100 protein-coding genes and 12 pseudogenes are annotated in these 112,631 nt (G+C 71.1%); 51 read left to right on the forward strand and 61 right to left on the reverse strand.

Features of this window, described 5'->3' with window-relative positions; translation table 11 throughout:
- The 4 genes and pseudogenes from ACFWN1_RS00005 to ACFWN1_RS00020 all read left to right on the forward strand — a co-directional run.
- Window positions 1-376 (forward strand): annotated as a pseudogene (locus ACFWN1_RS00005) (cobyric acid synthase); the annotation flags it as partial.
- 5 nt (window positions 377-381) lie between these two features.
- Entirely contained in the window at window positions 382-2,406 is a 2,025-nt protein-coding gene (locus ACFWN1_RS00010; protein ID WP_384356587.1) for a putative cobaltochelatase, read from the forward strand.
- On the forward strand, window positions 2,406-3,005 hold the full coding sequence (cobO, locus tag ACFWN1_RS00015) for a cob(I)yrinic acid a,c-diamide adenosyltransferase (protein ID WP_384356285.1): 600 nt from the start codon (window positions 2,406-2,408) through the stop codon (window positions 3,003-3,005). Before ACFWN1_RS00010 ends, cobO begins: the two co-directional genes overlap by 1 nt.
- Window positions 3,005-4,357 carry a cobyrinate a,c-diamide synthase gene (locus tag ACFWN1_RS00020; protein WP_384356288.1) on the forward strand — a complete coding sequence of 451 codons (1,353 nt, stop codon included), beginning with the start codon at window positions 3,005-3,007 and terminating at the stop codon, window positions 4,355-4,357. The genes cobO and ACFWN1_RS00020 overlap by 1 nt, the downstream gene beginning before the upstream one ends.
- A 29-nt stretch (window positions 4,358-4,386) precedes the next feature.
- Here the strand turns inward: ACFWN1_RS00020 and ACFWN1_RS00025 are convergent, their stop codons facing one another.
- A complete protein-coding gene (locus ACFWN1_RS00025) occupies window positions 4,387-5,118 on the reverse strand; it encodes a ZIP family metal transporter (protein ID WP_384356291.1) in 732 nt (243 codons plus the stop codon).
- Window positions 5,119-5,208: 90 nt separating this feature from the next.
- Here ACFWN1_RS00025 and ACFWN1_RS00030 point away from each other — a divergent pair.
- Window positions 5,209-5,583: pseudogene (locus ACFWN1_RS00030) on the forward strand (cobalamin biosynthesis protein); the annotation flags it as partial.
- Between the two features lie 113 nt (window positions 5,584-5,696).
- Window positions 5,697-6,758, forward strand: coding sequence for an Rv2231c family pyridoxal phosphate-dependent protein CobC (gene cobC, locus ACFWN1_RS00035; RefSeq protein ID WP_384356293.1), 1,062 nt, complete (start codon window positions 5,697-5,699; stop codon window positions 6,756-6,758).
- Here the strand turns inward: cobC and sigJ are convergent.
- Entirely contained in the window at window positions 6,746-7,633 is an 888-nt protein-coding gene (gene sigJ / locus ACFWN1_RS00040; RefSeq protein WP_384356296.1) for an RNA polymerase sigma factor SigJ, read from the reverse strand. The two genes, cobC and sigJ, sit on opposite strands and share 13 nt — an antisense overlap.
- 103 nt (window positions 7,634-7,736) lie before the next feature.
- Between sigJ and ACFWN1_RS00045 the strand changes: the two genes are divergently transcribed.
- Entirely contained in the window at window positions 7,737-8,114 is a 378-nt protein-coding gene (locus ACFWN1_RS00045) for a hypothetical protein (RefSeq protein ID WP_384356299.1), read from the forward strand.
- 518 nt (window positions 8,115-8,632) lie between these two features.
- Here the strand turns inward: ACFWN1_RS00045 and ACFWN1_RS00050 are convergent.
- Both ACFWN1_RS00050 and ACFWN1_RS00055 read right to left on the reverse strand, forming a co-directional pair.
- The gene (locus tag ACFWN1_RS00050; RefSeq protein ID WP_384356302.1) at window positions 8,633-9,724 is read right to left on the reverse strand and encodes an amidohydrolase family protein; all 1,092 of its coding nucleotides are present in this window, start codon (window positions 9,722-9,724) and stop codon (window positions 8,633-8,635) included.
- Window positions 9,725-9,734: 10 nt separating this feature from the next.
- Window positions 9,735-10,163: pseudogene (locus ACFWN1_RS00055) on the reverse strand (amino acid ABC transporter ATP-binding protein); the annotation flags it as partial.
- 221 nt (window positions 10,164-10,384) lie between these two features.
- On the opposite strand from ACFWN1_RS00055, the gene ACFWN1_RS00060 reads away from it, so the two are divergent.
- On the forward strand, window positions 10,385-11,485 hold the full coding sequence (locus tag ACFWN1_RS00060) for a pyridoxal-phosphate-dependent aminotransferase family protein (RefSeq protein ID WP_384356305.1): 1,101 nt from the start codon (window positions 10,385-10,387) through the stop codon (window positions 11,483-11,485).
- 51 nt (window positions 11,486-11,536) lie between these two features.
- Window positions 11,537-11,641, forward strand: a pseudogene (locus tag ACFWN1_RS00065) (ectoine hydroxylase); the annotation flags it as partial.
- Between the two features lie 79 nt (window positions 11,642-11,720).
- On the opposite strand, the gene ACFWN1_RS00070 reads toward ACFWN1_RS00065, so the two are convergent.
- The 4 genes from ACFWN1_RS00070 to ACFWN1_RS00085 form a co-directional block, all read right to left on the reverse strand.
- Window positions 11,721-12,782: an aminotransferase class V-fold PLP-dependent enzyme gene (locus ACFWN1_RS00070; protein WP_384356308.1), complete on the reverse strand. Its 1,062-nt coding sequence runs from the start codon at window positions 12,780-12,782 to the stop codon at window positions 11,721-11,723.
- Between the two features lie 76 nt (window positions 12,783-12,858).
- A complete protein-coding gene (locus ACFWN1_RS00075; RefSeq protein ID WP_384356311.1) occupies window positions 12,859-13,578 on the reverse strand; it encodes a DsbA family oxidoreductase in 720 nt (239 codons plus the stop codon).
- Between the two features lie 75 nt (window positions 13,579-13,653).
- On the reverse strand, window positions 13,654-14,157 hold the full coding sequence (locus tag ACFWN1_RS00080; RefSeq protein ID WP_384356314.1) for a GNAT family N-acetyltransferase: 504 nt from the start codon (window positions 14,155-14,157) through the stop codon (window positions 13,654-13,656).
- Window positions 14,158-14,200: 43 nt separating this feature from the next.
- Window positions 14,201-14,809, reverse strand: coding sequence for a DUF1349 domain-containing protein (locus ACFWN1_RS00085; protein ID WP_384356317.1), 609 nt, complete (start codon window positions 14,807-14,809; stop codon window positions 14,201-14,203).
- 297 nt (window positions 14,810-15,106) lie between these two features.
- On the opposite strand from ACFWN1_RS00085, the gene ACFWN1_RS00090 reads away from it, so the two are divergent.
- On the forward strand, window positions 15,107-15,880 hold the full coding sequence (locus ACFWN1_RS00090; RefSeq protein WP_384356320.1) for an IclR family transcriptional regulator: 774 nt from the start codon (window positions 15,107-15,109) through the stop codon (window positions 15,878-15,880).
- A gap of 130 nt (window positions 15,881-16,010) precedes the next feature.
- Window positions 16,011-17,468, forward strand: a complete 1,458-nt coding sequence (locus ACFWN1_RS00095) for a peptidoglycan D,D-transpeptidase FtsI family protein (protein WP_384356323.1) — start codon at window positions 16,011-16,013, stop codon at window positions 17,466-17,468.
- 34 nt (window positions 17,469-17,502) lie between these two features.
- Here ACFWN1_RS00095 and ACFWN1_RS00100 read toward each other — a convergent pair whose 3' ends face one another.
- Window positions 17,503-18,300, reverse strand: a complete 798-nt coding sequence (locus ACFWN1_RS00100; protein ID WP_384356326.1) for an HAD family acid phosphatase — start codon at window positions 18,298-18,300, stop codon at window positions 17,503-17,505.
- A 281-nt stretch (window positions 18,301-18,581) separates the two neighbouring features.
- Here ACFWN1_RS00100 and ACFWN1_RS00105 point away from each other — a divergent pair, with 281 nt between their 5' ends.
- From ACFWN1_RS00105 to ACFWN1_RS00135, 7 genes are all read left to right on the forward strand, one after another.
- The gene (locus tag ACFWN1_RS00105; protein WP_384356329.1) at window positions 18,582-19,391 is read left to right on the forward strand and encodes an NAD-dependent epimerase/dehydratase family protein; all 810 of its coding nucleotides are present in this window, start codon (window positions 18,582-18,584) and stop codon (window positions 19,389-19,391) included.
- Between the two features lie 298 nt (window positions 19,392-19,689).
- On the forward strand, window positions 19,690-20,460 hold the full coding sequence (locus tag ACFWN1_RS00110) for a DeoR/GlpR family DNA-binding transcription regulator (RefSeq protein WP_384356332.1): 771 nt from the start codon (window positions 19,690-19,692) through the stop codon (window positions 20,458-20,460).
- Window positions 20,461-20,686: 226 nt separating this feature from the next.
- A complete protein-coding gene (locus tag ACFWN1_RS00115) occupies window positions 20,687-22,060 on the forward strand; it encodes an ABC transporter substrate-binding protein (RefSeq protein ID WP_384356335.1) in 1,374 nt (457 codons plus the stop codon).
- Window positions 22,061-22,074: 14 nt separating this feature from the next.
- Entirely contained in the window at window positions 22,075-23,022 is a 948-nt protein-coding gene (locus ACFWN1_RS00120; protein WP_384356338.1) for a carbohydrate ABC transporter permease, read from the forward strand.
- On the forward strand, window positions 23,019-23,885 hold the full coding sequence (locus ACFWN1_RS00125) for a carbohydrate ABC transporter permease (protein ID WP_384356341.1): 867 nt from the start codon (window positions 23,019-23,021) through the stop codon (window positions 23,883-23,885). The genes ACFWN1_RS00120 and ACFWN1_RS00125 overlap by 4 nt, the downstream gene beginning before the upstream one ends.
- Complete coding sequence (locus ACFWN1_RS00130) at window positions 23,882-24,871, forward strand: zinc-dependent alcohol dehydrogenase family protein (protein ID WP_384356344.1); 990 nt, start codon at window positions 23,882-23,884, stop codon at window positions 24,869-24,871. The genes ACFWN1_RS00125 and ACFWN1_RS00130 overlap by 4 nt, the downstream gene beginning before the upstream one ends.
- Before the next feature lie 334 nt (window positions 24,872-25,205).
- The gene (locus ACFWN1_RS00135; protein WP_384356590.1) at window positions 25,206-26,354 is read left to right on the forward strand and encodes a TerD family protein; all 1,149 of its coding nucleotides are present in this window, start codon (window positions 25,206-25,208) and stop codon (window positions 26,352-26,354) included.
- A gap of 56 nt (window positions 26,355-26,410) precedes the next feature.
- On the opposite strand, the gene ACFWN1_RS00140 is transcribed toward ACFWN1_RS00135, so the two are convergent.
- Together ACFWN1_RS00140 and ACFWN1_RS00145 are read right to left on the reverse strand one after the other, a co-directional pair.
- On the reverse strand, window positions 26,411-26,899 hold the full coding sequence (locus ACFWN1_RS00140; RefSeq protein WP_384356347.1) for a dihydrodipicolinate synthase family protein: 489 nt from the start codon (window positions 26,897-26,899) through the stop codon (window positions 26,411-26,413).
- 76 nt (window positions 26,900-26,975) lie between these two features.
- Entirely contained in the window at window positions 26,976-28,796 is a 1,821-nt protein-coding gene (locus tag ACFWN1_RS00145; RefSeq protein ID WP_384356350.1) for an endonuclease/exonuclease/phosphatase family protein, read from the reverse strand.
- Window positions 28,797-29,060: 264 nt separating this feature from the next.
- On the opposite strand from ACFWN1_RS00145, the gene ACFWN1_RS00150 reads away from it, so the two are divergent.
- From ACFWN1_RS00150 to ACFWN1_RS00160, 3 genes are all read left to right on the forward strand, one after another.
- On the forward strand, window positions 29,061-30,485 hold the full coding sequence (locus ACFWN1_RS00150; protein ID WP_384356353.1) for a hypothetical protein: 1,425 nt from the start codon (window positions 29,061-29,063) through the stop codon (window positions 30,483-30,485).
- Between the two features lie 144 nt (window positions 30,486-30,629).
- Window positions 30,630-32,051, forward strand: a complete 1,422-nt coding sequence (locus tag ACFWN1_RS00155) for an alkaline phosphatase PhoX (RefSeq protein WP_384356356.1) — start codon at window positions 30,630-30,632, stop codon at window positions 32,049-32,051.
- Window positions 32,052-32,094: 43 nt separating this feature from the next.
- A complete protein-coding gene (locus ACFWN1_RS00160; RefSeq protein ID WP_384356359.1) occupies window positions 32,095-32,643 on the forward strand; it encodes a TetR/AcrR family transcriptional regulator in 549 nt (182 codons plus the stop codon).
- Here ACFWN1_RS00160 and ACFWN1_RS00165 read toward each other — a convergent pair.
- Together ACFWN1_RS00165 and ACFWN1_RS00170 are read right to left on the reverse strand one after the other, a co-directional pair.
- Window positions 32,630-33,481, reverse strand: coding sequence for a helix-turn-helix domain-containing protein (locus ACFWN1_RS00165; RefSeq protein WP_384356362.1), 852 nt, complete (start codon window positions 33,479-33,481; stop codon window positions 32,630-32,632). The genes ACFWN1_RS00160 and ACFWN1_RS00165 overlap by 14 nt on opposite strands.
- A 12-nt stretch (window positions 33,482-33,493) precedes the next feature.
- The gene (locus tag ACFWN1_RS00170; RefSeq protein ID WP_384356365.1) at window positions 33,494-34,240 is read right to left on the reverse strand and encodes a DUF6879 family protein; all 747 of its coding nucleotides are present in this window, start codon (window positions 34,238-34,240) and stop codon (window positions 33,494-33,496) included.
- 172 nt (window positions 34,241-34,412) lie between these two features.
- Here ACFWN1_RS00170 and ACFWN1_RS00175 point away from each other — a divergent pair, with 172 nt between their 5' ends.
- The 3 genes from ACFWN1_RS00175 to ACFWN1_RS00185 all read left to right on the forward strand — a co-directional run bounded on the left by ACFWN1_RS00175 (window position 34,413) and on the right by ACFWN1_RS00185 (window position 37,634).
- Window positions 34,413-34,610 (forward strand): hypothetical protein, encoded by a 198-nt coding sequence (locus ACFWN1_RS00175; protein WP_384356368.1) that lies wholly within the window; start codon window positions 34,413-34,415, stop codon window positions 34,608-34,610.
- Entirely contained in the window at window positions 34,607-34,834 is a 228-nt protein-coding gene (locus ACFWN1_RS00180; RefSeq protein WP_384356371.1) for a hypothetical protein, read from the forward strand. The genes ACFWN1_RS00175 and ACFWN1_RS00180 overlap by 4 nt, the downstream gene beginning before the upstream one ends.
- A 571-nt stretch (window positions 34,835-35,405) precedes the next feature.
- Window positions 35,406-37,634: a caspase family protein gene (locus ACFWN1_RS00185; protein ID WP_384356374.1), complete on the forward strand. Its 2,229-nt coding sequence runs from the start codon at window positions 35,406-35,408 to the stop codon at window positions 37,632-37,634.
- Window positions 37,635-38,009: 375 nt separating this feature from the next.
- On the opposite strand, the gene dapD is transcribed toward ACFWN1_RS00185, so the two are convergent.
- From dapD to ACFWN1_RS00230, 9 genes are all read right to left on the reverse strand, one after another.
- Window positions 38,010-38,996, reverse strand: coding sequence for a 2,3,4,5-tetrahydropyridine-2,6-dicarboxylate N-succinyltransferase (gene dapD, locus ACFWN1_RS00190; RefSeq protein WP_384356377.1), 987 nt, complete (start codon window positions 38,994-38,996; stop codon window positions 38,010-38,012).
- Between the two features lie 132 nt (window positions 38,997-39,128).
- Entirely contained in the window at window positions 39,129-39,461 is a 333-nt protein-coding gene (locus ACFWN1_RS00195; RefSeq protein WP_384356380.1) for a metal-sulfur cluster assembly factor, read from the reverse strand.
- On the reverse strand, window positions 39,458-39,931 hold the full coding sequence (sufU, locus tag ACFWN1_RS00200) for a Fe-S cluster assembly sulfur transfer protein SufU (protein ID WP_384356383.1): 474 nt from the start codon (window positions 39,929-39,931) through the stop codon (window positions 39,458-39,460). Before sufU ends, ACFWN1_RS00195 begins: the two co-directional genes overlap by 4 nt.
- 18 nt (window positions 39,932-39,949) lie before the next feature.
- Window positions 39,950-41,206: a cysteine desulfurase gene (locus ACFWN1_RS00205; RefSeq protein ID WP_384356386.1), complete on the reverse strand. Its 1,257-nt coding sequence runs from the start codon at window positions 41,204-41,206 to the stop codon at window positions 39,950-39,952.
- The gene (gene sufC / locus ACFWN1_RS00210) at window positions 41,203-41,967 is read right to left on the reverse strand and encodes a Fe-S cluster assembly ATPase SufC (protein ID WP_384356389.1); all 765 of its coding nucleotides are present in this window, start codon (window positions 41,965-41,967) and stop codon (window positions 41,203-41,205) included. Before sufC ends, ACFWN1_RS00205 begins: the two co-directional genes overlap by 4 nt.
- Before the next feature lie 7 nt (window positions 41,968-41,974).
- A complete protein-coding gene (locus ACFWN1_RS00215) occupies window positions 41,975-42,298 on the reverse strand; it encodes a non-heme iron oxygenase ferredoxin subunit (RefSeq protein WP_384356392.1) in 324 nt (107 codons plus the stop codon).
- Window positions 42,295-43,515, reverse strand: a complete 1,221-nt coding sequence (gene sufD, locus ACFWN1_RS00220; protein WP_384356395.1) for a Fe-S cluster assembly protein SufD — start codon at window positions 43,513-43,515, stop codon at window positions 42,295-42,297. The genes ACFWN1_RS00215 and sufD overlap by 4 nt, the downstream gene beginning before the upstream one ends.
- 57 nt (window positions 43,516-43,572) lie before the next feature.
- Window positions 43,573-44,994: a Fe-S cluster assembly protein SufB gene (gene sufB / locus ACFWN1_RS00225; protein WP_384356398.1), complete on the reverse strand. Its 1,422-nt coding sequence runs from the start codon at window positions 44,992-44,994 to the stop codon at window positions 43,573-43,575.
- Window positions 44,991-45,767: a helix-turn-helix transcriptional regulator gene (locus tag ACFWN1_RS00230; protein WP_384356401.1), complete on the reverse strand. Its 777-nt coding sequence runs from the start codon at window positions 45,765-45,767 to the stop codon at window positions 44,991-44,993. Before ACFWN1_RS00230 ends, sufB begins: the two co-directional genes overlap by 4 nt.
- Window positions 45,768-45,939: 172 nt before the next feature.
- Between ACFWN1_RS00230 and ACFWN1_RS00235 the strand changes: the two genes are divergently transcribed.
- The 4 genes from ACFWN1_RS00235 to ACFWN1_RS00250 are packed head-to-tail and all read left to right on the forward strand — an operon-like array spanning window position 45,940 to window position 49,545.
- The gene (locus ACFWN1_RS00235) at window positions 45,940-46,752 is read left to right on the forward strand and encodes an aminoglycoside N(3)-acetyltransferase (RefSeq protein ID WP_384356404.1); all 813 of its coding nucleotides are present in this window, start codon (window positions 45,940-45,942) and stop codon (window positions 46,750-46,752) included.
- Window positions 46,753-46,783: 31 nt separating this feature from the next.
- Window positions 46,784-47,707, forward strand: coding sequence for an ABC transporter ATP-binding protein (locus ACFWN1_RS00240; RefSeq protein WP_384356408.1), 924 nt, complete (start codon window positions 46,784-46,786; stop codon window positions 47,705-47,707).
- Window positions 47,704-48,477 carry an ABC transporter permease gene (locus ACFWN1_RS00245; protein ID WP_384356411.1) on the forward strand — a complete coding sequence of 258 codons (774 nt, stop codon included), beginning with the start codon at window positions 47,704-47,706 and terminating at the stop codon, window positions 48,475-48,477. Before ACFWN1_RS00240 ends, ACFWN1_RS00245 begins: the two co-directional genes overlap by 4 nt.
- Window positions 48,478-48,534: 57 nt before the next feature.
- Window positions 48,535-49,545 (forward strand): heme A synthase, encoded by a 1,011-nt coding sequence (locus ACFWN1_RS00250; protein WP_384356414.1) that lies wholly within the window; start codon window positions 48,535-48,537, stop codon window positions 49,543-49,545.
- Between the two features lie 3 nt (window positions 49,546-49,548).
- Here the strand turns inward: ACFWN1_RS00250 and ACFWN1_RS00255 are convergent, their stop codons facing one another.
- From ACFWN1_RS00255 to ACFWN1_RS00265, 3 genes are all read right to left on the reverse strand, one after another.
- Complete coding sequence (locus ACFWN1_RS00255; protein WP_384356417.1) at window positions 49,549-50,280, reverse strand: nucleotidyltransferase; 732 nt, start codon at window positions 50,278-50,280, stop codon at window positions 49,549-49,551.
- A 300-nt stretch (window positions 50,281-50,580) separates the two neighbouring features.
- A complete protein-coding gene (locus ACFWN1_RS00260; protein ID WP_384356420.1) occupies window positions 50,581-50,907 on the reverse strand; it encodes a hypothetical protein in 327 nt (108 codons plus the stop codon).
- 48 nt (window positions 50,908-50,955) lie between these two features.
- A complete protein-coding gene (locus ACFWN1_RS00265) occupies window positions 50,956-51,942 on the reverse strand; it encodes a heme o synthase (protein WP_384356593.1) in 987 nt (328 codons plus the stop codon).
- Between the two features lie 388 nt (window positions 51,943-52,330).
- On the opposite strand from ACFWN1_RS00265, the gene tkt reads away from it, so the two are divergent.
- Genes tkt through pgl form a run of 5 tightly spaced genes read left to right on the forward strand, consistent with a single transcriptional unit; the run spans window position 52,331 to window position 59,002 of the window.
- Window positions 52,331-54,418, forward strand: coding sequence for a transketolase (gene tkt, locus ACFWN1_RS00270; protein ID WP_384356423.1), 2,088 nt, complete (start codon window positions 52,331-52,333; stop codon window positions 54,416-54,418).
- Window positions 54,419-54,452: 34 nt separating this feature from the next.
- Complete coding sequence (gene tal / locus ACFWN1_RS00275; protein ID WP_384356426.1) at window positions 54,453-55,595, forward strand: transaldolase; 1,143 nt, start codon at window positions 54,453-54,455, stop codon at window positions 55,593-55,595.
- Window position 55,596: 1 nt separating this feature from the next.
- Complete coding sequence (gene zwf, locus ACFWN1_RS00280) at window positions 55,597-57,135, forward strand: glucose-6-phosphate dehydrogenase (RefSeq protein WP_384356429.1); 1,539 nt, start codon at window positions 55,597-55,599, stop codon at window positions 57,133-57,135.
- Window positions 57,132-58,223: a glucose-6-phosphate dehydrogenase assembly protein OpcA gene (gene opcA / locus ACFWN1_RS00285; protein WP_384356432.1), complete on the forward strand. Its 1,092-nt coding sequence runs from the start codon at window positions 57,132-57,134 to the stop codon at window positions 58,221-58,223. The genes zwf and opcA overlap by 4 nt, the downstream gene beginning before the upstream one ends.
- Window positions 58,220-59,002, forward strand: coding sequence for a 6-phosphogluconolactonase (gene pgl, locus ACFWN1_RS00290; RefSeq protein WP_384356435.1), 783 nt, complete (start codon window positions 58,220-58,222; stop codon window positions 59,000-59,002). Before opcA ends, pgl begins: the two co-directional genes overlap by 4 nt.
- 55 nt (window positions 59,003-59,057) lie before the next feature.
- Here pgl and pgi read toward each other — a convergent pair whose 3' ends face one another.
- The 12 genes and pseudogenes from pgi to uvrC all read right to left on the reverse strand — a co-directional run bounded on the left by pgi (window position 59,058) and on the right by uvrC (window position 73,907).
- The gene (pgi, locus tag ACFWN1_RS00295; RefSeq protein ID WP_384356438.1) at window positions 59,058-60,704 is read right to left on the reverse strand and encodes a glucose-6-phosphate isomerase; all 1,647 of its coding nucleotides are present in this window, start codon (window positions 60,702-60,704) and stop codon (window positions 59,058-59,060) included.
- A 218-nt stretch (window positions 60,705-60,922) separates the two neighbouring features.
- A pseudogene (locus ACFWN1_RS00300) lies at window positions 60,923-61,061 on the reverse strand (MFS transporter); the annotation flags it as partial.
- Between the two features lie 123 nt (window positions 61,062-61,184).
- Window positions 61,185-61,520 carry an RNA polymerase-binding protein RbpA gene (locus ACFWN1_RS00305; protein WP_010352468.1) on the reverse strand — a complete coding sequence of 112 codons (336 nt, stop codon included), beginning with the start codon at window positions 61,518-61,520 and terminating at the stop codon, window positions 61,185-61,187.
- A 248-nt stretch (window positions 61,521-61,768) separates the two neighbouring features.
- Window positions 61,769-62,005 (reverse strand): preprotein translocase subunit SecG, encoded by a 237-nt coding sequence (secG, locus tag ACFWN1_RS00310; RefSeq protein ID WP_384356441.1) that lies wholly within the window; start codon window positions 62,003-62,005, stop codon window positions 61,769-61,771.
- Between the two features lie 122 nt (window positions 62,006-62,127).
- The gene (tpiA, locus tag ACFWN1_RS00315; RefSeq protein WP_384356444.1) at window positions 62,128-62,904 is read right to left on the reverse strand and encodes a triose-phosphate isomerase; all 777 of its coding nucleotides are present in this window, start codon (window positions 62,902-62,904) and stop codon (window positions 62,128-62,130) included.
- Between the two features lie 6 nt (window positions 62,905-62,910).
- Window positions 62,911-64,122, reverse strand: a complete 1,212-nt coding sequence (locus ACFWN1_RS00320; protein ID WP_384356447.1) for a phosphoglycerate kinase — start codon at window positions 64,120-64,122, stop codon at window positions 62,911-62,913.
- Window positions 64,123-64,257: 135 nt separating this feature from the next.
- Window positions 64,258-65,268: a type I glyceraldehyde-3-phosphate dehydrogenase gene (gene gap / locus ACFWN1_RS00325; RefSeq protein ID WP_384356450.1), complete on the reverse strand. Its 1,011-nt coding sequence runs from the start codon at window positions 65,266-65,268 to the stop codon at window positions 64,258-64,260.
- A gap of 297 nt (window positions 65,269-65,565) precedes the next feature.
- Window positions 65,566-68,529, reverse strand: coding sequence for a M14 family zinc carboxypeptidase (locus tag ACFWN1_RS00330; RefSeq protein ID WP_384356453.1), 2,964 nt, complete (start codon window positions 68,527-68,529; stop codon window positions 65,566-65,568).
- Window positions 68,530-68,696: 167 nt separating this feature from the next.
- Window positions 68,697-69,686, reverse strand: coding sequence for a DNA-binding protein WhiA (whiA, locus tag ACFWN1_RS00335; protein ID WP_384356456.1), 990 nt, complete (start codon window positions 69,684-69,686; stop codon window positions 68,697-68,699).
- Complete coding sequence (gene yvcK / locus ACFWN1_RS00340) at window positions 69,677-70,771, reverse strand: uridine diphosphate-N-acetylglucosamine-binding protein YvcK (protein ID WP_384356459.1); 1,095 nt, start codon at window positions 70,769-70,771, stop codon at window positions 69,677-69,679. The genes whiA and yvcK overlap by 10 nt, the downstream gene beginning before the upstream one ends.
- Entirely contained in the window at window positions 70,768-71,769 is a 1,002-nt protein-coding gene (gene rapZ, locus ACFWN1_RS00345) for an RNase adapter RapZ (RefSeq protein ID WP_384356462.1), read from the reverse strand. The genes yvcK and rapZ overlap by 4 nt, the downstream gene beginning before the upstream one ends.
- Complete coding sequence (uvrC, locus tag ACFWN1_RS00350) at window positions 71,766-73,907, reverse strand: excinuclease ABC subunit UvrC (RefSeq protein WP_384356465.1); 2,142 nt, start codon at window positions 73,905-73,907, stop codon at window positions 71,766-71,768. The genes rapZ and uvrC overlap by 4 nt, the downstream gene beginning before the upstream one ends.
- A gap of 315 nt (window positions 73,908-74,222) precedes the next feature.
- Here uvrC and ACFWN1_RS00355 point away from each other — a divergent pair, with 315 nt between their 5' ends.
- Complete coding sequence (locus ACFWN1_RS00355; RefSeq protein WP_384356468.1) at window positions 74,223-75,170, forward strand: hypothetical protein; 948 nt, start codon at window positions 74,223-74,225, stop codon at window positions 75,168-75,170.
- Between the two features lie 158 nt (window positions 75,171-75,328).
- Here ACFWN1_RS00355 and ACFWN1_RS00360 read toward each other — a convergent pair.
- Window positions 75,329-75,631: pseudogene (locus ACFWN1_RS00360) on the reverse strand (FeS-binding protein); the annotation flags it as partial.
- A 285-nt stretch (window positions 75,632-75,916) separates the two neighbouring features.
- On the opposite strand from ACFWN1_RS00360, the gene ACFWN1_RS00365 reads away from it, so the two are divergent.
- Entirely contained in the window at window positions 75,917-77,011 is a 1,095-nt protein-coding gene (locus ACFWN1_RS00365; RefSeq protein ID WP_384356471.1) for a LacI family DNA-binding transcriptional regulator, read from the forward strand.
- Window positions 77,008-77,919, forward strand: coding sequence for a carbohydrate kinase (locus ACFWN1_RS00370; RefSeq protein WP_384356474.1), 912 nt, complete (start codon window positions 77,008-77,010; stop codon window positions 77,917-77,919). The genes ACFWN1_RS00365 and ACFWN1_RS00370 overlap by 4 nt, the downstream gene beginning before the upstream one ends.
- A 131-nt stretch (window positions 77,920-78,050) precedes the next feature.
- On the opposite strand, the gene uvrA is transcribed toward ACFWN1_RS00370, so the two are convergent.
- Window positions 78,051-81,092, reverse strand: a complete 3,042-nt coding sequence (uvrA, locus tag ACFWN1_RS00375) for an excinuclease ABC subunit UvrA (protein WP_384356477.1) — start codon at window positions 81,090-81,092, stop codon at window positions 78,051-78,053.
- A 224-nt stretch (window positions 81,093-81,316) separates the two neighbouring features.
- Here uvrA and ACFWN1_RS00380 point away from each other — a divergent pair, with 224 nt between their 5' ends.
- Together ACFWN1_RS00380 and ACFWN1_RS00385 are read left to right on the forward strand one after the other, a co-directional pair.
- On the forward strand, window positions 81,317-82,003 hold the full coding sequence (locus ACFWN1_RS00380) for a maleylpyruvate isomerase family mycothiol-dependent enzyme (RefSeq protein ID WP_384356480.1): 687 nt from the start codon (window positions 81,317-81,319) through the stop codon (window positions 82,001-82,003).
- Window positions 82,004-82,049: 46 nt separating this feature from the next.
- Complete coding sequence (locus tag ACFWN1_RS00385) at window positions 82,050-82,706, forward strand: MBL fold metallo-hydrolase (protein ID WP_384356483.1); 657 nt, start codon at window positions 82,050-82,052, stop codon at window positions 82,704-82,706.
- Between the two features lie 22 nt (window positions 82,707-82,728).
- On the opposite strand, the gene aroQ is transcribed toward ACFWN1_RS00385, so the two are convergent.
- From aroQ to ACFWN1_RS00420, 7 genes are all read right to left on the reverse strand, one after another.
- Window positions 82,729-83,202 carry a type II 3-dehydroquinate dehydratase gene (gene aroQ, locus ACFWN1_RS00390; RefSeq protein WP_384356486.1) on the reverse strand — a complete coding sequence of 158 codons (474 nt, stop codon included), beginning with the start codon at window positions 83,200-83,202 and terminating at the stop codon, window positions 82,729-82,731.
- A 92-nt stretch (window positions 83,203-83,294) separates the two neighbouring features.
- Window positions 83,295-84,395 carry a calcium:proton antiporter gene (locus ACFWN1_RS00395; RefSeq protein ID WP_384356489.1) on the reverse strand — a complete coding sequence of 367 codons (1,101 nt, stop codon included), beginning with the start codon at window positions 84,393-84,395 and terminating at the stop codon, window positions 83,295-83,297.
- Window positions 84,396-84,445: 50 nt separating this feature from the next.
- Window positions 84,446-85,441, reverse strand: coding sequence for a TerC family protein (locus ACFWN1_RS00400; RefSeq protein ID WP_384356492.1), 996 nt, complete (start codon window positions 85,439-85,441; stop codon window positions 84,446-84,448).
- 221 nt (window positions 85,442-85,662) lie between these two features.
- On the reverse strand, window positions 85,663-87,450 hold the full coding sequence (locus tag ACFWN1_RS00405) for a TerD family protein (RefSeq protein WP_384356596.1): 1,788 nt from the start codon (window positions 87,448-87,450) through the stop codon (window positions 85,663-85,665).
- Between the two features lie 122 nt (window positions 87,451-87,572).
- Complete coding sequence (locus tag ACFWN1_RS00410) at window positions 87,573-88,151, reverse strand: TerD family protein (protein ID WP_384356495.1); 579 nt, start codon at window positions 88,149-88,151, stop codon at window positions 87,573-87,575.
- Between the two features lie 155 nt (window positions 88,152-88,306).
- Entirely contained in the window at window positions 88,307-90,454 is a 2,148-nt protein-coding gene (gene uvrB / locus ACFWN1_RS00415) for an excinuclease ABC subunit UvrB (protein ID WP_384356498.1), read from the reverse strand.
- A 41-nt stretch (window positions 90,455-90,495) separates the two neighbouring features.
- Entirely contained in the window at window positions 90,496-91,371 is an 876-nt protein-coding gene (locus ACFWN1_RS00420; RefSeq protein WP_384356501.1) for an MHYT domain-containing protein, read from the reverse strand.
- A 278-nt stretch (window positions 91,372-91,649) separates the two neighbouring features.
- On the opposite strand from ACFWN1_RS00420, the gene ACFWN1_RS00425 reads away from it, so the two are divergent.
- The 4 genes and pseudogenes from ACFWN1_RS00425 to ACFWN1_RS00440 form a co-directional block, all read left to right on the forward strand.
- Window positions 91,650-92,519, forward strand: a complete 870-nt coding sequence (locus tag ACFWN1_RS00425; RefSeq protein WP_384356504.1) for a glycerophosphodiester phosphodiesterase — start codon at window positions 91,650-91,652, stop codon at window positions 92,517-92,519.
- Window positions 92,520-92,568: 49 nt separating this feature from the next.
- The gene (locus ACFWN1_RS00430) at window positions 92,569-93,123 is read left to right on the forward strand and encodes a methylated-DNA--[protein]-cysteine S-methyltransferase (RefSeq protein ID WP_384356507.1); all 555 of its coding nucleotides are present in this window, start codon (window positions 92,569-92,571) and stop codon (window positions 93,121-93,123) included.
- A 90-nt stretch (window positions 93,124-93,213) separates the two neighbouring features.
- Window positions 93,214-93,381 (forward strand): annotated as a pseudogene (locus ACFWN1_RS00435) (pseudouridine-5'-phosphate glycosidase); the annotation flags it as partial.
- Window positions 93,381-93,813 (forward strand): annotated as a pseudogene (locus ACFWN1_RS00440) (carbohydrate kinase family protein); the annotation flags it as partial. The pseudogenes ACFWN1_RS00435 and ACFWN1_RS00440, both read left to right, overlap by 1 nt.
- Window positions 93,814-93,909: 96 nt before the next feature.
- Here ACFWN1_RS00440 and ACFWN1_RS00445 read toward each other — a convergent pair.
- A pseudogene (locus ACFWN1_RS00445) lies at window positions 93,910-94,457 on the reverse strand (methyltransferase domain-containing protein); the annotation flags it as partial.
- Between the two features lie 133 nt (window positions 94,458-94,590).
- Between ACFWN1_RS00445 and ACFWN1_RS00450 the strand changes: the two are divergent.
- Window positions 94,591-95,718: a magnesium and cobalt transport protein CorA gene (locus ACFWN1_RS00450; RefSeq protein WP_384356510.1), complete on the forward strand. Its 1,128-nt coding sequence runs from the start codon at window positions 94,591-94,593 to the stop codon at window positions 95,716-95,718.
- A gap of 60 nt (window positions 95,719-95,778) precedes the next feature.
- Here ACFWN1_RS00450 and ACFWN1_RS00455 read toward each other — a convergent pair whose 3' ends face one another.
- Window positions 95,779-96,411 (reverse strand): uridine kinase, encoded by a 633-nt coding sequence (locus ACFWN1_RS00455; RefSeq protein ID WP_384356514.1) that lies wholly within the window; start codon window positions 96,409-96,411, stop codon window positions 95,779-95,781.
- Between the two features lie 138 nt (window positions 96,412-96,549).
- On the opposite strand from ACFWN1_RS00455, the gene ACFWN1_RS00460 reads away from it, so the two are divergent.
- On the forward strand, window positions 96,550-97,311 hold the full coding sequence (locus ACFWN1_RS00460; protein WP_384356517.1) for a DUF2293 domain-containing protein: 762 nt from the start codon (window positions 96,550-96,552) through the stop codon (window positions 97,309-97,311).
- 246 nt (window positions 97,312-97,557) lie between these two features.
- Window positions 97,558-99,045, forward strand: a complete 1,488-nt coding sequence (locus ACFWN1_RS00465; RefSeq protein ID WP_384356520.1) for a glutamate synthase subunit beta — start codon at window positions 97,558-97,560, stop codon at window positions 99,043-99,045.
- Window positions 99,046-99,148: 103 nt separating this feature from the next.
- On the opposite strand, the gene ACFWN1_RS00470 is transcribed toward ACFWN1_RS00465, so the two are convergent.
- Together ACFWN1_RS00470 and ACFWN1_RS00475 are read right to left on the reverse strand one after the other, a co-directional pair.
- On the reverse strand, window positions 99,149-99,403 hold the full coding sequence (locus tag ACFWN1_RS00470; protein ID WP_384356523.1) for a DUF397 domain-containing protein: 255 nt from the start codon (window positions 99,401-99,403) through the stop codon (window positions 99,149-99,151).
- The gene (locus ACFWN1_RS00475; RefSeq protein WP_384356526.1) at window positions 99,403-100,263 is read right to left on the reverse strand and encodes a helix-turn-helix domain-containing protein; all 861 of its coding nucleotides are present in this window, start codon (window positions 100,261-100,263) and stop codon (window positions 99,403-99,405) included. The genes ACFWN1_RS00470 and ACFWN1_RS00475 overlap by 1 nt, the downstream gene beginning before the upstream one ends.
- Window positions 100,264-100,502: 239 nt before the next feature.
- Between ACFWN1_RS00475 and ACFWN1_RS00480 the strand changes: the two genes are divergently transcribed.
- From ACFWN1_RS00480 to ACFWN1_RS00490, 3 genes are all read left to right on the forward strand, one after another.
- Window positions 100,503-101,168 (forward strand): ATP-binding protein, encoded by a 666-nt coding sequence (locus ACFWN1_RS00480; RefSeq protein WP_384356529.1) that lies wholly within the window; start codon window positions 100,503-100,505, stop codon window positions 101,166-101,168.
- Complete coding sequence (locus ACFWN1_RS00485) at window positions 101,165-101,587, forward strand: hypothetical protein (protein WP_384356532.1); 423 nt, start codon at window positions 101,165-101,167, stop codon at window positions 101,585-101,587. Before ACFWN1_RS00480 ends, ACFWN1_RS00485 begins: the two co-directional genes overlap by 4 nt.
- Window positions 101,588-101,820: 233 nt before the next feature.
- The gene (locus ACFWN1_RS00490; protein ID WP_384356599.1) at window positions 101,821-103,683 is read left to right on the forward strand and encodes an ABC transporter ATP-binding protein; all 1,863 of its coding nucleotides are present in this window, start codon (window positions 101,821-101,823) and stop codon (window positions 103,681-103,683) included.
- Here ACFWN1_RS00490 and ACFWN1_RS00495 read toward each other — a convergent pair.
- The 5 genes and pseudogenes from ACFWN1_RS00495 to ACFWN1_RS00515 form a co-directional block, all read right to left on the reverse strand.
- The gene (locus ACFWN1_RS00495; protein WP_384356535.1) at window positions 103,649-103,876 is read right to left on the reverse strand and encodes a hypothetical protein; all 228 of its coding nucleotides are present in this window, start codon (window positions 103,874-103,876) and stop codon (window positions 103,649-103,651) included. The genes ACFWN1_RS00490 and ACFWN1_RS00495 overlap by 35 nt on opposite strands.
- Before the next feature lie 126 nt (window positions 103,877-104,002).
- Window positions 104,003-104,647, reverse strand: coding sequence for a DUF899 domain-containing protein (locus ACFWN1_RS00500; RefSeq protein ID WP_384356538.1), 645 nt, complete (start codon window positions 104,645-104,647; stop codon window positions 104,003-104,005).
- A gap of 238 nt (window positions 104,648-104,885) precedes the next feature.
- A pseudogene (locus tag ACFWN1_RS00505) lies at window positions 104,886-105,068 on the reverse strand (hypothetical protein); the annotation flags it as partial.
- A gap of 129 nt (window positions 105,069-105,197) precedes the next feature.
- Entirely contained in the window at window positions 105,198-105,347 is a 150-nt protein-coding gene (locus ACFWN1_RS00510) for a hypothetical protein (RefSeq protein WP_384356541.1), read from the reverse strand.
- Between the two features lie 24 nt (window positions 105,348-105,371).
- A pseudogene (locus tag ACFWN1_RS00515) lies at window positions 105,372-105,575 on the reverse strand (nucleotidyltransferase domain-containing protein); the annotation flags it as partial.
- A 121-nt stretch (window positions 105,576-105,696) separates the two neighbouring features.
- On the opposite strand from ACFWN1_RS00515, the gene ACFWN1_RS00520 reads away from it, so the two are divergent.
- Window positions 105,697-106,194, forward strand: a complete 498-nt coding sequence (locus ACFWN1_RS00520; RefSeq protein ID WP_384356544.1) for a GNAT family N-acetyltransferase — start codon at window positions 105,697-105,699, stop codon at window positions 106,192-106,194.
- 21 nt (window positions 106,195-106,215) lie between these two features.
- Here ACFWN1_RS00520 and ACFWN1_RS00525 read toward each other — a convergent pair whose 3' ends face one another.
- Together ACFWN1_RS00525 and ACFWN1_RS00530 are read right to left on the reverse strand one after the other, a co-directional pair.
- Window positions 106,216-106,914 (reverse strand): uracil-DNA glycosylase, encoded by a 699-nt coding sequence (locus ACFWN1_RS00525; RefSeq protein ID WP_384356547.1) that lies wholly within the window; start codon window positions 106,912-106,914, stop codon window positions 106,216-106,218.
- A 46-nt stretch (window positions 106,915-106,960) separates the two neighbouring features.
- A pseudogene (locus tag ACFWN1_RS00530) lies at window positions 106,961-107,167 on the reverse strand (YfcC family protein); the annotation flags it as partial.
- Between the two features lie 141 nt (window positions 107,168-107,308).
- On the opposite strand from ACFWN1_RS00530, the gene ACFWN1_RS00535 reads away from it, so the two are divergent.
- Together ACFWN1_RS00535 and ACFWN1_RS00540 are read left to right on the forward strand one after the other, a co-directional pair.
- Entirely contained in the window at window positions 107,309-107,944 is a 636-nt protein-coding gene (locus ACFWN1_RS00535; protein WP_384356550.1) for an RNA-binding S4 domain-containing protein, read from the forward strand.
- A gap of 352 nt (window positions 107,945-108,296) precedes the next feature.
- Complete coding sequence (locus ACFWN1_RS00540) at window positions 108,297-108,620, forward strand: DUF6343 family protein (protein ID WP_384356553.1); 324 nt, start codon at window positions 108,297-108,299, stop codon at window positions 108,618-108,620.
- Window positions 108,621-108,630: 10 nt separating this feature from the next.
- Here ACFWN1_RS00540 and ACFWN1_RS00545 read toward each other — a convergent pair whose 3' ends face one another.
- The 4 genes from ACFWN1_RS00545 to rpsA all read right to left on the reverse strand — a co-directional run bounded on the left by ACFWN1_RS00545 (window position 108,631) and on the right by rpsA (window position 112,378).
- A complete protein-coding gene (locus ACFWN1_RS00545) occupies window positions 108,631-109,011 on the reverse strand; it encodes a tetratricopeptide repeat protein (protein WP_384356556.1) in 381 nt (126 codons plus the stop codon).
- A gap of 50 nt (window positions 109,012-109,061) precedes the next feature.
- Window positions 109,062-109,679 (reverse strand): dephospho-CoA kinase, encoded by a 618-nt coding sequence (coaE, locus tag ACFWN1_RS00550; RefSeq protein WP_384356559.1) that lies wholly within the window; start codon window positions 109,677-109,679, stop codon window positions 109,062-109,064.
- A gap of 31 nt (window positions 109,680-109,710) precedes the next feature.
- Window positions 109,711-110,649, reverse strand: coding sequence for a PAC2 family protein (locus ACFWN1_RS00555; RefSeq protein ID WP_384356562.1), 939 nt, complete (start codon window positions 110,647-110,649; stop codon window positions 109,711-109,713).
- A gap of 229 nt (window positions 110,650-110,878) precedes the next feature.
- Window positions 110,879-112,378: a 30S ribosomal protein S1 gene (gene rpsA / locus ACFWN1_RS00560; RefSeq protein ID WP_161148541.1), complete on the reverse strand. Its 1,500-nt coding sequence runs from the start codon at window positions 112,376-112,378 to the stop codon at window positions 110,879-110,881.
- Between the last annotated feature and the right edge of the window lie 253 nt (window positions 112,379-112,631).

A 112,631-nucleotide genomic window follows, 5' to 3' on the forward strand; every position in this document is an offset into this window, starting at 1 on the left:
GACCCTCGCCCGGCCCGCCGGGGAGGCCCTCGGCGAGCCGGTCGAGGGGTACGAGATCCATCACGGGGTCGCCGAGGTGCTGGGCGGGACACCCTTCCTGGACGGCTGCCGCACCGGCCAGGTCTGGGGCACCCACTGGCACGGTTCGCTGGAGTCGGACGGCTTCCGGCGGGCCTTCCTGCGCGAGGTGGCCGCCGCCTCCGGACGCCGCTTCGTCCCGGCTCCCGGCACGTCCTTCGCCGCGCTGCGCGAGGAGCAGCTCGATCTGCTCGGCGACCTGATCGAACACCACGCGGACACGGACGCGCTCTGGCGGCTCATCGAGTCGGGCGCGCCCGCAGGACTGCCCTTCATCCCACCGGGAGCGCCCGCATGACCACAGTGAGTACGCAATTCCCGTTCACGGCCGTGGTGGGGCAGGAGGACCTGCAACTGGCCCTGCTGCTCAACGCGGTGTCGCCGAGGATCGGCGGCGTTCTCGTGCGGGGTGAGAAGGGCACCGCGAAGAGCACGGCAGTACGGGCCCTGTCGGCGCTGCTGCCCGAGGTGGAGGTGGTCACCGGCTGCCGTTTCTCCTGTGACCCGGCCGCCCCCGACCCGTCCTGCCCGGACGGCCCGCACCCGGCGGAGCCGGCCGGGGCGCGGGCGGCCCGCATGGTGGAGCTGCCGGTCGGGGCGTCCGAGGACCGGCTGGTGGGCGCGCTCGACATCGAGCGGGCGCTCGCGGAGGGCGTCAAGGCGTTCGAGCCCGGACTGCTGGCCGCCGCCAACCGGGGCATCCTCTACGTCGACGAGGTCAACCTGCTGCACGACCACCTGGTGGACGTGCTGCTGGACGCGGCCGCGATGGGCGCCTCGTACGTCGAGCGCGAGGGTGTCTCCGTACGGCATGCCGCGCGGTTCCTGCTCGTCGGGACGATGAACCCCGAAGAGGGCGAACTGCGCCCGCAGTTGCTCGACCGGTTCGGGCTGACCGTCGAAGTGGCCGCCTCGCGGGAGCCGGATCAGCGGGTGGAGGTCGTGCGGCGCCGGCTGGCGTACGACGACGATCCGGCCGGCTTCGCGGCACGGTGGTCCGACGAGGAGGCCGCCGTACGGCAACGGGTGGTCGACGCGCGGGAGTTGCTGCCCAAGGTGCTGCTCGGTGACGGTGCGCTGCGGCAGATAGCGGCGACGTGCTCGGCGTTCGAGGTGGACGGCATGCGGGCCGACATCGTGATGGCGCGCACCGCGACCGCGCTGGCCGCGTGGGCCGGACGTACCGAGGTGGAGGCCGACGACGTGCGGCGGGCGGCGCTGCTGGCGCTGCCGCACCGGCGGCGCCGGAACCCCTTCGACGCGCCCGGTCTGGACGAGGACAAGCTCGACCAGACCCTGGAGGAGTCCTCCGGGGACGACGACCCCGATCCCGGCCCGGACGGGCCCGGCGGAGGCGGGCAGCCGTCGCCGGACGAGGGGCCGCGCGGCGACGACGCCGGGGCGGAGCCGCAGGACGGCAAGGACGACCAGGACGGTGCGGGCGGCGAGGGCGGGGAACCGCGGCCCGCCGGTGCCGGTGCGGGCGAGCAGGCGCCGGCGCGGGCCGCCGAGCCGTTCCGCACCAGGGCGCTGACCGTGCCCGGTATCGGCGCCGGTGCGGCCGGCCGGCGTTCACGGGCCCGTACCGAGCACGGGCGGACCATGGGCGCCCGGCGTCCGCGCGGCGCGCTGACCAAGCTCCATCTGGCGGCGACCGTACGGGCGGCCGCTCCCCATCAGCGGGCGCGCGGCCGGTCGGGGCCGGGGCTGGTGCTGCGCCGGGACGATCTCCGGCAGGCGGCGCGGGAGGGGCGTGAGTCCAACCTGGTGCTGTTCGTGGTGGACGCCTCCGGTTCGATGGCCGCGCGGCAGCGGATGAGCGCGGTGAAGGGCGCCGTGCTGTCGCTGCTGCTGGACGCCTACCAGCGGCGGGACAAGGTCGGCCTGGTGACGTTCCGGGGTGCGGCCGCCGAGGTGGCGCTGCCGCCGACCTCGTCGGTGGACGCGGCGGCGGCCCGGCTGGAGTCGCTGCCGACGGGTGGCCGTACGCCGCTGGCGGCGGGGCTGCTGAAGGCGCACGACGTGCTGCGGGTGGAGCGGCTGCGGGACCCGTCCCGGCGGGCGCTGCTGGTGGTGGTGACGGACGGCCGGGCGACCGGGGGTCCGGAACCGGTGGCTCTGGCGGGGCGTGCGGCGCGGCTGCTCGGGGCGGAGCCGGTGGCCTCGGTGGTGGTGGACTGCGAGTCGGGGCCGGTGCGGCTGGGGCTGGCCGGGCGGCTCGCGGAGGAGCTGGGCGGTACGCCGGTGACACTGGACGAGTTGCGCGCGGACTCGATCGCCGGGCTGGTCAGGGATGTGCGGGGGACGACGACGAGGAGGGCCGCGTAGTGCCGCAGGGACAGCCGAGTGTCATACCGGACGACGGACTGACGACCCGTCAGCGGCGTAACCGTCCGCTGGTGATGGTGCACACCGGGATCGGGAAGGGCAAGTCGACGGCCGCGTTCGGGCTGGCGCTGCGGGCCTGGAACCAGGGGTGGCCCGTCGGGGTGTTCCAGTTCGTCAAGTCCGCGAAGTGGAAGGTCGGCGAGGAGAACGCGCTGCGGGTGCTCGGCGACTCCGGGCAGGGCGGCACCGTGGCCTGGCACAAGATGGGCGAGGGCTGGTCCTGGGTGCAGCGGGACGCCCAGCTCGACAACGAGGAGAAGGCGCGCGAGGGCTGGGAACAGGTCAAGCGGGACCTCGCGGCCGAGACGTACCGGCTCTACGTGCTGGACGAGTTCGCGTACCCGATGCACTGGGGGTGGGTGGACCCGGAGGAGGTCGTCGAGGTGCTGCGGAACCGGCCGGGTACCCAGCACGTGGTGATCACCGGGCGCAACGCCCCGGAGAAGCTGGTGGAGTTCGCGGACCTGGTGACCGACATGTCCAAGGTGAGGCATCCGATGGACGCCGGGCAGAAGGGGCAGAGGGGCATCGAGTGGTGATGTCCGTACCCCGGCTGGTCGTCGCCGCGCCGTCCTCGGGCAGCGGGAAGACCACCGTCGCGACGGGGCTGATGGCCGCGTTCGCCGCGCGGGGGCTCGCCGTGTCCCCGCACAAGGTGGGCCCGGACTACATCGACCCCGGCTACCACGCGCTCGCCACCGGGCGGCCGGGGCGGAACCTGGACGCGTACCTGTGCGGCCCGGAGCTGATCGCCCCGCTGTTCGCGCACGGGGCGCGGGGGTGCGACCTGGCCGTGGTGGAGGGCGTGATGGGCCTGTACGACGGGGCCGCCGGGGAGGGGGAGCTGGCCTCCACGGCCCAGGTCGCGAAGCTGCTGCGGGCGCCGGTGGTGCTGGTCGTGGACGCCTCCGCGCAGTCGCGTTCGGTGGCGGCGCTGGTGCACGGCTTCGCCTCCTTCGACCCGGAGGTGCGGCTCGGGGGCGTGATCCTCAACAAGGTGGGCTCCGACCGGCACGAGGCGATGCTGCGGGACGCGCTGGAGGAGTCGGGGGTACCGGTGCTGGGTGTGCTGCGGCGGGCGCCGCAGGTGGAGACCCCGGCCCGGCACCTGGGCCTGGTGCCGGTGGCGGAGCGCGGGCCGGCCGCCGTGGAGGCGGTGGCGGCGATGGGGGCGCAGGTCGCCCAGGGCTGCGACCTGGAGGCGCTGATGGCGCTGGCGCGGGGCGCGGGTCCGCTGGCGGACTCCCCCTGGACGCCCGCCCCGGCCCGGCCGGACGGCGGTGCCGCCCGGCCCGTCGTGGCCGTCGCCGGCGGTCCCGCCTTCACCTTCTCCTACGCGGAGAACACCGAGCTGCTGGTCGCGGCCGGGGCCGAGGTGGTCACGTTCGACCCGCTGAGGGACGAGCACCTGCCCGAGCGGTGCGCCGGGCTGGTCGTCGGGGGCGGCTTCCCCGAGGTGTACGTGGCCGAGCTGGCCGCCAACGAGGTGCTGCGCAAGGCCGTCGCGGAATTGGCGGCGAGCGGGGCGCCGGTGGCCGCCGAGTGCGCGGGGCTGCTGTATCTGTGCCGCGAGCTGGACGGGGCACCCATGTGCGGGGTGCTGGACGCCTCCGCGCGGATGAGCGGGCGGCTGACGCTCGGGTACCGGGACGCCGTGGCCGTGAGCGACAGCGTGCTGGCCGGGGCGGGGACCAGGATGCGGGGGCACGAGTTCCACCGCACGGTCGTCGAGCCGGGGGCCGGTGCCGGGGCGGCGTGGGGGTTCCGGACGCCTGAGCGGCGGCTGGAGGGGTTCGTGCGGGGCAATGTGCACGCGAGCTATCTGCACACCCACTGGGCGTCCGAGCCGGGGGTGGGCCGCCGGTTCGTGGAGAGGTGCCGGACGCCGTGAGCGGGCGGCCGGCCGGAGCCGGGCGGCGCTCAGCCTCCGGAGAGCCACACGACGAGCCAGATGAACGCGGCTCCCGCCACCGTGGACAGCACGGTCGAGCGCGCCGGGTGGTCGTGGTGGGCCTCGGGGAGGATCTCGGCGGCGGCGAGGTAGAACAGGGCGCCGCCGAAGAGACCGAGGTAGCCGCCGAGCAGGGGTTCGGGGATGTGCACGAACGCGGTCGACAGGGCGCCCAGCACCGGCGCGCAGGCGTCGGCCACCAGCATGGCCACGGCCCGGCGGCGGGCGTTGCCGTACAGGCTGGTGATGGTGAAGGTGTTGAAGCCGTCGGCGAAGTCGTGCGCGATCACGGCGAGGGCGACGGACAGGCCCATGCCGCCGCCGATCTGGAAGGCGGCGCCGATGGCGACGCCGTCCATGAAGCTGTGCCCGACCATCGCGGCCGCCGCCGTGAGGCCCACCTCGGGCGCCCGGTGGCCGTGCTCGCCCGCGCCGTGCGCCGCCTGGCGTCCGGCGAGGAGACGTTCCACCAGATGGGCGAGGAGGAACCCGGCGACGAACAGCACCAGCGCCGCGGGGACACCGAACCACTTGTGCCCGGCCGCCTCCAGCGCCTCGGGGAGCAGATCGAGGCCGGCGACTCCCAGCATCAGGCCGCCCGCCAGGCCCAGGACCAGGTGGCGACGGTCGGTCACCCGCTGTGCCGTCCAGCCGCCGACCAGCGTCATCAGGAACGCGCCGAGCGCGACAAGGACCGCCATGGGTTCTTGCTATCCGATACAGGGCCCCTCACGCACATCCTGGACGGCACGAAACCCGCCGAACCCGGAGATTGTTCCCGCGTGGCACAGCTTCCGGCCCTGGTGGTCGGGGTCGGCGCGGCCAGGGGCGTACCGGCCGACGAGGTGCTGGGGCTGATCTCGGCCGCGCTGGACGAGGCCGGGCTCCCGGCGGACCGGGTGACCCAGCTCGCCACGGTGGACACCAGGGCGGGGGAACCGGGGCTCGTGGCCGCCGCCGGGCGGCTGGGCGTACCGCTGGTGACCTACCCGGCGCGGGAGCTGGCCGCCGTGCCGGTGCCGAACCCCTCCGACGCCCCGCTCGGCGCCGTCGGCACCCCGTCGGTCGCGGAGGCGGCGGCGCTGCGGCACGGGGGCGACCTCCTCGTGCCCAAGCGGAAGTCGGCGGCCGTCCCCGCGAGGGCCACCTGTGCGGTGGTACGCCGGGAGCCGTCCCCGTGAACGCACGCCCCGCGCCCCGAATGATCCTCGGCAAGGAGAAACCGTGACCCACAGCCTCCCGGCCCCGTCTCTCGGGGACGACGACGGACACCGCGGCCGTGCGCACTGAGTCCGGGCCCGATCTCCGCCACCACGGGGACGCCGAGGTCCGCGACGCCGGGGCGGACCTCGTGGACCTCGCCGTCAACGTCCGCGCGGACACGCCCCCGCGCTGGCTGCGCGAGGAGATCGCCGCCTCGCTGTCCCGTCTCGCGGCCTACCCGGACGGGCGGGACGCGCGGGCGGCGGTGGCGGAGCGCCACGGGCTGCCGGTGGAGCGGGTGCTGCTGACGGCGGGCGCGGCGGAGGCGTTCGTCCTGCTGGCCCGCGCGCTTCGGGTACGGCGGCCGGTGGTGGTGCATCCGCAGTTCACCGAGCCGGAGGCGGCGCTGCGGGACGCGGGGCACGCGGTGGAGCGGGTGCTGCTGAGCGCGCGGGACGGGTTCCGGCTGGACCCGGCGGCGGTGCCCGGGGACGCCGACCTGGTCATCGTCGGCAACCCGACCAACCCCACCTCCGTGCTCCACCCGGCCGAGACGCTCACCCGACTGGCCCGCCCCGGGCGGACGTTGGTCGTGGACGAGGCGTTCATGGACGCGGTGCCGGGTGAGCGGGAGGCGCTGGCCGGGCGGACGGACGTGCCGGGCCTGGTCGTGCTGCGCAGCCTCACCAAGACCTGGGGCCTGGCCGGTCTCCGGGTCGGCTACGTCCTCGCGCCCCCGGACACGGTCACCGCCCTGGAGCGCGCCCAGCCCCTGTGGCCGGTGTCCACCCCGGCCCTGGCCGCGACCCGGGCCTGCGTGGCACCCCGCGCCCTCGCGGAGGCGGCGCACGCGGCCCGTCGCACGGCCGCCGACCGTGCCCATCTCCTCACCGGCCTGGCCAGGTTGGCGGCCCACGGCGTCCGGGTGACCGGGCCGGCCGAAGCCCCCTTCGTCCTCCTGGAGATACCGGACGCCCAGCGTGTACGCCACCGGCTGCGCGAGCTGGGCTACGCGGTCCGCCGCGGCGACACCTTCCCCGGCCTGGGCCCGGACTGGCTCCGGGTGGCGGTCCGGGACCGGGTGACGATGGCGGGGTTCGTCGGCGCGCTGGGCACGGCGCTGACTCAGGAGGGCTGAGGTCCCGCCGGCCACGGCCGCAGCTTCTCCGGATTGCGGACCACCCAGATCCGCGCGACGCGGCCGGCGTCGACGTCGAAGGCCGCGACGGTGACCACGGTGCCGTCGCGGCGGGCCACCAGGCCGGGCAGGCCGTTGACCGAGCGTTCCAGGAGTTCGAGGCCGGGAGCCCGGTCGGCGATGGCGGCCATGTACCGGGCGATGCGCGGGCCGCCCTCGACCGGGCGCAGGACGGTGCCGGCCATGCCGCCGCCGTCAGCCGTCATCACGGCGGCCGGGTCGAGGAGGCCGACGAGGGCGGCGATATCCCGGCTCTCCCACGCCTTCCTCACCTGCCCCACCACGTCGGCCCGCACCGGCGCCGGGGCCGGCGCGGCGCTCACCCGCCGCCGCGCGGACGCCGCCAGTTGCTTGCAGGCCGCCGGGGTCCGGCCGAGCACCTCCGCAATCTCCGCGAACGGGTACCGGAAGACGTCGTGCAGCACGAACGCCACCCGCTCGGCGGGCGTCATCGATTCCAGGACGACCAGGAACGCCATCGCCACCGACTCGTCCCGCACGATCTGGTCGGCGGGGTCGGCATGGGCAGCGTCACCCCACTCGGCGCGGTCGGGCAGCGGCTCGGGCAGCCAGGCGCCGACGTAACGCTCCCGGCGGGTCCGCGCCGAGCCGAGCCGGTCCAGGCAGATCCGGCCGGTCACCGTCGTCAGCCAGGCACCGGGCGACAGGATCTCCGCCCGCCGGGCGTCCGACAGCCCGTACCAGCGGGCGTACGCGTCCTGCACGGCGTCCTCGGCCTCGGTCAGAGAACCGAGCAACCGGTAGGCCACGTTCAGCAGTTGGCGCCACTCGACCCCGCCCTCGACAGTCCCCATGCTTTCGGCCGCCCCCTCCGCCTTACCTTTCGCGGGCCCGCGTCGTCGGACTGGTGAGACCTTATCGAGCTGCTGCCCGGCGGGCGGAAAAGGGGACCGTGACATGGCTAGTCAGGAGACGACCACGACAAAGACGCGGCGCGACGGCTCCACGTTCCTCCGCATCGCCATAGCCCTGCAGACGCTGACCATCTTCCTCCAGGCCGTCTCCGCCGGCCTGCTGCTCACCACGTCCTACGGCGAGACGCTGCACGGCATCGGCGCCCGCGTGATGTACGGGGCGTCGATGCTGTACGTGCTCGCGGCGGTGCTGGCGTGGAAGCCGGGCGGCGGCTCCAGCCGGCCGGTATGGCACGCCTCGGGCTTCCTCGTCCTGGCCTCGGTCCAGGTCGTGCTCGGCATCGCGCACGTGCCGTCGGTCCATCTCCCGCTGGGCGTGCTGATGTTCGGGCTGAGCATGCTGGCGCTGGTCCGGCGGTGAGGCCCCGGCCAGGTCACGTCACGTCAGCCCCGGCGCCTGCGGGCCGGGGTCCCCGCACCCCCGCCCAGCAGGAGCAGGGCCAGTGCGCCGCACGCGATGTAACGGGGTGGCCGAACTGCCTCCCGTCTCGGCGAGGTTGCCCCGCGTGCCCTGGGGTTCGGCCTAGGGCACGGGGGTCGCGGCGGGCGGCTCCGGCGCGAGCGCGGCGGACTCGAGCGCGGCGGACTCAGGGGCCACACCCGGAGTCGTCCCCTCCGCCCCCGCCGGAGTCTCGCAGCTCCCCCGGCCGGCGTCACCGTGCCCGTCACCCCGGCCACGTCCAGCCGCGGCGGGTGCGCCAACACCTTGAGCCGGAGCGCCGTCGCCGCCGCCGTGCCGGAGGCGGGCCGGTGTGCGGCGAGGTCGAAGCGGACCTCGCCGACGCAGGGGACCCGTACTTCGGTCGGGCCGCCCGCCGGGACGGTGGTGCGCCTGCCGAGCAGTCGACTGGGCACGCTCGTTCGCCCCCCCCTCTGCACCTACTGCACGACCATCCCGTTCAGCACCACCCGGCGCGGCGCCGCGAGCACCCGTACGTCGGCGCGCGGGTCGGACTCGTAGACCACCAGGTCGGCCGGGGCGCCCTCGTCCAGGCCGGGGCGGCCCAGCCAGGCGCGGGCGGCCCAGCTGGCGGCGGCCAGCGCCTCGACCGGCGGGATGCCGGCCGTGACCAGTTCCGCCACCTCGGCCGCGACAAGCCCGTGCGGCAGCGAGCCGCCCGCGTCGGTGCCGGCGTACACCGGGATGCCCGCGTCGTAGGCGTCGCGCACGGTGTCGTAGCGCCGCTCGTGGAGGCGTCGCATATGTGCCGACCAGCGGGGGTACCTGTTCTCGCCGCCTGCCGCCAGGTCCGGGAAGGTGGCGATGTTGACCAGGGTCGGCACGATGGCGACCCCGCGTTCCGCGAACAGCGGGATCAGGCCGGGGGTGAGGCCGGTGGCGTGCTCGACGCAGTCGATGCCCGCCTCCACCAGGTCGCGCAGCGAACTCTCGGCGAAGCAGTGCGCGGTGACCCGCGCGCCCAGCCGGTGCGCCTCCGCGATCCCCGCCTCGACCGCCTCGCGCGGCCAGCAGGGGGCGAGGTCACCGGCGTCCCGGTCGATCCAGTCGCCGACCAGCTTGACCCAGCCGTCCCCGCGCCGCGCCTCCTGCCCGACGTAGGCGACCAGGTCGGCGGGCTCGATCTCATGGGCGTAGCCCCGGATGTAGCGCCGGGTGCGGGCGATGTGCCGGCCGGCGCGGATGATCTTCGGGAGGTCGTCCCGGTCGTCCACCCAGCGGGTGTCGGAGGGCGAACCGGCGTCCCGGATCAGCAGGGCGCCGGCCTCGCGGTCGGTGCGGGCCTGCTTCTCGGCGGTGTCCGTGTCGACCGGGCCGTGCGCGCCGAGGCCGACATGGCAGTGGGCGTCGACCAGGCCGGGCAGCGCCCAGCCCTCGACGGTGCGTACGTCACCGGCGCCGGCGGGGCGGTCGTAGGTGACGCGGCCGCCGACCACCCACAGTTCGTCGCGGACGTCGTCGGGCCCGGCCAGGACCCGCCCCTTCACGTGCAGCACCGCGTGATCGCTCATGCATCGCACCTTAGTGAGGCGGCCCCGGCCGCTGAAGCCCCGGCCGCTCCCCGGCCCTGCCGGGCACGTCCGCCACCCCGGCCCTGCCGGGCATGTCCGCCACCCCGGCCATCGCCGGGTCCAGGACGCGGGAGAGGAAGTTGCGGGTCCGCTCGTTCCGGGGGTTGCCGATGACCTCCTTGGGGATGCCCTGCTCGACGACGACCCCGCCGTCCATGAAGACGACCCGGTCCGCGACCTCGCGGGCGAAGGTCATCTCATGGGTGACGACCATCATGGTCATGCCCTCCTCGGCGAGCCCCCGCATCACCGCGAGGACGTCACCGACCAGCTCGGGGTCGGGCGCGGAGGTCGGCTCGTCGAAGAGCATCACCTCGGGGCCCATGGCGAGCGAGCGGGCGATGGCCACGCGCTGCTGGCCGCCGGCACACGGGGCCGGTGCTGAAGGAGGATGTTCATGGGGGGAATCTCCGGGTCCGTGGGGGGAACCGTAGGTTCCGATTATAAGGAGAAGCTTGGGTCTCTCAAATCAACTGATGGGTGAGCGGCCGTCCAGCCTGAGATGTCGGTGGTCAAAGCGGACTGAGGCCGCCCGTTACCCTCGTCACCGTCGGCCGGTGGCCGGCCCCGTGGACCTCGTGAGCGAAGAAGGCACCCGACGTGACACATCCCCTCCTCGACCTGCCCCCGCTGACCGCCGCGCGGTTCGCCGCCATCGAGGACCGGGTGGCCCGGCTGCTGGACACCCGGCAGGACGTGCTGATCACCCAGGGCGAGGCGCTGCTGCCGCTGGAGGGCGCGATCCGCGCGGCCGCCGGTCCGGGCACGGTCGCGCTGAACGTGATCACCGGCCCGTACGGCCAGACCTTCGGCGACTGGCTGCGGGACTCCGGCGCGACCGTGCACGACCTCGCGGTGCCCTTCGACTCCGCGGCCGGCGCCGGCCAGGTCCGGGCGGCGTTCGCCGAGCACCCGGAGATCGACTTCGTCTCCCTGGTGCATGCGGAGGCGGCCACCGGCAACACCAACCCGGTCGCGGAGATCGGCGAGGCGGTACGGGAGCAGGGCGCCCTCTTCTACCTGGACGCGGTCGCCTCGGTCGGCGCCGAGCCGGTGCTGCCGGACGCGTGGGGTGTGGACCTGTGTGTGATCGGCGCCCAGAAGGCGATGGGCGGGCCCGCCGGGGTGTCCGCGATCTCGGTGAGCGAGCGGGCCTGGGCGCGGATGGCCGCCAACCCGGAAGCCCCGCGGCGCTCCTACCTCTCCCTGCTGGACTGGAAGGAGCGCTGGATCGACGGCGGCCGCAAGGCGCTGCCGCACGCCCCGGCCCAGCTGGAGATGCTGGCGCTGGACGCCTGCCTGGAGCGGATCGAGGCGGACGGCCTGGACACGGTGACGGCCCGGCACCGCGACCTCGCGCGGGCGACGCGGGCCGGGGCGGTCGCCCTGGGCGGCGGCCTCCGGCCGTTCGTGCGCGAGGAGCGGGACGCGGCACCGGTGGCGACCACGCTGCGGGTGCCGCCGGGCACGGTGGCCTCGGAGCTGGTGGCCATGGCGGTGGAGAGCGACCCGGCACTGCCGCTGGCCGCCGGGGGCGGGGCGCTGGCCGCGGAGATGATCCGGGTGAACCACTACGGGACCGACGCCACCCAGCTGGTGGTGCGCCGCGCGCTCGTGGCGCTGGGCGCGGCGATGGCCCGCCAGGGACTGACCGTGGACCTGGAGGCGGCCCTGCTGGCGATGGACGAGATCGTGCTCTGATCCCCGGCACCGGAAGTGCGGCCCGCACGACTTGGCGCGGGCCGTTTTCTCGTCCTCATCGTGTTCGACGGTGTGGAGAACACGGCGGTGGAGCCGCTCGCGGCGCCGGTGCGCAGGCCGGAGTCCATCGGGGCGCGGGACTGCACCCCGGTGCGGTGGCGCGCCTCACCCCCCGGTCACCGGGCCGGTGCAACTACGTGGGGGACGGCAGCCACCGGCCCGGTCAGGTCCGCACTCAGCCGGAGAGCGCGTCCAGCAGGCGGTCCACGTCCGCCTCGGTGTTGTAGAGGTGGAAGGCCGCGCGCAGGTTGCCCGCGCGGTCGGACACCTCGATGCCGGCGCGGCCGAGGCCGGGCTGCCGTGAGCCCAGCCCGGGTACCGAGACGATCGCCGATCCCGGCGCGGGCAGCGCCTCGTGGCCGAGTGCGGTGAGGCCGGCCCGGTAGCGGTCGGCCAGGGCGGTGTCGTGGGCGTGGATCGCGGGCAGGCCCAGCTCCTCGATCAGTTCCAGGGAGCGGCGCAGCGCGGGGTAGCTGAACAGGGCGGGGCTGAGGTCGAACCGCCGCGCGGAGTGGGCGAGTTCGGTGACGGGGCCGTAGCAGCTGTCCCAGGGCCGCTCGCCCGCGACCCAGCCGGCCAGCAGGGGGGTGAGCCCGCCGAAGTCCTCGGGCAGGACGAGGAAGGCGACGCCGTGCGGGCCGAGCAGCCACTTGTAGGACACCGACGCGGTGAAGTCCCACTCCCCCGCGTCCATCGGCAGCCACCCAGCCGCCTGGGAGAAGTCCACGTAGGTACGTGCCCCGTGGGTACGGGCGGCCTCGCGCAGCGCGGGCAGGTCGGCCACCCTGCCGTCGGCGGACTGCGCGGCGCTCACGGCGACGAGCGCGGTGCCGGGGCGGACGGACTCGGCGACGCGCTCCACCGGCACCGCGCGCACCTTGAGGTCGCCCCGGGTGTGGAACGGGTTGGGTACGGAGGCGAAGTCGTCCTCGGCGGTGAGGACTTCGGCGCCCGGGGGCAGCGAGGCGGCGATCACCCCGCCGTGCGCGGCGACCGAGGCGCCCAGCGCGACCCGCTCGACGGGGACCCGGGCGAGCCGGGCGAACGCGGCCCGGCACACCTCGACATCCTCCCAGAGCGCGGTCAGCGGCTGCCCCTGCGCCCGCAGCAGCGCCGCCTCGTGCAGGGCGGTGACGGCGCGGGCGGGCAGCAGGCCGTTGCTGGCGGTGTTGAGGAAGGTGCCGACCGGGGCGAACTCGGCGCGGACGAGGCTCTCGAACGTCTCCGTGGTCTCCATGACTCCACTGTGCGGCGCCCGGAAGCCGTCGTCCATCACGCGTCTCTACAGGGTGGTTCCAAGCAACCCTTATGCGTCAGCCCTGGGCGGGCACCGCGCAGCCGTCCGGGCCGCAGGTGCCGGCGTCGTCCCCGGCGACCGTCCTGAGCGGGGAGCGGTCGCCCCACGCCTGGGCGAGGGCCTGGGTGAAGACCTCGGCGGGCTGGGCGCCGGAGACGCCGTAGGTGCGGTCGAGGACGAAGAAGGGGACGCCGTTCGCGCCGAGCTGGGCGGCCTCGCGCTCGTCGGCACGGACCTCGTCGGCGTAGGCGGTGGGGTCGGCGAGGACCGCACGGGCGGCGCCGGCGTCCAGGCCGGCTTCGGCGGCCAGCTCCACCAGGTGGTCGTCGCCGCCGGTGAACACCGAGTGCTCGTCGGCGAAGTTGGCCCGGTACAGCCGGTCGAGCAGCGCCTCCTGCCTGCCCTGCTCCTTGGCGAAGTGCAGCAGGCGGTGCAGGTCGAAGGTGCTGCCGTGGTCGCGGCCACGGGCGCGGTAGTCCAGGCCCTCGGCGGCGGCCTGGGCGCCGAGGTTGTCCTCGCCGGCCTCGGCCTGGGCCGCGCTCATGCCGTACTTGCGGGTCAGCATGGTGATCACCGGCTCCACGTCACCCTTGGCCCGGCCGGGGTCCAGCTCGAAGGAGCGGTGCACGACCTCGACCTCGTCCCGGTGCGGGAACGCGGCGAGCGCCTTCTCGAAGCGTGCCTTGCCGACGTAGCACCAGGGGCAGGCGATGTCGCTCCAGATCTCGACGCGCATCTTCAGGTCTCTCTCCCGCTCGTACCGGACGGGGGCTCTCTCCGTCCGGTTGCGTGAACGTTCAAGCAGCCGGGTTCATTCCCCGGGCGGGGTCCAGCGCAGGAACAGATGATGGTCGTCCTCTGCGGGCGGGTTCTCCGGGTCGGGGACCCAGCCCTGGCGGGTGTAGAACGCCTGGGCGCGCCGGTTGTCCACATGCACGTCCAGCACGGCGGCCCGCCTGCCGTCGGCGAGCCACCGCTCCACGCAGGCGGCGTGCAGGGCGCTGCCGAGGCCCGCGCGCCAGTGGTCCGGCGAGACATGGAACTGGTACAGCTTCACCGTGTCCGCGGACCCGCCCTCCGGCGTCCGGAAGGAGGCGACGGCGACGATCTCCCCGTCCCGCACCCCGCACAGCACCTGCCCGTCGGGGCGCTCGACGGAGCCCCGCCAGGCGTCGGTCCAGTCGAAGTCCGCCGGCGGCAGCCCGTCCGGGTAGTACGTCGCACGGGCCCGCGCGTGCACCGCGGCGATGGCCTCGGCCTCCTGCGGCTCGGCGGGCCGGATCACCAGGGCGCCTGCTGTCTCCTCACTGATCACGCGGTTCAGGACGTACGGGGCGACGCTGCGGTTCCGGGACGCGTCAGCTCCCGTCCCGCAGGTCCGCGGGCCAGGTGGGCCGGAACTCCAGGTGGTCGTAGGTCACCACGCAGCCCTCCCCGATCGGTGACTGGGTCATGAAGCCGATCAGGGCGGCGCCGGTCTCCTTCTCGTCGCCGAGGGTGAAGAGGCGGACGAAGGTCCAGCGTTCGCCGTCGCGGGAGGCGTGGAAGGCCAGGGCGCGGCCGGTGCGGCTCACCCGGAGCCAGACGGAACTACCGGGCACGGTGGCGGAGTTGGCTTCGTCGGAGTGACCTCGGGTGACCACCGTGCAGATGGTGGGCACGTCCGGGGAGTTCTCCAGGCAGAGCTTGGCCCAGGCCCGGTCGCCGACATGGACGTAGAGAACCCCGGCGTCGAAGGCGGCGTTGAAGCCGACCGTGACACGGGCGATCAGCTGGAAGTCGCCCTCGGGCGAGCCGAGCAGCCGGGGCGCGTCGGCGGCCGGGTCCAGCGCCTCCCCGGTCGGCGTGACGAACCGGTCCTGCCGGGGCCCGGCCCAGCCGGTGAGCACCCCCTTCTCGTACGACCAGTGCCCGCCGGGGCCGTATGTCCGCAGGGGGAAGGGTAGCTCGGGAAGCTGTATGTCCATCGGACGATTCTCGCAGCCTGTCCGGGTCGGCGTTCGAGCAGTCCGTCGTGGCGCCGGGGCAGCCGCAGCGGGTTGTCGTCGCGCGGCTCGGACGGCACCAGCACCGGGCCGGGCTTGACGCGGAACTGGTTCCCCCCGGTCCAGGCCGCGCCGCAGGGACTCGGCCGGCGGCTCGTTCGATATCCTGAACGCCGTCTCTGATGGTGAATGAGCTGCTCGGAGGCTATCTGCCGGGAGCCTGGTGCATCCAGGGCTCCGCGGCTTCCGGGCGGCGGCCTAGTGAAGGGTCCAGCGGCGATGACGGCAGCCGAGACGGGCGGCGGGGCGCAGGTCAAGTCCGCGGTGCGGACGGTGGAGTTGCTGGAGCACTTCGCGGGGCGGCCCGGCATGCACTCCCTGGCGGACGTGCGGGAGGCCGTCGGCTACCCCAAGTCCAGTCTGTACATGCTGCTGCGCACGCTGGTGGAGCTGGGCTGGGTGGAGACGGACGCGACCGGCACGCGGTACGGCATCGGGGTACGGGCGCTGCTGGCCGGCACCTCCTACCTCGACGGCGACGAGGTGGTCGCGGCGGCCCGGCCCGCGCTGGACCGGCTCGCGGACGACACCACGGAGACCGTCCACCTGGCCCGGCTGGACGGCACCAGCGTGGTCTGCCTGGCCACCCGCCGGTCCCGGCACCACCTGCGCCCCTTCACCCGCGTCGGCCGCCGGCTGCCCGCCCACTCGACCTCGCTGGGCAAGGCGCTGCTCGCCACGCACACCGACGACCAGGTCCGGGCCCTGCTCCCCGAGAAGCTGCCCTCGCTCACCGAGCACACGGTGACCGACCGGGAGGCACTGATCGAGGAACTGCACCGGGTCCGTGAGCAGGGTCACGCCGAGGACCGCGAGGAGAACACCCTCGGCCTGCGCTGCTTCGGGGTCGCCGTGCCGTACCGCACCCCGGCCCGCGACGCGGTGAGCTGCTCGGTCCCGGTGGCCCGGCTGACCCGGGCGCACGAGCAGCTGATCAAGGACGCGCTGCTGGACGCGCGGGACCGGCTGACGCGGGCGACCCGGCGGCTGTGAGCGGGCCGCGACCACCCCGGACCGGCGGCACCGCAGGCGCGCACCCGCGTCACCGAAGATCTGAACATGTGATGAGAACAGGCGCAGGTCGGGAACGGAACCGCCCTTCCCGGTCGTCTACCCCTGCGCCATGAACAAGACGATCAGGCGCGCCGCCGTCCTCTCCCTGCTGCTCGTGCTCGCGCTGCTGCTCCGGGCGACCTGGGTGCAGTTCTACGACGGCAAGGCCCTCGCGGACGCCGACGACAACCGCCGGAACGCCATCGGCACGTACTCCCGCCCGCTCGGCGACATCATCGTGGCCGGGAAGCCGGTCACCGGCTCGGCCCGCACCGAGCACGGCGACCTCGCGTACCGGCGTACGTACACGGACGGCCCGCTGTACGCGGCGGTGACCGGCTACGCCTCGCAGGCGTACGCGCCCACCCAGCTGGAGGGCGTCTACGGCGACCTGCTCAACGGCACGGACCCAAGGCTGCGGACCGCGATGGACACTGTCACCGGGCGGCGGGCCGATCCGGGCGACGTGATCACCACGATCGACCCCGCCGTGCAGCGCGCCGGCTACAGGGCGCTGGGCGGCAACACCGGCGGGGCCGTGGCGATCGACCCGAAGACCGGCAAGATCCTCGCCATGGTCTCCACGCCGTCCTACGACCCCTCGGCGCTGACCGCGGCGAACACGGCGGGGACGGCCTGGCAGCGGCTCACCACCGACAAGGAGAAGCCGCTCGTCAACCGGGCGATGCGCCAGCCGCTGCCGCCCGGCTCGACGTTCAAGCTGGTCGTGGCCGCGGCCGCGCTGGAGGACGGGCTCTACACGGACGTGGACCAGCGCACCGACAGCCCCGCCCCCTACACCCCGCCGGGCACCACGCGCGAGCTGCCGAACGAGAACACGGCGGCGCCCTGCGCGAACGCCTCGCTCCGGGTGGCCCTGCGGTACTCCTGCAACAACGTCTTCGGCAAGCTGGCCGTCGACCTCGGCCAGGACAAGGTGCGGGCCATGGCCGAGAAGTTCGGCTTCGACGACGACAAGCTGGACATCCCGGTGCGGGCCTACACCAGCGTGTACCCGTCCGGCATGGACAAGGCGCTGACCGCGCTGTCGGGCATCGGGCAGTACGACGTCACCGCCACCCCGCTCCAGCTGGCCATGGTGTCCGCCGCCCTGGCGAACGGCGGTGAGCTGGTGGCGCCGCACATGGTGTCGCGGCTCACCACCGGCGACGGCGAGGTGTTGCGGGACTTCGGGGACGCGGGCCGCGAGCGGGTCGTCAGCACCCGTACCGCCGAGCAGCTCCGGTCCGCGATGCGGACGGTGGTCAGGGACGGCACCGGCCGCAACGCGCTCATCGACGGGGTCACGGTCGGCGGGAAGACCGGCACCGCCCAGCACGGCCCGAACAACAGCGAGACGCCGTACGCCTGGTTCACCGCGTACGGGAAGTCGGACGGCACGGGCCGGGAGGTCGCGGTGGCGGTGATGGTCGAGCAGTCCGGCGCGGCCCGCTCGGAGGTCAGCGGCAACGGCCTGGCGGCGCCGGTGGCCAGGGCGATGACGGCGGCGGCGCTCAAGCAGGGCTGAGCGCCGCCGGATCGTCAGGCTTCGACGGGACGCGTCAGGAGACGAAGTACGTCGGGTTGGGCAGCTTGTACGTGCGGTCGGCGTAGCCGCCGTCCAGGTCGGAGTACTGGTCGCCGAAGTTGGCGATGATCTCGTACCCGAGATCCTGCTCGATGTGCTTGCGGGTGCCCGACTTGTACTGGACGGTGGTGCAGGTCCAGGCGCCCGGCGTGGCGCAGGAGGCCAGGTAGGCGGGCGGGTTGGCCTTGTCCTTGAGGAACATGTGGCCGGCGTCCAGGTTGACGTCGGCGCCGACCTTCTTCAGGTTCTCCACCGCGCCGGCGCGCTGGGCCTCGCTGAGACCGGAGTTGTAGAACACCGCGACGCCCTTGGAGGTGGCGTACCGCACCAGCTCGGGGCTGCCGAACACCTCGGGGCGGTCGGCACGGTTCACGTACTCGTTCCAGGTGGCGGAGTCGTACGTGTAGTTGGTGCGCTTCTCGTAGTCGAGGCTGAGCAGCAGGGTGTCGTCGATGTCGAAGACGACGGCCGGCTTCTCGCCCCGGTGGTGTGCCTTGCGGGCCGCCCTGTCGATGTACCGCTTGGCGCCGGCGTCGATCCGCGCCAGGTCCGTGGCGTACGGGCTGGTCGGCGACGCCTGGTACTTGCCCGCGCTGTCGGCGGTGGTGCCGTAGTAGGTGTCGATGTCCTTCACCAGGAGCCCGATGTTGTACGGCTCATGGGTGGAGTTCGCCGTCGACTGCCCGGCGGTGGCCGCACCGGCGCCGTACAGGGCGCCACCGGCGAGCGCACAGGCGGCGGTGGCGGCCGCGATTCGCAGTGATTTACGCATGACAGGTGTTCTACGCGCGTCATCGTCTCCACGGGACGGACGTTGCAGGATCGAGATCAAGCCAGGCCCTGCCGGGCGGGCGGGTCGGACTCGGGGGGCCCGGGGTGAGGCGGACCCTGGACACCGTGAGCCACCGTCGGAGCGGTCGGGGCCGTCCGCACCACCCCTCGTCCACCAGCCGATTGACCGCATTCCACAACCCGCTCGACCCACCCGCACCCCCTCTCCAGCCTCACCGAGCGTGTGAACGCCCCTCTGTCCGACCAGCGAGGAGACCCGCGATGCCCACCCCCCGCACGATCCTGCTCACCGGCGCCGCCGGCGGCCTCGGCACCCTGATGCGCTCCCTGCTGCCGGCCCACGGCCACACCCTCCGCCTCCTGGACGCCCGGCCGGTCCCGGGCGCCCCGGACGCCATCACCGCGGACCTCGCCGACCTGGACGCGCTGCGCGAGGCGGTACGCGGCACGGACGCGGTGCTGCATCTGGCGGGCATCTCCCTGGAAGCCCCCTTCGAGAAGATCCTGAAGTCGAACATCGAGGGCACGTACCACCTCTACGAGGCCGCTCGTCTCGAAGGCGTCCCCCGCGTGGTCTTCGCCTCCTCCAACCACGCGGTCGGCCACACCCCCGTCCCGGGCCCGAACGGCCGGCCCATCCCGGTCGGCGTCCCGCACCGCCCCGACACCTTCTACGGCCTCTCCAAGTGCTTCGGCGAGGATCTGGCCCAGCTGTACTGGGACCGCCACGGCGTGGAGACCGTGTCCGTACGCATCGGCTCCTGCTTCCCGGAGCCGACCAGCGTGCGCATGCTCTCGATCTGGCTGAGCCCCGCCGACGCCGCCCGCCTCTTCCACGCGGCCCTGACCGCCGAGGGCGTGGGACACACCGTCGTCCACGGCTCCTCCGCCAACACCCGACTGTGGTGGGACCTCAGCTCCGCGCGGGCCCTCGGCTACCGCCCCGAGGACGACTCCGAGCCGTACGCGGAGAGGCTCATCGCCGAACAGGGTGAGCTGGACCCCGCCGACCCGGCCCAGGACCGTCTCGGCGGCCACTTCCTCACCGACCCGCCGATCTGGCCGTACTGAACAGGCCACCAGGGTCGACAAGGCGGACCCGGAGGCCGAAAACGATCGCTCAGGACCGCGAGCGGGCACCGAACGGGCCCGCTCGCGGTCATGTACGGGCATCCGCGCCGCCCGCTCCCACCCCGCACTTCACTGCCACGCAGGTCCGGGGCGGGCGCAACAGGATGTGATCGGGCACACACGGGCAGAATCGGGCACCGAACAGACCTGTTCAGCGCAGCATGTCCGTTGTAGAACTTCCCCCAGGGCCCGAACGGGCATCCCAGCGGGTATCTCGATGACGAGAGCGGGTGACGACATGAACACCAGGACGGCCGAGGAACGTCAGCGCGAGATCGTGCGTGCGGCGCGGGCCACCGGTTCCGTCGACGTCACCGCGCTAGCCGACGAGCTGGGCGTGGCCAAGGAGACCATCCGGCGCGATCTGCGCGCGCTGGAGGACCACGGGCTGGTCCGCCGCACCCACGGCGGCGCCTACCCGGTGGAGAGCGCCGCCTTCGAGACCACGCTCGCCTTCCGCGCCACCAGCCACGTACCCGAGAAGCGCAGGATCGCGGCCGCCGCGGCCGAGCTGCTCGGGGACGCGGAGACGGTCTTCGTCGACGAGGGCTTCACCCCCCAGCTCATCGCCGAGGCCCTGCCCACCGGCCGGGCACTGACCGTGGTGACCGCCTCCCTGCCCGTCGCGGGCGCTCTCGCGGAGGCCGAGAACGTGTCGGTCCTGCTGCTGGGGGGCCGGGTCCGGGCGGGCACACTCGCCACCGTCGACCACTGGACGACCAAGATGCTGGCCGGCTTCGTGGTGGACCTCGCCTACCTCGGCGCCAACGGCATCTCCCGCGAACACGGTCTGACCACGCCCGACCCCGCCGTCAGCGAGGTCAAGGCGCAGGCCATCCGGGCCGCCCGGCGCACGGTCTTCGCCGGGGTGCACACCAAGTTCGGAGCCGTCAGCTTCTGCCGGTTCGCCGAGATCGGCGCGGTGGACACGATCGTCACGAGCACCCAGCTCCCGGTGGCCGAGGCCCACCGCTACTCCCTCCTGGGGCCGCAGGTCATCAGGGTCTGACCCCGGGCCGGCCCCGCACCGCCGCCCCCGCACACCACCCGCACCACCCACACCACCCGGCCGTCCGCCGCGCCCGCGGCGAGCCGCACGGCCATCCCGGCACACCCCACGCACCACCCACACCACCCGCACCAGCCGCACCAGCCGCACCAGCCGCACCAGCCGAGCCGCCCGTACCACCGACCGTCCGTCTTCCGGGACCGACAAGCGATCAGGAGTACCTTTCATGCCAACCCAGAGCCGACGTACGTCACGCGTCCTCCTCGCCGCCTGCGCGGCGGGAGCACTCGCCACTCCCCTCCTCACCGGCTGCGCGGGAGCGGGCGGCGCGGGCGGCGGTGGATCGGCGAGCCACTCCATCAACGTCCTGATGGTGAACAACCCGCAGATGGTGGAGCTGCAGAAGCTCACCGCCGCCAACTTCACCAAGAAGACCGGCATCAAGGTGAACTTCACCGTCCTGCCGGAGAACGACGTCAGAGACAAGATCAGCCAGGACTTCGCCAACCAGGCCGGCCAGTACGACGTCGCCACCCTCAGCAACTACGAGATCCCGATCTACGCCAAGAACGGCTGGCTCCACCCCGTGGACAGCTACGTCAAGAGCGACACCGCCTTCGACCAGAAGGACATCCTCGCCCCGATGACGCAGGCGCTGACCGGCGCGGACGGCAAGCTCTACGGCGAGCCCTTCTACGGCGAGTCCTCCTTCCTGATGTACCGCAAGGACATCCTCGCGAAGAAGGGCCTGAAGATGCCGGCCCACCCCACCTGGCAGCAGGTGGCCGACATCGCCGCCGAGACGGACGGCGCCGAGCCCGGGATGAAGGGCGTCTGTCTGCGCGGACTGCCCGGCTGGGGCGAGGTGATCGCCCCGCTGAGCACGGTGGTCAACACCTTCGGCGGCACCTGGTTCGACAAGGACTGGAAGGCCCGGCTCGACTCCCCCGAGTTCAAGAAGGCCACGCAGTTCTACGTGGACCTGGTGCGCAAGCACGGTGAGTCGGGCGCCGCGCAGTCCGGCTACGCCGAGTGCCTGAACAACATGACCCAGAGCAAGACGGCCATGTGGTACGACGCCACGGCGGGCGCCGGCTCGCTGGAGGCCGCCGGCTCCCCGGTCAAGGGCAAGATCGGCTACGTGTCGGCCCCGGTCGACAGGACCAGGAGCTCCGGCTGGCTCTACACCTGGGCGTGGGGCATCCAGAAGGCGTCCAAGCAGCCCGACGACGCCTGGAAGTTCATCTCGTGGGCGTCTGGCAAGGGCTACGAGAACCTCGTCGGCAAGACCGCGGGCTGGTCGAACGTGCCCGCCGGCAAGCGTGCGTCCACCTACGAGATCCCGGACTACAACAAGGAGGCGGGCGCCTTCGCGGACGTCACCAGGGACGCCATAGCGAGCGCCGAGCCGCAGAACCCGGGCGTGCAGCCCCGGCCCGCGCCCGGCATCCAGTTCGTGGGCATCCCCGAGTTCACCGACCTGGGCACCAAGGTCGCCCAGGAGATCAGCACCGCCATCGCGGGCCGTCAGTCCGTGGACAGCGCGCTGAAGAAGTCGCAGTCGTACGCCGAGGCCGTCGGCAAGAAGTACCAGAAGTAAGAAGCACGAGGATCATGACCGTGACTACATCGGCCCCCGTCGCCGCCGCCACCGCGCGGCGGGCGGCCGGGCCCTCGAACCGCATGCGCGGCTGGGCCACCCGCGCCCCGCTGCTGCCCGCCCTGATCTTCATGATCGTCGTCACGCAGCTGCCGTTCGTGGCGACCCTGGTGATCTCGTTCTTCAACTGGAACGCGCTCTACCCGGACGACCGCCACTTCACCGGCCTGTCCAACTACGCCGACGTCCTCAGCACGTCCGAGCTGCGCCAGTCGGTGTGGACGACCGTCGTGCTGACCGTCTCCGTGGTGCTGGTCAGCCTGGTGCTCGGGCTGGTCCTGGCGCTGCTGCTGAACCGCCGTTTCCGGGGCCGGGGAGCCGTGCGCACCATGCTCATCGCGCCCTTCCTGCTGGTGCCGGTCGCGTCCGCCCTGCTCTGGAAGCACGTGCTGTTCAACCCGGAGTACGGCCTCTTCAACGGCGTCCTGCACTGGCTCGGCGGAAGCGGCGCGCCGCAGCCGGACTGGATCTCCGAGATGCCGCTCGCGGCGGTCGCCGCCTCCCTGGTGTGGCAGTGGACGCCATTCATGATGCTGATCCTGCTGGCGGGGTTGCAGAGCCGCGACTCGCAGCTGATCGAGGCGGCGGGGATGGACGGCGCGAACGGCTGGCAGGTGTTCGTCCACATCACGCTCCCGCATCTGCGCCGCTACCTCGAACTGGGCGTGCTGCTCGGATCGATCTACATCGTGCAGAACTTCGACGCGGTGTTCACCATCACCTCCGGCGGCCTGGGCACCGCGAACCTGCCGTACACCGTCTACCAGACCTTCTATCAGGCGCACGAGAACGGCCTGGCGTCCGCTGCCGGTGTCCTCGTCGTCATCGGCTCGATCGTCATCGCGACCTTCGCCCTGCGCGTCGTGTCGTCCCTGTTCCGTGAGGAGGCCACCCGCGCATGACGACCTCCGTCACCGCTCCCGCGCGCCGGACCCGCTCCGGCCCCGGCGCCAAGGGCGCCGCCCTGTCCGTGGTCGCCTGGCTGGCCGGGCTGCTGTTCGTCCTGCCTCTGCTGTGGATGACGCTCACGTCCTTCCACTCCGAGGCGGACGCCGCGACCAACCCGCCCTCCCTCGCCGCCTCGCTCACCCTGGACAGCTACCGGGACTTCTTCGGCGTGGCCGGCGGGGCGAGTCCCTGGCCCGCGCTGATCAACTCGACGATGGCGTCCGTGGTGTCCACCGTGCTGACGCTGGTGCTGGCGCTGCCGGCCGCGTACGCGCTGTCCATCCGCCCGGTGAGGAAGTGGACCGACGTCCTGTTCTTCTTCCTGTCCACCAAGATGCTGCCGGCCGTGGCGGGCCTGCTGCCGATCTACCTCTTCGCCAAGGACACCGGGCTGCTGGACAACATCTGGGCGCTGATCGTGCTCTACACGTCCATGAACCTGCCGATCGCGGTGTGGATGATGCAGTCCTTCCTCTCCGAGGTACCGGTCGCGATCATCGAGGCGGCGCAGATCGACGGGGCCAGGCTGCCCACGGTGCTGGGCCGCGTGGTGGCGCCGATCGCCCTTCCGGGCATCGCGGCCACCGCCCTGATCTGCTTCATCTTCAGCTGGAACGAGCTGATGTTCGCCCGCGTGCTGACCGGTGTGGTCGCGCAGACCGCCCCGGTCTTCCTGACCAGTTTCATCACCAGCCAGGGCCTGTTCCTGGCCAAGGTGTGCGCCGCGTCGCTCGTCGTCTCCCTGCCGGTGCTCGCCGCAGGTTTCGCCGCCCAGGACAAGCTGGTCCAGGGCCTGTCGCTTGGAGCCGTGAAATGAAGGCCGCCGTCATCGAGTCCGTGGGCCGGGCCGTCGTCACTGAGGTCCCCGACCCGACCCCCGGTCCGCGCGACGTGGTCGTGGAGGTTGCCGCGTGCGGGATCTGCGGTACCGATCTGCACATCCTCCAGGGCGAGTTCGCGCCCACGCTGCCGATCGTGCCGGGTCATGAGTTCGCGGGTCAGGTCGTCGGGATCGGCAGCCAGGTCACCGAGGTCGCGGTCGGCGACCAGGTCGCGGTGGACCCGTCCCTGTACTGCCACGAGTGCCGCTTCTGCCGCGACGGCCACAACAACATGTGCGAACGCTGGGCCGCGATCGGCGTGACCACGGCCGGCGGCGCCGCCCAGTACGCGGTCGCGCCCGTGGCCAACTGCGTGAAGCTGCCCGACCACGTACGCCCCCAGGACGCGGCTCTCATCGAGCCGCTGTCCTGCGCGGTACGCGGCTACGACATCCTCAACTCCCGCCTCGGCGCGCACGTCCTGATCTACGGCTCCGGCACCATGGGCCTGATGATGCTGGAGCTGGCCAAGCGCACCGGCGCGGCGAGCGTCGACATGGTCGACATCAACCCGGCCCGGCTGGAGACCGCCAAACTGCTCGGCGTCTCGGGTTCGGCGGCGAACGCGGACGAGCTGGACCGGCCGCAGGGCTGGGAGATCGTGATCGACGCGACCGGCAACGCGGCGGCCATCCAGGACGGCCTGGGCCGGGTGGCGAAGGCGGGCACCTACCTTCAGTTCGGCGTGGCCGACTACGCGACGCGGGTGACGATCGACCCGTACCGCATCTACAACCAGGAGATCACCATCACCGGCTCCATGGCGGTGCTGCACAGCTACGAGCGGGCGGCGGAGCTGTTCGCGAACGGCGTGCTGGACCCGGACGTCTTCATCAGCGACCGGATCGCGCTGGAGAACTACCCGCAGGCGCTGGAGCAGTTCGCGGCGGGCGTCGGCCGGAAGATCGTCGTGACGCCCTGAGGGGGCTTCATCGGCGGGGTCCTGTAGGCGGGGTCCTGCCTGCGGGGTTCTGTAGGCGGGGTCAGTCCTGTAGGCGGGGTCTTGTTGGCGGGTACTGCCGACGTGGGGGCGAGCGCCGGAGTGCTCGCCCCCCGCGTCGGCGGTCGGCGTGCACCGGGCCGGGTGTCCGGTTCGCCCGCCGCGCCCGGCGCCGGCGCCTGCCCCGCGTCGCTCCTGCCCGGCCCCGCCCCCGGGGCGCATCCGTGCTTCGCGGCGCTCCTGACCCGAACGGGGGTCTCGGCGCCGGGTAAGGGAACGGCAAAGTGATGTCGTTCGTTCACCCGGCATGACCGCAATGACCCCTGGCTCCAACGTCCCGCTTCCGGCCGCCCGTGTGACGGTGGACGTGGCCGCACCGGTGCGGCTCGACGTGTCGGGCCTGCTGCTCACCGCCGACGGCAAGGTGCGCTCCGACGACGACTTCATCTTCTACAACCAGCCGTCCGGGCCCGGCGTGACCTACCGCTCGGGCGGTGGCTCCGCGCCGGACTCGATCACGGTCGACACCGGCGCGGTGCCGCCGGACATCGAGAAGATCGTCGTCACCGCGAGCCCGGACGCGGCGGGCCAGACCTTCCAGGGCATCGAGCCGACGGCCACCATCCGCGACACGGACGGCGGCTCGGTCGTGGCCTCCTTCACCCCGCCCGGCCTCGGCGCCGAGACGGCTCTGGTGGTCGTGGAGATCTACCGGCGCAACGGCCAGTGGAAGGCCCGCGCGGTGGGCCAGGGGTATGCGAACGGCCTGGCGGGCATCGCCACGGACTTCGGGGTGACGGTGGAGGAACCGGCCCAGCCGGCGCCGCCGCAGCCTGTGGCCGCGCCCCCCGTCCCCCAGACGCCCCCGGCTCCGGCTCCCGGCGCGGGCAAGATCAACCTGGACAAGGGCCGGGTGAACCTCCAGAAGAACCAGACGGCGTCCCTGGTCAAGGGCGGAGCCCCGCTCCTCTCCCGCGTCCAGATGGGCCTCGGCTGGGAGCCGGCCTACCGGGGCAAGGACATCGACCTGGACGCCTCGGTCATCGCCTACGGCCCCCAGCGCAACGCCGTCGACAGCTGCTACTTCGGCAAGCTGTCCATCCTGGGCGGCGCGATCAAGCACTCCGGCGACAACCTCACCGGCGAGGGCGGCGGAGACGACGAGGTCATCACGGTCGACCTCGGCCGCATCCCGCAGGAGGTCACGGGCCTGGTCTTCACCGTGAACTCCTTCTCCGGCCAGAAGTTCACCGAGGTCGCCAAGGCGTACTGCCGCCTCATCGACCCCACCTCGGGCGAAGAACTGGCCCGCTTCGACCTGACCTCCGCCGAACCCCAGACCGGCGTCCTGATGGCGAAGCTCATCCGCCAGTACTCGGGCGAGTGGGACATGACGGCCCTCGGCGACTTCGTGAAGGCCCGCACGGTGAGGAACATGGTGAAGCCGGGGGCACAGGCACTCTGACGAGCGTTCCGGACGAGGACGCGCGGCCGGGGTTCACCTCGGGGACCCCGGCCGACTCACTCGTCCGGGGCCAGCACCCGGTAGCGAGCCAGCAGGTCCGCCGTGGTCTCCGCGTCCGCTGCCAGCAGGGGTGCCCGCACCGGCCCCGCCGGCAGGTCGAGGGCGCTCAGGAGGGCCTTCGCCGTCACCGTGCCCGGGAGATCTGAGGCCGTCATCGCCTCGATCAACGGCACTACCCGGGACTGGAGTTCAGCCGCACGAGCCGTGTCCCCCGCATCGAACGCCGCCAGGATTCCCGCCACCTCCCCCGGCACCACATTGGCGACCGTACTCACGCAGCCCGCCTCGATCAGCTCCCGCTTCTCCGTGTCCGTGGTGGTGGGCGACTCGCCGGTGGTGCCGTTCAGGACCAGCCCGTCGCAGCCGGCGGCCACGAGACGGGCCGCCAGGCGGGCCGCCCCGTCCAGGTCGAGCGTGCCGGCCGACGTGAACGGGGTGACCATCGCGCAGAGTGTGCGGCCGAGGGGTGCATTCCGATGCCTCATGGTCGTAGTCTCGGCATCGCAACCATGAAGCTCCACTTAAATCTTCTACCGTATATTACTAAGCCGATCTGAAGAGTCAGGGGCGGAAGCGCAGCACCTGCGGGTCGTGGTCGCTGATCTGGTCGTGGAACTCCGAGTTGATGTGCACGCTGTCGTAGGCGAACGAACCGCGCCGGATCGCCCTGCTGACCAGGATCTGGTCCAGCACCTGCGCGTTGCCCTGGTAGTCGTAGGTGTAACGCTCCCCGCGCGGCAGCGACTTGATCGCCGACCAGAGCTGCCCGTCACCCTCCAGGATCTTGGCGGTGTCGGAGAACTCGAAGTCGTTCATGTCCCCGAGCGCGATGACCTCCGCGTTCTTCTCGGCGCACAGCAGGGACTTCACGAAGGTGTTCACCTCCGCCGCCTGCGCGTGCCGCTGCGTCTCCGAGTTGCGGACCACCGGCTGGTACTGCCCGGTCAACGGCTGGTCGCCGCCTTTGGAGTTGAAGTGGTTGGCGATCACGAAGACCGTCCGGCCCCGGAACACGAACTCCCCGGCCAGCGGCTTGCGGCTGTTGGCCCAGGCCGTGTTCGCCGGGTCGATCCGGCCGGGCGACAGCGTCAGCCGCGCCTTGCCGTTCTCCTTGGTGACACCGACCGCCGTGGTGGAGTCGCCGCCGGGACGGTCGGTGAAGGAGACCCGCTCCGGGTTGAAGAGGAACACCTGCCGGATGTTGCCGCCCGGCTCGCCGCCGTCCTGCTTGTCGACCGGGTCGATGGAGCGCCAGTCGTAGCGCGGACCGCCCGCCGCGACGATCGCGTCGATCAGCTTGCCGACCGTAGCGCGGGCGCTCACCGTGCCGTCGTCGGTGGCGCCGTTGTCGTCCTGGATCTCCTCCAGGGACACGATGTCGGGCGAGCGCAGGTTGTTCACTATCGCGGACGCGTGCGCGTCGAAGGTGGCGTCGGACGGGTCGAGGTTCTCCACGTTGTACGTGGCCACCGCCAGCTCGCCGGACGCCTGCTTGCGGGTGGTCTCCCGCTCCAGGCCGCCGCTCTCCAGCGTGCCGAGCGCGCTCGCCACCAGGGTGTAGCCGCCGAACTGGGTGAAGTCCAGCGGGCCGGTGGTGGTGCCGGTGAGGGTGTCGCCGACGTTCGCCTTCGGGAAGTCCGCGGTCGCGCCGAGGGACTGGATCTGCAGCCGGCCGGTGTTCTGCGCGTCGTAGGAGCCGTAGAGGGTGCCGCCCCGCTCGGTGCGGTGCTCCTTGGGCTTCACGGTGACCCACAGCTCGCTGTAGGGGTCGGTGGCGGTGACCACGCGGGCGTCGCTGACCTGGACATTCATGCCCTCCAGCGACTCGTAGTAGTCGAGGGCGTAGGTCGCGGGGACGAGCGGCAGGGCGTTGATCGAGTTGTTCGCGGCCGGGTCACCCGCCGGGGCGTATCGTCGCGGCACCGCACGCTTGGTGATCACGACGGGGGCCGGGACCGGGTCGCCGGTGGAGACGGTGGTAACGACCGGCTTGGTGATCTCGGTGACCGACTGGTTGCCCGAGGCGGTGCCGCCCGGCACGTACTCCGAGACGGTGCCGGTGACGGTGACCGAGTCGCCGACCGCGGCCTTCGGCGCGGAGCCGGTGAAGACGAAGACGCCCTCGCTGGTGGCCGGGTCGGCGTCCGGGTTCGGGTCCTGGAACCAGAAGCCCTTGGACGAGCCGAAGGTGCGTACGGCGGTGACCACGCCGGGCACGTCGGCGACCTGCTTGCCCGCGTACGGCGAGAGGCGGGTGGTGCCCTGGATGTCGTGGACGCGCACCGAGTCGGCGTGCGCGGGCGAGGTGGCGACGGCGGACGCGGCGCCGCACACGGCGGCGACGGTGAGCGCGGCGAGACGCGCGGAAGTCCTGCTCGGCAAGGGGATTCCTCCGGGAACGTGACGGAACGCCGGGACGGGAAGGCACGTAGGCGTGTGGGGCTCGTCGCCCTCTGTGACACACACAGAGCCGAGTGAACACTTGTCCCCCCACCTCTACGCGCGTCAATCTCCTGCCTGGTGACCGGAGTTGTCAAGGTTCCGGCCACGCACGAGGGGTGCTCGGGGCCGTGACCGGGCAGCCCGCGGCCAAACCCGTCTACGCTGAGGGGTTGAGTGCTTTCCCGGTCCGAGGAGAACCAGCCGATGTCAGACAGCTCCCCCCTGCCGCCCGTACTGCTGCGTCCCGAAGCGGAGCTGGCGCGTGCCGCGCTGTCCACCCCGCTGCTCTCCCGCGCCGCGCGCGTCGCCCGCTGGGCGGGCCCGGAGACCCGTGTCGACGCCGACGGGAGTCTGCTTGATGAGCAGCTGTCCGCGGCCGCCGAGCTGCTCGGGCTGACCGGGGACGACGCCGCCGCGTATGCCGCCGAGGCATGGCGGGTGGCGGTGGACACCGGCCTGGTCGAGATCACCGACGAGGAGGCCGGGACCGTGGCCCCGGGCGCGGATCTGGCCCTGCTGACCGGCGCCCCGCACGACGTGCTGACGCTCTGGCTCGCCGCGCTGGAGACGGTCGTCGCGGAGGCCGGGGTGCCGGACCTGGACGGGCTGGCCGAGGCCCTGGAGGAGGGCGGCGAGATCGATTTCCCGTCACTCGGCTGGGACCCCGAGGGCGAGGCGGAGCTGCTCGACGGCGTACTCGCCAACCTCTACCTGCTGACCGTCGGTGAGGACGGACCCGGCGGGAGCCCCGTGCCGCTGCCCGCGCTGGCCGCCGCCACCATCGTCCCCGACGAGCTGGACCAGCCCAGCAACGACGTCCTGGAGCAGGTCTCCGACGCGATGATGAAGCTGGACGACCAGTTCCGGCTGCTGGAGCCGATCGGTCTGGTGGAGTACCGGCCGGTGGACGAAGATCTGATGGCCGGCGAGGAGGAGCCCGCCGAGCCGCTCGACGAGGACGACATCGCCCGCTACGGCATGGTCCGGCTGACCCCGCTCGGGCTGTACGGCCTGCGGGCGCGGCTGCTGGAGGCCGGGTTCCAGGCGCCGGCCGTGGGCGAGCTGGCCGACAAGGGCGCGGACGCGCTCCTCGACGGCACCGCCGTGTACGGGGAGTTCGCCGCGCGCGCCGAGACCGAGCAGTGGCTCGGGCAGCGCGAACCCCTGTCAGCCGCGCGGGAGTTGCTGGCGGCAGCACGGGGTACGGACACCGGGGCGCCGCTGCGGCGGCTGCGCTGCCAGCAGGCGCTGTCCCTGGTGGGCGAGGCGGCCGAGCCCGCGCTGCGGGAGGTGCTGGACGACCCCGAGCTGGGCGGTCTGGCCCGGGTGTGGCTGAGCGAGCGGGGCGCGTCGGACGTGCCCGCGCCCTCGCAGGACCTGGTGTTCTGGCTGACCGTGGACACGATCGCCGCGCAGCTCCAGGCGGAGGGCAACTCCGAGGAACTGCAGGCTCTGGTGGAGGGGCTGGCGGAGCAGCACAGCGGGTTCTTCTCGGCCGCGTGGCGGGTGGAGCACCCGGCGACGGCGGACGTGCTGGAGGCGATGGGCCGGCTGCACCCGGACAAGCGGGTGGCCAAGGAGGCGCGGAAGGCGGCGTTCAAGGCGAGGTCGCAGCAGCAGGGGAACTGAGTCCCACGGGTGTACGGCAGCGGTGTCCTGGCCGCGGTGCGGTGTTCAACTGCCGTTCAGCGGAGGGCGGGAGTATGTCGGCCGGACGAGGCCCCGCCATCCTCGCCCTCCGCCACGGGCATCGAGACCGTCACAGGAGACACCATGTCACTCTCCCGCAGGGACTTCGCCAGGTCGACGGCGGTCAGCGGTGCCGGGGTCGTCCTCGCGGGCGGCGTCGGCGCCCTCGCCACCGCCCCGCAGGCCCTCGCCGCCACGGACCTGGACGGCGCGGAGGACGCCCACGGCCACCCCGGCATCGGCTACGGCCCGCTGCTCCCCGACCCGGACGGCATCCTCGCGCTCCCGGCGGGCTTCTCGTACCGGGTGGTGACGTACAGCGGCCGTACCCGGCTGGAGTCGGGCGAGCCGACCCCGTCGAACCATGACGGCACGGCGGCCTTCGCCGGTCCGCGTGACTCCGTGCTGCTGGTGAACAACCACGAGCTGAAGGGGCCGCGCGCGAACTGGGAGCACCCGGTGCCGCTGGCCGAGGGCCTGGTGTACGACCCGGCGGCCGCAGGGGGCTGCACGGTGGTGGAGGTCCGTCGGGACCATGTCGCGGAGTGGGTGGGGATCGCCGGTACGTCCACCAACTGCGCGGGTGGCAGCACTCCTTGGGGCACGTGGCTGACCTGCGAGGAGACCGAGGACCGGGCCGGGCAGAACGGCATGACCAAGGACCACGGCTACGTCTTCGAGGTCGACCCCGCCGACCGCCGGGCCAACCGTGCGCCGGTGCCGCTGAAGGCGCTGGGCCGCTATGCCCACGAGGCCGTGGTGGTCGACCCGAAGCGGGGCCACCTCTTCCTCACCGAAGACGCGTCCGGCCCGAACGGCTTGTTCTACCGCTGGACCCCGCCGGAGGGCTTCCACCACGGCCGGGGCCGGCTGCGCACCCTCGCGGACGACGCGGGCGCCCTCCAGGCGTTCCGCTGCTTCGACTCCGGCGGCCGCTTCGTGGACGACCTCTCCCGCGCGACCCGGATCGGCACGGTGTACGGCGTGGACTGGGTCGACGTCCCCGACCGGGACGCGGTCTCGGTCCCGGTCCGCAAGCAGTTCACCGACGGGCAGGTGACCCGGGCCCGCAAGCTGGAGGGGATGTGGTGGGGCGACGGCGGGGTGTACGTCGTCTCGTCCTACGCCCGCGAGGAGAGCCCCGTACAGCACGACGGCCAGGTCTGGTTCTACGACCCCCGGCGCCGGACCCTGACCCTGAAGGTCCTCCTCAGCACCGGCGGCACCTTCGACGGCCCGGACAACATCACCGTCTCCCCCTACGGCGGCCTGGTCATCGCCGAGGACGGCGAGGGCGTACAGCACCTCTTCGGCGCGACGGACGGGGGCCGCACGTACCCGATCGCCCGCAACGAGCTGAACACCGGCACCGAATCGGCCCCCGCCTACAGCGAGTTCACCGGTGTCACCTTCTCCCCCGACGGCCACACCCTCTTCGCCAACATCCAGGAGCCGGGCATCATGCTGGCGATCACGGGCCCATGGAAGCGGCAGCGGCGCGGCTAAACTCGGGCGGGCACGCACCCCCGCCCGACAGAAAGCACGGCCCATGCGGGCAGACGCCCGACGCAACCACGCCCGCCTCCTGAAGGTGGCGACCGAAGCCTTCGCCGAACACGGCGAGGGCGCGTCCCTGGACGACATAGCGAAACGAGCGGGCGTGGGCTCGGGCACCCTCTACCGCCACTTCCCGACGCGGCGGGCGCTGCTGGAGGCGGCATATGCGGCGCGGATCGAGGCGCTGGGCGAACGGGGCGAGGAGCTGTCGCGTACGTTGCCCCCGGGCGAGGCCCTGACGGCATGGCTGCACGAGTTGTGCGTGGCGACGATCCAGGTCCGGGGCCTGAAAACCCTGTTGGGCACAGCCGCCACAGACACCCCCGTGACCGCATGCGGCACGGTGGTGAAGTCGACGGCAACCGCCCTGCTGACAGCCGCCCAGTCAGAAGGCACCCTCCGCCCCGACCTGACCCCCACCGACCTCCTGCGCCTGACCCAGGGCGTAGCAACGGCGGCGGAACTGGGTGGCGGGGAAGCTGGGGAGATCGAGCGGCATCTGGGGTGGCTGCTGAACGGGATTCGCGTCAGCGGAGAGTGAGGGCGCGGCGGGCCTCGGTGATGACGTTCTGGGCTTCGGTCCCGTACACCGCCGACTCACGGAGGGTGTGCCAGACCTTCGAGTAGAGGGCGATGTTGTCGGCGTCGTCCAACCACATCTCGGCATGCCAGTCCTCCGCGACGACCACCCGGCCATCCAGGACCCAGAAGCCGTTTGCGGGCACGATCTTGACGGGGGCGGCGAAAGGGACGACGCCCAGCTCGACCGTGTCCATGCCGATCATCCCGATGAGGCGGTCGAGCTGGGCGGCCAGCACGGAGGGCGGGCAGATCAGCGAGCGCAGCGCGGCTTCCCACATCAGCACGTGCAGCTTGCGGTCAGGCCGGTACAGCCACTCTTGCCGCTGAACTCGGGAGCGAACGGCGGCCTCAATGTCATTTGCGCCGCCCAGCAGTTCGGCGTACCGCCGGATGACGTGGTGGGCGTACTCGGGAGTCTGCAACAGACCAGGGATCACCGACTCTTCCCAGATCCACATGTGCGAGGCGCGGTCGATCTCCGCGCTCAGCCCCTCATGCATCGGCTTGAAGCCGTTCGCCAGCGCCCTGCGCCATGACCTGATGTGCGACTCGAAGCCCGCGAGCCGGGCGGCCAGCTCGGCGTACACCTCGGGCTGCTCGGTCGCGTCGGCCCACGCCCTCAGGTCCTCGGGGGTGGCCGTCTGCTTGCCGTTCTCCAGCTTGCTGACCTTGGAGCCCTGCCATCCGAGGCGCTGGGCCATTTGCTGACCGGTGAGCCGGCCACCAGGGCATGAGAAGCGCAGCTCACGCAGCCGCGTCCCCAGGGCCACCCTGGCTTGCTGGTAGTCAGTGCTCACCGGTCACGCGCGCTATCCGGCCTCGGCGACCTGCGCGGCGAACTCGTCCCGCGCTATGGCGTGGTGCATCGCAGCATCGCGCGCGACGCAATACCGGACGACCTCGGCCGGTTCGGTGATCAGCTCGATGTTCGTGATGTTGTCGGCGTCGTCGAAGTGCAGCAGGGCGACGAGCCGCGAGTCGAAGATCCAGAAGTCTTCGGCGGGCAGGTCGGTCGCGTCCTCGCGCCACAGGTAGCGGATGTCCTCGCCCACGGCCGCGTTGTGCCGGGCGTAGTCGAGCAGGAACAGTTGCTCGGTGGTGGGTGGCTTGTCGGCGATGCGAACCCGGCCGACCGTCTTGCCCGCCTCGGTCTGGGCCTTGATGTTGACGAACCAGGGCTCGTCGGGGTCGCACGGCGACGAGCCGGTGGCCAGGAACGCCCGGAAGTCAGCGTCCTCGCGGTCCGAGGCGTAACCACGCCGGGTCTCCAGTCGCCAGGCGGTGTGCTTGAAGGTCTGGAAGAGGCGGCGGAAGGTAGCCCGGTCCACGAGTTCGGGCACGCGCTCCATCTCCTTCGGCCCCCAGTTCACGAGCAGCTCGCGCGGCACGACCACCGCCGCGTCACCGGGCCCGAAGTGCTGGAGCTGCGCGAGGTCTTCGGGGTCGGTGACCGGTGTGCCCTGAACGATGACTTCACCGGTGCCCTCATCCATGTGCAGGGCGGAGCAGCCGTCGACCTTGCTGTCTGTGCCGGTGAAGCGTAGCTGACGGGCCATGATCGCTCTCCGTTCTGGGGGATGTGGTCCACCAGCATGGCGGCGGCCCGGTCTCGGCACTATGGGGTCAAGGTGGGCGGAAGAGAAAACACCAGCAATGTTGACGACAGGTCGAGCAAACTCGGGAAAACACCGTACCGCCCGCCAACCCGACAGCTCTAGCGTCCGGTTCATGGCAATCGAGGAACAGCAGGACCCGTTCACGGCGGTAGAGAACCTCAAAACAGCCCTGGCCGGCGCAGGCATCACCCTCCCCTCCCTCGCGGTCGACATCGCGTCACCGGCACTGAAGCTCGTGGAACTGGGACGCGTACGCGCCGACGTGGCCGCCCGCCTGGCCGACGTACTCCGGAAAGGCGGCCAGGAGTGAGCGAAAGAGTTCCAACAACGCTCTGCACCGGCAAGCTCCCCTACCCCGCCGGAACCCTGGTGATGGACCAGATCTCGGAGCGCACGGGCCACCTGGTGTACGTGCTGGAAGAGCGCACCAAGGAGAAGTACAGACTCGTCAGCAGCCAGGCGTTTATGCGCCCGGTCGGCGGCGGCATCGAGTGGGACGTGCCCTTGGACCGCATCAGGCCGGTGGATCAGTAGCGGACTACAACAGCGCCCCGACACCGCTTCGTTGACGTCGGGTGCGCTGCCGCGTGCCACGAGGCACCATCAGCAGCGGGGGTCACTGTGCTCCGCGCACCTGTATACCCTGGCCAAGCAGGGCTACGATCGAGCGGCTTTGATCATGGGTGCGGTACAACTTTCCTGCTTCATCAAGGCTCACGCACGGCGCGAGCACAGGCCGCCTCCACGGCGCGGCCTGCCTCCTGTCTTCACCCTGGCTGGCCGCGCCCGGCAACTGTGAGGCACGAAGGAGGGAGATACCCTCCGCGGCTGGGGAGGTCGGCTCCGCAGCTCTAGTCAGCCTGTTTGGGGGAGCCTCAAAGATCATGGCCCTGACGTCGTGCTTACCGGGCAAGTCCACAGACTACCCGACGCGCTGGAAGCTCACTGGGCCATGATCACTCGCTCCAAAGCAGTTCCAGCCCAAAGCCGCTACGCCGACCTTGCGCGGGAAACACGCGCAGCTCCCCACGAACCAACGCAACTCCATCGCATGATGGCTACCTACGCTGTACTCTGAGCGTGTTTTCGGGAAAGGGGAGGCGTCATGGTTGCACGTCGGCGGGCTATCTGCATCGGTATTGACGAATACGAAGGAGAAGACCGACTGGATCTGTGCGTGGCCGATGCCACAGAAGTAGCCGACTACCTGAGTCAACCCGAATACGGATTCGACGTCGAACTATTGGTCAACAGAGAGGCGAACCTCCCCAATATTCGCCGCGCTCTACTTTCCGCAATGAACGAGGAGCTCGAATTTTTTCTGCTCTACTTCTCAGGGCATGGATTGGTTACGGAACTAGATGCTTTTCTCGTTACAGTCGACTATCAACCTCTCGCGGAAGGCGTAAGTCTAGCCGACTTGGCCCGCTATACAGAGAAAATCTCCCAGAAGACCAAACATTGCGTAACCATTTTGGATTGTTGCCATTCCGGCGCGGGACAATTCGGAGGAGCTCGCCAACTGATCACCCCGGAGGAAATAGATCGAGGAATTTCAGCGCGTACAGAATCACGTACTTTGCTGGCAGCATGCCGCCCAGAGCAGGTTGCCATCGAGGACAGCAGATACGGGCACGGGCTATTCACTTACATGCTCCTGGAAGGTCTTGCAGGAGACGCCGCCGATCCGCATGGAAACGTCACGATCGGCGGTCTCTCTGAATTTATTGACAGAAATCTTGAAGCTGCGGGTGCGGAACAGATCGCAGTCATGAAGGGGGATTCCGCCGGCCGCGTCATCTTGGGGCACGGTTTTACCCCTATTTCGACAGGTACCCTTCCAGAGTATGATAAAAGACGGATCATCGCCCAAGGTAAGCAATTCTTGGAGGATTATACTTCACAACTAAATAATCATCCAGAAGATTGGCGAAATCATGGACACAGGAACGCCTCCTTGATACTCCCCCCTACCCTCCGGTGGTTCGAAAGGCAGAGAAAGGAACACAAAGACCTCAGGGTAGACGCAGAGTTCTCCCAACTGTATGCCGCAGTTACGAACAGGGTGAAGCAGCTTGCAGAAATCGACCTGGGCACCGACGTAGGAGAGGGGGTAGTCACTAGGAGCATCGGAGGCGGGGGCTTTGGGACGGTCTACGAGGTTCAACGAGTTGATGGACAGAAACTGGCCTACAAGGTTTACCACCCAACCGAGTACGGCGACTCGGAAAAGAAGAGTCTATTTTCACGGGGCTATAAGGCCATGCAGCAACTCGACCACCCGCGGGTCATTAAGGTGAAGAAGTATACAGAAGCTCCCCTCGGTTTCTTCATGGAGTATGTGGATGGGCCCAACTTTCGAGATCTCCCTAACATCATTGAAGATGCGGTAGAAGTTCTACAGTTTGTTCTATTGACAGCGGAAACCATCGCACATGCCCACAGTCGGCCCGTAATCCATCGAGACATTAAACCTGAAAATATTCTGGCGCTCTATCGGCCGGATGATAACACCTGGATCCCTTATCTGACGGACTTTGACTTGGCGTGGTTCGACCAAGCGACTCAAGTCACTAAGCAAGCATGGGGAAACATCTCTTACTCTGCTCCGGAACAGATGGCTAACCCTAGGTCGGGAGCGGCTCACAGCGCGCAAGTAGACATCTACGCCTTCGCTCAACTGGCTTTCTATGCAGTCACTGGGAGTGATCCCGTTCCGGTGGGTCGGGCTGACAACAGTCGACTCCTGCAGGAAAAGTTGAAGGCATGGCCTGTCGGGGTGGCGGCGGAAAAATTCGTGGCATGGTATGACCGCTGTAGCGACACTAACCCACACAAGAGATATTCGAGCTTTCGCTCGGCCATGGATGAATTGGCCGACGTAGAGGCGCTTATTCGTCAGGCCGTCTCCACCACGGTGACACCGCGCGGTGCGCTCAATGAGATTGCCTTTGCCCTATCTGGCTTTGGTGCAGCTGGAAAGATTGACGTGGCTGGGGGTGCTTTTCACAGCACATCCAGAAGGACTTCAATCACCCTGACGGCGTCCAATTTCCAGTCAAGCGCACAGAATGAAAGGTTTGACCTTGAAGCACGCCTAAGCCTTGATCGCATAACAATCGAAGGAAATGCATCTAGCGAGCGTAAGCGGGCGAAGATCAATAATCGGATCGATGAAGTCACTCGCCAATTGGAAGGAGTTAAGCGCCGACCGGGTAATCAAGGAACGTTCGAAACGTTCATCTCGATAAGCGCTGTCGAATGCGGCTATGCAGGCATTCAGCGTGCAAGGATTTCTCTTAGTCACGTGATTGAGGCGATTGAGCGCACCTGACAAATGCCGCTCAACTCCTCGGGCAGGCGCCAGCAGTAAGTCTGTGCGGGTTCGCCGCTCGCGGTTACTATCAGCGCCCTGAGGGCAGCCGTGTCATTCTCACTGGCGCAGGTTGCGGGAGCTGTCTGACATCAACGAGGCCGGACGACGGCATACAGCGACACCCCTGGACAGCTATCGGACCAGCCGATGAATTTGCCAGGGGCGGACATAGATCGAACTTGCAAAGCGGTGCTCACGCACGAGCGCCCTTCCGGGCCGTCGTCGGGCCGTGGAAGGGCGCTCAATGGTGGCCAACGTCGACAAGTGCCGACAGCTCAGTAGCAGGTCAGAGCTCTGATCGGTTAGGCGGCCGCAACTCACGGCCCCTCTTGCTCAGTTGTGGCTGTGGAGGATGTCGTTCAGGCCGCCCCACACCGCGTTGTTGGGCCGAGCCTCCACCGCCCCCGTCACCGAGTTGCGGCGGAAGAGGATGTTGGACGCGCCCGAGAGGTCGCGGGCCTTGATGATCTCGCCGTCGGGCATCGTGACGCGGGTGCCCGCCGTGACGTAGAGGCCTGCTTCGACCACGCACTCGTCGCCCAGGGCGATGCCGACGCCGGCCTCCGCGCCGACCAGGCACCGTTCGCCGATGGCGATGATGACGTTGCCGCCGCCGGAGAGGGTGCCCATGGTGGAGGCGCCGCCGCCGATGTCGGAGCCGTCGCCGACGACGACGCCGGCGGAGATGCGGCCCTCGACCATGGAGGTGCCCAGGGTGCCGGCGTTGAAGTTGACGAAGCCCTCGTGCATGACCGTGGTGCCCTCGGAGAGGTGCGCGCCGAGGCGGACGCGGTCGGCGTCGGCGATGCGGACGCCCTTGGGGGCGACGTAGTCCGTCATGCGGGGGAACTTGTCGATCGAGGTGACCTGGAGGTGCAGCCCGTCGGCGCGGGCGTTCAGCCGCACCTTCTCGAGGTCGTCCACCGCGACCGGGCCGAGCGAGGTCCAGGCGACGTTGGCGAGGTGGCCGAAGATGCCGTCCAGGCTCTGGCTATGCGGCTTGACCAGGCGGTGCGAGAGCAGGTGCAGGCGCAGGTAGACGTCGTGCGCGTCGAGCGGCTTCTCGTCCAGCGAGGCGATGACCGTACGGACCGCGACCACGTCGACACCACGGCGGGCGTCCGGGCCGAGCGCGGAGACCGCGTTGTCGCCCAGCAGTTCGGCGACCCGGTCGGCCGAGAGGCGCTCGCTGCCGGAGGGACCCGGCTCGGCGACCAGCTCGGGTGCCGGGAACCAGGTGTCGAGAACGGTGCCGTCGGCGGCGATCGTGGCAAGGCCGGCGGCGACTGCGCCGGTGGTACGGGAAGCGGTGTCGGTCATGCGGAAAACCTAACGTGGGAGCGGGGTGGGGGCCTAACCGGTGCCCGACCGGTGCGGCGCGCCGGGTACGCGAAGGCGGCGGCACCCCAGGGACCCCAGGGGCACCGCCGCCTCATGCCGGAGAACCGAGCCTCAGACGTTGAACCCCAGCGCCCGCAGCTGCTCGCGGCCGTCGTCGGTGATCTTGTCCGGGCCCCACGGCGGCATCCAGACCCAGTTGATGCGCAGCTCGTTGACCAGGCCGTCGGTGACGGACTTGGCCTGGTCCTCGATGACGTCCGTCAGCGGGCAGGCCGCGGAGGTCAGGGTCATGTCGATCGTGACGATGTTCGCGTCGTCGACGTGAATGCCGTAGATCAGACCGAGGTTGACGACGTCGATGCCCAGCTCGGGGTCGACGACGTCCATCAGGGCCTCGCGGAGTTCTTCCTCCGAGACCGGTTTCGTCTCAGTGGTGTCAGTCATGCCGTCTTCCTTTCGGCGTCCGCGCCGGCCTCGCCCAGGGCCTGGGCCGTCGCGTCCTTCCATGCCATCCAGCTCAGGAGGGCGCACTTGACCCGCGCGGGGTACTTGGAGACACCGGCGAACGCGACCGCGTCCTCCAGCACCTCATCCATCGCGTCGTCGGGCTCGATCCGGCCCTTGGACTGCATCAGCTCCAGGAAGGTCTCCTGGATCTTCTGCGCCTCGGGCAGGTCCCTGCCCACCAGCAGTTCGTTCAGCACGGACGCCGAGGCCTGGCTGATGGAACAGCCCTGGCCCTCGTACGAGACGTCCGTGATCCTCGTCCCGTCGTACTTCACCCGGAGGGTGATCTCGTCGCCGCACGTCGGGTTCACGTGGTGCACCTCGGCGTCGCCGTCCCGGAGACCACGCCCGTGCGGGTTCTTGTAGTGGTCCAGGATGACTTCCTGGTACATCGAATCCAGCTTCACGGTGTCAGCCCACGCCTCTCAGCCGAAGAAGTTCCGTACGTGCTCCAGCCCCTCGACCAGTGCGTCGACCTCGGCGGGCGTGGAGTACAGATAGAACGACGCCCGGGTGGTCGCCGGAATTCCGTACCGCAGGCAGACCGGCCGTGCGCAGTGGTGGCCGACACGGACCGCGATGCCCTGCTCGTCGAGGACCTGGCCCACGTCGTGCGGGTGGATGTCGCCGAGCGTGAAGGAGATCGCCGCGCCGCGGTCGTCGGACGTGGAGGGGCCGATGATGCGCAGGTCGGGAACCTCGCCAAGACGCTTCACCGCGTACTCGGTGAGCGCGTGCTCATGGGCGAGGATCTTGTCCATGCCGATCGAGTTCAGGTAGTCGATGGCGGCACCGAGACCGACCGCCTGGGCGATCGGGGGTGTGCCCGCCTCGAACTTGTGCGGCGCGGGCGCGTAGGTCGAGGAGTGCATCGACACCGTCTCGATCATCTCGCCGCCGCCGAGGAACGGGGGCAGGTCCTCCAGGAGTTCCTGGCGGCCCCAGAGCACCCCGATGCCGGTCGGGCCGCACATCTTGTGGCCGGTGAAGGCCACGAAGTCGGCGCCGAGCGCCTGTACGTCCAGCGGCATGTGCGGCGCGGCCTGCGAGGCGTCGACGCAGACAAGCGCGCCGACCTCCTGGGCGCGTCGCACGATCGCCTCGACCGGGTTGACCGTGCCCAGGATGTTGGAGACCAGCACGAAGGAGACGATCTTCGTCTTCTCGGTGATGATCTCGTCGATGTCGGACAGGTCGAGGCGGCCGTCGTCGGTGAGGCCGAACCACTTCAGCTTCGCGCCGGTGCGCTGCGCGAGCAGCTGCCACGGCACGATGTTGGAGTGGTGCTCCATCTCCGTGATGACGATCTCGGTCTCGTGGTCCACCCGGTAGGGCTCGTCGGCCCAGCCCAGCATGTTGGCCACGAGGTTCAGCGACTCGGAGGCGTTCTTGGTGAAGATCACCTCGTCGCGGCTGGGCGCGTTGATGAAGTCGGCGACCTTGTCACGCGCGCCCTCGTACAGCGCCGTGGCCTCCTCGGCGAGGACATGCACGCCGCGGTGGACATTGGCGTTGTAGCGCTCGTAGTACTCGCTCAGCGCGTCCAGCACCTGGCGAGGTTTCTGCGAGGTCGCCGCGTTGTCCAGGTAGACGAGCTTGCGCCCGTCGTGGACCTGGCGGTCCAGGATCGGGAAGTCCTTGCGGATCGCCTCTGTGTCGAGGAGGCCCGGCAGCTGTGTCACGCGGATACTCCACCCTTCGTGTAAGCCTCGTAGCCCTCGTTCTCCAGCTTGTCGGCCAGCTCCGGACCGCCGGACTCGACGATGCGGCCGCCGGAGAACACGTGCACGAAGTCCGGCTTGATGTAGCGCAGGATGCGCGTGTAGTGCGTGATCAGCAGGGTGCCGGTCTCGCCGGTCTCGCGGACGCGGTTGACGCCCTCGGAGACGATGCGCAGGGCGTCGACGTCCAGGCCGGAGTCGGTCTCGTCGAGGATGGCGACCCGCGGCTTGAGCAGCTCCAGCTGGAGGATCTCGTGGCGCTTCTTCTCACCGCCGGAGAAGCCCTCGTTGACGTTGCGCTCGGCGAAGGAGGGGTCCATGTGGAGCCGCTCCATGTTCTCCTTGACCTCCTTCACCCAGGTGCGCAGCTTGGGGGCCTCGCCGCGGATGGCGGTGGCGGAGGTGCGCAGGAAGTTGGAGACCGAGACACCGGGGACCTCGACCGGGTACTGCATGGCGAGGAACAGTCCGGCGCGGGCACGCTCGTCGACCGACATGGCGAGGACGTCCTCGCCGTCGAGGGTGACGGTACCGCCGGTGATCGTGTACTTCGGGTGACCCGCGAGCGAGTAGGCGAGGGTCGACTTGCCGGAGCCGTTGGGGCCCATGATGGCGTGCGTCTCGCCCTGCTTCACGGTGAGGTCGACGCCCTTGAGGATCTCCTTCGTGGCGTTGTCGGCCTCGACGGTGACGTGCAGGTCTCGGATTTCAAGCGTTGCCATGGGTGCCTCAGGACTCCTGGGTGAGGGAGACGAGCACGTCGTCCCCTTCGATCTTTACGGGGTATACGGGGACGGGGCGCGTCGCGGGCGGGCCGGACGGTTTGCCGCTGCGGAGGTCGAAGCAGGAGCCGTGCAGCCAGCACTCGATCTGCCCGTCCTCCACTTCGCCCTCGGAGAGGGAGACGTTCGCGTGCGAGCAGATGTCGTGGATCGCGTACACCTCGCCCTCGGTCTTCACGACCGAGACCGGCGTGCCGTCGAGTTCCACCCGCTTGGGGGTGTCCTCCGAGAGTTCGCTCAGTCCGCAGACGCGCTGGAAGGGCGTTGTCATGCGACCGCGGCCTCCAGCTCCTCCTCGATCTTGGTGAGCAGACGCTCCTCGATGTCGGGGAGCCCGATCTGCTGGACCAGCTCGGCGAAGAAGCCGCGGACCACCAGGCGGCGGGCCTCGTACTCCGGGATGCCGCGCGCCATCAGGTAGAAGAGCTGCTCGTCGTCGAAGCGGCCGGTGGTGGAGGCGTGGCCGGCGCCGACGATCTCGCCGGTCTCGATCTCCAGGTTGGGGACCGAGTCGACGCGGGACCCGTCGGTGAGGACGAGGTTGCGGTTCATCTCGTAGGTGTCGGTGCCCTCGGCCCTGGCCTCGATGAGCACGTCACCGATCCAGACGGCGTGCGCGCCCTCGCCCTGCAGCGCGCCCTTGTACACGACGTGGGACCGGCAGTGCGGGGTGTTGTGGTCGACCAGGAGGCGGTGCTCCTGGTGCTGGCCGGAGTCGGTGAAGTACAGGCCGAACAGCTCGGCCTCGCCGCCGGTGCCCGCGTAGCTGACGCGCGGGTGCAGGCGGACGACGTCGCCGCCGAAGGTGACGATCACGGACTTGAAGGAGGCGTCGCGGCCGACGAGGGCGTTGTGCTGGGCCACGTGCACGGCCTTGTCGTCCCAGTCCTGGACGGAGACGACGGTCAGCTTGGCGCCGTCGCCGAGCACGTAGTCGACGTTGGCGGCGAGCACGGCGTCACCGGTGTGGTCGATAACGACGAGGGCCTCGGCGAAGGCGCCCAGCTCGATCACCTGGTGGCCGAAGGCGGTGCCGCCCTCGCCGTGCACCACGATGCGGATCGGCTCGGTGAGGACGGTCTCCCTGGGCACGGTGACGACCGACGCCTGCTCGAAGGCGGAGTACGCCTGCGCGGCGACGCGGTCGACCGGGGTGCCGGCCTTGCCGAGCCGGGCGTCGTCACGGCCGACGTTCTCGACGGTGACGCCCTCGGGGGCCTCCACGACGACCTTCAGGCCCTCGCTGGCGACCGCGGTGCCGTCGTGCAGGCCGCGCAGCCGCTCCAGCGGGGTGAACCGCCACTCCTCCTCACGGCCGTGCGGGACGGGGAAGTCCGCGACGTCGAAGGAGGGGGGCGCGCTCATGCGCGTGGCGACGGTCGACTCGGCGGCGACCGCGATCGAGCCGGCGGTGGTCGATCCGAGCGGTGGGGGTCCCCCCTGCCCGAGCGAAGTCGAGGGCTTGGGGGAGTTCTGAGCCTCAGCCATGGCTGTCGTAATGCTCGCTTTCTTGCGTAAGGGCCTGACGGGGGTGCGGGACGGCGGTCAGCCGACCGCGCCCTCCATCTGCAGCTCGATCAGCCGGTTCAGCTCCAGGGCGTACTCCATGGGCAGCTCCTTGGCGATGGGCTCGACGAAGCCGCGCACGATCATCGCCATCGCCTCGTCCTCGGAGAGGCCACGGCTCATCAGGTAGAAGAGCTGGTCCTCGGAGACCTTGGAGACGGTCGCCTCGTGACCCATGGAGACGTCGTCCTCGCGGACATCGACGTACGGGTAGGTGTCAGAGCGGGAGATCGTGTCCACGAGCAGCGCGTCGCACAGCACGTTGGACTTCGATCCGGCAGCGCCCTCGCCGATCTCGATGAGACCCCGGTACGAGGTACGGCCGCCGCCGCGCGCCACCGACTTGGAGACGATGTTGGACGACGTGTTCGGCGCCATGTGGACCATCTTGGCGCCGGCGTCCTGGTGCTGGCCCTCGCCCGCGAAGGCGATGGAGAGGGTCTCGCCCTTGGCGTGCTCGCCCATCAGGTAGACGGCCGGGTACTTCATGGTCACCTTGGAGCCGATGTTGCCGTCGACCCACTCCATGGTGGCGCCCTCATAGGCGACGGCGCGCTTGGTGACCAGGTTGTAGACGTTGTTCGACCAGTTCTGGATGGTCGTGTAACGGCAGCGGGCGCCCTTCTTGACGATGATCTCGACGACCGCGGAGTGCAGCGAGTCCGACTTGTAGATCGGCGCGGTGCAGCCCTCGACGTAGTGGACGTAGGCGTCCTCGTCGACGATGATCAGCGTCCGCTCGAACTGGCCCATGTTCTCGGTGTTGATCCGGAAATAGGCCTGGAGCGGGATCTCCACGTGCACGCCCTTCGGCACGTAGATGAAGGAGCCGCCGGACCACACGGCCGTGTTCAGCGACGCGAACTTGTTGTCGCCGACCGGGATGACCGTGCCGAAGTACTCCTTGAACAGCTCGGGGTGCTCCTTCAGGGCGGTGTCGGTGTCGAGGAAGATGACGCCCTGCTCCTCCAGGTCCTCGCGGATCTGGTGGTAGACGACCTCCGACTCGTACTGGGCGGCGACACCGGCGACGAGGCGCTGCTTCTCCGCCTCGGGGATGCCCAGCTTGTCGTAGGTGTTCTTGATGTCCTCGGGCAGGTCCTCCCAGGACTCCGCCTGCTTCTCCGTGGACCGCACGAAGTACTTGATGTTGTCGAAGTCGATGCCCGACAGGTCCGAACCCCAGTTGGGCATGGGCTTCTTCTCGAACAGCTTCAGGCCCTTGAGGCGGAGCTTGGTCATCCACTCCGGCTCGGACTTCTTGCCCGAGATGTCGCGGACGACGACCTCGCTCAGGCCTCGCTTGGCCGAGGCGCCGGCTACGTCGGAGTCGGCCCAGCCGTATTCGTACTTGCCCAGGCCCTCGAGTTCGGGGTGGGCAGTCTCCGTGGGGAGCGTCATGCGGGGTTCCTCCCGGCCGTGCTTACGTGGTGGCTCTGATCGGACTTGTCGGAATTGTCGATCTTGTCGGACTTGGAAATCTTGGGGATGAACGTCGTGCAGACGCCGTCGCCGTGGGCGATGGTCGCCAGTCGCTGGACGTGGGTCCCCAGCAGCTCGGCGAAGAATTCCGTCTCCGCCTCGCACAGCTGCGGGAACCGCTCGGCGACGTGTGCGACCGGGCAGTGGTGCTGGCACAGCTGCTCGCCCTGTTGCGGGAGGGGGGCACCGCGTGCCGCAGCAGCGTACCCGTCCGCGGTCAAGGCCCTGGCGAGGGCTTCGGCGCGGCGCTCGGGCTCGACTCCCTCGACGGCCGCGCGGTAGGTGGCGGCCTGGGCGGCGATGCGGGCGCGGGCGAAGGCGGCGACCGCCTCGTCCCCGCCCTCGCGCTCGGCGATCCAGCGCAGGGCGTCGACGGCGAGCTGGTCGTAGGACTGGTCGAAGGCGTCGCGGCCGCAGGCGGTCAGGGCGAACACCTTGGCGGGGCGGCCGCGGGTGCGGGCGCCGTACACCCGCTGCTCGCGGGCCTGCACGATGTCGTCGGCGGCCAGCGCGTCGAGATGGCGCCGCACGGCAGCCTGGGTCAGGCCCAGCCGGCCGGCCAGTTCGGCGACGGTCGACGGGCCGTGGTCCAGGATGGACCGCGCGACCCGGTTGCGCGTCGAACGCTCACCGGTCGCCAGCTCCTCGTGGGTGCCCGTGGGGGTCTCCCGAGCCTCGCCGACGTTTTTCACAACGCTATTGTTGCGTAATTCCTCGGGGCCTGACAAGCGGGGCCGGGATACGGCGACGGTGCCCTGCATCACTTAGGTACACCTAACCTGACCTGCGGAAACGATCTCCGGGGCACCCCTCACCAGGCAAAACCCCTGGCGCCCGGGACCCCCGCCGGGCAGACTCCGCGCCATGCCGACCCCCGTCCCGCAGGGCCCCCTGGTCACCCGTGACACCCTCGCCGAACAGCTCCGTCACCTCGGTGTCGACCCCGGTGACACTCTGCTCGCGCACACCTCGCTGAGTTCCCTCGGCTGGGTGAACGGCGGCGCCGTCGCCGTCGTCCAGGGCCTCCTCGACGCCCTCGGCCCGGACGGCACCCTGGTCGTCCCCACCCAGTCCGCCGACCTGTCCGACCCCGAGCAGTGGCGGGCGCCCCCGGTGCCGCCCGAGTGGTGGGAGACGATCCGGGCCACCATGCCCCGCTACGACCCCCGGACCACCCCTTCGCGCGGGGTCGGGGTCATCCCGGAGACCGTGCGCACCTGGCCCGGCGCCCGGCGCAGCGACCACCCGCACACCTCGTTCGCCGCGCTCGGCCCGCGTGCCGCCGAGATCACCGACGGCCACGCCCCGGACTGCGGCCTGGGCGAGCGCAGCCCCCTGGCACGGCTGGAACGGCTCGGCGCCAGGGTGCTGCTGCTGGGCGCGGGCTACGACGCCTGCACCAGCTTCCACCTGGCCGAATACCGGATACCCGCGCCGCTGCTGCCGGTCGGACGGCCGGGCCCCGGCGGCTGGGAGACGGTGACCGAGGTGTCCATCACCTCCGACCGCTTCGACGAGCTGGGCCATGACTTCGAGCGGGACCGGCCGGTCCTGCGGGGCCGGGTCGGCGCGGCCGGGGCCCGGCTGTTCCCGGTCGCGGACGCGGTGGCCTACGCCGAGCGCTGGCTCCCGCTGCACCGCCCCCGCGAGGCCGGTTCGCAGCACCCCCGCGCCTGAGCCCCGCCGCGCCTCCCTAGACTCATGACCCATGCATAGTGACCCCGTGGTCCAGGTCCGGGCCCTGGTGAAGCGGTACGGGCGGAAGACCGCGGTGGACGGCCTCGACCTGGCGGCCCGGCCGGGCGTGACCGCCGTACTCGGTCCCAACGGCGCCGGCAAGACGACCACGGTCGAGACCTGCGAGGGGTACCGGAAACCGGACTCCGGCACGGTGCGCGTCCTGGGCCTGGACCCGGTGCGGGACTCGGCCGCGCTACGCCCCCGGCTCGGCGTGATGCTCCAGTCCGGCGGCGTCTACTCCGGCGCCCGCGCCGACGAGATGCTGCGCCATGTCGCCAGGCTGCACGCGCACCCGCTGGACGTGGACGCCCTGATCGAACGCCTCGGGCTCGGCTCCTGCGGCCGGACCTCCTACCGGCGCCTCTCCGGCGGCCAGCAGCAGCGCCTGGCGCTCGCCATGGCCGTCGTGGGCCGCCCCGAGCTGGTCTTCCTGGACGAGCCCACCGCCGGACTCGACCCGCAGGCCCGCCGCGCGACCTGGGACCTCGTACGCGACCTGCGCACCGACGGGGTATCGGTGATCCTCACCACCCACCACATGGACGAGGCCGAGCAGCTCGCCGACGACGTGGCGATCATCGATGGTGGCCGGGTGATCGCCCAGGGTTCGCCCGAGGAGCTGTGCCGGGACGGCGCCGAGAACACCCTGCGCTTCAGCGGGCGTCCCGGACTGGACGTCGCCTCGCTGCTCAAGGCGCTCCCGGCCGACTGCACGGCCGACGAGCTGACGCCGGGCGGCTACCGGGTGACCGGCAGGACAGACCCGCAGCTGCTCGCCACGGTGGCGTCCTGGTGCGCGCAGCACGGGGTGATGCCGGACCGGATCTCGGTGGAGCGGCACACCCTCGAAGACGTCTTCCTCGAACTGACCGGCAAGGAGCTGCGCTCATGACGACCGCGCCGGGCACGTACGCCCCAAGGCCCGGAGCGGCACCGCTCCCCCGCATGATCGCGGCGCAGGCCGCGCTGGAGACGCGGATGCTGCTGCGCAACGGCGAGCAGCTGCTGCTGACCGTGGTGATCCCGACCCTGCTGCTGGTGCTGTTCAGCTCGGTGGACGTCGTGGACACCGGGTCGGGCGAGGCGGTGGACTTCCTCGCCCCCGGCATCCTGGCGCTCGCGGTGATGTCCACGGCGTTCACCGGCCAGGCCATCGCCACCGGGTTCGAGCGGCGCTACGGCGTGCTGAAGCGGCTGGCCTCGTCGCCGTTGCCGCGCTGGGGGCTGATGACCGCCAAGACGGTCGCGGTGCTGGTCACCGAGGTGCTCCAGGTGATCCTGCTGACGGTGATCGCCTTCGCGCTGGGCTGGTCCCCGCACGGCGACCCCGCCGCCGTAGTGCTGCTGCTGGTGCTCGGCACCGCCGCGTTCTCCGGGCTCGGGCTGCTGATGGCGGGCACCCTGAAGGCCGAGGCGACGCTGGCGGCGGCCAACCTGGTCTTCCTGCTGCTGCTGGTCGGCGGCGGGGTGATCGTGCCGCTGGAGAAGTTCGGGCCGGCCGGGCAGCACGTCCTCGGGCTGCTGCCGATCTCCGCGCTCTCCGACGGCCTGCGGGACGTGCTCCAGCACGGCGCCGGGATGCCCTGGGGCGACCTTGCGATCCTCGCGGTGTGGGCGGTCGTGGGGCTAGGTGCGGCGGGCAGATTCTTCCGCTGGGAGTAGGTTCCCGGCGGTTCGGGACGGCCCCCTCGTGAAAGCGTGCACAAACTGGCGCCTACGATGGTGCGCGTGCCAAAGCTGACCCCCGCCGACGCCGCGGCGGCCCTCCGCAACCCGCTCGCCTTCATCGCCGACCGCTGGACCCCGGACCCCCGGACCGTCCGCCGGGCGGCCCTCGCCGCACTCGTGATGTCGGTGTTCATCGTGGTCACCGGCGGCGCGGTGCGCCTGACCGGCTCAGGGCTGGGCTGCCCGACCTGGCCCACCTGCACCGACGACTCGCTGACCACCACCCGCGCCATGGGCGTGCACGGTGTCATCGAGTTCGGCAACCGCATACTGACGTACGTACTGTGCGCCGCCGTCGGCTGGGCGATCGTGGCCGCCCGCGCGGAGAAGCCGTGGCGGCGGAGCCTGACCCGGCTGGGCTGGGCCCAGTTCTGGGTGGTCATGGGCAACGCGGTGCTCGGCGGCATCGTGGTGCTGGTCGGACTGAACCCGTACACCGTGGCGGCGCACTTCCTGCTGTCCACGGCGCTGATCACCGTGGCCACCGTGATGTGGCAGCGCACCCGTGAGGGTGATGCCGAGCCGCGTCCGCTGGTCGGCGGGGCGGTACGGCAGCTGGTCTGGGTCCTGGTGGGCGCGTCGGGGCTGCTGATCGTGGCAGGCACCGTGGTGACGGGCTCCGGTCCGCACGCGGGCGACTCCTCCGAGGTGGCGCGCATCCCGCTGGACTGGGAGATGATCGCCAAGCTGCACGCGGTGCTAGCGTGGATCGTGGTGACGCTGACCTTCGCCCTGTGGTTCGTCCTGAAGGCGGTGGACGCCCCCGAGGTGCCCCTGTCCCGCACCCGCGAGCTGTTCCTGATCCTGCTGAGCCAGGGTGTGATCGGCTATGTCCAGTACTTCACCCATCTTCCCGAGGCCCTGGTGGCCCTCCATATGCTCGGCTCCTGTCTCATGTGGATCGCCACAGTGCGCGTCCTTCTCTCCCTCCGCGAGCGCCCCGAGTCCCTGACCCACGTCCCGGGCCCGGCGAGCGAGGTCTCGGTGGGTACGTCCGCCTGACTCTCAGCGGTGCCCGGCGACCAGCGCGTCGATGGCCGGGCCGAGGTAGGCACGGGTGAGCCGGGCCCGGCGGTCCGGCGCGGGTCCGGGGCCCTGTCGCCCGTAGCGCCGGCGCGCGACGTCCTCGACGACCTCGGCCGGGGCACCCAGTACGGGCAGCTCGGTGAGCGCCTGGCGCTTGGAGATCAGCCGCCCCTCGCGCAGCGTCACGGTGGCGCGGGCGAAGGTGAGCAGTCCGAGGTCGACCCAGATGTCCTCCGTCCACAGCAGTGCCTTGTCCACGGCCGGGCGCCAGAAGTCCCGCTGGTCGGCCGCGACGAAGGCACGCAGCTCCCGGTCCGGCACCGAAGGCAGCAACGCGGCGGGCGGCTCCCCGTGCAGCACCCGCCCGAACTCGTGCAGCTCGCTCCGGGTCACCGGGGTGACCGGCCGCCGCATGATCCGGCCGTGCGCCCAGGTCAGCTGCGGCCTCTCCGGATCGGCCGCGGTGGGCGGGGTCAGGTAGGAGCAGTGCAGCTTCTGCGCGAGGGGTTCGGTACGCAGGTGCCGGTGCAGCACGATCAGGCGGCGTACGGAGGCCGGGCTCAGCGGGCCGGGCAGCACCGCGATCAGGTCGAGGTCGCTGCGGCCCTCCTGGTAGTCCCCGCCGCCCAGTGAGCCGTGGGCCCAGACAGCGAGCGGGCGCAGGGGGGCGAGGTCGTCCAGGAAGCGGGCGAGGAGCGCTTCGGTCGGCATGGCCCGAGTGTGGTGGAGGCGTGACCGCTCGTACAGTGCCCGGCACCCGGCGGGCGTCCTTGGCGGAACACGCGCCGTCCGGGGGCGAGAGCCGGCCCGCCGCCTGCCGGGGAGGCGGCGGCGAAGGTGACGGCCCCGGACCGGACAGTGCGCTCCCGTGAACGGTGTGCTGCCCGACCGTACCGACGGAACGTGGGGGCCTCAGGCGGCGCGAGCCGGCCTGAAGGGGCGCGGGGAACGGCGCGACCGGCCATGACGGCGAGTCACCCCGCGACGGACCAGCACACCCGCACCCCGGCTTCAGAGCTGGATGCCGGCCATCCGCTTCCACTCGTACGCGGACGTGCGGATCTTCGCCGCGAACTCCCCGTCGAAGTCCTCCCGCAGCGCGACCCCGGCCTTCTCCACCGCCCGGCGCCCGATCTCCACGCTGGGGGCGACCAGGTCGCCCCACTCCCCGTCCTCGCCCACCAGGGCGATACGGGCCCCCCGCTCGCCCAGGTACGCCACGTTCCCCTCGGCGCCACCATGCGCCCTGGCGAACGTACCGATCTGATGCGCGAGCCGCTTCACCACGCGCTCGCGCTTCGCGTCAACCTTCGCGTCAACCTGCTCCGTGTCAGCCATGACCAGGATGCTACCGACGAGTAGAGAAAAGGGCGACGGGAGGTCCGGTCAGCGGAGGAAGGGGTCCACCGCGACGGCGACGAAGAGGATCGACACGTAGGTGATCGACCAGTGGAACAGCCGCATCTCCTTGAGCTTGCCCCCCGCCACCTCGGCCTTGGCCCGGTTCTGCAGCCCGTGCGCCTCCCAGAGCCAGAAGCCGCCGGACGCGAGGGCCACCACGGTGTAGAACCAGCCGGTGTAGCCGAGCGGCTGGAGCAGCAGGGAGACGGCGACCATCACCCAGCTGTAGATCACGATCTGCCGGGCGACCACCTTGTTGGAGGCGATGACGGGCAGCATCGGCACGCCCACGCGGGCGTAGTCGTCCCTGACCTTCATGGACAGCGGCCAGTAGTGCGGCGGCGTCCAGAAGAACATCACCAGGAAGAGGACGACCGGCGCCCACGACATCGAGTCCGTGACCGACGACCAGCCGATCAGCACCGGCAGACAGCCCGCGATGCCGCCCCAGACGATGTTCTGCGAGGTACGCCGCTTGAGGATCATCGTGTAGACGACGACATAGAAGAGGAGCGCACCGAGTGACAGCCAGGCGGACAGCCAGTTGACGGCCAGGCCGAACAGCAGCGTCGAGACGACCGCCAGGGTGATGCCGAAGGCGAGGCACTCGCGCGGGCTGACCAGGCCGGTCACGAGAGGCCGCTGCGAGGTTCGGTCCATCAGGGCGTCGATGTCCCGGTCGATGTACATGTTCAGCGCGTTGGCACCACCGGCGGAGAGATAACCGCCGACGCAGGTGAGCAGGACCAGCCCCAGGTCGGGCACGCCCTGCTGGGCCAGGAACATCACCGGGACGGTGGTGATGAGCAGCAGCTCGATGATCCGCGGCTTGGTCAGCGCCACGAAGCCCTTGACGCGGGCCCCGAACGGCCGGTGAACCGGTGCCGGGCTCGTACCGGGACCGGCATCCCCCAGCGCCTCGAGGGCCTGGGAAGTGCCCCCAGGACGGGATTCGACGGCCGTCACGCACACCCCTGACAGAGACATCAAGCGAGCGTTCCCGTGTGAAAGCGGGGTAAAGGCTCGCGCGTACCACGCCACCTTAGACGTTGCCCATATCCGGTTTTTCGCCGGGGTCGGCTCGTGTTGGCGACCCGCCCGGCACACCGCACGTCCGAGGTCCGCGGGGGCTCGGTTGAGCACTCGGACGAGCGGCTCCGTATTCATGTGCCAAGTGGCTTCCGGGCCGGTCGGGAGGCGGATGACGGCGAGTCCCGGCAGTCTGGAATGACTCGAAAAAACGCACGTCCCCTCGGGGGTAGGCTCGACAACGGCCGGTGGACACCAGTGCACCGGCGGCCGGCGGGCGCCACGCGCCGCGAACCGGCGAACGACATGTGGAGAGGAGCCCTGACCCAGGGTGAGCACCAAGCCGACCACCACAGACCTTGAGTGGACCGAGCTGGACCAGCGGGCCGTGGACACCGCCCGGGTCCTGGCCGCCGACGCCGTACAGAAGGTCGGCAACGGCCATCCCGGCACGGCGATGAGCCTTGCTCCGGCCGCCTACACCCTCTTCCAGAAGGTGATGCGGCACGACCCGGCCGACCCGCGGTGGGTGGGCCGCGACCGCTTCGTGCTGTCCGCCGGTCACTCGTCCCTGACCCTCTACACACAGCTCTACCTGGCCGGCTTCGGCCTGGAGCTGGACGACCTGAAGTCCTTCCGCACCTGGGGCTCGAAGACCCCGGGCCACCCGGAGTACGGGCACACCAAGGGCGTCGAGACCACCACCGGCCCGCTGGGCCAGGGAGTGGCCAACGCGGTGGGCATGGCGATGGCTTCCCGCTTCGAGCGCGGCCTGTTCGACCCCGACGCGCCCGAGGGCACGTCCCCCTTCGACCACTACATCTTCTGCATCGCCGGTGACGGCTGCCTCCAGGAGGGCATCTCCTCCGAGGCGTCCTCCCTCGCGGGCCACCAGCAGCTCGGCAACCTGGTCCTGCTGTGGGACGACAACCACATCTCGATCGAGGGCGACACCGAGACCGCCGTGTCCGAGGACACCACGAAGCGGTACGAGGCGTACGGCTGGCACGTCCAGCGCGTCGAGCCCAAGGCCGACGGCGACCTCGACCCGGCGGCGATCCACGCGGCGATCGAGAGGGCCAAGGCGGTCACCGACCGGCCGTCCTTCATCGCCATGCGCTCGATCATCGCCTGGCCCGCCCCGAACGCCCAGGACACCGAGGCCGCGCACGGCTCGGCCCTCGGTGACGACGAGGTCGCTGCCACCAAGCGCGTCCTCGGCTTCGACGAGACGCAGAGCTTCGCCGTCGCCGACGAGGTCCTGGACCACACCCGCGGCGCCCTGGAGCGCGGCCGCAGTGCCAAGGCGGAGTGGGACAAGAGCTTCCAGGTCTGGCGCGAGAACAACCCGGACCGCGCGGCGGAGTTCGACCGCATCAGCGAGGGTGCCCTGCCGACCGGCTGGGAGCTGAAGATCCCGGTCTTCGAGACCGGCAAGAGCGTGGCCACCCGCGCCGCCTCCGGCAAGATCCTCCAGGCGCTCGGCCCGGTCATCCCCGAGCTGTGGGGCGGCTCCGCCGACCTCGCCGGGTCGAACAACACGACCATCGACAAGAACAGCTCCTTCCTCCCGGCGGGCAACCCGCTCCCGGAGGCGAACCCGTACGGCCGCACGATCCACTTCGGCATCCGCGAGTTCGCCATGGCCGCCGAGATGAACGGCATCACCCTGGCCGGGAACACCCGGGTCTACGGCGGTACGTTCCTCGTCTTCTCCGACTACATGCGCAACGCCGTCCGGCTGTCGGCGCTGATGCACCTGCCGGTGACGTACGTGTGGACGCACGACTCGATCGGTCTCGGCGAGGACGGCCCGACCCACCAGCCGGTGGAGCACCTGGCCGCGCTGCGCGCGATCCCCGGCCTGAACGTGGTCCGCCCGGCGGACGCCAATGAGACCGCCATCGCCTGGCGCGAGGTGCTGGGGCGCTGGACCAAGGAGTTCGGAAAGGGCGCCCCGACCGGCCTGGTGCTGACCCGCCAGGGCGTGCCGACGTACGAGCCCAACGAGGACGCCGCGCGCGGCGGCTACGTCCTGTTCGAGGCCGAGGGCGGCGAGCCGCAGGTGATCCTGATCGCCACCGGTTCCGAGGTGCACGTCGCCGTGGAGGCGCGCGAGCAGCTCCAGGCCGGGGGCGTCGCCACCCGTGTGGTCTCGATGCCGTCGGTCGAGTGGTTCGAGGAGCAGGACCAGGGGTACCGGGATTCCGTGCTGCCGCCGTCGGTCAAGGCCCGTGTCGCCGTGGAAGCGGGTATCGGCCTGACGTGGCACAAGTACGTGGGTGACTTCGGCCGCATCGTTTCCCTGGAGCACTTCGGCGCGTCCGCGGACGGCAAGGTCCTGTTCCGTGAATTCGGCTTCACTCCGGAGAACGTGGCCGACAAGGCGCGGGAATCCCTCGCCGCTACGCAGCGCTGACGCCCGTAAACGAGACGTAGGAGATGCAATTTCCATGACAGACGCACTGAAGCGCCTCTCCGAGGAAGGCGTGGCGATCTGGCTGGACGACCTGTCGCGCAAGCGGATCACGTCCGGCAACCTCGCGGAGCTGATCGACCAGCAGCACGTCGTGGGCGTCACCACCAACCCCACGATCTTCCAGAAGGCGATCTCGCAGGGCGACGGCTACGACCAGCAGCTCACCGACCTCGCCGCGCGTGAGGTCACGGTCGAAGAGGCCATCCGGATGATCACGACGGCGGACGTCCGCGACGCCGCCGACATCCTGCGCCCGGTCTTCGACGCCACCGACGGCCAGGACGGCCGGGTCTCCATCGAGGTCGACCCCCGCCTGGCGCACAACACCCGCGCCACGCTCGCCGAGGCCCGCCAGCTCGCCTGGCTGGTGGACCGCCCGAACACCCTGATCAAGATCCCGGCGACCGAGGCGGGTCTGCCGGCCATCGCGGAGACGATCGGCACCGGCATCAGCGTCAACGTCACGCTGATCTTCTCGCTCGACCGGTACCGCAAGGTGATGGACGCGTACCTGAACGGCCTGGAGAAGGCCAAGGAGCACGGCCTGGACCTATCCAAGATCCACTCTGTGGCGTCCTTCTTCGTGTCCCGCGTGGACTCCGAGATCGACAAGCGGCTCAAGGCGGTCGGCACCGACGAGGCCAAGGCCCTGCTCGGCAAGGCCGCCGTCGCCAACGCGCGCCTCGCCTACCAGGCGTACGAGGAGGTGTTCGGCTCTGCCGACCATTCGACACCGCCCTCCGACCGCTTCAAGGCCCTGGAGAAGGACGGCGCGAACAAGCAGCGTCCGCTGTGGGCGTCGACCGGTGTGAAGGACCCGGCGTACTCGGACACGATGTACGTCACCGACCTGGTCGCGCCGAACACGGTCAACACCATGCCGGAGGCCACCCTGGAGGCCACCGAGGACCACGGTGAGATCACCGGCGACACGGTGTCCGGCACCTACGACCAGGCCCGCGCCGACCTCGACGCGATCGAGGCCCTCGGCATCTCCTACGACGACGTCGTCCAGGTGCTGGAGGACGAGGGCGTGGACAAGTTCGAGGGGTCCTGGAACGACCTGCTGAAGTCGACCGAGGCGGAGCTGAAGCGCCTCGCCCCCTCGGAGGGCTGATTTGTCACCCCTCAACGGTTCCGGAGCGAACCCGCTTCGTGATCCCGCGGACCGACGGCTCCCGCGCATCGCGGGGCCGTCGGGCCTGGTGATCTTCGGCGTGACGGGTGACCTGTCGCGCAAGAAGCTGATGCCGGCCGTCTACGACCTCGCCAACCGGGGTCTGCTGCCGCCGGGCTTCTCCCTGGTGGGCTTCGCCCGCCGCGACTGGGAGGACGAGGACTTCGCGCAGGTCGTGCACGACGCGGTCAAGGAGCACGCGCGGACGCCGTTCCGCGAGGAGGTCTGGCAGCAGCTCATCCAGGGGATGCGCTTCGTCCAGGGCACCTTCGACGACGACGAGGCGTTCGAGCGGCTGCGCGCGACCATCGACGAGCTGGACAAGCAGCAGGGCACCAGCGGCAACTTCGCCTTCTATCTGTCGGTGCCGCCCCGCGCGTTCCCGGTCGTCATCCAGCAGCTGAAGAAGCACGGCCTGACCGACCAGAGCGGTGGCTCCTGGCGGCGCGCGGTCATCGAGAAGCCGTTCGGCCACGACCTGAAGTCGGCCGAGGAGCTGAACAAGGTCGTGCACGAGGTGTTCGAGCCGGACCAGGTGTTCCGGATCGACCACTATCTCGGCAAGGAGACCGTCCAGAACATCCTGGCGCTGCGCTTCGCCAACACGATGTTCGAGCCGATCTGGAACCGGTCCTTCGTGGACCATGTCCAGATCACGATGGCCGAGGACATCGGCGTCGGCGGCCGTGCCGGGTACTACGACGGCATCGGCGCCGCCCGTGACGTGATCCAGAACCATCTGCTCCAGCTGCTCGCGCTCACCGCCATGGAGGAACCCTCCTCCTTCGGCGCGGACGCGCTGGCCAGGGAGAAGACCAAGGTGCTCGGTGCCGTACGGCTGCCGAGGGACCTGGGCGAGCACACCGTGCGCGGCCAGTACGCGTCCGGATGGCAGGGCGGCGAGAAGGTCATCGGCTACCTAGAGGAGGACGGCATCGACCCCGAGTCGAAGACCGACACCTTCGCGGCGCTGAAGCTGGAGATCGACAACCGCCGCTGGGCGGGTGTCCCCTTCTATCTGCGCACCGGAAAGCGGCTCGGCCGCCGGGTCACCGAGATCGCGGTGGTCTTCCAGCGGGCACCGCACTCCCCGTTCGACCACACGGCGACCGAGGAGCTGGGCCAGAACGCGATCGTCATCCGGGTCCAGCCCGACGAGGGCATCACGGTCCGCTTCGGCTCCAAGGTGCCGGGCACCTCGATGGAGATCCGGGACGTGTCGATGGACTTCGCCTACGGCGAGTCCTTCACCGAGTCCAGCCCCGAGGCGTACGAGCGGCTGATCCTGGACGTGCTGCTGGGCGACGCCAACCTGTTCCCGCGCACGGAGGAGGTCGAGCTGTCCTGGAAGATCCTCGACCCGGTCGAGGAGTACTGGGACGAGCACGGGCGGGCCGCCCAGTACAAGTCGGGCACCTGGGGTCCGGCCGAGGCGGACGAGATGCTCGCACGAGACGGACGGAGCTGGCGCCGGCCATGAAGATAGACCTGACCAACACCACCGCCGGTGAGATCAACAAGGCGCTGATCGAGGGCCGCCGCGCCATCGGCACGCCCGCCGTGGGCATGGTGCTGACCCTCGTCATCGTCACCGACGAGGAGAACGCCTACGACGCGCTGCGGGCGGCGAGCGACGCCTCGCGGGAGCACCCCTCGCGCACGCTGGTGGTCATCCGCCGGGTCTCGCGCACCCCGCGCGACCGCACCAACTCCCGCCTCGACGCCGAGGTGCGGGTGGGCGCGGAGGCCGGCACCGGCGAGACGGCCGTGCTGCGGCTGTACGGCGAGGTGTCCGACCACGCCGACTCCGTCGTGCTGCCGCTGCTGCTCCCCGACGCGCCGGTGGTGGTCTGGTGGCCGGTGACGGCCCCGCTCGACCCGGCCGAGGACCCGCTGGGCGCGCTGGCGCAGCGCCGGGTCACCGACACCTACGCGGCCGAGCAGCCGGTGCGTGAGCTGGCGGCGCGGGCCGAGACGTACACGCCGGGCGACACCGACCTGGCGTGGACCCGGATCACTCCGTGGCGTTCGATGCTGGCGGCGGCCCTGGACCAGGTGGACTGCGAGGTGCGGTCCGTCGAGGTCGAGGGCGAGGAGTTCAACCCGAGCTGTGAGCTGCTGGCGATGTGGCTGGCGGACCGGCTGGGCGTGCCGGTGCGGCGTTCGCTGTCCTCCGGTCCGGGTCTGACGGCCGTCCGCATGGAGACGACGTGCGGGCCGGTCGTGCTGGACCGGGCGGACGGTTCGCTGGCGAACCTGTCCATCAAGGGCCAGCCCGGCCGCGCGGTGGCGCTCCAGCGGCGGGACACCGCCGAGCTGATCGCGGAGGAGCTGCGCCGGCTCGACCCGGACGACACCTACGCGGCGGCCCTGCGCTACGGCGTGGAACGGCTGGCGATGGGCGCGGACGCGGTGGCGGCGCTGGGCGGTGCTCCGGAGGAGCCCACGGAGCGGGGCGCGGAGGGCGAGGCGGTCACCGAGGTGGCCGTGGCCGAGGCGGGTACCGAGGAGGGTGAGGCCGAGCGGCCGACCCCGAACTCCCTCGCGAGGAAGGCGGCGTCGAAGTGAGCACTCCGCAACTGGTCGTGCACCGCGACAAGGAACTGATGGCCGAGGCCGCCGCCGCGCGGCTGATCACCAAGATCGTGGACGCGCAGGCGTCGCGCGGTCATGCCTCGGTGGTCCTCACCGGTGGCCGCAACGGCAACGGCCTGCTGGCCGCGCTGGCCAAGGCGCCGGCGCGGGACGCCATCGACTGGGGCCGCCTGGACCTGTGGTGGGGCGACGAGCGTCACCTCCCCGAGGGCGACCCGGACCGCAACTACACGCAGGCCCGCGAAGCGCTGCTGGACTCCGTACCGCTGGACCCGGCGCGCGTGCACCCGATGCCAGCCTCCGACGGGCCCTCCGGAGCGGACGTGGACTCGGCGGCCGCGGCGTACGCCGCGGAGCTGGCGAAGGCGGCCGGGCCCGAGGACCACGCCGAGGTGCCGGAGTTCGACGTGCTCCTGCTGGGCGTGGGCCCGGACACCCATGTGGCGTCGCTCTTCCCGGAGCTGCCCGCCGTGCGGGAGACCGAGCGCACGGTGGTGGGGGTGCACGGCGCGCCCAAGCCCCCGCCGACCCGGACCTCCCTGACGCTGCCCGCGATCCGTGCGGCGCGTGAGGTGTGGCTGCTGGCGGCGGGTGAGGACAAGGCCGAGGCGGTGGCGATGGCGCTCTCCGGCGCGGGTGAGGTACAGGCTCCGGCGGCCGGCGCCCAGGGCCGTGCCCGCACACTGTGGCTGCTGGACTCGGCGGCTGCGGCGGATCTGCCCAGGTCGATGTATCCGCCGGCTTCACCGTGAGCTGATGCCGGAACGGGCGGCGGGGACTCTCCGGAGTCCCCGCCGCCCTTTCGTGTCAGCCGCCCATCTCGCGGTACTCGGCGACCAGCGCCCGGGTCGACGGGTCGAGGCCGGGCACGTCCGCGCCTTCGGTGAGGGCGGGTTCGATGCGCTTGGCGAGGACCTTGCCCAGCTCGACGCCCCACTGGTCGAAGGAGTCGATGTTCCAGACCGCGCCCTGAACGAACACCTTGTGCTCGTAGAGGGCGATCAGCTGGCCCAGCACGGAGGGGGTCAGCTCGCGGGCCAGGATCGTGGTGGTGGGGTGGTTGCCGCGGAACGTGCGGTGGGCCACCTGCGCCTCGGCGACGCCCTCCGCTCGGACCTCTTCCTCGGTCCTGCCGAAGGCGAGGGCCTGGGTCTGGGCGAAGAAGTTGGCCATCAACAAATCGTGCTGCGCCCTGAGTTCCTCACCCAGCTCGTCCACCGGACGCGCGAACCCGATGAAGTCCGCCGGGATCAGCTTCGTCCCCTGATGGATCAACTGGTAATACGCGTGCTGCCCGTTGGTACCCGGCGTCCCCCACACCACCGGCCCCGTCTGCCACTCCACCGGAGTACCGTCCCGCTGCACGGACTTGCCGTTGGACTCCATGTCCAACTGCTGCAAATACGCCGTGAACTTCGACAGATAATGGCTGTACGGCAGCACCGCGTGCGACTGCGCGTCGAAGAAGTTCCCGTACCAGATCCCCAACAGCCCCAACAGCAACGGAGCGTTGGACTCCGCCGGAGCGGTACGGAAGTGCTCGTCCACCGTGTGGAAACCGTCCAGCAGCTCCCGGAAACGCTCCGCACCGACCGCGATCATCAGCGACAGCCCGATCGCCGAGTCGAACGAGTACCGGCCCCCGACCCAGTCCCAGAACTCGAACATGTTGTCCACATCGATACCGAACCCGGCGACCTTCTCCGCGTTCGTCGACAACGCCACGAAATGCTTCGCCACGGCCTTGTCGTCACCCAGCGCCGCCAGCAGCCACTTCCGGGCCGACGTCGCGTTGGTGATCGTCTCGACCGTCGTGAACGTCTTCGACGCCACGATGAACAACGTCTCCGCCGGGTCCAGGTCACGGACCGCCTCGTGCAGGTCCGCGCCGTCCACGTTCGACACGAACCGCACCGTCAGGTCACGGTCGGTGAAGGGGCGAAGGGCCTCGAACGCCATCGCCGGACCGAGGTCGGAGCCGCCGATACCGATGTTGACGATGTTCCGGATGCGCTTGCCGGTGTACCCCGTCCACTCACCGGAACGGACCCGCCCGGCGAAGCCGGCCATCCTGTCCAGCACCGCGTGCACGGCCGGGACGACGTTCTCCCCGCCGACCTCGACCACCGCGTCCCGGGGAGCACGCAACGCGGTGTGCAGCACCGCACGGTCCTCGGTCGTGTTGATCCGCTCACCCCGGAACATCGCGTCCCGCCGCCCGAACACATCGGTGGCGGCGGCCAGTTCGCGCAGCAGCCGGAGCGCCTCGGCGTCCACGAGCTGCTTGCTGTAGTCGATGTAGAGGTCCCCTACCTGGACCGTGTACGTCCGCCCGCGCTCCGGATCGGCGGCGAACAGCTCCCGCAGGCTCGTCCCTCCGAATCCCTCGTGGTGCTCCTTGAGAGCGGCCCACTCGGGCGTCCGGTTCAGTGCCGTACCGCCTTCTGCGTCCATCTCCGGCTTCCGCCTTCCTGTCTGCGCCTGTCGCCTGTCCTGCCCCGTGTGCCCCTGCGGGACCAACCTAATTGATCACCCCGGGCAGGGACCGGCGGTGACACCGGCCCGCTCCACGTCCTCCGATACGTCCGCCGAGCGCGCCGGTATCAGCGCGAGCACCGGGAGCGCGGCGAGGGAGAAGGAGAGGGCGGTCAGCCACAGGACCGAGGCGTGTCCGAGCGCCATGGCGAGCAGAGGCGACGCGGCCATGCGCAACGCGTCGCCGAAGCGGGAGAGGACAACGGCGCTCCACAGCCGCCCGAATCCCCCGTGCCCCACAGGCGTTGCCACTTCCACCACCTGAGCTGCCGTCATGCCTGTCCCCCTGAGTCGCGGTTGCCTCACTCACAGTAGGGGGCACCACTGACAACGGGGTCCGGCACGGGCACGGGACAGCTCCGGCCGGGCATCCCCTCGGGTCCCGGCCGGTGTCAACTCCTAGATCTCGCCGCGCAGTTTGGCGAGTGCCTCGGCGAGGATCGCCTCGCCGTCCGCGTCGCTGCGCCGCTCGCGCACATAGGCGAGGTGCGTCTTGTAGGGCTCGGTGCGCGGCGGGGCCGGCGGGTTGTCCCGGTCCTGACCGGCCGGGAAGCCGCAGCGCGGGCAGTCCCAGGTGTCGGGGACCTGCGCGTCGCTGGCGAAGCTCGGCTGGGTCTCGTGCCCGTTGGAGCACCAGAAGGAGATGCGCAGACGCGGGGCGGACTCGCCGCGCTCGGCCTCGCCCATCGGCCCCGCACCGACCCGGCTTCCCCGGATCGCGTTGCCACTTGCCACGGTCGTAACTCCCTGCGTGATGGTGCCGCGAAGCAGGTCGGCCTATCGCTTCGCCGCGAGCGCCTCAGTCTACGTAAGGCCCAACGCGCGTCCAGTGATGGGCGGTACCGCCCCCGCCCAGACGCAAGCCCCATGATAGGCCGCGCTCGTAAGCGCGTACCGGACATGGGGCCTCGCGTGTGGAATCTATGCACTTGTGGGATGTGCGGGGCGCAGCGGCGGTAGGCGTGCCCCGGCCTCGCCGTCGGTCAGCCGCTCGACTTCATGAGCAGGCTGAGCACGATGATGGAGGCGAACCAGAGCACGCCGATCACGACCGTGATGCGGTCGAGGTTGCGCTCGGCGACCGAGGAGCCGCCCACGGAGGACTGCATGCCACCACCGAACATGTCGGAGAGGCCGCCGCCCTTCCCCTTGTGCATCAGCACCAGCAGCATCAGCAGCAGGCTGAAGACGATCAGGGCGATCGAGAACCCCAAAACCACGGCTGGACCAACTTCCTCGGATTCGGACGGACGGATTCGGATGGACGACGGGGGCACGACACCATGGCCATGCCCCCGCAAGAGTACGACGTATCGCCGCTAGCGCCTACTCGCGGTCCGCATCACTGGTCGCGGAAGCGCACGATCTTGACGAACTCGTCCGTGTCCAGCGACGCGCCGCCCACCAGGGCGCCGTCGATGTCCGGCTTGGCCATGATCTCGGCGACGTTGCCGGACTTCACCGAGCCGCCGTACTGGATGCGGATCTTGTCGGCGACTTCCCCGGAGTACAGCTCGGCGAGCTTGCCCCGGATCGCGCCGCAGACCTCCTGCGCGTCGTCGGAGCCGCAGACCTTGCCGGTGCCGATGGCCCACACGGGCTCGTAGGCGATCACGACGTTCTCGGCCTGCTCAGCAGGGACGTCCTTCAGGCCGCCCTCGACCTGGGCGAGGGTGTGCTCGACGTGGTTCCCGGCCTCGCGGACGTCCAGCTCCTCGCCGACGCACAGGATCGGGGTGAGGCCGTTCTTGAAGGCGGCCTTGACCTTGGCGTTGACGACGTCGTCGGTCTCGTGGTGGTACTGGCGGCGCTCGGAGTGGCCGGCGAGCACGTAGAAGCACTTCAGCTTGGCCAGCATCGGGCCGGAGATGTCGCCGGTGTAGGCACCGGAGTCGTGCCGGGAGATGTCCTGGGCGCCGTACTTGATCTTGAGCTTGTCGCCGTCGACCAGGGTCTGCACGGAACGCAGGTCGGTGAAGGGCGGCAGGACGGCGACCTCGACGGCCTCGTAGTCCTTGTCGGCCAGGGCGAAGGCGAGCTTCTGGACGTGCGCGATGGCCTCTAGGTGGTTGAGGTTCATCTTCCAGTTGCCCGCCATGATCGGCGTGCGAGTGGTCATGCGGGGTCAGTCCTCCAGTGCGGCGAGGCCGGGGAGCGTCTTGCCCTCAAGGTATTCGAGGGAGGCGCCGCCGCCGGTCGAGATGTGGCCGAAAGCGTTCTCGTCGAAGCCGAGCGTACGCACCGCGGCGGCGGAGTCACCGCCGCCGACGACGGTGAAGCCGTCGGAGCCGACGAGGGCCTGGGCGACCGCCTTGGTGCCCTCGGCGTAGTCGGGATGCTCGAAGACGCCCATCGGACCGTTCCAGAAGACGGTCTCCGCGTCGCCCAGCTTCGAGGCGTACAGCTCCTGGGTCTCCGGACCGATGTCCAGACCCTCCTGGTCGGCGGGGATCTTGTCCGCGTCGACCACGGCGTGCCGCGAGGGGGCCTTGGTCTTCAGGTCCGGGAACTCCGGGGAGACCACGACGTCGACGGGCAGGACCAGCTCGACACCGTTGTTCGCGGCGCGCTCCAGATACTGCTTCACGGCCGGGATCTGGTCCTCCTGGAGGAGGGAGATGCCGACCTCGTGGCCCTGGGCCTTGAGGAAGGTGTAAGCCATGCCGCCGCCGATGAGCAGCCGGTCGGCCTTGCCGAGGAGTTCGTCGATGACGGCGAGCTTGTCGGAGACCTTGGCGCCGCCGAGGACGACGACATAGGGGCGCTTGACGTCGTCGGTGAGCTTCTTCAGGACGCCGACCTCCTGGGCGATCAGGTAACCGGCGTGGTGCGGCAGCCGGGCCGGAAGATCGTAGACCGAGGCGTGCTTGCGATGTACCGCGCCGAAGCCGTCACCCACGTACACGTCGGCGAGGGCGGCGAGCCGGTCGGCGAACTCGCCGCGCTCGGTGTCGTCCTTGGAGGTCTCGCCGGGGTTGAAGCGCAGGTTCTCGACGACCGCGACCTGACCGGGCTCCAGGCCGTCGACGGCGGCGTGGGCGGCGGGGCCGACGGTGTCCTCGGCGAAGGCGACCGGGGCGCCGAGGAGTTCACCGAGCCGCTCCGCGACGGGGAGCAGCGAGTAGGCCGGGTCCGGGGCACCCTTGGGACGCCCCAGGTGGGAGGCGACGACCACCTCGGCGCCCGCCTCCGCGAGGGCCTTGATGGTGGGCAGCACGGCGCGGATGCGGCCGTCGTCGGTGATGGTCCCGTCGGCCAGCGGCACATTGAGGTCGGCGCGGACGAAGACCCGCTTGCCGCTCACGCCGTCGGCGAGAAGTTCGTCGATCGTCTTCATTGAGTGGACTCCTGAGGAGGGCTCGTGGTGCCCCTGATCGTAAGAGGGCGCGGTCCGTGCGCGAGGCAGGGCCCGGACAGCGCGGCGGTGCGCTGCCCGAGCCCTGCTCTCACTTCGAGGTCCTGCTGTGTCGGATCAGAGCTGCTCGCCGACGAAGGTCGTCAGGTCCACGAGACGGTTGGAGTAGCCCCACTCGTTGTCGTACCAGCCGAGGATCTTCACCGTGTTGCCGTCCTGGACCATGGTCAGGGACGAGTCGAAGGTGCAGGAGGCCGGGTCGCCGACGATGTCGGAGGAGACGATCTCGTCCTCGGTGTAGGAGAGGTAGCCCTTCAGGGAGCCGTCCTCGGACGCCTTCTTGAACGCGGCGTTGACCTCGTCCTTGGTGACCTCGCGCTGGAGCTTCACGACCAGGTCGGTGGCCGAGCCGGTCGGGACCGGGACGCGCATCGCGATGCCGTCGAGCTTGCCCTTGAGCTGCGGCAGGACCAGCGCGGTGGCCTTGGCGGCACCGGTGGTGGTCGGGATGATGTTCTCGGCGGCGGCACGGGCGCGGCGCAGGTCCTTGTGCGGGAAGTCAAGGATGCGCTGGTCGTTGGTGTACGCGTGCACCGTGGTCATCAGACCGCTGACGATGCCGAAGTTCTCGTCCAGCACCTTCGCCATCGGCGCCACGCAGTTGGTGGTACACGAGGCGTTGGAGATGACGTGGTCCTTCGCCGGGTCGTACTTGTCCTGGTTGACGCCCATGACGATGGTGATGTCCTCGTCCTTGGCCGGGGCCGAGATGAGGACCTTCTTGGCGCCGCCGGCCAGGTGCTTGGCGGCGTCGTCGCGCTTGGTGAAGATGCCGGTCGACTCGATGACGATGTCGACGCCCAGCTCGCCCCACGGGATGTCGGCGGGGTTGCGCTCGGAGAGCACCTTGATGGTGTGGCCGTCGACCGTGATGGTGTCGTCGGTGTGCGTGACCTCGGCCTTGAGGCGGCCCAGGATGGTGTCGTACTTGAGCAGGTGCGCCGTGGTCGCGGTGTCACCCAGGTCGTTGACAGCCACAACCTCGATGTCCGCACCCTGCTCCAGCAGTGCGCGGAAGTAGTTACGCCCGATGCGGCCGAAGCCGTTGATGCCTACGCGGATCGTCACGAACCGATCTCCTCGTTGGTACGCCGGCTATGCGGTGCCGGCGAGCTGTATTTGGGATGTCCCCGACCAACCACGACCCTACCCTTCCCCGGCCCGAGGAGTGACATCGAGATGGCGCATAAAAGGGCAGGCGTTCCGTACCCGTCAGTAGGGTACGGAACGCCTCGGAACGGCGGCTTTTTCGCCCCGATCTGTCAGGTAATGACGGGCACCGCCGACGCGCTTTTCACTCGTTCGTGAGCGGGTTGGCTCACCTGATGCGGGGCCGTTCCGCGCACCGTTGAGAAGGGGTCTCGCTCACCTGTCGAGTGCGGCCAGCGCCTTGCGGACGAGGGCGGTCCGGTCGGCCGCCGACGCCACCTGTTCCAGGCCGAATCCGAGCAGCACCGTGTCGTCGGTCGTGACCGCTCCATAGGTCTGGAAGAGGGCGCCGGTGCGGGTCCAGTCCTTTAGCAGCGCCGGGCTCCCGGCCGGGGGTCCGGAGGCGCGCCAGGGACCGAGGGAGGACTCGAACCCTTCCGTCTCCCGCGCGTTGCCGCCGATGACGAGCGAGGCGTCGTCGGCGAGCACGCCGTGGCCGCCGGAGCCGGCGTCGGTGAGGTAGGAGAGGGACAGTTCGACCTTCTTGCCCGCGTAGGCGCTCAGGTCGAAGTCCACCCGCTGCCAGCCGGCCGACCTGCCGGTGAGGCTGTGCCACTGACCGGTGCTGCCGGTGGGCGCGCAGGTATTGCCCGAAAGAGTGAGGTAGTGCCGCAGCCAGGGGTGCTCCTGGACGAAGAACCCGGCCCCGCACTCGGCGGGCACGGCGTCCGTGGTGGCCCCGCCCGCCTCCGGGAGGGTCGTCCAGTCGTCGGCGCCGACGGTGTGCACCTCCACCACCGCGTGGTCGTAGCCCCGCTCGGTGTCCCACAGCAGCCTGGTGCCGAAAGCGGGCTTGTCGGCGGCGCCGACACCGGTGAGGTCGATGGTGCGGGTGAGGCGCTTGTAGGCGTCATCGGTGTGCACCGCGGCGGCCATGTACGCGCCCGCGTACGGCCCGTACGGGCTGACGGCACCCGTGAACCGGCCCGCGCCCGCGCTGCGGAACTGGGGGTAGGTGGTGGGGGGCAGCTCGTCCGAGGTGACTCCGTAGGCACCGGCCGCGTCGAGCGGGTTGCCCGGCGCGTCCCCGAGCGCGGCGGAGACGCCGGTCAGCGCGCCGGTGCCGGTGAGGCCGGTGGCGCCCGGGGTGGAGGTCCGGCTGTAGGCGCCCAGGTAGTACTGGCTGAAGTCGTCGGAGAGGTTGCCGCCGCCGAGGTCCACGTCGCCTCCGGCGTTCTCACCGGCCTCGATCAGCTTGCCGCCCTCGTTGAGGTGGGCCCGCAGCTGGAGCTGGGTGGCGTTGCCGGGTCCGTCGGGGCCCGAGTAGTGGACGACGGTGCGGAAGTGGCTGAGCACGCCGAGGGCGTCGGGGGCGCCGCGCCGGGCGGTGTCCCACACCAGGGGCCTGCGCCCGGCCGCCTTCAGGGCGTCGGTGTAGGCGCGGGTCCGGGTCGCGGTGGCGCCTTCCTCGGCGACGACGAGGGTGTCGGCGGCGCCTCGGTCGGCGACGGTGTACGTGAAGCGGCTGCCGGCCGCCCGGCCCGCTCCCTTGAACCACACCTCGACCCGGTCTCCGGCTCTCCCGCCGGGCACCACGGCTCGGTACTGGTCGAAGTGGAGGTTGTCGTCGCCGCCGTAGGTCTCGCCGCCCTTCCAGGGGCGCAGGGTCCGCTGGTGCGCGCGTCCCCCGTTGACGCGGTACACCAGCCGCTTGTTCCGGACCGCCTTGCGGGCGACGACGGCGACCTGCTGGCCGCCGCCCCGCGCGTAGGAGGTGGTGAACTCGGCGGGGGTGAAGTCGGGTGCCTTCAGGCCGACGGTGGAGACGGGCCGGTCGGGGTGGGCGGCGGTCGCCGCGACGGACAGCGCGAACGGCACGTTCTTCTCGAACTCCCGCTCGATCAGCGTCTCGTCGTCCGGGAAGGTGAAGACGGAACGGCAGTCGTCGGGGTTCCAGGCGTCGTCCGGGTCGGACGCGGAGGCGGTCGCACAGGTGGACATCTCGGGGGTGAACATCGCCATCCCGTTGACGTTCGCGGCATGCCCGTCCGCCTCGCCGTTGGTGGTGTACAGCTCCGAGGAGACCTGGGAGCGGTAGCCCGGGATCGCAGGTTTGTCAGGGGTGCCGGCCAGCGCCTTGTAGAGCACGTCGTCGGGGGTGTCGGTGGCGACCTGCCAGCCGACGCCGTAGAGGAGGAGTTCGGCGGCGGAGTGGTAGTTGATGCCGTACGCGAACTTGACGCGCTTCTCCAGCCCGTCCAGCGCCCTGGTCTCCGGCTCGGAGTGCGCGCTCGGTCCGCGGTAGGTCTCGCTCGCGGGGCTGGGGGACGAACCCTCGTCGTCGTAGCCCCACTTGTAGTCGAAGTTGCGGTTGAGGTCGACGCCGTCGCCGGTGCCGATGACACCGTCGCCGTTGATGTCGCGCAGGTTCTTCCGCCACAGCCGGGTGCCGGAGTCCTTGAAGGTGTAGTCGTAACCGTCGGGGTTCGCGGACAGCACGAACCACAGCTCGGTGGTGTCCACGAGCTTTCTGATCCGTTTGTCCGACCGGTAGTTGTCCAGATAATGGTGCATCAGGCGCCGGGTCATCTCCGGGGTGATCCACTCGCGCGCGTGCTGGTTGGACAGGTACAGCACGGCGGGCCGGGAACCGTCCTTCGAGGTCCGGGCGTTCCTGGTGACCTTGAGCGCGAGGATGTCCTGGCCGCGCACGGTCTTCCCGATGGACTCGACCTTGGCGAGGCCGGGGTTCTCCCGCGCGGTCCGCAGGATCTCCTCCTTGAGCCCGCCGCTGCCGCTGTACGGGCGGAACACGCCCTGCGCGGCGGCCGTCAGGCGTTTGTTCGCGCCGCTCGGCAGGGAGCGCTCGGTGAGGCGTACGCCCTGCTCCTTCAGGCCGCGGGCCTGCCGGTCGGTGAGGTAGACCTCGACGGCGGTCCGGCCGCGCGCTGCCACCCCCTCCCCCAGCTCGTGGGCGTCCTGCCCGGCCCTGAGCAGCAGGGGCACCTGGGCCCGGGTCACGTCCGCCCGGAATACCTTGACCTCGTTGCCGCTGTCGGCGGGCGTGCTCTCCCGCGCCTGGGCGACGGGCGTGAGGCAGGCCGCTCCGGCCAGCAGTGCCCCGGCGGCGAGGACCGCCCTGGACGTGGGCCTGGCTGCGGGTCTCACTCGGTGTCTCATGAACCCCCCTCGCGATGGTCCGCCACAGTGGCGAACAGGTTGCCAGGCTCATGTCACTACATGATCGAGTCAAGAGCGCCCCACAGACACGCGAGGACGCCGGCACCGACCACCCGAGCGGGCGGCGGCACCGGCGTCGGCGCGGCGCTCCTCACTGCTCCGGCGGCTCAGACCGCGAGGTTGTCCGCCAGCTCCTCGGAGAGGTTGGCCTCGGTGCTCGGGATACCCAGGTCGGAGGCGCGCTTGTCGGCCATCGCCAGCAGCCGGCGGATACGGCCGGCCACCGCGTCCTTGGTCAGCGGCGGGTCGGCGAGCGCGCCCAGCTCCTCCAGGGACGCCTGCTTGTGCTCCATGCGCAGCCGCCCGGCGGCCGCGAGGTGCTCGGGCACCTCCTCGCCCAGGATCTCCAGCGCCCGCTGCACCCGTGCCCCGGCGGCGACCGCGGCTCGCGCCGAGCGGCGCAGGTTGGCATCGTCGAAGTTGGCGAGCCGGTTGGCGGTCGCGCGTACCTCGCGCCGCATCCGGCGCTCCTCCCAGGCCAGCACCGACTCGTGCGCGCCGAGCCGGGTGAGCAGGGCGCCGATGGCGTCACCGTCCCGCACGACGACCCGGTCCACACCCCGGACCTCGCGGGCCTTCGCGGCGATCGACAGCCTGCGGGCGGCGCCGACCAGCGCGAGCGCGGCCTCGGGGCCGGGGCAGGTCACCTCCAGCGAGGAGGACCGGCCGGGCTCGGTGAGCGAACCGTGCGCCAGGAAGGCTCCGCGCCAGGCCGCCTCGGCGTCACAGGTGGCGCCGGACACCACCTGCGGGGGCAGTCCACGGATCGGGCGGCCCCGGCCGTCCACCAGCCCGGTCTGCCGGGCCAGCTGGTCGCCGCCCGCCACGACCCGCACCACATAGCGCGAGCCGCGCCGCAGCCCGCCGGGCGCCATCACGATCAGCTCGGAGCTGTGGCCGAAGATCTCCAGGATGTCCCGCTTGAGGCGCCGGGCCGCCATCGCGGTGTCCAGCTCCGCCTCGATCACAATGCGCCCGCTCACCAGGTGGAGGCCGCCGGCGAACCGCAGAATGGCGGAGACCTCCGCCTTTCTGCAGCAGGTCCGGGTGACGGGGAGCCGGGAGATCTCATCCTTCACCGCTGCCGTCATCGCCATGGGCCGATCCTTCCATGCATCCGAAAAATACGGTCGTACGCGGCGGCCAGCAGCTCCGGATCGTGCCGGGGAGTTCCGTCGGTCCGGGCCACCGGCGCCAGCTCGACCGCCGCTCCCAGCCGCTTGGCGGCCTCGGTGAGCGAATCGCGGTCGGGCACGGCCGCCTCGTCGGCCAGCACCACGTCCAGGGCGAGTTTAGGGGCGTGTCGCCCCAAAACCTCCAAATGACGCTGCGGGGAGAAGCCCTCTGTTTCGCCGGGCTGGGGGGCGAGGTTCAGCGGGAGGACCCTGCGCGCCTTGGTCTGGGTGAGCGCGTCCAGCAGTTCGGGAACGAGCAGATGCGGGATGACCGAGGAGAACCAGGACCCCGGCCCGAGCACCACCCAGTCCGCGTCCAGCACCGCTTCGACCGCCTCCGGCACGGCGGGCGGGTCGGAGGGCACCAGGTGCACCGACTGCACCTCGCCCGGCGTCAGCGCGACCGTCGCCTGCCCTCGGACGGTGTCCACGTCCTCCGGGCGCTCCGGGTCGTGTCCCTTGACGAGGGCCTGCAGCTCCAGCGGCACCGCGGACATGGGCAGCACCCGGCCGTGCGCGCCGAGCAGTCTGCCCACCAGGTCCAGTGCCAGCACATGGTCGCCGAGCTGCTCCCACAGGGCGACGATCAGCACGTTGCCGACCGCGTGGTCGTGCAGGTCGCCCTGGGACTGGAAGCGGTGCTGGATGACCCGGGCCCAGGTCTGGCCCCACTCGTCGTCCCCGCAGAGCGCGGCCAGCGCCTTGCGGAGGTCGCCGGGCGGCAGCACGCCCAGCTCCTCGCGCAGGCGTCCGCTGGAGCCGCCGTCGTCGGCGACCGTGACCACGGCGGTGAGGTCACCGGTGATCCGGCGTAGCGCGGCGAGCGAGGCGGACAGTCCCATGCCGCCGCCTAGCGCGACCACCTTGGGCTGGGCCCCGCGCCTGCGGGGGCGCGCGCCACGGGCCTCGACGGGACGGGACGCGTGGGCCTCGGCGGTGGCGCGGCTCAGGCGCCCCTCGGGGACCACGCGGCGCAGGGCGCGCAGCCGCCGTGCACGCTCCGTCATTCGCGTCCCATGTCCCGGTGCACGACCACCGTCTCCACACCCTCCGCGACCAGGCGCGCGGCGAGCTTCTCCGACATGGCGACCGAGCGGTGCTTGCCGCCCGTACAGCCGATGGCGATGGTCACGTACCGCTTGCCCTCGCGGCGGTAGCCGGCCGCGATCAGCCGGAGCAGTTCGGCGTACCGGTCGAGGAACTCCTTGGCGCCGGGCTGGTTGAAGACGTAGGAGGCCACCTCCTCGTTGACCCCGGTGAAGGGGCGCAGCTCCGGCACCCAGTGCGGGTTGGGCAGGAAGCGCATGTCCGCGACGAGGTCGGCGTCGACCGGCAGGCCGTACTTGAAGCCGAAGGACATGACGGTGGCCCGCAGCTCGGGCTCCTCGTCGCCCGCGAACTGGGCGTCCATCTTGGCGCGCAGCTCGTGCACGTTGAGACTGGAGGTGTCGATGACCAGGTCGGCGTCGCCGCGCAGCTCGCGCAGCAGTTCGCGCTCGGCGGCGATGCCGTCCACGATCCGGCCGTCGCCCTGGAGGGGGTGCGGGCGGCGCACCGACTCGAAGCGGCGCACCAGGGCGTCCTCGGAGGACTCCAGGAAGACGATCCGCCGGGTGACGCCCCGGCTGTCGAGATCGGCGAGGGATTCGCGCAGGTTGTCGAAGAAGCGGCGGCCGCGCACGTCCACGACGACCGCGATCCGCGCCACGTTGCCCTGCGAGCGGGCGCCCAGCTCCACCATGGTGGGGATCAGGGCGGGCGGGAGGTTGTCGACGACGAACCAGCCGAGGTCCTCCAGGCACTTCGCGGCCGTCGAGCGGCCCGCTCCGGACATGCCGGAGATGATCACCAGCTCGGGGATGGGCGCTTCGTTGGCCGCTGCCGGCGTGACGTCCGTACTCACCTGTGCTCCGTTGTCCTGTTCCGCTGCCTGCGGCGGGCTGTCGTCGGTCGCCGTGTGTGTGGTCGGCCGCTGGGCCGCGGGTCGTGCCTCGTGCTCGGTCATGTCTCCTGCCCCCGTCGGTCGTCCGGGAGGCCCGCGCTCACGGACTCTCCGGAGGAACCGCCCGTCGTGTCGGGTTCCTCCTCGTCAATGATCTCTCCGGTCGCCGTGTTCACGGCGGGCGCGGCCGGGGCCGAACGGGCGAGTGCCACCGCGATGGTCTCGGCCGTCTTCCGGCCTATGCCGGGTACTTCCAGGATCTGCTCGAGTGTGGCGGCGCGCAGCCGCTTGACCGAGCCGAAGTGCTTGATGAGGGCCTGCTTACGGGTCTCGCCGAGGCCGGGCACCTCGTCCAGCGGGCCGCTGCGCAGGCGCTTGGCGCGTTTGGCGCGCTGGTAGGTGATGGCGAAGCGGTGGGCCTCGTCGCGCACGCGCTGGAGGAGGTAGAGGCCCTCGCTGCTGCGGGGCAGCACCACGGGGTCCTCCTCGCCGGGCACCCAGACCTCTTCCAGGCGCTTGGCGAGACCGCAGACGGCGATGTCGTCGATCCCCAGCTCGTCCAGCGCGCGCCGGGCGGCGGCGACCTGCGGGCGGCCGCCGTCGACCACGACGAGCTGGGGCGGGTAGGCGAACTTCCTGGGGCGGCCGTCGTCGTCCTTGAGCCCGATGATCCCGTCGTCCTCCGCGACGGCCGGGGCGACGCCGGGAGCGACGCCCGGAGTACCGAGCGGGACGCCGTCCGCGGGGCCGGGTGCGCCGTCCACCGGGGCGTCCTCGGCGCCCGCCCACTCGCCGGACCTCTCCTTCTCCGCCAGGTAGCGGCGGAAGCGGCGGGTGATCACCTCGTGCATGGAGCGGACATCGTCCTGGCCGGCGAAGCCCTTGATCTGAAAGCGGCGGTACTCGTTCTTGCGCTGGAGGCCGTCCTCGAAGACGACCATGGAGGCCACCACGTCGTCGCCCTGGAGGTGGGAGATGTCGTAGCACTCGATCCGCAGCGGGGCGCTGTCGAGTTCGAGGGCGTCGGCGATCTCCTCCAACGCGCGCGAGCGGGTGGTGAGGTCGGAGGCACGCTTGGTCTTGTGCAGCACGAGGGCCTGCTGGGCATTGCGCTGGACGGTCTCCATCAGCGCCTTCTTGTCGCCGCGCTGCGGGATGCGCAGCGAGACGTTCGCACCGCGCCGGACGGTCAGCCACTCCTGAACCGGCTCCAACGGGTCGGGCAGCGCCGGGACCAGCACCTCCTTGGGCACGGAGTCCCCGGTCTCCTCGCCGTAGAGCTGCTGGAGGGCGTGCTCGACCAAGGCGGCGGTGGTGATCTCCTCGACCTTGTCGGTGACCCAGCCGCGCTGGCCGCGCACCCGGCCGCCGCGCACATGGAAGATCTGGACGGCGGCCTCCAGCTCGTCCTCCGCGACGGCGATGAGGTCGGCGTCGGTCGCGTCGGCGAGCACGACCGCGTTCTTCTCCATGGCCTTCTTGAGGGCGCCGACGTCGTCGCGCAGACGGGCGGCCCGCTCGTACTCCATCTCGTCGGACGCCTCGGCCATCTGCTTCTCCAGGCGGCGGAGGTAGGTGCCGGTGCGGCCGGCCATGAAGTCGCAGAACTCCTCGGCCAGCTCGTAGTGGTCCTCCGGCGAGACCCGGCCGACGCAGGGCGCGGAGCACTTGCCGATGTACCCGAGCAGGCAGGGGCGGCCGGTGCGCTCGGCGTTCTTGAAGACACCGGCCGAGCAGGTGCGCACGGGGAAGACGCGCAGCAGCAGGTCGACGGTGTCCCGGATCGCCCACGCGTGGGCGTACGGGCCGAAGTACCGCACGCCCTTCCTCTTGTGACCGCGCATCACCTGCACGCGTGGGAACTCGTCGTTCATCGTCACCGCGAGGTACGGATAGCTCTTGTCGTCGCGGTACTTGACGTTGAACCGGGGGTCGTACTCCTTGATCCAGGAGTACTCCAGCTGGAGCGCTTCGACCTCGGTGGACACCACGGTCCACTCCACGGACGCGGCGGTGGTGACCATGGAGCGGGTTCGCGGGTGCAGGTTCGCAAGGTCCTGGAAGTAGTTCGCCAGGCGCTGGCGCAGGCTCTTCGCCTTTCCGACGTAGATCACCCGGCGGTGCTCGTCTCGGAACCTGTACACCCCCGGGGAGTCGGGGATCTCGCCCGGCCTGGGGCGGTAGCTGGAGGGGTCGGCCATGACTCACACCCTACTGGCGAGCGCGGACACCGCGCCGGGCCTGTGGACAGCGGTGCCGGAGGTGCCCGACCGGCCTGTGGACAACCGCGTCGGCAAGGGCTTCGGGGCGTCACGACCCGGGCCATGACGTGACCCAGGGTGTTGTCGGGGTGTGGTCAACACGCTTCAATGCGGGGGAACTCGGGGCCTCGCACTCGGCGCACGCGAACGGCGTGCCCGCCCGCGAACGCGCCCCGGGAGCCCCACGGGGTGGCACACGACCCCGCACCGCGGTCTGACCAGCCATGGTGACACCTCACAGAAAGGCTTCTGTGCATGCCACATGTCACAGAGCACCCGGACCTCGCCTCCGCCGAGCTGGAGACGGCCCTGCGGGGCGGCCCCTTCCATGTGGCGCTGCGCGCCGCGATAGCCGCCCGCGGGCTGCCGCTCCAGCGCGTACAGCACCATCTGTCGCGCCACGGGGTGAAGGTCGGCGTGACCAGCCTCAGTTACTGGCAGCAGGGCGCCCGCCGTCCGCAGCGCCCCGAGTCGCTGCGTGCCGTGCGCGCGCTGGAGGAGATCCTCCGGCTGCCGGAGGAATCACTGATCAGGCTGCTGGCCGAGGTGCCCGGGTCGGCCGGCACCGACCGGCCCGCGCCCCGCTCCTACCGCTCCCTGATCGAGGCGTCACACACGCTGGACCGGCTCCGGGCGGAGCTGGACTGGGCCACGGACGGCGGCATACACACCCTCGGCCATCACGAGCGGGTCCGCATCGGGGGCCGGCGCGAGCTGGCGAGCCGCGAGTCCGAGCACATCGTGCGGGCCCATCTCGACGGCGTGGACCGCTTCGTCGCCGTCCATCACGGCGACCCCGGCTGCCATCCGGACGACATGGCCGTCCAGGCACTGGAGAACTGCCGCACCGGCCGCGTCCGGCTGGACCGGGAGACCGGCGTCCTGGTGGCCGAGCTGCTCTTCGGCACCCGGCTGCGCTCCGGCGACACCTTCCTGTTCCGGTACGGCTTCACCGACGGCACCGCCGGGGCCTCGCACGAGTACGCCCACCGCTTCGGCTCACCGGGCGGTCAGTACGCGCTCCAGATCCGCTTCGACGCGTCCGCGCTGCCGGCCCGCTGCCACCGTTTCACCCAGTTCTCCCCCGCCGCGCCCCGCGCGGGACGGCAGGAGCTGGCGGTCAGTGAGCCGCACCGCAGCGTCCACGTGGTCGAGCCACGGGTCCGGCCGGGGACGGTCGGGATCGCCTGGGAGTGGGAGTGAGGGCCGCCACGGCGCCCTGAGCAGGGATGATCGGCGCCGTCAGGCGGCCGGCCCTGCCACGATCCGGCCGTCCGACACCTTCCCAGCAGCTCGGCCGACGGATCGGGCACCGGCGCCTGGACCACCTTGCCGGTGACGGCCTCGAACTCGCTGGCGTGACAGGGACAGACCGGGGTCGTGCCGCGCAGTCTGTCGATCACGCTTCCGGCGTGCGTGCAGACCGGGCTGTACGCCGTCAGTCCGCCTTCGCCGTCCCGGCCGACCACCACGTCGTGCTCGCGGTAGAGCTTCGCCCCGCCCTCGGGCACCTCGCCCTCGGCCACCGGGTCGACGGTGGAGGTGACCGCCGACGCGGACTGGTCCTGCGGGGTCGCGCAGGCGGCTGGCCCGAGCCCGGCGACCAGCGCCACGGCGGCTCCTCCAAGGACGGTGCGGCGGCTGGCGGACGAGGCGGCGGGCATCGAGGTCTCCCCAGGTCAGAGGGTGTGTGGGGCGACCTCATCCGGGCGGAGTGGCCGAATCGGGGCGGGGTGGACCAGGCCACGGAAGCGGGCGCTCGGGTGGAGTTCCGGTGCGACGAAGTCCTCGTAAACGCTTGCGCAAGCGTTTACGCGGGAGCGGTCGATGGGATACCTTCCCGCCCGTGGGACCGACGATGGCCGCCGGGACCCGCATCCGTCGGCCGCGCCCTGGCCGGTGCACGGATCACACGGGATCACACGGGATCACACGGGAGGGGAAGCGCGATGTCCACCATGGCCGACGTGGCCCGGAGTGCCGGTGTCTCCGTGGCGACCGTGTCCCATGTCCTCAACGGCACGCGCCCGGTGCTGCCCCACACCCGCCAGGCCGTCCTGGACGCCGTCGACGCCCTCGGCTACACGCCCAACTCGCTCGCCCGCTCCCTGGTGACCTCCCGGACCCGTTCCATCGGGCTCGCGGTGTCGGCGATCAGCAACCCGTACTTCACCGAGATCCTGCAGGGCGTGGAGGCGGCCGCGCTGGAGGCGGGCTACAGCCTGCTCATCGCGGACCCGCACGACGACCCCGGGCACGAGCTGAAGGTCGTCCAGCTGCTGCACGAGCGCCGGGTGGACGGCGTGATCGTGGCTCCCTCGGCTGAGCCGGGCGGCCTCGTCGCGTACCTCCGTCGCCAGGCCGTGCCGACGGTGCTGCTCGACCGGGTGCTCGGGCCTGCCGGTGCCGGGGGCCCAGACCTCGCCGGTTCCTTCGACCAGGTCTGTGCCGAGAATTCCGGGCCGATGGCCGAGCTGGTCGCCCACCTCGCCTCGCTGGGCCACCGGCGGATCGGCCTGGTCGCCGGGCTGCCGGGGCTCAGTACCACCAGCGAGCGCATCGCGGGATACCGGCAGGGGCTCGCGGCGGCGGGCCTCGACGCCGACGAGGAACTCGTGGTGTCCGGCAGCTCCGAGTCCACGGGTGCCGAACGGGCCACGGCCGCGCTGGTCGCCCTGCCCGACGCGCCCACGGCACTGGTCACCGCCAACAACGCGATGACCATCGGCGCCCTGCGAGCGCTGAGAGGGCTCGGTCTGGACGTGCCCGGTGACATCGCCCTGTGCTGCTTCGACGACTTCGCCTGGGCCGACCTGTTCGCACCCCGGCTCACCGCGGTCGCGCAGCCCAGCCGGGAGATGGGCGCCCGCGCCGTCCGGGTGCTGCTGGACCGTCTGGCGGCGCCGGACCGGGAGGCCAGGACGGTACGGCTGCCCTGTGCGGTCGTCCACCGTGCCTCCTGCGGCTGCCCGGAGCCCAGGCCGGCTGACACCGGGAGCAGCATGGAATCGACCTCGCAGTCCGAGAAGGGAACCACTCCGTGATCGTCGTCGCCGGTGAGGCATTGATCGACCTGGTACCGCAGGGCCGTGGCGCCCTGGCCGCCCTCCGGCCCGCGCTCGGCGGCGGCCCGTTCAACACCGCCGTGGCGCTCGGCAGGCTGGGCTCGCCGACCGCCTTCGCCTCCCGCGCCTCGCACGACGCCTTCGGCGAGGCCCTGCTCGACGGGCTCCGGCAGGCCGGGGTGGACGTGTCCGCCGTACAGCGCGGCCCCGAACCGACCACGCTCGCGGTAGCCACCATCGACTCCGGCGGCTCGGCGGCCTACTCCTTCTACGTCGAGGGCACCGCCGACCGCCTCTTCGCCACCCCAGCCGCTCTGCCCGGGGGCACCCGCGCGGTGTCCTTCGGCACCTGCTCACTGGTCCTGGAGCCTGGGGCGAGCGCCTACGAGGAGCTGCTGCGGTCGGCCGCCGGCCAGGGCCTGTTCACCGCGCTCGACCCCAACATCCGGGCGGGACTGATCCCGGACGCGGACGCCTACCGCGAGCGCTTCCTCGGCTGGCTGCCCTACGTGACCCTGCTGAAGCTGTCCGAGGAGGACGCCCGGTGGCTGGGCGGCACCCCGCGCGAGTGGCTGGCCGCGGGTCCCTCCGCCGTGGTGGTCACGCGGGGCGGCGACGGCCTCTCGGTCTTCACCGCAGACGGCTCGGAGCACCGGGTACTCGGCGAGAAGGTCGACGTGGTGGACACCATCGGCGCCGGGGACACGGTGAACGCGGCCCTGCTGCACGGGCTGTCCGTCCTGGACGCGCTGTCCGCGCGGGCCCTGGCCGGCCTCGGTCCGGACATCTGGCGGCGACTGCTCGGCTTCGCCGCGCGCGCGGCGGCGATCACCTGTTCACGGGCGGGCGCGGAGCCGCCGTACGCGACCGAGCTGAGCGAACTGTGACCGGCTGAAGCCTGGCAGGACGCACCGTGACCGGCAGGGGCTGAGCAGGGCGAGCCGTGACCGGCTGAGCCGGCGTCGGCGCCTCGCGGGGTTGGTTCCGTGAGGCGCCGCTCTTACCCGAAGATGCGGGGTCAGACCTTGCGGGCCCGCGTCACCTTCTTGGCCGCCGTCTTCTTGGCAGGGCCGGCCTTGTCGGTCGTGGTGCTGTTGGCCTTGGCCGTCACCGCCTTCGGCGCCGTCTTCTTCGCCGTAGCCCTGGTGGCGGTGGACTTCGCCGTCTTCCGCGCACCCGTGGCGCGCGGGGAATTCACCGGGCCCGAGTCGCTGACGCGGTCGGCGCCGAGGATCTCGCGCAGGAACTTTCCGGTGTGGCTGGCCGGAACCGCCGCGACCTCCTCGGGTGTGCCCTCGGCGACCACGAGACCGCCTCCCGCACCGCCCTCCGGGCCCATGTCGATGACCCAGTCGGCGGTCTTGATCACATCGAGGTTGTGCTCGATGACGACGACCGTGTTGCCCTTCTCCACCAGGCCGGTGAGCACCCTCAGCAGCTTGCTGATGTCCTCGAAGTGCAGACCGGTGGTCGGCTCGTCCAGGACATAGACCGTACGGCCGGTGGAGCGCTTCTGCAGCTCGCTGGCGAGCTTGACGCGCTGTGCCTCACCGCCGGACAGGGTGGTCGCGGACTGGCCGAGCCGCACATAGCCGAGACCGACGTCCTTGAGGGTGCGCAAGTGCCGGGAGATGGCGGGCACGGCCTCGAAGAAGTCGGTGGCCTCCTCGATCGGCATGTTCAGCACGTCGGCGATGGACTTGCCCTTGTAGTGGACCTCCAGGGTCTCCCGGTTGTACCGGGCGCCGTGGCAGACCTCGCACGGGACGTACACGTCCGGGAGGAAGTTCATCTCGATCTTGATGGTGCCGTCGCCCGAGCAGTTCTCGCAGCGGCCGCCCTTGACGTTGAAGGAGAAGCGGCCGGGCTGGTAACCCCGCACCTTCGCCTCGGTGGTCTCGGCGAACAGCCTGCGGACGTGGTCGAAGACGCCGGTGTACGTCGCCGGGTTGGAGCGCGGGGTGCGGCCGATGGGCGACTGGTCGACGTGCACGACCTTGTCCACCAGGTCGTCGCCGTCCACGCGCGTGTGCCGGCCGGGGACGTTGCGCGCGCCGTTCAGCTCGCGGGCCAGGTGGGTGTAGAGGATGTCGTTGACCAGGGTCGACTTGCCCGAGCCGGACACGCCGGTGACGGCCGTGAACACGCCCAGCGGGAAGGACACGTCGATGTCCTGGAGGTTGTTCTCGCGGGCACCGCGCACCACGAGCTCCCGGGACGGGTCGAGGGGCCGGCGGATGTCGGGCAGCGGGATCGACCTGCGGCCGGAGAGGTACTGGCCGGTCTGCGACTCGGTGTTGGCGAGCAGCTCCTTGAGGTGCCCGCTGTGCACGACCTTGCCGCCGTGCTCACCGGCGCCCGGACCGATGTCCACGATCCAGTCGGCGACCTTGATGGTGTCCTCGTCATGCTCGACCACGATCAGGGTGTTGCCCATGTCGCGCAGCCGGACCAGGGTCTCGATCAGACGGTGGTTGTCCCGCTGGTGCAGGCCGATGGACGGCTCGTCGAGCACGTAGAGCACGCCGACCAGGCCGGAGCCGATCTGGGTGGCCAGGCGGATGCGCTGGGCCTCGCCGCCGGAGAGAGTGCCAGCCGCACGGTTGAGCGAGAGGTAGTCCAGGCCGACGTCGACCAGGAAGCGCAGCCGCTCGTTGACCTCCTTCAGCACACGCTCGGCGATCTTCTTGTCGCGGGCGTTGAGCTTCAGCTCACCAAGGAAGTCCGCGCAGTCGCTGATCGACATCGCGGAGACCTCGGCGATCGACTTCCCCATGACGGAGACCGCGAGGACGATCGGCTTCAGGCGGGTGCCCTCGCAGGAGGGGCAGGGCACCTCGCGCATATAGCCCTCGAAGCGCTCGCGGCTCGCGTCGCTCTCGGCTTCGCTGTGCCGCCGCTTGACGAACGGCACCGCGCCCTCGAACGGGGTGGTGTACACGCGCTCCCGGCCGTACCGGTTGCGGTAGCGGACCTCGATCTGGGTCTTGTGGCCGTACAGCAGGGCCTTCTTCGCCCGCTGGGGCAGCCCGGCGAAGGGGATGTCGGTGCGGAAGCCGAGCGCGTCCGCGAGGGCGTTGACCAGCCGGCCGAAGTAGTCCTTGGTGTGGCCGTGCGACCAGGGGTGGATGGCGCCCTCGTCGAGCGACTTGTCCTCGTCCGGGACGATCAGCTCCGCGTCGACCTCCATGCGCGTACCGATGCCGGTGCACTCGGGGCAGGCGCCGAAGGGCGAGTTGAAGGAGAAGGAGCGCGGCTCCAGCTCCTCGAAGGACAGGTCGTCGTACGTGCAGTACAGGTGCTCCGAGAACATGCGCTCGCGCTCGGGGTCGTCCTCGGGGAGGTCTACGAAGTCGAGCACGACCATGCCGCCGGACAGGCCGAGGGCGGTCTCCACGGAGTCGGTGAGCCGGCGCTTGGCGGAGTCCTTCACCGTGAGGCGGTCGATGACCACCTCGATGGTGTGCTTCTCCTGCTTCTTCAGGGTCGGCGGCTCGGACAGCTGGATGGTCTGGCCGTCGACCCGCGCGCGGGAGTAGCCCTTGGTCTGGAGGTCGGCGAAGAGGTCGACGAACTCGCCCTTGCGCTCGCGCACGAGCGGGGAGAGAACCTGGAAGCGGCTGCCCTCGGGAAGCTCCAGCACCTTGTCCACGATGGCCTGCGGCGACTGGCGTGCGATCGGGCGGCCGCACTCGGGGCAGTGCGGCTTGCCGATGCGCGCGAACAGCAGGCGCAGGTAGTCGTAGACCTCGGTGATGGTGCCGACCGTGGAGCGCGGGTTGCGCGAGGTCGACTTCTGGTCGATGGAGACCGCGGGCGAGAGGCCCTCGATGAAGTCGACGTCGGGCTTGTCCATCTGCCCGAGGAACTGGCGGGCGTACGAGGAGAGCGACTCCACGTAGCGGCGCTGGCCCTCGGCGAAGATGGTGTCGAAGGCCAGCGAGGACTTGCCCGACCCGGACAGGCCCGTGAAGACGATGAGCGCGTCGCGCGGCAGGTCGAGCGAGACATTCTTCAGGTTGTGCTCGCGCGCGCCACGGACGATGAGACGGTCGGCCACGCCGGTCCGCACCTTTCTTAAGAGAAGTGACAGGGGCCGAGGCCCCGTGCTTCTTCGAGCCTAGGGGGAGCCACTGACAACGCCGGTCGGATTCCCGGATGCATAACAATCCCCAGCTATCCAGCATGCCCGACGCCGCCTCCGACGATATAGCACGCGCTTTCGAATTACGGAGGAAGTCCGCCACCTTCACCCGAAGGAGTGGTCCAGCTAGGGTCGGACCCATGACCGATCACGCTCATGACCTGGCCCGTGTACGGGAAGCGACGGACCGGCTGCTCAGCGCGGCCGCCGCACTGGACAACGCGGCACTGGCCGAGCCGTCACGGCTTCCGGACTGGACGCGTGGCCATGTCCTCGCCCACCTCGCCCGCAACGCCGACGCCCTCGTGAACGTGCTGGAGGGCCGCCCGATGTACGTGAGCGCCGAGACCCGCGACGCCGACATCGAGCGGGACGCCCCGCGCCCGCTGGAGACCCAGCTCACCGACGTGCGCGACAGCGCGGCCCGGTTCGACACGGCGGGGTCCGCGCCGGGCGACTGGACCCGCGTCGTGGAGCTGCGCAACGGTGTCACCGATGTCGCGGCCCGGCTGCCGTTCCGGCGCTGGGCGGAGGTGGAGCTGCACCACGTGGATCTCGGCGCCGGCTACGAGCTGGAGGATCTTCCGGCCGAGTTCACCGAACGCGAGACCGAGTTCCTGGCGCGGCGCTTCCTGGGCCACCCCGAGGTGCCCGCGATCCTGCTCACCGACGGCACGCGCGCGTGGAGCACGGGCCAGGATGCTCCCGACCCCGAGGTCACCGTCACCGGCACCCCGGCCGGCCTGCTGGGCTGGCTCGCCGGGCGCCGCGCCGGGGCAGCGCTGGAGGTCAGGGGCGGCGAACTGCCCGCGCTCCCCCCGCTGTGACACCACGCCGGGCCGCCAACGCCCGTCCCGCTATAGGCTGATCTTCATGACGTACAGCGGCGAGGTCAGGGTCGGCGGACCGGCGGACGTGCACGAGCTCAAGGATCTGATGATCACGAAGGTCGCGGTCGGCCCGATGAACAACAACGCCTATCTGCTGCGCTGCCGGGCCACCGACGAGCAGTTGCTGATCGACGCGGCCGCCGAGGCGCACACCCTTCTCACCATGATCGGCGAGGACGGCATCGCGTCCGTCGTCACCACCCATCAGCACGGCGACCACTGGCAGGCGCTCGGCGAGGTCGTCGGCGCCACGGGCGCCCGTACCTACGCTGGGCGGGCGGACGCCTCCGGCATCCCGGTCGCCACCGACGTGCCGGTCGACGACGGGGACGTCATCCGGGTCGGCCAGGTCGAGCTGACCGCGCGCCATCTGGTCGGCCACACGCCGGGCTCCATCGCGCTGGTCTACGACGACCCGCACGGCCACCCGCACGTCTTCACCGGTGACTGCCTCTTCCCCGGCGGGGTCGGCAACACGCGCCAGGACCCCGAGGCGTTCGCCAGCCTGATCCACGACGTGGAGACGAAGATCTTCGACGCGCTGCCGGACGAGACCTGGGTCTACCCCGGCCACGGCGACGACACCAGCCTGGGCGCCGAGCGCCCGCACCTGCCGGAGTGGCACGCGCGCGGCTGGTGAGCGCGGTGGGCCAGGGTCGGGTTCAGGCGTCGGCGCGCGCCGGTCCCAGCAGCGTGGCGATCCGCTCCACCGCGAAGACGTAGCCCTGCACCCCGCAGCCCGCGATCACCCCGTCGGCGCGCAGCGAGACGTACGAGTGGTGCCGGAAGGACTCGCGCCGGTGGATGTTGGAGATGTGCACCTCCAGCACGGGCAGGCCGTCGCAGGTGTTGAGCGCGTCCAGGATCGCCACCGACGTGTGGGAGTAGGCGCCGGGGTTGATGACGATCCCGGCGTGGTCGAGCCGTGCCTCGTGGACCCAGTCGACCAGCTGGCCCTCGTGGTTGGACTGCCGGAAGTCCACCGTGCCGCCGTACCCGGCCGCGGCCTCGGCGCACAGGGCCTCCACGTCGGCCAGGGTGTCCTTGCCGTAGATCTCGGGCTGCCGCTGGCCGAGGAGGTTCAGGTTGGGCCCGTTGAGGATCATGATCGGGGCGCTGGCCAGGGTGCGGGACACGGTGGGTTCCTCCGGTGCGTCAGGGGCCGGTCGGCGGCCACTACTCGCACCCGGTCTATCACGGGCCGCCGAGGCGGCCTTCGGGCCCGGCACTAGGGGTTGAGGGCCAGCTCCAGGTAGGCGGCGAAGAGGACCAGGTGGACACCGCCCTGGAGCGGGGTGGCGCGGCCGGGGACGACCGTGAGCGAGGCGACGACCACGGTGAGGGCGAGCAGCAGCATGTGGGTGGCGCCGAGGCCCAGCACGAGGGGTCCGGACAGCCAGACCGAGGCCAGGGCGACGGCCGGGATGGTCAGACCGATGCTGGCCATCGCGGAGCCCAGCGCGAGGTTGAGGCTGGTCTGCACACGGTCGCGCCGGGCGGCGCGCAGCGCGGCGATGGTCTCGGGCAGCAGGACGAGCAGGGCGATGACCACGCCGACGACCGCCGGGGGCAGACCCGCGCCCGCCACCCCCGACTCGATCGTGGGCGACACACCCTTGGCGAGGCCGACCACGCCGACGAGAGCGAGGCCGAGCAGGCCGAGGCTGACCCCGGCGTAACGGGCGGACGGGGGCACCGCGTGGTCGGCCGCGGTGATGATCTCGCCCTCCTTGGTGACCGGCAGGAAGTAGTCGCGGTGGCGCAGGGTCTGGGTGGCGACGAAGAGGCCGTACAGGACCAGGGAGGACAGGGCCGCGAACGTCAGTTGCACGGTGGAGAACTCGGGGCCGGGCTTGCTGGTCGTGAAGGTGGGCAGCACCAGGCTGAGGGTGGCCAGGGTGGCGACCGTGGCCAGTGCGGCTCCGGTGCCCTCGGGGTTGAACATGGCGGTGCCGTGGCGCAGGGAGGCGACCAGGAGGCAGATGCCGAGGATGCCGTTGCAGGTGATCATCACGGCGGCGAAGACCGTGTCGCGGGCCAGGGTGGAGCTCTTGTCCCCGCCGTCCACCATGAGGGTGACGATCAGCGCCACCTCGATGATGGTGACGGCGATGGCGAGCACCAGGGAGCCGAAGGGTTCGCCCACCCGGTGGGCGACGACCTCGGCGTGGTGCACGGCGGCGAGGACGGCCCCGGCTAGTACGAGGCTCACCAGGGCCACGACCGCGCCGGGCAGATCACGGCCCCAGGTGAGGACGAGGAGGACCACCGCGAGCACCGGCACGAGGAGCGTCCACCGCGCGACGAGCGACCTGAGCCGATTGATCATGCAGTGATGCTGGCAGAGGCGTACAGGGTTCGCATTCCGTTCGTCCCGTGTCAGGCGTCGATGCTGTCCTTGGGGGCGTCGCCACCCCCGCCCGCCTCGGCGGCGGCCTGCTTCCGGGTGGCGATGAGGCTGGTGATCGTGGTGATGACCAGGACGCCGCAGATGACGGCCAGGGAGACGGGGATGCTGATCTCGGGGACGTGCAACCCGAGCTCGTGCAGCGCGTGCAGCACCAGCTTGACGCCGATGAAGCCGAGGATGACCGACAGGCCGTAGGACAGGTGGACCAGCTTCTTCAGCAGGCCGCCGATGAGGAAGTACAGCTGGCGCAGACCCATCAGGGCGAAGGCGTTCGCAGTGAAGACGATGTACGGGTCCTGCGTCAGGCCGAAGATCGCGGGGATGGAGTCCAGCGCGAAAAGCACGTCGGTGGTGCCGATGGCGAGCATCACGACCAGCATCGGGGTCATGACCCGCTTGCCGTTCTCCTCGATCCACAGCTTGGTGCCGTGGTACCGGTCGGCGACGCCGAACCTGCGCTCGGCGGCCTTCAGGATCTTGTTCTCCTCGTACTCCTCGTCCTCGTGATCGGCGCGGGCCTCCTGGATGAGCTTCCAGGCGGTCCAGATCAGGAAGGCGCCGAAGATGAAGAACACCCAGGAGAAGCTGGCGATGATCGCCGCGCCGGCCGCGATGAAGACGGCCCGCAGGACCAGGGCTATGAGCACACCGAACAGCAGGACCCGCTGCTGGTACTGCGCGGGAACCGCGAACTTCGTCATGATCAGGACGAAGACGAAGAGGTTGTCGACGCTCAGCGACTTCTCGGTGATGAAACCGGCGAAGAACTCCCCGGCGGGCTGGCCGCCGCCGAAGTAGAACAGTCCGAGGCCGAACAGTCCGGCCAGGGCGATCCAGACGGCTGTCCAGATGCCCGCTTCCTTGATGGACACCTCATGCGGCTTGCGGCCGATGAAGAAGTCCACGGCGATCAGGGCGGCAAGGCCCACGATGGTCAGGACCCACAGGGTCATCGAGACGTCCACGACACCTCCGGCATTACGTCACGGCAAACATCAGCGTTGTCGCTGCCGGAGGTCTCTTCCACCCGGAGAACGGGCCGGCGCCCCGGAATCCATGGGGATTCGTACTGACGGGTGCGCCGCATCAAGGAGTACTCCCCTCCGCACGAAGACAGTACCGCAATCACCAAGGAATAGTAAAGAGAAAAGTAAAACAAAGACCAAGTGAGCAGCTCAGAGCTTTTTTACCTGTCCTTGGTCCTGGCTGCGCAAACCGTGCTGAGCACTTGCCGGACAACCGCGCTCCCGTGCGGCGGGAGGGCGGGTTCGAAGGTCCACGCGTGTCCGACCCAGGGATCGGCGAAATGGTCGTCGGGCAAGGGGGTGAGTCGCATCAGCGAACGCCACAGCGGGTCGAGCAACGGCCCGTACGGCTCGGCGTCTGCGCGGTCCGCCACCAGCAGCAGATGGACCCCGGCCGCCGGCCCCTCGTCCGCGAGGAAGCGGAGCCGGGTCAGGGCGCGGTCGTCGAAGCCCTGGGGGAAGTCGTTGACGATCAACAGCCGCCGGGCGGTGCCCATATCGTCCGGCAGCGCCTCGGTCGCGCCGCCGCCGATCGCCATGCGCACCAGGTCGACCCGCCGGGTGAGCGACTCCAGCGCCCGCGCCACGCCCGCCGTACCGGTCGCGGGCGGTGCGGTCAGCGCGCCCGTCCGGGTGAGCGCTCCGAGCGGCCCGGCTCCGGCGCCGGCCGGATCGACGACCTGCACGGCGAACTCCCCCGCGGGGTGGACGGCGAGCAGCCGGGCCGCGAGGGCCACGGCCACCTCCAGGGCTTGCCGGCGCCGGTCCACGGAGTCCGTGAAGTCGACCGGTGTGGCGCCGCTGTCGACCCACAGGCCCCGTTCCAGCGGCAGCCTGACCAGCATCGGGATACGCAGGGACGCGCTCTCGGGTAGATGGAGATCGCCCAGCCGGACGGCCTGGGGCGGCTCGGACGGCACCCGGTGACCGTGCCACACCGGGTTGTCCCAGCGGGCGTACGCGGGTGGCAGCGCGGGCTCTACGACCTCGGCCTCGGCGGTGAGCTGGGCGAGATCGCGGTCGTAGGCCGCCCGCGCCCGGCCGACCAGCTCGTCGTGCCTGGTCCGGGCCGCCTCCCCGGCCGCGTCCCCGGCGCCGCCCATCCTGGTGCGCGGGTCGGCGAGAACCTCGTCGAGTTCCCGGTCCAGGCGGGCGGCGGCGAAGTCGGCCGCGCTCCGGAAGGCGGCGGTGGTCCGGGCCAGGTCCTCGAACATGCCCCAGACCTGGTTGTACAGCCGCTCCTCCATCGACCAGCCCGCGGCATCACCCGCGACGGGGCGGGGCGGTTCACCGGGGGCGGGGGCGGGTGCGGCCGCGGAAGCCTGGCGCCCGGGGTGGGTGTAGTCGACCGGTCCGCCCCCGGGTGGCAGGGCCTCCGAAGACAGGGCTTCCTTCGGCCCGCCGGGGCGCCCCGCTTCGTGTATCGCCTCGGCGGCTTCGCGAGCCTCGGGCAGCCCCAGGTCCGTCAGGAGTGCGGTGAGGCCGTCCGCGTACCCCTGGCCGACCGCGCGCACCTTCCAGCCGCCCTGCCTGCGGTACAGCTCCAGCGCGACGACAGCCGATTCGGCGTCCAGTCCGACGAGGGTGAAGCGGGCGATCTCCGCGCCGCCGGCGCCGGTGACGGCCACCCGCGGGGCCTCGGTCGCGCCGAACCGCACCCGCGTGCCCGCCTGTTCCGGCAGGGCCAGCAGCACGGTGACCCGGTGCACCGCGTCGGGCAGCTCCCCCGGGTCGGCGGAGAGGCGGTGCTCCGTGGCCACTACGCGGGGCACCTCGAAGCCGGGAAGGACGGGGGTGCCGGGATGGGCGATCCGGTGGGGGTCACGGACGCGGCCGCCCTCGTCTCCGAGAGCGGCCGCCACGAGCACGGGGATCTCGGCCGAGATCCGGATCTCCAGCCGGGTCCGGGGCAGCGGATGGTTCTGCCCCCGCACCAGTTCGGTCCCCATCACCATCGCCCCCTGTGTCGTGTTGTCGCGGCGCCCGGCCGGTGCGGTCCTGCGGACGCGGTCCTGCGGGTGCGGGTCCTGCGGATGCGGGTCCTGCGGATGCGGGTCCTGCAGGCGCGGTCCTACAGGTGCGGGAGGATCGCGGGCATCAGGTCCTGGAACGTGCGCCCGTTGGCGGGCTCGCCCAGCGCGGTCATCGTCCAGCCGGCGCCCGCGCGGTGCACCTTGGCCATGATCTGCGCGGTGTACTCGCCGCCGCCCGCCAGCGTGTAGCGCGCGAGTTCCTGCCCGTTGGTCTCGTCCACGAGACGGCAGAACGCGTTCTGCACCTCCTGGAAGGTCTGCCCGGTGAACGAGTTCACGGTGAAGACGATCTGGTCGACGTGGGCCGGGACCCGCTGGAGGTCCACGAGTACGGCCTCGTCGTCGCCGCCCTGCCCGACACCGCCGACCAGGTTGTCGCCAGTGTGGCGGACGGAACCGTCGTCGCTCACCAGGTGGCGGAAGAAGACGACGTCGACCGGTTGCTTCTCCGCGAAGAGGACCGCCGAGGCATCCAGGTCGATCTCGCGGGTGCGCGAGCCGAACAGCCCGCGTCGCTTCGCCGCCTGCCAGCCGAGACCCATACGGACCGCGGTAAGGGCGGCCCCGTCCTTCTTCTCCAGGCTGATGGCCTGGCCCTTGGTCATGTTGACGGTCACGGCTGAATCCCCTCTCGGTGTTCCCCTGTTGCCGCGCATCGCGCGGTTGCCCAGAACCCTACGCAGCGCCACCGACCGTGCCGAACCCCGGCCCGCGCTTTGTGTCGGTGTTGCAACACTGGCGCGTATGCCGAGGTCCGGACGGGTCTGGTGGGTCAGGCGATGCCGGCCTCCCGCATCTGGCGCAGTTCCCTCTTCATCTCGGACACCTCGTCGCGCAGCCGGGCGGCGATCTCGAACTGGAGCTCCGCCGCGGCGGCGCGCATGCGGTCCGTCATCTCCTCGATCTGCCCGGCGAGTTCGGCGGCCGGCTGATCGGTGGGCTGGGTCCTGCCCTTGGCCTTGGTCTTGGCCGCCTTCGCCTTGGCGTCCTGGGTGGCCTTGCCTCCGAGGGAGGGCACGGGCGTCTTGGGTGCCTTGCCGTCCTTGTGCTGCCGGTAGCCGGTCCCTAGGAGCTGCTCGGTGTCGACGCCCTCGCGGGCGATCTGCGCGACGATATCGTTGATCTTCTTGCGCAGCGGCTGCGGGTCGATGCCCTTGGCCTTGTTGTACGCGACCTGCTTCTCCCGGCGCCGGTTGGTCTCGTCGATGGCCTTCTCCATCGCCGGGGTGATCTTGTCGGCGTACATGTGGACCTGGCCGGAGACATTGCGCGCCGCGCGGCCGATGGTCTGGATCAGCGAGGTGCCGGAGCGCAGGAAGCCTTCCTTGTCGGCGTCGAGGATGGCCACCAGGGACACCTCGGGCAGGTCGAGGCCCTCACGCAGCAGGTTGATGCCGACCAGTACGTCGTACTCACCGGCGCGCAGCTCGCGCAGCAGTTCCACGCGGCGCAGGGTGTCGACGTCGCTGTGCAGATAGCGGACCTGGATGCCGAGTTCCACGAAGTAGTCGGTGAGGTCCTCGGCCATCTTCTTGGTGAGCGTGGTGACCAGGACACGCTCGTCCTTGTCGGTGCGCTCCCGGATCTCGTGCACCAGGTCGTCGATCTGCCCCTCGGTGGGCTTGACCACGACCTCGGGGTCGACCAGGCCGGTCGGGCGGATGATCTGCTCCACCACGCCGTCGCCCCGGGACAGTTCGTACGCGCCCGGGGTGGCCGACAGGTAGACGGTCTGCCCGACGCGTTCCTGGAACTCCTCCCATTTCAGCGGGCGGTTGTCCAGCGCTGAGGGCAGCCGGAAGCCGTGGTCGACCAGGGTGCGCTTGCGGGAGGCGTCGCCCTCGTACATGGCGCCGATCTGCGGGACGGTGACATGCGACTCGTCGATGACGAGCAGGAAGTCGTCCGGGAAGTAGTCGAGCAGGGTGTTCGGCGGGGAACCGGGGAGGCGGCCGTCGAAGTGCATTGAGTAGTTCTCCACGCCGGAGCAGGTGCCGATCTGGCGGAGCATCTCGATGTCGTAGGTGGTGCGCATCCGCAGGCGCTGGGCCTCCAGGAGCTTGCCCTGCTTCTCCAGCTCGGCCAGCCGCTCCCCCAGCTCCTTCTCGATGCCGTTGACCGCGCGCTCCATGCGCTCGGGGCCGGCGACGTAGTGGGAGGCGGGGAAGACGTACAGCTGCTGGTCGTCGCTGATGATCTCGCCTGTGAGCGGGTGCAGTGTGGACAGCGCCTCGATCTCGTCGCCGAACATCTCGATACGGACGGCCAGCTCCTCGTAGACCGGGAAGATCTCGATGGTGTCGCCGCGCACACGGAAGGTGCCCCGGGTGAAGGCCGTGTCGTTGCGCGTGTACTGGATCTCGACGAAGCGGCGCAGCAGGTCGTCGCGGTCGATCTCCTCACCGATCTTCAGAGGGACCATGCGGTCCACGTACTCCTGCGGGGTGCCCAGGCCGTAGATGCAGGAGACGGAGGCGACCACGACGACATCACGCCGGGTGAGCAGGGAGTTGGTCGCCGAGTGGCGCAGGCGCTCGACCTCCTCGTTGATCGAGGAGTCCTTCTCGATGTAGGTGTCCGACTGCGGGACGTACGCCTCGGGCTGGTAGTAGTCGTAGTACGAGACGAAGTATTCGACAGCGTTGTTCGGGAGCAGCTCGCGGAACTCGTTGGCCAGCTGGGCCGCCAGCGTCTTGTTCGGCGCCATCACCAGGGTGGGGCGCTGGAGCTTCTCGATCATCCACGCGGTGGTGGCGGACTTGCCGGTGCCGGTCGCGCCGAGCAGTACGACGTCCTTCTCACCGCCCCGCACGCGCTTGGCCAGGTCGGCGATGGCCGTCGGCTGGTCGCCGCTGGGCTGGTAGGGGCTGACGACCTCGATGGGCGCCACCGTGCGTTCGATCTTTGAAACGGGCCGCATGGAACCAACCGTACGACTCCGCACTGACAACGGGCCGGGAGTCAGTGGCGCTGGGGGGTTCGGAAGCCGTGAGCGTCGGCATGGACCGGCTCGCGGACCGGTCGCTGCGACGGTCGAACGCGCTGGTGGGAGGGTACGGCGGCGGCCGGAACGCCCGGCCTGGCCTCTGCAGGGACGGGCCGCGGCGTGCCCTTAACCATCAGCGGATCGAACATCACGACGACGGCCGCGAGGAGCAGGAGCGCGAGCGGTCCGATGAGGACCGGGGCGAGTACGGCGGCGGCCGAGCCCCTGGTGGTGGAGCCGGGGGTGCCGTGGAGGTGGACGGTGAGTCCGGCCATGCCGGTGTAGTGCATGCCGCTGACGGCGAGGCCCATGACCAGACTGGCGCCGATGCTGCCCCGCAGACCCCTCACGTGTCCGGCGGCCCAGAGGGCGACGGTGGCGGCCACCACGGCGATCACGACGGACACGACGACGCCGGCGATGTCATAGATGAACCGTCCGTCGAAGCGCATCCCGGCCATGCCGAGGTAGTGCATCGAGGCGACGCCCAGACCGGTGATCGTGCCGCCGGTGACGAGCGAGGTACCGATGGCGCCCCGGTGGCCGATGATGAAGATCCCGACGCCCACCATGACGATGGCCAGGCCGAGGCTCGCGTAGGTCATCGGCATGTCGAAGCGGATCGGCGTCTCGTCGATGGAGAAGCCCATCATGGCGATGAAGTGCATGGTCCAGATGCCGGAGCCGATCGCGGTAGAGCCCAGGGCCAGCCACGCGGGTCGCCAGGACCGGGTGACCAGCAGGGACCGGGTAGTGCAGCGCAGGCCGAGGGCGCCGCCCAGGCAGGCCATCACATAGCCCACGAGGGGGGTGACGACCCCGTAGCTGAATCCGTCGATCGTGCCTCGCATGCGCGGCTGTCCCTCGCCTTCTCACGTCCCGCGGCAGACGCGGTGCTCCCCCTGCCCAGCACCGCTGTGGCGGTCGGGGCTGACGCCGAGAGTATGGCCGCCACCGGAATGGTCGAATGATTTTCCGACAAAGGAACACGGTTTTACCCCACTTGTGCGCCACCTGTGTGCGGAGTTGGCCTCCGTCGTTCGCCTGGTGGCCGTTCTACGCCAGTTTGTCGTTGACGCTCCGCTGTCACTCTGGTGCTGTTGGTATTCGCCGTACGTGAGGAGTACGCATGCACGCGCACGCAGTCGCCGCCGTGGCCACCGCGGCCCTGGGAGCGACGGTCCTGCTGAGCCCCGTCTCCGACAGCCATCCGGTCCGGGCGGCCCAGCCCATGGTGGTCGCCCACCGAGGAGCCTCCGCGTACGCGCCCGAGAACACGCTGGCCGCCATCGACAAAGCGGCGAGGCTCGGCTTCTCCTGGGTGGAGAACGACGTGCAGCGCACCAGGGACGGCGAGCTGGTCGTCCTCCACGACGACAGCCTGGCGCGCACCACGAACGTCGAGGCCGTGTTCCCCGGCCGGGCGCCCTGGAAGGTGAAGGACTTCACGGCGTCCGAGATCGCCCGGCTGGACGCGGGCAGCTGGTTCTCCTCCGCCTTCGCGGGCGCGCGCGTGCCGACGCTGGAGCGGTACATGCGCCGGGTCGAGCGCAACCACGAGAAGCTGCTGCTCGAGGTCAAGAACCCCGAGCTGTACCCCGGCATCGAGAAGCAGATCATGAAGACCGTGAGCAACGAGGGCTGGCTGGACCCCGCGCACCGGAGCCGCCTGATCGTGCAGAGCTTCAGCGCGGACAGCATCCGCACCGTGCACCGGCTCGAGCCGACGCTTACCACCGGTTACCTGGGGCGTCCGAAGATCGCCGAACTGAGCGGGTACGCCCGGTTCGCGGACCTGGTCAACCCGTCGTACGCGGACCTCTCCGCGAACTACGTCTCGGCCGTGCACGCGCTGAAGGGGCCGCACGGCAAGCCGCTGCGGCTGCTGACCTGGACGGTGAACGACGCGGCCACGGCCCGGAAGGTCAGGGGCTACGGAGTCGACGGGATCATCACCAACAAGCCCGACGTGGTGCGGACGGCGCTGAGCGCCTCCTGAGCCCGGCTGCGGAACCCGTTTGTCAGTGGCGGGCCGTAACGTGGTCGGCATGGACAACCAGGGGCAGGACGGGCAGCGGGTCGTCTGGGCGGTCGTGGACAGCCGCATCGGCCCGCTGATGCTGGCGGCGAGCCGCCAGGGACTGGTCAACGTCGTCTTCCACGCCACCGGTCCGGTGTGCGAGCGCGCCCTGAAGCGGCTGGCGGCGCGGTACGGCACCGCGCCGGTCCAGGAGCCGGGCGCGCCCCTGCTGGCCGAGGCGACAGGTCAGATCGAGGCGTATCTCGCGGGTGAGCGCCATGACTTCGACGTGCCGCTGGACTGGTCGCTGATCTCGGGCTTCAACCGGACGGTGCTGCACGAGCTGGCCGCCGGCGTCCCGTACGGCACGGTGGTCGGTTACGGGGATCTGGCCCGGCGGGTCGGACAGCCGGGCGGGGCGCAGGCGGTGGGCACGGCGATGGGCGCGAATCCGCTGCCGGTCGTCGTGCCGTGTCACCGGGTGGTGGAGAGTGACGGCGGAATCGGTGGTTTCGGGGGCGGGCTGGAGACCAAGCGGCAGCTGCTCGCACTGGAGGGCGTGCTGCCCGAGCCGCTGTTCTGACGACGTCCACCGGCCGTTCCTGGGCGCGGCGTTCGGCCGGGGGTCGCGCCCGCCAGGAATGAGGGGAGGCGACGGACGGGAGGCGGGCGCGTGGTGCTGGAGTTGTCCGAGGAGGTCCGGAAGGCGACGGGCGGCGGGCGGCCGGTGGTGGCCATGGTTTCCACGATCATCGCGCACGGGCTGCCACGCCCGCGCAATCTCCAGGTGGCGCTGGAGCTGGAGGACATGGTGCGGCGCGAGGGAGCCGTGCCCGCGACGCCGAGTCCAGCCAGGCGTTGGCCCGAGCCGCGCTGGCGGCGGCACGCGCGCGTGGGGTGCCGGTCAGTCTGGACCCGGCTTCGGCGGGGCTCCTCGCGCGGTTCGGGGCGGACCGGTTCCTGGAGTTCGCCGGACAGCTCGATGTGCCGCTGCCCAGCCGGGACGAGGCGTGGCTGCTCACGGGGGTGTCCGACTGCGCGGAGGCGGCGGAGCTGAGCGGGCTCGGACCGGTGGTGGTGGCCAAGTCGGGGGCGGAGGGGGCGTTGGCGGCCTGGTCGGGGGCGGTGTGCGCCCGGGTTCCGGCGGTACCGGCCCGAGGCGACGGACAGTACGGGCGCCGGGGACGCGTTCACCGGCGCGTTCCTGACCGCTCTGGTGGCCGGCGCCAGTGCGGAGGTCGCGGCGAAGCGTGACTGCCGGGCCGGGGCGTGAGCGGTGGAACGGGTGGGCGGCCGGCTGCCGCGCCCGGACCACGACGCGCGGGCTCCGCACACACCCGCTCCGCGGATCCCCTGAGGCTCGCGCAGCTCAGACCTTGCGCCTCCACGCCGAGATCATCGGCTCGGCGGCCAGGTCCATGCCGCCCGCGGCGGCGTCGGCCAGGTGGCGGTCCATGTCCTCGTCCGTGGCCGGTCCCGCTTCGACCGGACGGCCCCGGATCTGATGGGCCGTGGCCAGTTCGAGCGCGAGGCACGCCGGTGAGGTGAGCGGGAAGTGCGCGTCAACCTCGACCTGCCGCGGCCCTGCCTCGCGGAGCAGGCGCGGCAGGCGGCGGCCGTAGGAGAGACCGGCGCCGCGCTCGGCGAGGACCCGGCGGAAGCCCTGGCGGAGCCGGGTTGGCGAGCCGCTCCTCCCGCCCCGTGCTCGTCGGGGCAGGCCAGGGGTTGCAGGGCCGGATCGGCGTCCTCGATCAGCAGCCATCCGCCGGGCCGCAGCGCCTCGGCCTAGGACCGCAACGCCAACTCCCAGCCCGGGACATGGACGAGTACGAGCCGGGCGTGTACGAGGTCGAAGCCCTGGCCGGGCGGCCCTTCGACGTCCACGTCGTAGGTGCGGGCCTCCACCGGTGGCCGACCCTTCGTCCACAGGCGGAAACGAAGCGGAATGCGTGTTTTCCACAGGCTTTCCCGAGTTTCCTGACGGACTGGCAGACTGGCCGCGCAGGACACGAAAGGTGTCAGGTGCGGAGATCCAGGCAAGGAGATCCAGATGTCGATGGCGGGGAATCTGCGGAAAGTCACAAAGCTGAGCAAGGTCGGCGGCCTGCGCAAGGTGGCCGGTCTGGCCCGGCGCCGGCCGCGTGTGGACCTGAGCCACCCGGCCCGGTCGCCGCTGGGTTCCTCGGTCGTGAACTGCGTGACGTATCAGGACGGCATACGCGTGCCGGGCTCCGCCGATCTGGTGGACGCTGTGAAGACGGTCCGCAATACCGGCGACGGCTTCGTCTGGCTTGGTCTGCACGAGCCGACCACCGAGGAGTTCGCCGATGTCGCCGACCTGTTCGACCTGCATCCGCTGGCGGTGGAGGACGCGGTGGAGGCCCACCAGCGCCCCAAGCTGGAGCGGTACGGCGACACGCTCTTCGCGGTGCTGAAGACGGTCTGTTACGTAGAGCACGAGAAGCTGACGGCGACGAGCGAGGTGGTGAACACCGGCGAGATCATGGTGTTCGTCGGCGAGGACTTCGTCATCACCGTGCGGCACGGTCATCACGGTTCGCTGGGCCCGCTGCGCGAGGAGCTGGAGTCGCGTCCGCGTCAGCTGGCCAAGGGCCCTTCCGCGGTGCTGCACGCCATCGCGGACCATGTGGTGGACGAGTACCTGAACGTCACGGACGCGGTGCAGGGCGATGTCGAACAGGTCGAGACGGATGTGTTCTCGGAGGAGGGCGCGCGTGCCGACCCGGGGCGGATCTACCAGCTGAAGCGCGAACTGCTCGAACTGAAACGGGCCGCGGTGCCGCTGGTGCGCCCTGTGGAGGATCTGGCCACCCGGCCGATGAAGGTGGTCGACCCGGAGATACAGGCCTACTTCCGGGACGTGATGGACCATCTGATACGGGCCAAGGACCAGATCGCCGCGTTCGACGAGCTGCTCAACTCCATCCTGCAGGCACACCTCGCGCAGGTGACGGTCGCGCAGAACGAGGACATGCGGAAGATCACGGCCTGGGCCGCGATCGTCGCGGTACCGACGATGGTCTGCGGTGTCTACGGCATGAACTTCGAGTACATGCCCGAGGCGCACTGGCACTACGGCTATCCGCTCATCATGGGGATCACCGCGCTGGCCTGTTACGCGCTCTGGCGGGGCTTCCGGCGCAACGGCTGGTTCTGACACTCCGGCCGGCCAGGGCTCGGTGGCGGAAGCGCGGTCCACAGAGCCTCGACAGCGGGGTCAGCCGTTCCAGGCGGGGTGCCGTGGGTCGTCGGCGCGCACGAGGACGTCGGCCGTGGTGGCGGGGTCGGTCTCCGTCTCGTAGCGGGCGAAGGCGGCGAGCGTCCAGTGGTCGGCGCCGGGGGTACGGCGGCGCAGGGCACCGGGTGACAGGAGGATGTGGACGGCCAGGTCGAAGGGGAACCAGTGCCGTAGAAGAAGGGGGCCGTGGAGCAGCAGTACCCCGCCGGGCGGGAGCTGGACGTAGGAGCTGCGGGTGGCGCGGTCGGTGACCGGGTCCCACAGGTCGGGCAGCACCCGGCCGTCGCCTCCGGCGTCCAGAGGCCCGAGGACCTCGCGCCACAGCGCGCCGGTGTCGAACCAGCCGCTGAAGTACGACTCCTCGTCCCGTCGGCCGTGTTCCAGGCGTAGTGAGGCGGGGCGCAGGAAGTCATCGGCGCCGACTACCAGCGAGGGACGTCCGCGTACCCGGAGTGCCTCGGCGAGCAGGACGGCGAGGTCTCCCGGGCGGGCGGCGGCCGCCCCGTCGAGGCCCACGCGCGGCCAGGGACCGCCGTCGGCGGGCTCCAGCGCGAGAATCCGGTCGGCGAGCCGTTCGGCCAGCCGCTCCCACGTGATCGCTTCGAGTCGCACAGGCCCATGATGCCGGGAAGCCCCGTGCTGCCGAGAAGCGGGAGGAGGAAGGAGAGAAGGGGAGAGACGGGAGGAAGGCGAGAGGACGAGCCCGGTCCCGTGCGGGAGGGCGGGCCGGTGGCGGGTAAGGAACCGCCTATGGCACGTCCCGCGAGCGCACGCCGTTCCGTGGACCCACGCTCCCCCGCTCCGCCGGATGCCGGGGGCGGTCCGGTGGTGATCCAGCCGCAGCGGCACAAGCGCTGTGCGGCCTGCCGGCGGGGCCCGCTGGGGTTGCTGGTGCTGGAGGACGGGGTGCCGCGCTGCCTGGACTGCGCGGACCTGGGGCACCTGGTGTTCCTGCCGCGTGGGGATGCCGCGCTGACCCGCAGGGCGCGGGAGGAGAGCACGCTGTCGGCGGTGGTCGTGCGGTTCGCGCGGCGTCGCGGGCGGTACGAGCGTCAGGGCCTGCTGGTGGAGGGGGCCGCGCTGGCGCGGGCGGAGGAACGGTGCCTGGCCGACGCGGAGGTCCGGCAGCGGAGGCGGGCGCGGGACGCGCGCCGCAGGGGGGAGGCGGACCAGCGCTTCGTCGCGGAGTTCGCGGCGGAGATCGGGAGGCTGTTCCCCGGCTGTCCGGCCGGCCGGGCGCGGGCGGTCGCCGAGCACGCGGGCCTTCGGGGCAGCGGGCGGGTCGGGCGCAGCGCGGCGGGGCAGGCGCTGTCGGAGGCGGCGGTGACCTCGGCGGTGGTGGCGTCCGTACGGCACCTGGACACGCCGTACGACGAGCTGCTGATGAGCGGGGTGCCCAGGCGCGAGGCGCGCGGCCGGATCGCCGGAGCCGTGCGGGGAGTGCTGCGGGAGTGGCGGGAGCCGGTGGCGCGGGAGGTGATGGAACCGGGACGGGAGCAGGGAGAGGAGTGACAGGAGTGGCACGAGGGAACAGTGGTTCGCGGGCGCGGGCCGGTGGACCGTGGGGTGCGGAAAGGTGCTGTCCGCCGCCCTGCGCGGGGGTCGGTGGCGACGTATCGTGGCCGGAAGAACACCGGGACGGGGTCGCGCCCGTGCCGGGCGACCGCCGAATGCCCCCACCCGAGACCGCACCGCCGCACGGCTCGTGGGACCCCCGGCGCCACCCGTACCCGGTACCCGTCCGCGAGGAAGACGCCCATGGCCGATCCCAAAGGGTTCATGAGCACGTCGCGCCAGGAGTGGCCGCGGCGGCCTGTGATGGAGCGGGTCCGGGACTGGGACGAGGTCTATGTCCCCGGGGCGCTGCTGCCCATCGTCAGCGCGCAGGCGAACCGGTGCATGGACTGCGGAGTCCCCTTCTGCCACGAGGCATGCCCGCTGGGGAACCTGATCCCCGAGTGGAACGACCTGGTTGCCCGGTCGGACTGGCGGGTGGCGAGCGAACGTCTGCACGCCACGAACAACTTCCCGGAGTTCACCGGCAGGCTGTGCCCGGCGCCGTGCGAGGCGGGGTGTGTGCTGGCCATCAACCAGCCCGCCGTCACGATCAAGAACGTCGAGTGGGCGATCGCCGAGCGGGCCTGGGAGGAGCACTTCGTGCCGCCCCGGCCCCCGGACCGGCTGTCCGGGAAGACGGTCGCGGTGATCGGTTCGGGGCCGACCGGGCTCGCCGCCGCGCAGCAGCTCACGCGGGCGGGGCACACCGTCGCGGTGTACGAGAAGGACGACCGGATCGGGGGGCTGATGCGGTACGGCATCCCCGAGTTCAAGATGGAGAAGCGCGCTCTGGACCGGCGGCTGGAGCAGTTGCGGGCGGAGGGGACACGGTTCCGTACGTCGGTGGCGGTCGGGCGGGACGTGCCGGCGCCGGAGCTGCGGTCCAGGTACGACGCTGTGGTGATCGCCACCGGCGCCACGGCGTGGCGGGAACTGGACGTGCCGGGGCGGGAGTTGGCCGGGGTGGTGCAGGCGATGGAGTATCTGCCGCCGGCCAACCGGGTGTGCGCGGGCGACCTGGAGGTCAGTCCCTTCTCGGCGGCGGGGCGGCACGTGGTGATCGTGGGGGGTGGTGACACCGGGGCCGACTGTCTGGGGACGGCGGTGCGCGAGGGTGCCGCGTCCGTGACCCAGCTGGACATCTACGCCCGGCCGGGCGAGGCGCGGGACGCGGAGGCGGAGCCGTGGCCGACGTACCCGAAGCTCTACCGTCTCTCCGGCGCGCACGAGGAGGCGGGTGAGCTGCGGACCGCTCCTGCGGCGGACGCGGACGCCCGGCTGTTCGCGGCCTCCACGCTCCGGTTCACCGGGGACGAGCGGGGGCGGGTGAAGGAGCTGCATGTGGTGGAGGTGGACGAGCAGCGGCGGCCGGTGGCGGGCAGCGACCGTACGCTCCCCGCCGACCTGGTGCTGCTGGCGCTCGGTTTCACCGGCCCGGACCGCGCGGACGGGCTCATCGACCAGCTGGGGCTGGTGACGGAAGTGCGCGGCACGATCGCGCGGGACGGGGACTTCGCCACGAACGTGCCGGGCGTGTTCGCCGCCGGGGATGCCGCGCGCGGGCAGTCGCTCGTGGTGTGGGCGATCGCGGAGGGCCGGGCGGTGGCGGCGGCCGTGGACCGCTATCTGATGGGCCGGTCGTGGTTGCAGGCGCCGATCTCGCCGTACGACCGGCCGATGGCCGTGTAGCCATCGGCCGGAGCGGAAAAGAGCCGGAGCCGAGAAGAAGAGGAGGGTGACGAAGGGGGGCGGGCAAGGGTGGTGCGCATGGGTCAGAAACAGTGACAGCGGTTCAGGACAGCAGGAAGTCCGCCTCTCCCGCCTTCGCGCCCGTGATGAAGGCGGTCATCTCGGCGGTGGTGTATATCAGCGCGGGGCCGTCCGGGTCGGTGGACTGGCGCAGGGCGATACGGCCGTCGGCCAGTTTCATGGCCTCCAGGCAGTTGCCGCCGTTGCCGCCGCTCCAGGGCTTGTGCCAGCCCACGGCGCCCAGCTCCCGCGCGGGCATGCCGTTGTAGACGCGGCGGCGCGGATTGACGCTCTCCATTACAGCTCCTTGCGGAGGTCCCACAGGATCTCCTTCGTGCGTTGTGCGGTTGCGGCCTGCGCCGCCATGCGGTCCATGACCTCCAGGTGGGTCGCCACCTCGGAGCGCGCGTCGAGGTAGACGGCGCCGGTCAGGTACTCGGTGTAGACCATGTCGGGGAGTTCGGGCATGGCGAACCGGAACAGTACGAAGGGGCCGTACGTGCCCGGATGCGGCCCGTTGGCGAACGGGGCGACCTGGAGCGTGACGCCGGGCAGCGACGCGGCTTCCAGGAGTCTGTCGAGCTGGGCGCGCATCACCTCGGGTCCGCCGACCGGGCGGCGCAGGGCGGTCTCGTCCATCACCGTCCAGAATCGGGGCGCGTCGGGCCGGGTGAGCAGTTCCTGGCGGCGCATGCGCAGGTCGACGTGGCGTTCGATGTCGTCGGGGCTGGTCTGGCCGATGGCGCCGGATCTGAGCACCCCGCGCGCGTACTCCTCGGTCTGGAGCAGTCCGGGGACGAAGTGCGGCTCGTAGGAGCGGATGAGCGCGGCGGCGCCCTCCAGGCTGACGTACATGGAGAACCAGCCCGGCAGGATGTCGTGGAACCGCTGCCACCAGCCTGGTCTGTTGGCCTCCTCGGCCAGTTGGACGAAAAGTTCGGCCTCGTCGTCCGGAACGCCGTAGGACCTCAGGAGGAGTTGGAGGTACGGGATCTTGAGGGAGACCTCGGCCATCTCCATGCGGCGCACGGTGGCGGGGGCGACGCGAAGGACGCGGGCGGCCTCCTCGCGCTTGAGCCCGGCGCGTTCCCGCAGGTCCAGCAGGCGGCGGCCGAGGACCACCTGACCCACGGTCGGCGCGGACCGCGGTTCGCTCACGTTGCCACCTCCGGGGGGAGACGTACCGGTTGCCTGGACGGGATTCCCGGTGGAGGCACCCCGACAGCCCTGCGGCGCCGATCGAAGACGCATTCGAAGATCCGGGCGGATCGACGACGGTCCCAATTGGCGCCGCGCGAGGTGCTGTTGCGAGCAGTGTGCCATGGCCGTTCACACCGTCATACAGCACTCTGCACTTTTCAGAGTGACACTTGCCAAGTGTTCGCGGCGGGGAGATAGTGGCAAGCGTGATTCCGTCCGCGCCCTTAGGAACAGACTCCGCCGCAGACCGTTCCCGTCTCGGCGTCGCAACGGCCCCGGCAGCGGCCCCCGCCGGGGCCGACCACCGGTTCCGCTTCGAGCTGGCCGCGCATCCGGGCTCTCCGGCCCAGGCCAGACGTCTGGCGCGGGCCCGGCTGACCGGCTGGTCGGTATGCGCGGACACCTGCGACAGCGCGGTCCTGGTCATGTCCGAGCTGGTCACCAACGCCATCGTGCACACCGCGAGCAGTCGTGTGGTGTGCGAACTGCGCGACCACGACGGTCTGGTGCGTATCGCCGTACGCGACGAGGGGTGCGCGCCCGGCGAGCCCCACCCCGCGCAGCGGCGGCCCGACGAGGAGCACGGGAGGGGGTTGCTTCTCGTCGCCGCCCTGTGCCGGGCCTGGGGTGCCCAGGAGGACGGGCCCGGCCTGCTGGTCTGGGCCGAGCTGGAGCGGGGCCCCGCGACGGACGGGCACACCGGCGCCGAGCCACGCCACGACCTCGGCTGGGGCACGCGCGGCGAGCCGCACCCGGTCCGCGCCCCCGGCGAGGACGAACGCGCCGACACCGCTCGTCACGCGCGGGTACCGGAGCAGCTCACCCGTGCCACCGCGCGGCACGACACCGGGAGCCGGTCGTGACCGGCGCCGCCGGGCAGCCGCTCGGCCTGGACACCCTGGTACGCCTCGGACGCGGCCGCCCCGCCCCCGGGCGGGCCCCGGGACCGCCGGTGCCCGAGGGGATGACCGCCCCGCTCGGCTGCGACGCCGTGGCCATGCCCGACCGCCTGGCGGCGCTGATCGTCCCCCGGCTGCCCCGGGTGGGCTGCGTGTACGCCGAGGGCGGGCGCTGGTGGTGGCTCGTTCCGGCGGACTCCGACTACGCCCTCCCCTGGCCCGCCCCCGCCGAGTACGCCGCCGGCGCCCCCGTCCCGGGCAACGCCCGTCTGCTGCGCCGCCCCGCGGGCACGATCCCCTACACCCCGCCGATCCCGCTGTATCTGGCCCTGTGCCGGGTCACGGGCACGACCCCGGACTGGTCCCGGCCCGTATCCGCCTGACGGCCCCCGCTTCGGGCCGCCCCCCGCGCACCCCCGTACGCCCCCGTAACCCCCGCTCGCGCTCTGCCTGTTCCGGGCGCCCGCGGGGATAGTGGCCGTTCGGTCACGGCGAGGGGAGGTTCGCGGTGCGGCAGCGACGGGGGCAGGACGGGCCCGCGGTACAGGACGAGGCGGGCGGGCCGGAGTTGTCGGAGTCGGAGCGGTTGCTGTTCGGCGGCCCGCTCCGGTACGACATGGGGTGGAACGAGCACGCCGAAGCCTTCCTGGAGCTGAGTTTCCGGTCGATGGTGCGGCGGCTTCCGGGCATGCTGGCGTCCAGTCTGCGGCTGGCCCGGCAGGCGGACCCGGGGGCCGCGCGGACCGTGCTGGCGGCCGAGGTGGGCCGGGGTCTGGCCCAGGCGGTGAGCCTGCTGGCGGTGAACAGCGCGCTCGGCAGCCTGCTCACCGGCCCGGACATCGGGCACCGGCTGCGCGCCGCCGTACCCGCCCTCGCGGTGATGGCCGCGATGATGCTGGTGGCGGCGCTGCTGCGGGCCGCCTCCACCTACGCCACCGGGCGCCTGGAGCCCAAGGTGGAGCGGGTGGCGACCGAGCTGTATCTGGAGCGGGCGGCCGATGTGGAGCTGGCCGCGATCGAGGACCACGCCTTCCACAAGCTGCTGGACACCGCGCAGTACGGCGCCCGCTCGGCACGCCACATGATCTCCTACAGCGCGCGGGTGATCAACGCGCTGATCTCACTGGTCGCGGCCGCCGGTGTGCTGACCGTGCTGCACCCCGCGCTGCTGCCGCTGCTGGTCACCATGACGCTGCCCAGCGCCTGGAGCGCCCTGACCAACGCGCGGCGGCGCTACGAGTCGTTCCACACCTGGGTGCAGCATGTGCGGGCCGGGCAGCTGATCGGCAGTCTGCTGACCGAGCCGGGGGCTGCGCCGGAGATCCGGGTGCACGGGGTCGGCCCGTTCCTGCTGCGGCACTACCGGGCGATGTCGGAGACGGCGGAGGCGGAGCAGGCCCGGCTGTCCCGGCTGGCGGCCCGCACGGGCCTGGCGGCGGCCGCGTGGACGGGGCTGGCGACGCTCGCCACCTACGCCACCCTGGGCGGCCTGCTGCTGGCGGGGGCGATGGCGCTGTCGGTGGCGGGTACCGCGGTCATCGCCATCCGTACCGGGTCGGGGAGCCTGGACACGCTGGTGCTGGAGGTCAACCAGCTGCACGAGGAGGCGCTGTTCGTCGGGGATCTGCAACGGCTGTACGTGGAGGCGGCCGAGCGGGCGATCCCGGTGGGCGGTGAGGAGTTGCCGGAGGAGCCGAAGGAGATCCGTTTCGAGGACGTCACGTTCAGCTACCCGGGCGAGTCGGCGCGGCCCGCACTGGACGGGGTCAGCCTCAGCCTCCCCATGGGCCGGATCATCGCGCTGGTCGGGGAGAACGGCTCGGGCAAGACGACCCTGGTCAAGCTGCTCGCGGGCCTGTACGCGCCGGACCGGGGGCGGGTGCTGTGGGACGGGGTCGACGCGGCACGGGCCGACCGGCGGCTGCTGGCCGAACGGGTCGCGATGGTGGCGCAGGACTTCAAACGGTGGCCGTTCACCGCGCGGGTGAACGTGGCGGTGGGCCGTTCCTCCGTGCCGCTGGCCGAGGAGCGGCTGGCGGCGGCGGTCACGGAGGCCGGTGCCGAGGAGGTGGTCGCGGGCCTGCCACGCGGCCTGGACACCCTGCTGGCCCGGAACTTCACCGGCGGCCACGAGCTGTCCGGGGGCCAGTGGCAGCGGCTCGGGATCGCACGGGCCGCCTACCGGCGCGGCGACATCCTGATCGTCGACGAGCCGACGGCGGCCCTGGACGCGCGGGCCGAGCTGGCGGTGTTCGAGAAGATCCGCGCGCTGGCGGCCGGCGGGCAGACCGTCGTACTGATCACGCACCGGCTCGCCTCGGTCCGGCACGCCGATCTGGTGCATGTGCTGGAGCGGGGCCGGCTGGTGGAATCCGGCGCCCCGGACGAGCTGCTCGCCCGGGGCGGGGTCTACGCGGAGCTGTACGCCCTCCAGGCCGGACAGTTCACGGCCGCCGTCCCGGCGCCGAAGCGCGGCTGAGTCCGCTCATGTCCACGCTTCGGTCCACGCCGCCGGCGCCGCGCAGGATCACCAGGAAGGTGTCGCTCGCCAGATCCATCACGACCTCGGCGGGTACGCCTTCCTGCCGTCGCGCCTGCGCGAACTCCTCCGCGGGCCATGAGCCGCGCGGGCCGCCTGCGGGAAAGCGTTCGAGCACGGTCCGCCCGATCACCGTCTCGCACCTCCAGTCATGCGTCGTGCTTACCGAAGTCAACGCGCTGGAGGGGGTGTTCGCCTCGCCCGGTGACGGGACTGAGACATGGCCGACACCGGTTCACAGCCGAACGTGGGTCTCCGCTCAGTGCTCGTACTCGTCGTGCAGGCGGAGCCGGTCGCTGCCGTGCGGGTGGCGGCCGAACGCGGTGAGGTCGAGCAGCCCGGAGAGGGTGCCGAGGCCGTCGAGGGCGTCGTCGTACACCGAGTAGGTGTGGAAGACCCGGTCGCCGTCGCGCAGGAAGCTGCTCAGGCCGGGGCGTTCGGCGGGGGCGCCGTCGCGGTCGAAGGTGGCCTCGAAGTCGCGGTTGAAGTCGCTGTGGCAGGAGGAATACCACGGCACGGTCCAGCCCATCCGCGCCTTGAAGGGCAGCAGGCGGGTGAACGGCGCGAGCGAGACGGCCGCGAAGGCGGTGTCGCGGGCCCGGAGGTGGGAGAGGTGGCCGAGCTGGTCGAGGAAGGCGGCGCAGCAGGGGCAGCCGGCTTCCTGCTCCGGGGCGAACATGAAGTGGTGGACGACGAGTTGGGCGCGGTCGCCGAAAAGGTCGAGCAGGGTGGCCTTGCCGTCGCCGCCCTCGAAGACGTATTCCGTGGGGACCTCCACCATGGGCAGCCGTCGCCGCTCGGCGTCGAGCGCGGCCCGCGCCCGCTCGACCGCCTCCTCCTTGCGCCGTAACTCCTCGCGCGCCGCCCGCCACCGCTCGCGCGTGACGATCTCCGGAAGTGACATGGGCCCTCCTGTCCTACGGTCTGTTCCGGGTGCTGACCGTGGAAAGACGCACAACTCATCGCCGCACGACGGATTTTCTCCGCCGGACGGCGAGCGGTTACGCGGCCGTGCGCAGCCCGGCCCAGTCCCGGCCCCCGGCCTCCAGTTCCCGCAGCGCGGACCGGAGGCGGCCGGTGTGCCGTGGGGTGAGGCGGCCGGTGTCGTCCAGGTGGACGGCGCAGGCGGTGGTGGTGTCGACGAGCATCGCGCCGGTCGCGGCGAGGACGCCCTCGGCGGTGAGTCCGGCGAGGACCCCGGCGAGGAGCAGCGGTCCGGCGGCGAGGGCGCCCCGGACCACCGCGCTCCACGGCACGGGGCCGCGCTGGGCGCGGAAGGCATGGGCGAGCCACAGCGGAAGTGACCGGACGGCGGGGCGCGACACGGGGCTCCTTCTCGTACGAGGGCGGGGGCCCTCGGACGACGGTGCCCGAGTGGTGGGGTCCCTCCAGGGTAGGGCGTGGCGCGGCGGTGGCTGCGACGCCCGGATTTCGGGGAGGTGAAAGATGCCGGGTCAGGGCTGTGGGGGCGTGAGCAGGATCTCCTCCGCCTCGGTTACCGCGCGCACCAGGGTGCCGGGGGTGAGGGCGCCGGTCACCTGGTCGATGGCGCGCAGTCCGGCACGTTCCAGCAGTCGTTTCTCGTTCGCCCCGGCGTTGAACACCCCGCCGCCCCAGCCGCCGACCTAGGAGACCTCGCCCTCCCAGCCGAGGGCGCGCAGGCCGGCGGGGTCGAAGCCGCCCCGGTAGTACACGGCGAGGTCCCAGTCGCTGTCCCCGGTGTGCGTGCCCTGGGCCCGTGATCCGCCGAGCGCGACGGCCCGGACGGTGGGCAGCCCGGCGAGGTGGTCGGCGGTGGCGGAGAGGAAGTCGGCGTCGGAGAGGGCGGGCACGGCTGCTCCTTGGAGAGGCTGTCGCCGGAAGCGTACGGCGTGCCGGGCGTTAATCGGGTGCGCGGGTGGCGCCAGGCGCCGATGATGGGCGGTCGTCCGCCCGCGCTTCGAGGGAGCCGCCATGAGCCGCCGTTTCACCGTGCCCGGTCTCTGTCCGGGAGGCGGGGAGGTGACGGTCCTGCTGCGCCGGGCGGCACCGGCGGACGCCCGCGCCACGGCCGACGTCTGGCTGCGGTCCTTCGCCGCCGCGCTGCCCGGCGTCGTCCGGCCGCGCTCGGACGACGAGGTCCGCGCCCACATCCGGGACGTGGTCGTGCCGCTGCGCGAGACCTGGGTGGCCGAGGCGGAGGACGGCGCGATCGTCGGCATGATGGTTCTGGACGGGGGCCTGCTGTCCCAGCTCTACCTGGACCCCGCGCACCGTGGACGCGGCCTCGATGACCGGTTCGTCGCGCTGGCCAAGGAGCGCGTGCCGGGCGGGCTGACGCTGTGGACGTTCCAGGTGAACGAGCCCGCGCACCGCTTCTACGAGCGCCACGGCTTCGTCGCCGTCGAGCGCACCGACGGCAGCGGCAACGAGGAGGGCGAGCCGGACGTGCGGTACGTGTGGCGGCCCTGAGCGGTCGCGACCCCTCAGCGGTCAGAGCAGGCCCGCCGTCCGCGCCGCCGCTCCCAGGGTCTCGCGGAGCATCCGCGGGGTGAGGCGGCCGGTGAAGGTGTTGCGCTGGCTGACGTGGAAGCAGCCGTAGAGGCCGAGGCCGCCTTCGAGAGCCACGTGGGTGCCGTGGGCGAAGGCGGGGCGGGGCCGGGGTACGGTCCAGCCGGCCTCGGTGAGCGCGGGCAGCGCCGCCTGCCAGCCGAAGGCACCGAGCACGACGACGGCTCGGAGCGTCGGCCGGAGCAGCTTCAGCTCCTGCACCAGCCAGGGCCGGCAGGTGTCCCGCTCACCGGGCGTCGGCTTGTTGGCGGGCGGCGCGCAGTGCACGGGCGCGGTGACCCGGACGCCGTACAGTTCCAGCCCGTCGTCGCGGGCGACCGAGGCCGGCTGGGAGGCGAGGCCCAGGTCGTGGAGGGCCTGGTAGAGCACGTCGCCGGAGCGGTCGCCGGTGAACATACGGCCGGTGCGGTTGCCGCCGTGTGCGGCGGGGGCCAGCCCGATGATCGCCAGGCGGGCGTCGGCCGGTCCGAAGCCGGGCACCGGGCGCCCCCAGTACGTCCGGTCGGCGAACGCGGCCCGCTTGGTACGCGCCACCTCCTCACGCCACTCCACCAGGCGCGGGCAGGCCCGGCACTCGGTGAGGCGCCGGTCCAGCCGGGCGAGGGCACGACTGTCGTCCATGTCCCTCACGGTAGACCGGCCCGGCCAGGCGAACCGCAGGTCCCAGCTGGTCGTAGCCCACCTCGGCGAGGGCGACAGCACTCATGTCGACGCCGGTGGTCGGCACCCAGAGGTTCATCCAGCCGCTCGACGCCTGCCAGGCGGTGACGACGACCGCGCGGGACACCCCGGCTGAGTCGGCGAGCGGGGCGAGGACCGGCACGGCGAGCGTGGCCTGACCCGAGTTGCAGGGGATCAGGAAGACCAGCGGCAGGACACGTCGCGCCCCCCTCGTTCCCGGCCGACCTCGGCAACCGCCTCCGGTGCCTGGAGGCCGGCCGCATCCGGGGTGGGGCGTAGGGGTGGTGGGAGAACGGGTCCCGGCCGGGGGCGGGCGGGCGTTAGGGTCGGCAACATGGCACTCGCTTCACAGGACGCGGACAGCGACGGCACCGGCGGCTCCGGCGCCCCGCAAAACGCGGACAGCACCGGAACCCGTGGCTCCAACTCCCCGCAGGACGCGGACAGCCCCGGCACCCGCGATTCCGCCGCTCCGCGGGTGCCGGTGCCCGACCCTGGCACCGCCGCCGCGGTGGCTGCCGCCGAGGCCGCCGGGCTCGCCGCCGGGGAGACGGTGCGGATCGACAGCTGGGTCTGGGCCGTGCGCCTGGTCAAGACGCGTTCCCTGGGCGCCACCGCGTGCCGGGGCGGCCATGTCCATGTGAACGGCGAGCGGGTGAAGCCCGCGTACTCCGTGCGGGTGGGCGACGAGGTACGGCTGCGGCACGAGGGCCGGGAGCGCGTCGTGATCGTCAAGCGGCTGATCCGCAAGCGCGTCGGTGCCCCTGTGGCGGCGCAGTGCTACATCGACAACTCACCCCCTCCGCCGCCCCGCGAGGCGGTGGCCCCCGTCGGCATCCGCGACCGGGGCGCCGGCCGCCCCACCAAGCGGGACCGCCGCGAGCTGGAGCGCCTGCGCGGCCTGGGCACCCCTGACACCCCCGCTGGCCCCGACGCCCCCGACCCCGGCAGGCGCCGCCCGGCCCACTGAGCCACCGGTGTCAGCCGGACACCCGCCCGCACCTTCCCGCTCGCTCCGCTCAGCTCGTGGGCACCGCCCTCACCCAGGTCGTCCCGTCCTCGGTCAGTCAGGCGTCCACTCGCAGCCCCGCGTCCTCCAGCGCGGCTTCGAACTGCTCCCTTGACCGCCCCGGGGCCCGTGCCCTGATGTCCGTCACGCATCTCGACTGTCATGGCAGGAAAACGGACGATCTTCGCTCGCCTGTTCCCGTCCGACCGCGAACCACTCGTTCGAGTCAATCCATCAGCCTGCGGGAACCCGGAGTATCTCGCAGGAGAGGACAGGAGAGGACAGGAGAGGACAGGAGAGGAAAGGTGAGCTGATGCGTACCGGCAGTGAACCGGCGACCGCGCGCAGTGCGCTGCGGGCTCGGTTGTGGCTCAGCGTGTGGGGGTTCGCCTGGACCGTTTTCGGCACGGTGGCCTTCGCCCTCGTCGGACGGACCGGCTGGGCGGTGGCGTGTGCCTTGCTGTGGCTGGTGGTCACGGTCGACCTGATCCAGGTCATCCGCCATATGCGGCAGGGCCCGCACTACCAGCCGGGGCGCGACGTACCCCCGTACGAGCCGGTGCACGACGCGCCCCCGGTTCGACCCCGGCGGCGAGGTTTCCCGCGCCTGCCGGCGCCCCGGCACCATCACCCCTGAGGGACAGGGCTCAGGAGTCGAAGCGGGCAGCCCGCAGATACTCCGGGTTGGGATCGAGCGCGGCGGCCAGCCGGAAGTGGCGTCTGGCCTGACCGGCCCGGCCCTGGCGCTCATAGGTGCGGCCCAGCGCGAAGTGGGCGAAGGCGTTGTCCGGCTCGCGCTCCAGCACCACCGTGAATTCGAGCTCGGCGGGCCGCAGTTGCGCGGCGGCGAAGAACGCGCGGGCCCGCAGCAGCCGGGCGGCGGTGTTCTCGGGGTGGGCGGCGATCACTTCGTCGAGCAGCTTCACCGCGCCTCTGGGGTCCCGCGCGTCGAGCAGGTGCTCGGCGGCGCGGAAGTCGATGACATCCGTCTCCGGAGTACGTCCGGCGGAACCACTGATCTCGGGCACGGCGAAGTCCTTCCCTCACTCCGTCGTTTCAACGCCTCGGAGCGGAACGGCTATTCCGTGCCACCGCTCCGCGTGGCCGCGAGTCGCGTCAGCTCGGCCCAGACCTCCGCCACCCGCTGCCGCAGCGCGTCCAGCGGCACGTCGTTGTCGATCACGATGTCGGCGATCTCCCGGCGCTGCTCGCGGCTCGCCTGGGCGGCCATCCGGGCGCGGGCGTCGTCGTCCGTCATCCCGCGCAGCCGGACCAGCCGGTCGAGCTGGGTCTCGGGGCTCGCGTCCACGACGACGACGAGGTCGTACAGCGGCGCCAGGCCGTTCTCGGTGAGGAGCGGGACATCGTGGAGGACCACGGCGTCGGCGCCGGCGGCGCTCTCCAGCTCGCGGGACCGGTCACGCACCAGGGGGTGCACGATCGAGTTGAGGACGGCCAGTCTCTCGGGGTCCGCGAAGACGATGGAGCCGAGGCGGGGCCGGTCCAGCGCGCCGTCCTCGCCGAGGATCTCCGGTCCGAACGCCTCCACCACGGCCGCGAGACCCGGTGTGCCCGGCGCGACGACCTCCCGCGCGATCCGGTCCGCGTCGATCAGCACGGCCCCGTGCTCCACGAGCAGCCGTGACACCTCGCTCTTGCCGGCCCCGATGCCGCCGGTCAGCCCCACTTTCACCATGCCGGGAGCCTAGACCCTGCCCCCTGCGGACCTACGCCTCGCCCTCCCGCTCCGCGAGGAAGCGCTCGAACTCGCGGCCGATCTCGTCGGCGGAGGGGATCTCCACCGGCTCGGCGAGCATGTTGCCGCGCGTCTCCGCCCCGGCCGCCGCGTCGTACTGGTGCTCAAGGCCCTGGATGAGCGCGGTCAGTTCCTCGTCGCCCTCGCGGATCTGCCGGTCGATCTCCGTCTGTGTCCGGTGGGCCTCGGTGCGCAGGCCGTGGGCGACGCCGGGCAGCACGAGGCCGGTGGCGGCGGTGACCGCCTCCAGCACGGTCAGTGCCGCGTCCGGGTAGGCGGACCGGGCGAGGTAGTGCGGGACGTGCGCGGCGACACCGAGGACGTCGTGCCCGGCCTCGGCGAGCCGGTACTCCAGCAGCGCGGCGGCGCTGCCCGGCACCTGGGCCTCCTCGAAGGGGCTGCGGTGGCCGGGGACCAGGTCGGTGCGGTTGCCGTGCGGGGTGAGCCCCACGGGACGGGTGTGCGGCACGCCCATCGGGATGCCGTGGAAGTTGACGGACAGCCGGACGCCGAGCCGCTCGACGATCTGCTGGACGGCGAGCGCGAACCGCTCCCACTCCACGTCCGGTTCGGGTCCGGACAGCACGAGGAAGGGGGCGCCGGTGGCGTCCTGGACGAGGCGGACCTCGATGGCCGGCACCTCGTAGCCGGTCCAGCTGTCCTTCTGGAAGGTCAGCAGCGGACGGCGGGCCCGGTAGTCGACCAGCCGGTCGTGGTCGAAGCGGGCCACGACCTGGTGCGGCAGCGCTTCGAGAACGCGCTCGACGATCTGGCCGCCCGTCTCCCCCGCGTCGATGTATCCGTCGAAGTGGTAGAGCATGACCAGCCCGGCCGACTCTTGGGCCAGCGCCATGTCGACCACGGCCAGCCCCTTCGGCTCCCATGCGAACAAATCCTGCGGATCAACCACGATGACCGCCCCTCCTAGTGTCCAGTTCTCCCAACACCAGGCGGCCCGCCCGCATTCCCAAGATCGCCGAACAGGGCTGAGCATCGGCTCCCTCAGGGGCGCGGGGACCGCGCGCTCGACCCCCGCGAGCCGCCACCTGACAACGCACCGGAAACGCCTGAGGGACCCGCACCCCGAAGGGTACGAGTCCCTCAGCCATGACTACCGGCTGAACCTCAGCGGTGAGCGATCAGCTCTGGCCGCCCGCCAGCTTCTCGCGCAGCGCGGCAAGCGCCTCGTCCGAAGCCAGGGCACCGGAGGTGTCCGCACCCTCGGAGGAGTACGAGCCGCCACCCGAAGCGGCCGGAGCCGCACCCGGGGTGTCGACGCCCTCGGCAGCGGCCTTCTCGTCCGCCTCGCGGGACTTGATGACCTGGGCCTGGTGCTGCTCGAAGCGCTGCTGCGCCTCGGCGTACTGGCCCTCCCACGCCTCGCGCTGGGTCTCGTAGCCCTCGAGCCAGTCGTTGGTCTCGGGGTCGAAGCCCTCGGGGTAGATGTAGTTGCCCTGGTCGTCGTAGGACGCGGCCATGCCGTACAGGGTCGGGTCGAACTCGACCGAGGCCGGGTCGGCACCGAAGGCCTCGTTGGCCTGCTTCAGCGAGAGGCTGATGCGGCGGCGCTCGAGGTCGATGTCGATGACCTTGACGAAGATCTCGTCGTTGACCTGGACGACCTGCTCCGGGATCTCCACGTGGCGCTCGGCCAGCTCGGAGATGTGGACCAGACCCTCGATGCCCTCGTCCACGCGGACGAACGCACCGAACGGGACGAGCTTGGTGACCTTACCCGGGACGACCTGACCGATCTGGTGCGTACGGGCGAACTGCTGCCACGGGTCCTCCTGCGTCGCCTTCAGCGACAGGGAGACACGCTCGCGGTCCATGTCCACGTCGAGGACCTCGACGGTGACTTCCTGGCCGACCTCGACAACCTCGGACGGGTGGTCGATGTGCTTCCAGGACAGCTCGGAGACGTGCACGAGACCGTCGACGCCACCCAGGTCCACGAAGGCACCGAAGTTGACGATCGAGGAGACCACGCCGGAGCGGACCTGACCCTTCTGCAGGGTCGTGAGGAACGTCTGGCGGACCTCGGACTGGGTCTGCTCCAGCCAGGCACGGCGGGACAGGACCACGTTGTTGCGGTTCTTGTCCAGCTCGATGATCTTCGCCTCGAGCTCCTTGCCCACGTAGGGCTGGAGGTCGCGGACGCGACGCATCTCGACGAGGGACGCCGGCAGGAAGCCACGGAGGCCGATGTCGAGGATGAGACCACCCTTGACGACCTCGATGACGGTGCCGGTGACGATGCCGTCCTCTTCCTTGATCTTCTCGATGGTGCCCCAGGCGCGCTCGTACTGGGCACGCTTCTTCGAGAGGATCAGGCGGCCTTCCTTGTCCTCCTTCTGGAGAACAAGGGCCTCGATCTCGTCGCCGACCTTGACGACCTCGTTCGGGTCGACGTCGTGCTTGATCGAGAGCTCGCGGCTCGGGATGACACCTTCGGTCTTGTAACCGATGTCGAGCAGGACCTCGTCCCGGTCGACCTTCACGATGACGCCGTCGACGATGTCGCCGTCGTTGAAGTACTTGATCGTCTCGTCGATCGCGGCGAGGAAGGCTTCCTCGTTACCGATGTCGTTGACCGCAACCTGCGGGGTGGTGGCGGTGGTCTCGGTGCTGCTCGTCATGTGGGAAAGGGCTCCGGTACGGACATTGAAGTCGTAGGTACTGCTTACGCCGGGAGCCCGTTTCGCTCTGCAGAAGCCGGACAGCCAAGGAAGCGCCACTTGAGCACCGGATGCCCGGTGGCGCCTCGAGAACCGAGGGATACATACAGATGCGAGCGCGACCTGCTACGTCTGAGGTGCGCAGGCCCGCAGCGCAACTTGTAGCATACGGGGGCAGCCGGGCAGGGTCAATGCGCGAAGGCGCACAGCGCGG

The sequence above is a fragment of the Streptomyces sp. NPDC058459 genome (assembly GCF_042721685.1).
Lineage (GTDB): Bacteria > Actinomycetota > Actinomycetes > Streptomycetales > Streptomycetaceae > Streptomyces.

Coding starts and splice junctions, on each gene's coding strand:
- ACFWN1_RS00130 (WP_384356344.1), top strand. CDS start 23,882: ATGAAGGCCGCCGTCATCGAGTCCGTGGGCCGGGCCGTCGTCACTGAG.
- ACFWN1_RS00120 (WP_384356338.1), top strand. CDS start 22,075: ATGACCGTGACTACATCGGCCCCCGTCGCCGCCGCCACCGCGCGGCGG.
- ACFWN1_RS00535 (WP_384356550.1), top strand. CDS start 107,309: ATGGCACTCGCTTCACAGGACGCGGACAGCGACGGCACCGGCGGCTCC.
- ACFWN1_RS00105 (WP_384356329.1), top strand. CDS start 18,582: ATGCCCACCCCCCGCACGATCCTGCTCACCGGCGCCGCCGGCGGCCTC.
- ACFWN1_RS00140 (WP_384356347.1), bottom strand. CDS start 26,899: ATGAGGCATCGGAATGCACCCCTCGGCCGCACACTCTGCGCGATGGTC.
- ACFWN1_RS00425 (WP_384356504.1), top strand. CDS start 91,650: ATGCACGCGCACGCAGTCGCCGCCGTGGCCACCGCGGCCCTGGGAGCG.
- ACFWN1_RS00240 (WP_384356408.1), top strand. CDS start 46,784: ATGCATAGTGACCCCGTGGTCCAGGTCCGGGCCCTGGTGAAGCGGTAC.
- sufB (WP_384356398.1), bottom strand. CDS start 44,994: ATGACGCTCCCCACGGAGACTGCCCACCCCGAACTCGAGGGCCTGGGC.
- ACFWN1_RS00195 (WP_384356380.1), bottom strand. CDS start 39,461: ATGACTGACACCACTGAGACGAAACCGGTCTCGGAGGAAGAACTCCGC.
- ACFWN1_RS00215 (WP_384356392.1), bottom strand. CDS start 42,298: ATGACAACGCCCTTCCAGCGCGTCTGCGGACTGAGCGAACTCTCGGAG.
- ACFWN1_RS00045 (WP_384356299.1), top strand. CDS start 7,737: ATGGCTAGTCAGGAGACGACCACGACAAAGACGCGGCGCGACGGCTCC.
- tpiA (WP_384356444.1), bottom strand. CDS start 62,904: ATGACCACTCGCACGCCGATCATGGCGGGCAACTGGAAGATGAACCTC.
- ACFWN1_RS00520 (WP_384356544.1), top strand. CDS start 105,697: ATGAGCCGCCGTTTCACCGTGCCCGGTCTCTGTCCGGGAGGCGGGGAG.
- ACFWN1_RS00095 (WP_384356323.1), top strand. CDS start 16,011: ATGAACAAGACGATCAGGCGCGCCGCCGTCCTCTCCCTGCTGCTCGTG.
- ACFWN1_RS00250 (WP_384356414.1), top strand. CDS start 48,535: ATGGTGCGCGTGCCAAAGCTGACCCCCGCCGACGCCGCGGCGGCCCTC.
- ACFWN1_RS00460 (WP_384356517.1), top strand. CDS start 96,550: ATGGCACGTCCCGCGAGCGCACGCCGTTCCGTGGACCCACGCTCCCCC.
- ACFWN1_RS00020 (WP_384356288.1), top strand. CDS start 3,005: ATGTCCGTACCCCGGCTGGTCGTCGCCGCGCCGTCCTCGGGCAGCGGG.
- coaE (WP_384356559.1), bottom strand. CDS start 109,679: ATGGTGAAAGTGGGGCTGACCGGCGGCATCGGGGCCGGCAAGAGCGAG.
- rpsA (WP_161148541.1), bottom strand. CDS start 112,378: ATGACGAGCAGCACCGAGACCACCGCCACCACCCCGCAGGTTGCGGTC.
- ACFWN1_RS00470 (WP_384356523.1), bottom strand. CDS start 99,403: ATGGAGAGCGTCAATCCGCGCCGCCGCGTCTACAACGGCATGCCCGCG.
- ACFWN1_RS00170 (WP_384356365.1), bottom strand. CDS start 34,240: ATGGCCCGTCAGCTACGCTTCACCGGCACAGACAGCAAGGTCGACGGC.
- ACFWN1_RS00380 (WP_384356480.1), top strand. CDS start 81,317: ATGACCGATCACGCTCATGACCTGGCCCGTGTACGGGAAGCGACGGAC.
- sufC (WP_384356389.1), bottom strand. CDS start 41,967: ATGGCAACGCTTGAAATCCGAGACCTGCACGTCACCGTCGAGGCCGAC.
- ACFWN1_RS00025 (WP_384356291.1), bottom strand. CDS start 5,118: ATGGCGGTCCTTGTCGCGCTCGGCGCGTTCCTGATGACGCTGGTCGGC.
- sufD (WP_384356395.1), bottom strand. CDS start 43,515: ATGGCTGAGGCTCAGAACTCCCCCAAGCCCTCGACTTCGCTCGGGCAG.
- ACFWN1_RS00150 (WP_384356353.1), top strand. CDS start 29,061: ATGTCAGACAGCTCCCCCCTGCCGCCCGTACTGCTGCGTCCCGAAGCG.
- ACFWN1_RS00540 (WP_384356553.1), top strand. CDS start 108,297: ATGCGTACCGGCAGTGAACCGGCGACCGCGCGCAGTGCGCTGCGGGCT.
- ACFWN1_RS00330 (WP_384356453.1), bottom strand. CDS start 68,529: ATGAGACACCGAGTGAGACCCGCAGCCAGGCCCACGTCCAGGGCGGTC.
- ACFWN1_RS00070 (WP_384356308.1), bottom strand. CDS start 12,782: ATGGAGACCACGGAGACGTTCGAGAGCCTCGTCCGCGCCGAGTTCGCC.
- yvcK (WP_384356459.1), bottom strand. CDS start 70,771: ATGACGGAGCGTGCACGGCGGCTGCGCGCCCTGCGCCGCGTGGTCCCC.
- ACFWN1_RS00430 (WP_384356507.1), top strand. CDS start 92,569: ATGGACAACCAGGGGCAGGACGGGCAGCGGGTCGTCTGGGCGGTCGTG.
- ACFWN1_RS00420 (WP_384356501.1), bottom strand. CDS start 91,371: ATGCGAGGCACGATCGACGGATTCAGCTACGGGGTCGTCACCCCCCTC.
- ACFWN1_RS00235 (WP_384356404.1), top strand. CDS start 45,940: ATGCCGACCCCCGTCCCGCAGGGCCCCCTGGTCACCCGTGACACCCTC.
- ACFWN1_RS00185 (WP_384356374.1), top strand. CDS start 35,406: ATGGTTGCACGTCGGCGGGCTATCTGCATCGGTATTGACGAATACGAA.
- ACFWN1_RS00405 (WP_384356596.1), bottom strand. CDS start 87,450: ATGGGGACCGAACTGGTGCGGGGGCAGAACCATCCGCTGCCCCGGACC.
- ACFWN1_RS00085 (WP_384356317.1), bottom strand. CDS start 14,809: ATGGACATACAGCTTCCCGAGCTACCCTTCCCCCTGCGGACATACGGC.
- uvrB (WP_384356498.1), bottom strand. CDS start 90,454: ATGCGGCCCGTTTCAAAGATCGAACGCACGGTGGCGCCCATCGAGGTC.
- ACFWN1_RS00385 (WP_384356483.1), top strand. CDS start 82,050: ATGACGTACAGCGGCGAGGTCAGGGTCGGCGGACCGGCGGACGTGCAC.
- pgi (WP_384356438.1), bottom strand. CDS start 60,704: ATGGACGCAGAAGGCGGTACGGCACTGAACCGGACGCCCGAGTGGGCC.
- tal (WP_384356426.1), top strand. CDS start 54,453: ATGACAGACGCACTGAAGCGCCTCTCCGAGGAAGGCGTGGCGATCTGG.
- opcA (WP_384356432.1), top strand. CDS start 57,132: ATGAAGATAGACCTGACCAACACCACCGCCGGTGAGATCAACAAGGCG.
- dapD (WP_384356377.1), bottom strand. CDS start 38,996: ATGACCGACACCGCTTCCCGTACCACCGGCGCAGTCGCCGCCGGCCTT.
- ACFWN1_RS00160 (WP_384356359.1), top strand. CDS start 32,095: ATGCGGGCAGACGCCCGACGCAACCACGCCCGCCTCCTGAAGGTGGCG.
- ACFWN1_RS00125 (WP_384356341.1), top strand. CDS start 23,019: ATGACGACCTCCGTCACCGCTCCCGCGCGCCGGACCCGCTCCGGCCCC.
- ACFWN1_RS00075 (WP_384356311.1), bottom strand. CDS start 13,578: ATGCGCGTCGAGATCTGGAGCGACATCGCCTGCCCCTGGTGCTACGTC.
- ACFWN1_RS00465 (WP_384356520.1), top strand. CDS start 97,558: ATGGCCGATCCCAAAGGGTTCATGAGCACGTCGCGCCAGGAGTGGCCG.
- ACFWN1_RS00245 (WP_384356411.1), top strand. CDS start 47,704: ATGACGACCGCGCCGGGCACGTACGCCCCAAGGCCCGGAGCGGCACCG.
- uvrC (WP_384356465.1), bottom strand. CDS start 73,907: ATGGCCGACCCCTCCAGCTACCGCCCCAGGCCGGGCGAGATCCCCGAC.
- ACFWN1_RS00155 (WP_384356356.1), top strand. CDS start 30,630: ATGTCACTCTCCCGCAGGGACTTCGCCAGGTCGACGGCGGTCAGCGGT.
- ACFWN1_RS00500 (WP_384356538.1), bottom strand. CDS start 104,647: ATGTCACTTCCGGAGATCGTCACGCGCGAGCGGTGGCGGGCGGCGCGC.
- ACFWN1_RS00100 (WP_384356326.1), bottom strand. CDS start 18,300: ATGCGTAAATCACTGCGAATCGCGGCCGCCACCGCCGCCTGTGCGCTC.
- ACFWN1_RS00050 (WP_384356302.1), bottom strand. CDS start 9,724: ATGAGCGATCACGCGGTGCTGCACGTGAAGGGGCGGGTCCTGGCCGGG.
- ACFWN1_RS00255 (WP_384356417.1), bottom strand. CDS start 50,280: ATGCCGACCGAAGCGCTCCTCGCCCGCTTCCTGGACGACCTCGCCCCC.
- whiA (WP_384356456.1), bottom strand. CDS start 69,686: ATGGCGATGACGGCAGCGGTGAAGGATGAGATCTCCCGGCTCCCCGTC.
- ACFWN1_RS00395 (WP_384356489.1), bottom strand. CDS start 84,395: ATGATCAATCGGCTCAGGTCGCTCGTCGCGCGGTGGACGCTCCTCGTG.
- ACFWN1_RS00320 (WP_384356447.1), bottom strand. CDS start 64,122: ATGAAGACGATCGACGAACTTCTCGCCGACGGCGTGAGCGGCAAGCGG.
- ACFWN1_RS00525 (WP_384356547.1), bottom strand. CDS start 106,914: ATGGACGACAGTCGTGCCCTCGCCCGGCTGGACCGGCGCCTCACCGAG.
- ACFWN1_RS00135 (WP_384356590.1), top strand. CDS start 25,206: ATGACCCCTGGCTCCAACGTCCCGCTTCCGGCCGCCCGTGTGACGGTG.
- ACFWN1_RS00175 (WP_384356368.1), top strand. CDS start 34,413: ATGGCAATCGAGGAACAGCAGGACCCGTTCACGGCGGTAGAGAACCTC.
- ACFWN1_RS00090 (WP_384356320.1), top strand. CDS start 15,107: ATGACGGCAGCCGAGACGGGCGGCGGGGCGCAGGTCAAGTCCGCGGTG.
- ACFWN1_RS00490 (WP_384356599.1), top strand. CDS start 101,821: ATGGGGTGGAACGAGCACGCCGAAGCCTTCCTGGAGCTGAGTTTCCGG.
- ACFWN1_RS00260 (WP_384356420.1), bottom strand. CDS start 50,907: ATGGCTGACACGGAGCAGGTTGACGCGAAGGTTGACGCGAAGCGCGAG.
- ACFWN1_RS00450 (WP_384356510.1), top strand. CDS start 94,591: ATGTCGATGGCGGGGAATCTGCGGAAAGTCACAAAGCTGAGCAAGGTC.
- rapZ (WP_384356462.1), bottom strand. CDS start 71,769: ATGACCGAGCACGAGGCACGACCCGCGGCCCAGCGGCCGACCACACAC.
- ACFWN1_RS00115 (WP_384356335.1), top strand. CDS start 20,687: ATGCCAACCCAGAGCCGACGTACGTCACGCGTCCTCCTCGCCGCCTGC.
- ACFWN1_RS00110 (WP_384356332.1), top strand. CDS start 19,690: ATGAACACCAGGACGGCCGAGGAACGTCAGCGCGAGATCGTGCGTGCG.
- sigJ (WP_384356296.1), bottom strand. CDS start 7,633: ATGGGGACTGTCGAGGGCGGGGTCGAGTGGCGCCAACTGCTGAACGTG.
- ACFWN1_RS00365 (WP_384356471.1), top strand. CDS start 75,917: ATGTCCACCATGGCCGACGTGGCCCGGAGTGCCGGTGTCTCCGTGGCG.
- ACFWN1_RS00355 (WP_384356468.1), top strand. CDS start 74,223: ATGCCACATGTCACAGAGCACCCGGACCTCGCCTCCGCCGAGCTGGAG.